Consider the following 87,904-nt stretch of genomic DNA (forward strand, 5'->3'; position numbering starts at 1 on the left):
GGCGGCGAGTGATCGGCCAGGGGTCGTGCGTGCGCAACCGGGCTGGAGCCCGGCTACGCACTCACGACACCAGCGCCTTGTCAGTCCTCCAACTGCGCCACGTACATCGTCACCTCGGCCGCGCAGCCGAGCTCCTCGAACTCCGGGGTCTCCCACACTTCGAGTTGAGGCTCCATGGCTCTCACCTCCCTCCGCCGAACTCGATTCCGGCACGGACTGCCCCGTCCAGGGCCGATCGTCGTTCTCGGCGCACGGGTGCGCAGGGCTCGGTGACACGATCGCGTGGCGCCGAGCGTGCCGCGCGCACCGGAACACGAGTGGTGGTTCTCCGAGGGCTGCCCCTCGAACCCTCGGAGAACCACCGGTCCATCGCCCTACGCGGCGACGCTGCCGTGCGGGTCGATGACGTACTTCCTGGCTTCCCCGCGGTCGAACTCGGCGTAGCCCTGGGGCGCCTGATCCAAGCTGATGGTGGTGGCGTTGACCGCCTTGGCGATCTCGGCCTTGCCGGAGAGGATCATGTTCATCAGCTTCCGGTTGTACCGCTTGACCGGGCACTGACCCGTGGTGAAGGAGTGGGACTTGGCCCAACCGAGGCCCAGCCGCACACCGATCTGGCCGATCTTCGCGTTCTCGTCGATGCCGCCGGGATCGCCGGTCACGTAGAGGCCGGGAATGCCCAGCGAGGCGCCCGCCCGCGCGATGGCCATGACGTCGTTGAGCACGGTGGCTGGTGCCTCCGCGGCGTCCTTGCCGTGCCCGCGGGCCTCGAAACCGACCGCGTCGACGGCGGCGTCGACCTCCGGCTCACCCACGATGTCGGCGATGAGGTCGGGCAGCCCCTCGTCCTGAGCGAGGTTCACCGTCTCGCAGCCGAAGCTGCGGGCTTGCGCGAGGCGCTGCTCGTTCATGTCGCCCACGATCACGACGGAAGCGCCGAGCAGCTGTGCCGCGTGCGCGGCGGCCAGGCCGACCGGGCCCGCGCCAGCGACGTACACAGTGGACCCCGTGGTCACGCCAGCGGTGTAGGCGCCGTGATAACCCGTCGGGAAGATGTCCGACAGCATGGTGAGATCCAGGATCTTCTCCAGCGCCTGGTCGCGATCCGGGAACTTCAGCAGGTTGAAGTCCGCGTAGGGCACCATCACGTATTCGGCCTGCCCGCCGACCCAGCCACCCATGTCGACGTAGCCGTACGCGGCACCGGCGCGCGCTGGGTTGACGTTGAGGCAGATGCCGGTCTTGCCCTCGTCGCACATGCGGCAGCGACCGCAGGCGATGTTGAACGGCACCGAGCAGATGTCGCCGGGCTGGACGAAGAGCACGTCGTCGCCGACTTCGACGATCTCACCGGTGATCTCGTGCCCGAGGCTCTGCCCGACGGGCGCCGTGGTGCGCCCCCGGACCATGTGTTGATCACTGCCGCAGATGTTGGTCGTCACGAGTTTGAGGATCGCGGCGTGCGGCGCCTGCCGCTTGATGCCCAGGCCCCTGACCACGTCATCCGGCAGTTCCAGCTTGGGGTAGTCGATCGTTTCAACGGCGACCTTGCCCGGTCCCTTGTAAACGACTACGCGGTTTCCCGGCATAAGCTTCCCTTCCAATCCGCGTCGTTGCAGATGTGCGAGCGCCCTGCCGTGCTGCGCTATCGAATTACGCATATTGCGACAGTTGAATGCGGACCTTATTCGGTTGATCTTTCAAACAGCAAGGAAACTGTGCGGAACGGGAGCGGCCGGGCAACGAGCGGCGCCCACCGCACAACAACCGGTCAACGCCGCGAACGCGAAGCTGCTGAGACCAGGAGCCCGAGTCGATCGCGCCGGGCCTGAGATGCCGCTGAGCGGCGCGGCCAGAGTACTACAGTGCTGCCTGCGCCAAAGTTGGTCGTTGTGGGGTTGGCGGGTGGTTGGTTTGGATCGGCGGCGGATCGAGGCCGGTTGCCGGTTCGGGGTCGCTGAATTGATTCCCGATCGGCTTCGGGAACTCGGCTGGACCGTTGCGGTTGATGGCGTATCGCAGTCCTATGTGGATCTCGGGGATCCGACTTTCCTGAAGATGCCCTTCGCGGCTTGGATCGGTCAGCTGATCGACCGGCACTGGACGTCCGGCGCCCCGCTGTCGGCGCTGTTCGTCGGGGGCGCTGGTTGCACGCTGCCGCGTTACGTCGCCGCTACCCGGCCTGGTTCGGCGCAGACCGTCTACGAGCTCGACGGGCAGTTGGTCGACCTGGACCTGGTGCGTGAACATCTTGAACTCGACCGCGTTCCTGGGCTGCACGTCGCCCTGCGGGACGGTCGATCCGGTGTCGAAGGGGCTGCGGACGGCAGCGCCGACCTCGTGGTTTCGGATGTTTTCCAGGCTGGCGACGTCGTCACCGAACTGGCGGCCGTCGAGTTCTTGTCCGAGGTCGCTCGGGTGCTGCGCCCCGGTGGGCTCTACGCCGCCAACATGTGGGATGCCGCCGATCTCGGCTTCGCGCTGCGTGCGGTCGCTTCCGTCGCCGCGGTCTTCCCGCACGTCCTGGTCATCGCCCAGCCCGGCGTGCTGTTGCGCAGCCGTCCCGGCAACGTCGTGGTCGCCGCGTCCACCAGCAGTCTTCCGATGGCGGAGCTGGTCGAGTGGGGCGCGGTCGCGGAAACCCGCGTTTCCTGCTTGACGCCGACCCAGCTGGCCGCGGTCTGCGGAACGGCTGCTCCGTTGACCGAGGCCGATCCGCTGGCCAACCCCGTGCCGCCGGTGCACGGGTGGGGGTACGGATCCCGCTTCGCCTGACCTCGGCCAGCCCATCGGGGGTCCGGCGGCCGGGTGGTGAGTTCGTCGTGGTCGACCGCCGCCTGGGCACGGCAAAAGAAAATCTTTCGCTTTGACGTGGTGTTTACGGAAATATGTTGCTTATTGTCGGATCTCTGATGTAATTCTTCTTGACAAGGTGACTTGGAGTACCGCGCCTACACGGAGCCGGGAGGCCGAACATGACCGCTCAGCAGGAGACCGTTCGCGACGTGGCAACCGATGTCCCCACCCCGCGCGCCGCGGCGAGCGACGCCGTGACGGCGCTGCGGGAGCACGTGACCGGTGACCTGTTGGACATCGTGGTGGACCTCGCCGCAGGTGAAGGCTGCCGGATCCGCGACGTCCGCGACGGCACCGAATACCTCGACATGACCATGTTCTTCAGCTCGGCGCCGCTCGGGCACGGGCATCCGGGCCTGCGCACGCCCGACTTCGAGGCGGCACTGGTGCGCGCCGGGCGGATCAAGCCGTCCAACCCGGACTTCGCCACCGTCGAGCAGGCCCGCTTCGCCGAGACCTTCCGCCGCGTGGTCGGCGTACCGGACCTTCCGCTGCTGTTCTTCATCGACGGCGGCACGCTCGCGGTGGAGAACGCGCTGAAGGTCGCCTTCGACTGGAAGACGAAGGTCAACGCGCGCGCCGGGATCGCGGCGCGCGGTTCTCGCGTGCTGCACCTGGAACGCGCCTTCCACGGCCGCAGCGGCTACACGCTCTCGCTGACCAACACCGATCCGGCGAAGATCCGCGACTACCCGATGTTCGACTGGCCGCGCATTCCGAGCCCGGCGGTCGAACCGGGCGAGCGCTGGGATGTCACCGAACTGCTGCCGGAGGAAGTGGTTGCGCTCGACGCCGCCCGCGCCGCGCTGCGCAGGTACGGCCGGGAGATCGCCTGCTTCGTGTACGAGCCGATCCAGGGCGAGGGCGGCGATCGGCACCTGCGGCCCCGGTTCCTGCGGGCCGTGCAGGAACTCTGCCGGGAGCACGACGTGCTCACCGTCGCCGACGAGGTGCAGACCGGTGCGCTGACCGGGCAGCCCTGGGCGCACCAGGCGTTGGGCCTGGAGCCCGACCTGGTGGCGTTCGGCAAGCGCCTGCAGGTGTGCGGGGTGATGGGCGGGCGCCGGGTGCTGGAGGTCGCCGACAACGCCTTCCGCGAACCCAGCCGGATCAGCTCCACCTGGGGCGGCTCGCTGGTCGACATGGTGCGCGCGACCAGGATCCTGGAGGTCGTCGAGCGCGAGGACCTGTTCGAGCACAGCCGGTCGATGGGCGACCTGCTGCTGGGCGAGCTGCGCGACCTGGCGGTGGAATTCCCGGCGGTGATCCGCGCCCCGCGCGGCCGGGGCCTGATGTGCGCGATCACCTTCCACGACCCGGCCCAGCGGGACCGGGCGATCGCGATCGCCCGCGAGACCTACCGAACGCTGTTCCTGCCGTCCGGCCCGGACTCGCTGCGCTGCCGCCCACCCCTGTCGGTCCGCCCGGAGGAGATCGTCGACGCCGTCGCGGCGCTCCGCAAGACCCTCGCTGACCTGGGCTGACCCATCAGATCCAGCCTTCTTCCCAGGCGTGGCGGGCCGCTTCGTGGCGGGTTGCCACGCCGAGCTTGGTCATCGCCGACGACAGGTAGTTGCGGACCGTGCCCGGCGCCAGGTGCACTGCGGCGGCGATCGTGGCGATGGTGCCGCCGCGCAGGGTGTGGCTGAGCAGTTCGAGCTCCCGATCGGTGAGCGGGCAGCTGCCCCCGGTCAGCGCGCTGGCCGCGATCTCCGGGTCGATGTAGCGGCCACCGGCGTGCACGTCGCGCAGGATCGCGGCCAACCGGGACGCCGGGGTGGTCTTGGGCACGAAGCCGCGGATCCCGGCGGCCAGCGCCCGCTTCAACACCCCTGGGCGGGCATGCCGGGTGACCAGCACGATCGGTGTCTCCGGGCCGATGCGCTGGGCGGCCTGCACGCCGTCGAGCCCCGGCATCTCCAGGTCGAAGACCGCGATGTCCGGCTGGTGTTCGCGGACCGCTCGGATCGCGTCGTTGCCGTTGTCGCTCTGGGCGACGACGGTCAGGTCCGGCTCCAGATCGAGCAGCGCCGCCAGCGCTCCTCGGATCAGGTCTTCGTCGTCGGCCAGCACCACTCGGATCACGGCGTCCTCCCGGGTTCCTCAGCGGATCCGCGCAGCTCGAACCGATCATCGACCCGGTCCGTGTCGACCCACCCGCCCAGCGTGCCGAACCGCTGCCGCAGCCCGTCGATGCCGGACCCGCTGGCGCCGTTCGGCGGGTTCGCGCGGTCGTTGCGCAACACGACGAGCGTGCGGGAGCCGTCGACGCAAATGCTGAGCTCGCACCGTTCGGCGTGGGAATGCCGCAGGATGTTCGTCGTGCCCTCGCGCACCAGCGCGCCGAACAGCGGTTGCAGCGGCGGCGGAACCCGCGTCGCATCACCGTCCACTGTGGTCTGGATGCCAGCCGCTTCCAGGATTTCGCGGGCGTTGTCCAGTTCCGTGGTGAGGTTGCTGCGTCGATACCCCTGCACGACTTCGCGGGTGTCCTTGAGCGCGGTTCGGGCGAGTTCGGCCACCTCGGCGGCTTGCCTGCGGGCCGCGTCGTCGTCGGTGCCGACGAGCCGTTCGGCCAGTTCCGCCTTCAACGCGATCGCCTGCAGGTGGTGGCCCTGGATGTCGTGCAGATCGGCGGCGAACCGGAGGCGCTCCTTCGCGATGGCCAACTCGGCGCTCACCGCACGGGCGCGGTCCAGTTCGAGCACGATGTCCCAGAACCACGCGACCCCCACCATCAGGGAAACGATCACTCCGACGATGAGCATGATGTAGACACCGGTGTCCACAGCCAGCAGGGGATTGATCGGGGAGACCGCGACGGCTGCGGTCACGCCGGTCAGCCCCAGGACCCCGATCGTCATCGGCCAGCGCAACCGGCGCGGCGCGGCCGAGATGTGCGCCCCGGCCAGACCGCTGAGCAGCATCGCCCACGCCAGCCCGCTCTGGTCGCGGAGCAGCGCGTAGACCATGGCACCGAGCGACAGCACGAAGACCACACCGTCGACCGCGGGTCGTTGCTCTCCACGACCGAGGCCCTTCATCAGGCTGGCGCACAGCCGGGTGCCGTGGACCGCGATCACCAGCACGATCACCGACAGCACCACGATCTCGACCGCGTTGTAGAAGCCCTGCAAGGCACCGAGAACCAGGTTCAGCACCGGGAACGCCGCGAAGACCGGCAGCGTCGGCACGATCGACCACCAGGTGTAGCGGCGCAGGTGCCGGATGCGGCGGGGGTCGAAGTCGCCCGCGTCGGTTTCGCTCACCCGTCCAGCATCCTGCATCCGCGGCGCGTGGACTGCTCAGTCGGCCATGACATCAGTCATCACTTTTCCTGACAGGACCCGTACTGGCCGCTGACGGAACGCTCTACCCACAGGTGTGTGGCCCGGCGAGCCTGGACGCATGACATCACCGGTGATCAGGGTGAGCGGGTTGCGCTGTCGCTACGGCGACTTCGAAGCGGTCCGCGGCATCGACTTCGAGGTGCGGCAGGGCGAACTGTTCGCGCTGCTGGGCACCAACGGCGCGGGCAAGACGACCGCGCTGGAGACCATCGAGGGGCATCGCGCACCGGCTGCCGGGGCGGTCCAGGTCTTCGGGCGGGATCCCCGGCAGGATCGCGCAGCGGTGCGCCGCCGGACCGGGATCATGTTGCAGGAAAGCGGGTTCGCCGGTGACCTGACGGTGCTCGAAACTGCGGAGCTGGCCAGCGCCATGCGGCACCGGAAGTCCGATGTGGACGCGACGCTGGCCGCTCTGGGACTGGCCCCGCGCCGTGCGGTGCGGGTCAAGCAGCTCTCCGGCGGTGAGCGGCGTCGGCTGGACCTCGCACTCGCCGTGCTCGGCGATCCGGAACTGCTGTTCCTCGACGAGCCGACCACCGGGATGGACCCGGAATCCCGCCGCGCCACCTGGGACCTGGTGCGCGGCTTGCTCGCTCGCGGTACGACGGTGCTGCTGACCACGCATTACCTCGAAGAGGCCGAACGGCTGGCGCACCGGCTGGCGATCATGCACCAGGGCCGCATCGCGGTGTCCGGCCGACTGGTCGACGTGCTGGCCAGCGAGCAGGCGCGGATCAGCTTCGACGCGGGGTGCCCGGTCCAGCTGCCGCCGCTAGCCGGAATGGCCAGAACCGCTGGCACCCGCGTCGAAATCCGCACGCCGGAGTTGCAGGGGGATCTGCACCTGCTGCTGCGGTGGGCCGACGCGCAGCGGCTGGAACTCGCCGGACTGCGCGCCCACCAGGCATCGCTCGACGACATCTTCCACGCCGTCCGCCAGGAGGTGACCACCCGATGAGCGGCGCAGTCCTCGCCCTGAGCCGGGCCGAAGCGAAGTTGTTGCTGCGCAACAAGACTGTCGCGACCAGCGCGACGTTGCTGCCGATGCTGATGGGCTTCTTCCTGGCGCATTCGGTGCCGGAGAACGCGGGCGCGCCGGTCTGGTCGACGACGCTTTCCTTGCAACTGCTGATGGTTCTCGGGTTCACGGTCTACTTCACGGTGACCGCGGCGTTGACCAGCCGCCGCGAAGACCTGTACCTGAAGCGATTGCGCAGCGGGGAGCCGTCGGAGTCGGCGATCCTGACCGGCCTGCTGGCTCCGGTGGTCGTCCTGGGCATCGTCCAGGCGGTCGCGGTGCTCGTGATCGCGGCAGTCCTGGGAGCACCAGTGGTGGCGAATCCGCTGCTGCTGGCGGTCGCGATGCTCGTCGGAACGGCGCTGTGCGTGGCGGCGGGCGCTGCGACGAGCGGCCGGACATCCACCGCGGAACAGGCGCAGATCACCACGCTGCCGTGGTTCTTCGTCCTGATCGGCGGCGCGATGTGGATGTCGATGAGCGCCGAGGTAACGCCGATCATGCTCGCCGTGCCGGGCGGCGCGTTCGCGGACCTGGTACGCCGCTCGATGTCGGGCGAGGACGCACTCGGCGCCCTCCCAGCCCTCGGTGCGCTGCTGGCTTGGACGGTACTGCTGACGATCCTGTCCCGAGCATGGTTCCGCTGGGAACCCCGCACTTGACGGCACCGCCGCGTCTTCGAGGTGAGGGGCACCCTTTACCAAGTAAGTTGGTAAAGGGTGCCCCTCACCCACCATTCCATCGGGTGATCCAGGAGGGCCGCGACCGACAACGAGTTCGGGAACGGGTCAGCGCCAGGACGGGAGCCAGAGTTCGGCTTGCCAGTGCTCCTGGGTGATCGGTTCGCCGTTGAGGATCGGCCACAGCCACACGAAGTTCGCCACCACGAGCCCCACGTACAGCGACACCGCGAGCAGCCCGGTTCGTCGCCGCTCGAAGTGGTCCCGCGCCGAACCGAGGACTTCGCCCAGCACCAGCACGATCCCCAGCACCAGGAACGGCGCCAGCGGCGTCGCGTAGAAGAAGTACATCTGCCGGTCCAGGTTGGTGAACCACGGCAGGTAACCCGCACCGTAACCGACCAGCACCGCGGCGTAGCGCCAGTCCATCCGGCTCGTGGTGCGCCAGACCGCCCATGCCGCGACCGGCAGCGCCAGCCACCACATCGCCGGGGTGCCGATCAACATCGTCGCCTCGATGCAGCTGGCCCGGCCGCAACCCGGCATTCCGGACTCGTAGTAGTAGAGCATCGGGCGCATGCCCATCGGCCACGCCCACGGCTTGGACTCCCACGGGTGCGGAACCTTCGGCGTCACCAGGTGGGTGTGGAAGTCCAGCACGTTGAGCTGGTAGTAGAGCATCGAGCGCAGCGCGTCCGGCAGGAACCCGAAGCCGATGTCGTCGGCGACCAGGGTGGCGTGCCGATCCGTGGCCGTCTCGCTGGCGAACCAGCCCGCCCAGGTCGCGAAGTACACCAGCAGCGGGAACACCAACAGCGCCCACAGCGCCGGAGCGGTGTCGCGCACCAGCGCGGCTCGCCACGGCCGCCGGACCCCGGCCGCCCGCCTGGCCAGCGCATCCCAGATCACGCTGAGCAGGCCGAACGCCATGATGTAGTAGATGCCGTTCCACTTGACGCCGCAGGCCAGTCCGATCATCAGCCCAGCGCCCAACCGCCACCAGCGGAAACCCAGCCGCGGCCCCCAACTGCTCGCGGCCAACCGCCCGTCCACGCAGACCTGCCACATCCGGGTGCGCACCTGATCGCGGTCGACCACCAGGCAGGCGAACGCGGCGAGCAGGAACATCGCCTGGAAGATGTCGAGCATCCCGACCCGCGACTGCACGTGGCTGACCCCGTCGCAGATCAGCAGCACGCCAGCGAGCGCACCCAGCAACGTCGATCGGGTCATGCGGCGGGCGATGCGGATGATCAGCAGCACCATCACCGTGCCGAACAGCGCGGCCAAGACGCGCCAACCCCACGGGTTGTAACCGAGCAGCCACTCGCCGATCGCGATCATCTGCTTGCCGACCGGCGGGTGCGCGACCAGTTCGTAGCCCGGGTTGTCCTCGTAGCCGCCGTTGCGCAGCATCTGCCACGCCTGCGGCACGTAGTGCTTCTCGTCGAAGACGGGAGTGCCCTCGTCGGTGGCGCGTCCGAGGTCCCACAGCCGCACGAGCCCCGCGACCAGCGTGATCGAGATGGTGACCAGCCAACTTCGCAGCCGATCAGTGGGCATCATCACGTCGAGCAGGGGGCGCGGATCGTGCTCGCCCGGCGGCCGGGCCGATGGCGTGCGGCCGACGTGGACGAGTTCGTCGCCGCTGCGGCCACCGGAGTTGGGGACGAGGACGCTCACAACCCCCGATCGTAGGAGACCGTCGGTGAGCCCGGCTGGCTAAGGTCGCGCGTTCACCTCCAGCCGGGCGGGCCGCACCCCAGCAGGAACCGGAAATACGCTGTGCAGCTATGGACACCGGCACGCTGCTGCTCGCCGCCACCCCGCTCGGCGACGCCCGCGACGCCTCGGCACGCCTGGTCGACGCCCTCGGCTCCGCCGACGTCATCGCCGCCGAGGACACCAGGCGGGTGCGTGCGCTGGCCAGCGCACTGGGCGTCACACCCGGCGGCAAGGTGGTCAGCTACTACGAGGCCGTCGAGTCGGCGCGGCTGCCGATGCTGCTGGATGCGCTGCGCGAAGGCCGCACCGTGCTGCTGGTCACCGATGCCGGGATGCCCAGCGTGTCCGACCCCGGATACCGACTGGTGTCGGCCTGCGTCGCGGAGCAGCTGCCGGTGACGTGCCTGCCCGGCCCATCCGCGGTCACCACGGCGCTGGCGGTGTCCGGGCTGCCGTCGGACCGGTTCTGCTTCGAGGGGTTTCCGCCGCGCAAGTCGGCGGAACGACGCCGCTGGCTCGGCCGACTCGTCGCCGAGGAGCGCACCTGCGTGTTCTTCGAAGCGCCGCACCGGTTGGCGGATGCCCTGGCCGACGCCGTCGAGGTGCTGGGCGGCCAGCGGCGAGCGGCGGTTTGCCGCGAGCTGACCAAGACGTACGAGGAGATCCGCCGCGGCAGCCTCGCGGAGCTCGCCGCCTGGGCCGCCGAAGGCGTGCGCGGCGAGATCACCGTGGTGCTCGGCGGAGCCGAGCCGGTGGCCATCGATCCAGCGGAGCTGGTGGCGCGAGTGGAGGAGCGCGCCGCCGAAGGCGTGCGGCTGAAGGACGCGGTAGCGGAGGTCGCGGAGCTCGCGGGCGTGCGGAAGAAGGAGCTCTACGACGCAGTCCTCGCCGCCCGCCGCTAGCGATGAGGACGGAGTGAAGGGCACCTTTGACCGAGTGCCGGTCTCAGGTGCCCTTCATTCCTCACCTGAACGGAGCTCCGTGGACGAGTGCTGAAGTTTTGGGAACTGGGTGTTCGGTGTTGGTGGGGTGCGGCAAGATCGCGGGATGCGTACTGCTGTTCTCGCCCTGCACTGGCAGGTCAACGTGATCCAGCCCGATGGTTTCTTCGGCGGCATGCTCGCCGAGCCGGTGGCGCGTAGTGGGGTGGTGGGACGTGCCGCGGCTTTTCACCGGGCGGCCGGGGACGCCGGGGCCGAGCTCGTGTTCACCCGGTTCGCAGTGCCGGTGGGGGAAGGTGCGCTGGTGCGCAACACCGAGTTCATGCGGGCCGTCGGCGATGCGCAGGAGTCCTTCCGGCCGGATGCGCCGGGCACCGCGCTGATCCGGGAGATGTCCGAATTGGACGGACGAACCGTGGACAACCAGAAGCTCTCCGGGCTGGCGGGCAACGATCTCGCGCCCGCGCTGACCGAACGCGGCACGGACACCCTGTTGATCACCGGTGTGGCCACCAACCTCACGGTCGAGCAGACCGCCCGGCACGCCACCGACCTGGGCTTCACGGTGCACGTGGTGAGCGACTGCGTCGCGGCGGCGGACGAAGCGGTGCACGCCGCGTCCCTGGCGAACCTCGACTTGGCGACGGCGGGCTGCGTCACCGCCGAACAGGCGCTGTCCCTGATCAGCTGAGCAAGCGGGATCGGGCGGCCATGCATGCCCGCGGACTCCGCTCGTTCTGCGGTGCGGATCTGGGGATTCCGCGCGAAATCGCCACGCTGTGGGAACTCGCGCGGATTGGGCATGTCGAGGGGGCCGTCAGGCAAGCGGCGTGAGCCGCTTCCTCCCACCCTCGCAGCTTGCGCCGCGGGTTCACGGTGGCCCACCCCTCTGGGGTTCTCCCCGCGAGGACAGCCCCGACGTGGTGTCGGCATACATGATGTCGGGGATCCCACACCGAGAAGACCTCTGAGGTTCCGCTACCCGCACCGCCACGCAAGCCAATCCGCGCACCCTCTTACTTGGTAAGAGGTGCCCTTCACCTCGAAACGCCACCACCGGCGCCGCGGGCTCATGCGTCGAGCAGTGACAGGATCGGGGCGGCCTTGGTGAGCACTTCCTGCCACTCCCGCTCCGGGCCGGAGTCCGCGGTGATCCCGCCGCCGACTCCCAGGTGCAGCACCCCGTCGGCGTATTCGAGAGTGCGGATGGCGACGTTGAGTTCCAGGCCCGCAACAGGGGAGACCATGCCGACCGCGCCGCAGTAGACCTCGCGCGGCTGCGATTCCAGTTCCGCGATCACTTCCAGCGCCCGAACCTTCGGCGCGCCGGTGACCGAGGCTGGCGGGAACGTCGCCGACAGCAGAGCCGAGTTCGACAGGTCCTCGGGGACCTCCGCCCGCACGTCCGAAACCAGGTGCCACACACCGGGATGCGGCTGCACGCCCAACAACCGGGGCACCGTCACCCCGCCGATCTCGGCAACCCGCCCGAGGTCGTTGCGCGCCATGTCCACGATCATCACGTTCTCCGCGATGTCCTTCGTGGACGATCGGAGCAGTTCGGCATTGCCGTCGTCGCGCGGGCCGCGGCGCGGCAGGGTCCCCTTGATCGGGCTGGAATGCACCACCCCACCCCGCCGGGCCAGGAACAACTCCGGCGACAACGACGCGACCGCACCCCACGCCCCGGCCACGTACGCCGCCCGCGCGGGCTGGAACCGCTCGCTACCGGCCGCGAACACCTCCAGCGGATCGCCCCGGAACGGCACCGTGAACCGGCTGCAGATGTTGGCCTGGAAGATCTCGCCTGCGGCGATCTCTTCCACGCATCCGCGCACGGCTTTGCCGTGCTGGTCGGCGTCCGGTCTGCCGACCGGCCCCGCCTCCCACGCCGCCTGCGGCGGATCGCCTGCGGCGACCACCTCGGCGAGCTCCGCGACCAATCCCGGTTCTGCGGCGCCCAGCGCCTCGAACCACCATTGCCCGCTCGCTTCGCGGCGCAGCAAGTGGTCGGCCCAACCCCAGGCCGCCGTTGGCAGCCGCCTGGGCTGGGCGTGCTGGCCAGGATCGGTGAGGCCGTAGCCGAGGTATCCGATCCAGCCGCCGCCTACCGGCCCCGGCTCCGCCGGGATCGGCGCCGTGTCCGCGGTGCTGAATGCCCGCTGCGGCGGGGTCGCGGTGATCCGCACCGATGGCGCGAGGACTGCGGAGCCGCCGAACCAGTCGCCGGTGAGCGCGGCGGGCGGCGGAAGGCCGCGCCGACGTGCGCGAGCCGCGAGGCAGCGCAGCACCTGCGCGGCGCTCGCGTCGCCGTCGATCGGACGGGTGAAAACCGGCACGCGGCCAGTATGACTGCGCCCGGCATCCGCCCCAGCACCCCGGATCAGAACCCGTGCCCCTCGCCACCCTGCTGGCGGCGCGGGCTGCACACCCCCGGCATGTTGGTCAAGGACAGGCGCGAAATCGCTTTCCGTACTGGGTGCACCCACGAGCCTGGGGCGAACGCTCGAACGCTGAACGTTCCGGGAATCCCGTTACCAGCTCGTCCGCCGGGACCTTCCGTACGGTGGCGGCATGGTGCATGTGGTCGGTGCGACGAGGCTCGCGAGGATCACCGGTGAGGAGTCCTGCAACCGCACAGCGAGCCGGTTCGGCGTCCATGCGACGGATCTCGGGATCATGTGGGACGACGGTCGGGGTGGTGTGCTCGCGGCGTTCGGCGACACCTACGGCGACGGGTGGGGCGGCCACGGCGCTGGACCCGCGCACGCCGACTGGCGGTACAACGTGATCGCGCGGTCCACCAACACCGATCTCGACGCCGGGCTGAAGTTCGACTCGGTGCTGCAACGCGAGGACGGCATGGCCGGGCAGGTGCTGCCCGGCGACCGCACCGGCGTCCCCGAGCACACCGTGATCCCTACCTCGGGAATCGCCGTGGGTGGCCGCAACTACCTGCACTACATGTCGGTCCGGCATTGGGGGGTGCCGGGCGTCTGGCACACCAACTACGGCGCGCTCGCGTTTTCCGACGACGGCGGGCGCACCTGGACGAAGTCGGCGACGGCGGTGTGGCCGAACCGGCGGCAGGGGTGGCTGAGCCGGTTCCGGCGGCGCGACCAGGGCGGACATCCATTCCAGATGATCGGTTTCGCGGGTGTGCTGGATGGTCGTGCGCACCTGCTCGGCACCCCGAGCGGGCGGTTCGGTGCCGGGCACCTCGCCCGCGTCGGCGCTGACGACCTGCTCGAACCGGCGGCGTACGAGTACTGGACCGGGTCCGGCTGGAGCGCGGATCCGTTCGCGGCCGCCCCGGTGCTGCCCGCGCCGGTGGCGGAGCTCTCGGTGCAGTACAACCGGTATTTCGACCGGTGGTTCGCAGTGCACCTCGACGAGCACCGCGCCGCGATCGTGCTGCGCACCGCACCGGAGCTCACCGGGCCGTGGACGGACGGCGAGGTCGTGGTGTCCGGCGCCGAATACCCGGCGCTCTACGGCGGATTCCAGCACCCGTGGGCGGCGGACCGACCGGCGATCTACTTCACGCTGACCCAGTGGGGCCCGTACAACGTCGACTTCTTCCGCGCCGACCTCGCCTGACCAGCCACCCGCTCCCAAACCCGCAACCGCGCAAACCGCCCTCTGCGGCACCGCAGGATGACGGGAACGGGGTGAGGGGCACCCTTCACCAACTTACTTGGTAAAGGGTGCCCCTCACCCCTCACCTGAATGGGGTTGTGAGTGCGTAAGTGGGCTCCAGCCCGGTTGAGGACTCACGACCCCGCACCGCCACCCGAGTCGAGCCGCGCGACCTCCCGACCGCTGGTTTCGCGATGCGGAACGGTGATGTCACCGCCGCGCTTGGGGGCTAGCCCGTCGGAATGAGGTTGTCGCCGGGGCCGTCATCTTGAATTCCGAGCCCGTTGTGTGTCGAAACACCGCGCAACGAGGTGGGGTGGGAAATGCGGATCAGAGGTGTCCTGGCTGCCCTGCTCGCGGTCGCCGCGGCGGCAACGCCCGCAACCGCCCAGTCCACGGCCGACGAACCCAGCGCGCCACCCGGCGTCAACGACTGGTAATGCCAACCGAACGCCGCACACCCGACGCCGGTGGTCCTGGTGCACGGCCTGGCCGAGGCCGCCGCCACCAACTGGGCTTACCTGGGCCCGGCCCTGGTCGACCAGGGCTACTGCGTGTTCGCGCTGACCTACGGCAGGCCGCCGGGCGTGCCCCCGCTCGCCGGTGGCTTTTCCCGCTGGAGGAAGCGCGCCCGAGCTGGCCGAGTTCGTCGACGAGGTGCTGGCGGCCACCGGCACCGACCGGATCGACCTGGTCGGCCATTCCGAAGGCACCGTGATGCCGCAGTACTACCTGAAGTTCCTCGGCGGCGCCGCCAAGGTGCACCGCTACGTCGCGCTCACCCCGCTCTACGACGGCAGCACCGTGCAGAACACCACGGAGCTCCTCGACAGGCTCGGTGAGGAGCTCCCGATCGTCGGCGGCATCGCCGACGAGCTGTGCGGTTCGTGCCGAGAATTCTTCAAGGGCTCCGAGTTCCTGACCAAGCTCAACGCGGGCGGTGCCGCGGTGCCGGGTATCGAGTGCACGACGATCATGACGAAGTACGACCAGGTGGTCACCCCGTGCACCAGCGGCTACCTGGACGCGCCGAACGCGACCAACATCGTCCTGCAGGACGTCTGCCCGGCGGACTTCGTCGAACACGTCGCGGTGGCCTTCAACCCGCACGTCCGGCAAATGGTGCTCAACGCCCTGGACCCGGCCAACGCCCAGCCCGTGCGGTGCTGATCAGCGGCAGTGGGTGATCGCGACGCGATCACCCACTGCCAAACCAGAACCCGTTCGAGATCATGCCCTCTCGAAACGTACGCTAAACAACATGAGTGCCTCTGTGTTGACCGCTGTGGCCTGGCCCTACGCCAACGGTCCGCGGCACATCGGCCACGTTTCCGGCTTCGGTGTGCCCTCGGACGTCTTCTCGCGCTACCAGCGAATGGCGGGCAACAACGTGCTCATGGTGTCCGGCACCGACGAACACGGCACCCCGATCTCGGTGCAGGCCGAGAAGGAGGGACTGACCACCCGGCAACTGGTGGACAAGTACAACCAGGTGATCGCCGAGGACCTGCAGGGCCTCGGCCTGTCCTACGACCTGTTCACCCGCACGACGACGGGCAACCACTACGAAGTCGTGCAGCAGATCTTCCTGGCGCTGTACCGCAACGGCTACGTCATGCCGAAGACCACCACCGGCGCGATCAGCCCGTCCACCGGCCGCACGCTGCCCGACCGCTACATCGAGGGCACCTGCCCGATCTGCGGTTACGACGGCGCGCGCGGCGACCAGTGCGACAACTGCGGCAACCAGCTCGACCCGGCCGACCTGATCAACCCGGTGTCCCGGATCAACGGTGAGAAGCCGGATTTCGTCGAGACCGAGCACCTGTTCCTGGATCTGCCCGGGTTCACCGAGTCGCTGGGCAAGTGGCTGTCCACCCGCACCGACTGGCGGCCCAACGTCCTGAAGTTCGCCCAGAACCTGGTCGATGACATGCGGCCGCGGGCGATCAGCCGGGATCTGGACTGGGGCGTGCCGATTCCGCTGGACGGCTGGCGCGACCAGCCGATGAAGCGGTTCTACGTCTGGTTCGACGCGGTGATCGGCTACTTCTCCGCCAGCGTCGAGTGGGCTCGCCGGATCGGACAGCCGGACGCCTGGCAGCGGTGGTGGACCGACCCGGCCGCCCAGGGCTACTACTTCATGGGCAAGGACAACATCACCTTCCACGCCCAGATCTGGCCCGCGCTCCTGATGGGCCACAACGGCCAGGGCGACCGGGGCGGCGAGGTCGGCCCGTACGGTGTGCTGAACCTGCCTGACGAGATCGTCTCCAGCGAGTTCCTGACCATGAGCGGGTCGAAGTTCTCCACCTCCCGCGGCACGGTGATCTACGTGCGGGACTTCCTGCGCGAGTTCGGCCCGGACACCCTGCGGTACTTCATCTCGGTTGCCGGTCCGGAGAACCAGGACACCGACTTCACCTGGGACGAGTTCGTCCGCCGCACCAACTTCGAGCTGGCCAACGAGTGGGGCAACCTGGTCAACCGCTCCATCGCGATGGCGGCGAAGAACAACGGCGCGGTGCCTGCGCCAACTGCGCCGCAGGCCGCCGACGAAGAGCTGAAGGCGTTGTCCCGCAACGCCTTCGACACGGTCGGTGGGCACTTGCAGCGCTCCCGCTTCAAGGCGGCTGCGCAGGAGGCGATGCGGGTGGTCTCGGCGGCCAACAAGTACCTGTCCGACCAGGAGCCCTGGAAGCTCAAGGACGACCCGGACCGCCGCGACGCCGTGCTGCACACGGCGCTGCAGGTCGTCTCCGACGCCAACACGCTGCTCACACCGTTCCTGCCGCACTCGGCGCAGCAGGTGCACGAATTGCTGGGCGGCACCGGGGTCTGGGCGGCCCAGCCGGAGATCCGCGAGGTGTCCGACCTGGACGACGCGAGCAGCTCCTACCCGGTTCTGATGGGCGACTACGCCGCCGAGCAGGCGAAGTGGCGGTCGACCGAGATCGAGGTGGGGCGGCCGCTGCAGAAGCCGACGCCGCTGTTCGCCAAGCTGGACCCGAAGCTCGGCGAGACTGGCCCCGAGTGGGCCCCGATCGTGGACTGATTCGCGAGGTGAGGGGCACCCGTGACCAAGTAACTGGGTCACGGGTGCCCTTCACCCGTGTTGGAGGTGCGATGAGCAAGCGCGACAAGAAGCGGGAGCTGCCGCCGGTACCGGAGGCGCTGCCCGCCCCGGCCGTGGACGCGCACACCCACCTCGACGCCTGCGGCGCGAAGACGCCGGAAGACGTGCGCGCGATGGTGGATCGGGCGCAAGCCGCCGGAGTGGGCCGAGTGGTCACCGTCGCCGACGACATCACCGCCGCGCAGTGGGCGGTCGAGGCGTCCACTTGGGACGACCGGGTGTTCGCCGCGGTCGCGTTGCACCCCACCAGGGCCAAGGACTTCGACGACGCCGACCGCCAGGTGCTGGCGCGGCTCGCCGAGCACCCGAGGGTGGTCGCGGTCGGGGAGACCGGGCTGGACTACTACTGGGACTTCTCGCCGCCGCAGCCCCAGCAGGAGGCGTTCCGCTGGCACATCGACCTGGCCAAGCGCTGCGGCAAACCGCTGATGATCCACGACCGCGACGCGCACCAGGACATCCTGCGCATCCTGGCCGAGGAAGGCGCCCCGGAGACGGTTGTCCTGCACTGCTTTTCCGGGGATGCGGACTTCGCGCGCGCCTGCGTGGACGCCGGATACGTGCTCTCCTTCGCCGGAACGGTGACCTTCCGCAATGCCAAGGAGCTCCGGGATGCCGCGCGGCTGGTACCGGTGGAACAACTGGTGGTGGAGACCGACGCGCCGTTCCTGACCCCGCACCCGTTCCGGGGACGTCCGAATGAGCCGTATTGCGCCAATTACACCCTTCGGGATCTTGCTGAACTCCGTGGGATGACGCTCGAAGAACTCGTGGTAGCGACCACTGCCACGGCCGAGCGAGTGTTCGGTCTCGATCAGGCGTAATCCAACCTGCCCACTTCTTACCCCTCGCTTTTTGATATTGGGCCCTCGATCAGGTCCGCTTGCAGTCCACGACGCCGCACCTACCGTCCACTGTGGAAGCCGGGATGGGGACACCCCGAACTCCGCCCGTTGGACGGAGGTCCGCCTGCCCGGAGGTTCGGCAGTCAGGATTGCCATGAAGTTCAGTTGTTTCGCGAAAGCGGCCGTGGTGGCGACCATCGCGCTCTGCGGCAGTGCGCCGATGGCGGCGGCGTCCCCGAGCGCCGGAGAACCGCCGATCCCGCGCAGCAACGTGTGGGACCTGCTCGCGAGGTGCGAGTCCGGCGGGAACTGGGCGGCGAACACCGGCAACGGCTACTACGGCGGCCTGCAGTTCAGCCGAGGCACCTGGGCCGCCCACGGCGGTGAGCAGTTCTCGCGGTATCCGCACCGGGCGTCGCGCGAACAGCAGATCGTCATCGCCGAGGCATTGCGCGCCGACCAGGGCGGTTACGGCGCCTGGCCAGCATGCGCGCGGAAGCTGGGATTGCCGCGGTGAGGTGACCAAGTCGTTCCGGGGATGCTGATCCCACGGGCGAGGGGAGGACGGGTCCGGCCCGAGCGCGCGGTTTGCTCGGGTCGGACCCGCGTTTCGGGTGACGTCGATCATGAACGCGGACGGTGTCCGCGACGTGTGATATGTCACCAAAAAGCTAGATCGCCCTGTTAACGGGCCGTTCTCGCTACCCCCGAATGGACCAAAACGCGGCAATCTAGCTACTGATCGTGGTCAGTTGCCCGGCAAATCGGCGTAACTGAGATCACAAGCTGGATCCGGGTGCTTGGCTGCATCCGTTGATCACGCTAGAGTCTCGGCCTCGTAACCGATGACAACCAGTCATGGGGAACGCCCGTTAGTCTCGCCGGTGTACGTCGGGGAAGCGGGCCACGAGCAACGGTGCTCGCGGTCGGCTAGGACTGCGCTTGGCTACGGGAGTCGGATACAGACACGAAGCACGAAGGTTGTGTGCCCGCAAGGAACTGGGGCGTTGCGCGACGACGTGGTCTCGCCCAACACCACCGCGGTTCCGCACCACGCGAGCGCGACTTCCGCCTTCGGGAGGTAACGACCCTGTGAACGGACGTGGCGAGCCCAGCTACCCCGGTCATGCCTACCGGCAGACCGACGGCTACTGGGCCGATTCCTTCGACGCGGCAACGGACTGGTTCACCCCGGTGCAGGCGACCGAGCAGCACACCGCGGTCGGGCTCCTAGAACGCCCGGAACCGGGCTGGTACCCGGCCGAAGACCACCCCAGCTTTCCGCCCGGCGCGCTGCAGATCACCCCGGCGGACATCTACGAGGCGCTCGGCCCGCAAGCCGAGGACTTCCTCGCCACCAGCGAGATCGACGTCGACGAGGTCATCCGGCTGATCAACGCCGAGACCACGTTGCTGCCACCGCTGGTCATCCCGGACGTGCTGCCGGAGGCCCAGGAGCAGGACGTCCCGCCGCCCGAGGTCGTCGAGGCGATCACCACCTGGAAGCGGCGGTTCCTCAAGGGCGCGGTGGCCGGAGTGCTGCTCACCCTCACCGGCACCGGCGGCGCGGCCGCCGCGATGGACAAGTCGGTGACCGTCGAGGTCGACGGGCACGAGCGCACCGTCAGCACCTATGAAGGGACCGTCGGCGAAGTGCTCGCCGACGAAGGCATCACCGTCGGCCAACACGACGCGCTCAGCCCGACGCCGCAGGCCAAGGTCAGCCACGGCGACACCATCACCCTGGACCGCGGTCGGCTGTTGAAGCTCAACGTCGACGGCGAGCACCGCGAGGAGTGGGTCCGCTCGGTCACGGTGGACCAAGCGCTGCGCCAGCTCGGCGTGCCCGCCGACGGGGCCTGGGTCTCCGCCGACCGCAGCATGGCCGTGCCCGAGCAGGGCATGGAGCTGACCGTCAAGACCAGCAAGAACATCACCATCATCGATGGGACGAACGCGCCCCGGCAGCTGACCACCACCGCCGTCGACATCGACGAGCTGGTCAAGGAGCAGAACCTCCAGCTCGGCCCGGAGGACAAGGTCACGCTGGGTGGCGACCAGCGGCTGGTCAGCGGCGCCGAGGTGCACATCGAGCGCAACGGCACCACGGTGATCAACGTGACGATGCCGGTCGAGCCCCCGGTGCAGGAGATCGTTGACAACACGATGTTCAAGGGCGAGGAAAGGGTCGAGTTCCCAGGCGTGCCGGGGGAGAAGATCGTGGTCACCCGCATCACCACCCGCAACGGCGAGGAGACCGACCGGGTGGCCCTGCACGAGCGGATCATCAAGGACGCGCAGCCCAAGGTCGTGCGGGTCGGCGGCAAGCCGTCCCCGAACAGCGCGGTCTGGGACAAGCTGGCGCAGTGCGAGGCGACCGGGAACTGGGCGGCGAACACCGGCAACGGCTACTACGGCGGCCTGCAGTTCGACAAGTCGACGTGGAACGCCTTCGGCGGCGACGAGTACGCGCCGTACCCCCACCAGGCCAGCCGCGAGCAGCAGATCGCGGTCGCGGAGAAGGTCCGCGACGCCCGCGGCGGCAGCTACGGAGCCTGGCCAGCCTGCTCCAACAAACTCGGCCTCGGCTGACGCTTTCGGTGTTCCAGGCTCGTTTTGCGTGGCGGTGCAAGTAGCGGAACCTCAGAAGCCTTCTCGACTCCGGGATCCCCGACTGACGTATGTCCAATACGCGGCGTCGGGGCTGTCCTCGCGAGATAGCTCGGGGTGCGGGGTGTCCCGCAGGGCACTGTTGAGAACCCGCGGCGGTGTTGTTGGATGCGGCGGTGTTGTTGGATGGGGTGAGGGGCACCCTTTACCAAGTTAGTTGGTGAAGGGTGCCCCTCACCTCTCACCTGGTCGGGGGTTTGGGGTTGGGTGGGGGTAGGTTTTTGGGGTGGACGACCAGCAGGGGGCGTTGCTCGGGCCCGCCGAGGTGCGTCGGTTGGCCGAGGAACTCGACATTCGGCCTACCAAGAAGCTCGGGCAGAACTTCGTGCACGATCCGAACACCGTGCGCCGCATCGTGGCTTCGGCTTCGATCAGCCCGGACGACGTTGTGCTTGAGGTCGGTCCCGGACTGGGCTCGCTGACGCTCGCACTGCTGCCTGCCGCCGGAGCGGTGATCGCCGTCGAGATCGATCCGGTGCTCGCGGCGCGGCTGCCGCGCACCGCCGCCGAGTTCGCCCCGGCGTTGGCCGACCGGCTCACCGTGCTCGAAGCCGATGCTCTGCGGGTTCGCGCCGAGGAGTTCGCGAAGCCACCGACCGCGCTGGTCGCGAACCTGCCGTACAACGTGGCAGTACCCGTCGTGCTGCACCTGCTGGCCGAGCTGCCGAGCCTGGCGCACGGCCTGGTCATGGTGCAGTCCGAGGTCGCCGACCGGATGGCCGCCAAGCCGGGCAGCCGGGTTTACGGCGTGCCGAGCGCCAAGGCGGCGTGGTTCGCCGACGTGCGGCGTGCCGGTCCGGTGCCGCGCAAGGTGTTCTGGCCGGTGCCCAATGTGGACTCCGGGCTGGTTTCGTTCCAGCGCATCGCACCGCCGTCGGCGGTGTCGCGCCAGGAGGTCTTCCGCGTGGTGGACGCGGCGTTCGCCCAGCGGCGCAAGACGTTGCGCGCCGCGCTGTCCGGTTGGGCCGGTTCCGCGAGCCGGGCGGAGGCCGTTCTCCGAGCCGCGGGCGTCGATCCGGCCAGCAGGGGCGAACAGTTGGAGATCGGTGATTTCGCACGCATCGCCGAAGCGGCGGCTACCGAGAGCGGTCGCTGAACCACCCGTCCGGACGCTTGCCAACCTGAGCACTTCCATTACGCGGAGTCACGGGTAACACCTAGTGTGGCGGGAAAATTCCCGCTCGGCCGGGTGTGTGATTTGGCAAACGATTTCGGAAAGTGACGACTATCAACTTGCGCTGGAATCCGCCAGTGGGTTCTACTATCCGGGATATCCATCCCGAGCGGCCGAGAGACCTGGCTCCGCGAAGCCGCAGCAACCACCCGGTTGGGCAGGTGCTAACGCCAGGACCGATGGAGTTGTTGTGGATTCCAACGCGCTGTTAGCCAGCCCGCCCGCGGGGCAGACCCGAGCTCAGCTGGCCCGATCGAGGCGAAGCCACATCCGGAGGCTGCTCACGCAGCGCCGTGTCATCGACCACGGCCGCCGGACGACCACCGCCTGTCGTCGCGAGATGTGACCCAGCCCTTCCTCCCTTTCCGAAGTTCCTGGCCTGTTGCCGCTTCCGCGTGCGCGGCCGTCGCGAGCTGATGTGGAGCCGATCGTGATCACAGTCGAGAACCTGACCAAGTCCTTCCAACACAACGACGGAACCGTCCGCGCCCTCGACGGCGTGTCGATGGACGTCTCGGCCGGTGCGGTGTGCGGCGTGGTCGGCCCGAGCGGTGCTGGCAAGTCCACCCTGGCGCGTTGCATCGCGCTGCTGGAGAAGCCGGACTCCGGGTCCATCCGCGTCGACGGCACCGACCTGGTTTCCCTTGACGGCAAGGCGCTTCGCGCCGCCCGCCGACAGATCGGTGTGGTGCCGCAGGGCGATTCGCTGCTGCGGCAGCGCACCGCCGCGGGCAACATCGCGTTGCCGCTGGAAGCGGCGGGGTTGAACGGCCCGCAGCGGCGCAGCCGGGTGGGCGAACTGCTGGACCTCGTGGGCCTGACCGACAAGGCCGCCGTCTACCCCGACCAGCTCTCCGGTGGACAGCGCCAGCGGGTCGCGGTGGCCCGTGCGCTGGCCGCGAAGCCGTCGGTGCTGCTCGCCGACGAGCCGACCTCGGCGCTCGATCCGGGCACCACCGACTCGGTGCTCACGGTGCTGGACCGCGCCCGCGCCGAGCTCGGTGTCACCGTGCTGGTGGTCACCCACGACATGGCGGTGATCCGCCGGATCGCCGATGACGTCGCGGTGCTGGAGAACGGCCGGGTGGTGGAACACGGCAAGGTCCTCGACCTGGTCGCCGCGCCCGGTAGCCGGGTGGGCGCCACGCTGCTGCCCGACACCGACCAGGCCGAGCCGCTCAAGCCGACCGGTGGTCGGCACGACGTCGTCGCCGAGGTCGTGCTGGTCGGCTTCGCCGCGGTCGGCGCGCTGCTGCCGGAGGCCGCCAGCCGCTTCGGGGTCGAGCTGGCGATCCTGGGTGGCGGGCTGATCCGGCTCGGGGACACGCCGGTCGCCAAGTTCAGGGTCGGCCTGACCGGCGAGCGCGCCGAGGCGGCCCTGAAGTGGATGATCGAGCGGGATGCGCACGTGCGACGCGCTCCGGTGTGCGTTGACGGAGTTGCTGCGTGAGCGATGTGACCCCCTGGTCGGAGGTCTTCGAACTACTCGGTGAAGCAACGGTCGAAACGCTCTACATGGTGCTGGTCTCCACCCTGCTGGCGGTGCTCGGGGGTTTGCCGCTCGGGGTGTTGCTGCACCTCGCCTCGCCGGTCGGCCTGAACCCGAAACCCGCGCTGTACCGGGTGCTCGGGGTGGTCGTCGACGTGGTGCGGTCGGTGCCGTTCGTGGTGCTGCTGGTGGTGCTGGCCTCGTTCACCCGGCTGCTGATCGGCACCTCGATCGGCAGCACCGCGGTGATCGTGCCGTTGACCATCGGCGCCATCCCGTTCTTCGCCCGGTTGACGCAGAACGCGTTGCGCGAGGTCAGCTTCACCGTCGTGGAGGCGGCGATCACCACCGGATCTTCTCGGCTGCGGATCGTGTGGACGGTGCTGCTCGGTGAGGCCAGAGCCGCGCTGGTCGGCGCGGTCGGCGTCACCGCGGTGGCGCTGATCGGCTACGCCGCGATGGCCGGTGCGATCGGCGGCGGGGGCCTGGGCACCACCGCGATCCAGGACGGCTACCAGGGCTACGACGACCGGATCCTGTACGGGTCGGTGGTCGTGCTCGGGGTGCTGGCCTTCGCCATGCAGCTGATCACCGACGGCACCGCGAAGCTCGTCGACCGGCGGCGTAGCACCGCTGCATAACCCTCGTGAGTGCGCAACCGGGCTGCAACCCGGTTGCGCACTCACGACCGCTTCCTGCGCACTCACCACCCCGATCTGTCCAGAAAGGACACAACCTGATGCGTTTGCGCTTTGCTGCCCTGGTGGCCGGTGCCGGACTGGCGTTGGCCGCGTGCGGGGGCGGCGGTAGTCCGGCCGCCGAGGACCCGAACGCGCCGTTGCGGATCGGGGTCAGCCCGACTCCGCATGGCGAGATCCTGCAGTACGTCAAGGACAACTTGGCGCCGCAGGCCGGGCTCGCCATCGAGATCGAGAAGTTCGACGACTACAACCGGCCGAACGAAGCGGTCGCGCACGGCGAGCTGGACGCGAACTACTTCCAGCACCAGCCCTACCTGGACGAGTACCGCAAGCAGCGCGGCGGTGACTTCGTCTGGATCGAGGCCGTGCACCTGGAGCCGCTCGCGGTGTACTCCAAGCAGTACAAATCGCTGCAGGAGATCCCCAACGGCGCGACGGTCACGCTGTCCAACGATCCCGCGAACCAGTTCCGCGGGCTGAAGCTGCTGGAGGCGAACGGCCTGATCAGGCTCAAGCCGGGTGCTGCGGTGGGCACCAGGCTGGCCGAGGCGATCGCCGAGAACCCGAAGAACGTCCAGCTCAAGGACCTGTCGCCGGACCAGCTGCCGCGGTCGGTGGACGACGCGGCCGCTGCGGTGGTCAACGGCAACTACGCGATCAAGGCCAACCTGCAGAACCCGATCGCGGTGGAGAGCCCGGACCACAACCCGTACGCCAACGGCCTGGTGACCAGCCCGGCCCTGGCCCAGGACCCGCGAATCCGCAAGCTCGCCGACCTGCTGCGCTCCCAGCAGGTAAAGGACTTCATCAACCAGAAGTGGGGAGGCGTCGCCGTCATCCCGGCGAACTGAGCAGGTCCCCAGGCGGAGGCCACCTTTCACCTAGCTAGAACGCGCGGAGTTTGGTGTGGCGCTCAACGCGAGTGTCGTCAGGCAAGCGGCGTAGCCGCTTTCGGCGGTGAACCGCAGCCGCGAAGATCAACGCTTCACGTGCTGAAGCCGTCGCAAGCGCCGAAGGCGCTTAGCCCGCCTTTGGCACTTGCACCGCCGCGGGTTCTCAGGCGCCTTCTCGCGAGGACAGCCCCGACATGGCGTATTGGACATACGTGATGTCGGGGATCCCACAGCGAGAAGGCGCCTGAGGTTCCGCTACCCGCACCGCTACGCAAGGCGACCCGAGCGTTTTCGGAGAGACTTGTGCGCAGGGAAGTCGGCGGTGGGGTTTCTTGGGCACGTACGCTCTAAGAGTGCTCTCCGTGGTTCCTACACCCATCACCGTTCGTGTCCCGGCCAAGGTGAACTTGCACCTCTCGGTCGGTGATCCCCGCCCGGACGGCTACCACGAGCTGGTCACCGTCTTCCAGGCGCTGTCGATGACCGATGAGGTCACCGTGCTGGTCGCCGAGGAACCCGGCATCGACGTGCACGGCGACGGCGCGGATTCGGTACCCACCGGTCCCAGCAACCTGGCGTGGAAGGCAGTTCAGCTGCTCGCCGAGCACAGCGGACGGGACCCGGAGGAACCCGGTGTGCGGCTGTCGATCAACAAGGGCATCCCGGTCGCTGGCGGGATGGCTGGCGGTAGCGCCGATGCCGCTGCGGCCCTGCTGGCGTTGAACCACCTCTGGCGGTTGGAGCTGGGCCGCGACGGGCTCAGCGAGATCGCTGGGCGACTGGGCAGCGACGTCCCGTTCTCGTTGCAGGGCGGCACCGCGCTGGGCACCGGCCGTGGCGAGCGGCTGGTACCGGTGCTGGCGCGGCACACCTTCCACTGGGTGATCGCGCTGGACCGGCGCGGCCTGGGCACGCCTGGCGTCTACACCGAACTGGACCGGCTGCGGGCGGAGTCGCGGCCGAACCGGGTTGGCGAGGTCGAACCGCTGCTGGAGGCGCTGGCTTCCGGCGACCCGCGGCAGCTGGCGCTGTTGCTGGGCAACGACTTGCAGGCGGCTGCGGTATCGCTGCGGCCTGGATTGCGCCGCACGCTGCGCGCGGGCGTGCAGGCGGGGGCGCTGGCGGGCATCGTGTCCGGTTCGGGCCCGACCTGCGCCTTCCTCTGCACCGACTCGGACGCGGCGGTGCGCGTGGCGGCCGAGCTTTCCGGCGCGGGGGTGTGCCGCACGGTCCGGGTCGCGCACGGTCCGGTGCCGGGCGCGCGCATCGTTTCCGAAGACCGCGCCGACCGCCCCACCCCGCCCCAGGTGCACGCCTAGGGGCAGTGCGCAATTTCGCGTTTCCGCAGCCCAGCGCAACGAAGTTGATGGAGTAGACGAACACCCGATGGTGAACCTGGTCAATCTGGAATCGGTCAGCAAGAGCTACGGTGTGCGCCCGCTGTTGGACGCCGTGTCGCTGGGCGTCTCGGCAGGCGAGCGCATCGGGGTCGTCGGGCTCAACGGCGGGGGCAAGACGACGCTGCTGGAAGTGCTCGCCGGTGTCGCCGAGCCCGACGGCGGCCGGGTGAGCCACGCCCGCGACCTGCGGATGGCGGTTGTCACACAGCGCACCGAGCTCCCCGCGGACTCTACGGTGCGCAACGCGGTGCTCGACCCGCACGGCTTCACCGCCGAGCACGAGTGGGCCGCGGATGCTCGCGTGCGGTCGGTGCTCAGCGGCCTGGGCATGACCCGGCTCGGCCTCGACACCCCGGTCGCCAACTTCTCCGGTGGGGAACGGCGCCGCGTCGCTCTGGCGGCGGCACTGGTCCGCGACCTCGACCTGCTGGTGCTCGACGAGCCGACCAACCACCTCGACGTCGAGGGCGTGCACTGGCTGGCCGAACACCTGCTGGAACGCAGGTGCGCGCTGGTGATCGTCACCCACGACCGCTGGTTCCTGGACACCGTCTGCAACCGCACCTGGGAAGTCGTGCAGGGCCGCGTGGAGCAGTACGAAGGTGGTTACGCGGACTGGATCTTCGCCCGCGCCGAGCGCGCCCGCATCGCGCAGCAGGCCGAGGAGAAGCGGCAGAACCTCGCGCGCAAGGAACTCGCCTGGTTGCAGCGCGGCGCGAAGGCGCGGACCTCGAAACCCCGGTACCGGATGGAGGCCGCGGAAGCGCTGATCTCCGACGTGCCGCCGCCGCGCGACACCGTGGAGCTGGTCGCGTTCGCCAAGCGGCGGCTCGGCAAGACGGTGCTGGAGCTGGAGGACGTCGACCTGCGGATCGCCGAACGGGTGCTGCTGGACGACGTCACCTGGCGGATCGGCCCCGGCGACCGGATCGGCCTGGTGGGCGTCAACGGCTCCGGCAAGACCACGCTGTTGAAGCTGCTCGCCGGGGAGCGCGAACCCGATGCGGGTCGGCGCGTCGCGGGCAAGACGGTCCGGTTGGCGCACCTGACCCAGGAGCTGCACGATCTGCCCGGTCAATGGCGCGTGCTGGAGGCGATCGAGGACGTCGCCGAGCGGGTCACCCTCGGCAAGTACGAGCTGTCCGCGTCGCAGCTCGGCGAGCGCTTCGGGTTCGGCAAGGGGCGGCAGTGGACTCCGGTCGAGGACCTCTCCGGCGGTGAGCGCCGCCGTCTGCAACTGGCCCGGTTGCTGATGGCCGAGCCGAACGTGCTCGTCCTCGACGAGCCCACCAACGACCTCGACATCGACACCCTGCAGCAGCTCGAAGACCTGCTCGACACCTGGCCGGGCACCCTGGTGGTCGTCTCGCACGACCGCTACCTGGTGGAGCGGGTGTGCGACAGCGTGCACGCGCTGTTCGGTGACGGTCGGCTCACGCACCTGCCGGGCGGGATCGACGAGTACCTGCGACGACGGCATTCGCTGCTGTCGGCTGCCGAAGGCAGCGTCGGCAAGCAGGCGACCGATGCGGCGCAGCCGCGAGGGCTCTCCGGTGCCGAGGAGCACGCGGCGCGCAAGGAGCTGGCGCGTTGCGAGCGGCAGCTCGACAAGCTCGCGGAGCGCGAGAAGGCGCTGCACGAGAAGCTCGCGGAGGCCGCGACGGCTCCGGAGCGGCTGGCGGAGCTGAACGCGGAACTGCTTGCGCTGCACCAGGAGAAGGACGAGGTCGAAACCCGCTGGATGGAGCTCGCCGACCAACTCGGCTGACCCGCCGATCGGTAGTTCTGCCCCGCGGACCGTTGCTGCGAAGCGGCGTGGCGCCGATTTCGCGCCAAATCGCCACGTTCACCACCCAAACCGGTCCTGGAATTCGAGAACCGGCGCGACAGGCCGATGCTTCTGGCGCTGTGCGGGCGATCACAGTGCTCGTAAGCTGCGTCACATGAGTCGGTTCGTGGAGACATTGGTCGCGTCGGCGGGCGAGAACGTCGGGGAGCACGCGCGCGGGCTCACCACCGGCGAGCCGGAGCAGGCGCGGTTCCGGACGTGGTCCGAGGTGCACGCCGATGCGCTGCGGATGGCCGGGGCGCTTGGCGCGGATCTCGGACCCGGTCGCGTCGTCGCGATCCTGGCCGCCGATCCGGGCCTGATCGCCCCCGCCGCGCAGGCCGTCTGGCTCGGCGGCGGCAGCGTGACCATGCTGCACCAGCCGACGCCGCGCACCGATCTCGCGCACTGGGCCGAGGACACCCTGCGGGTGCTCAAGATGATCGGCGCGCGGCTGGTGCTGTTGGGAGCGCCGTTCGAGTCCTTGGCCGGGGTGCTGGCGGACAACTCGATCGCGTATCGCGACCTCGCCGGACTGATCAGCGGTGAGGTCGAACCGCTCGCCGGGCCGGTCGACGTCGATGAGGACGCGACCGCCCTGCTGCAACTGACCAGCGGCTCCACCGCCGAACCCAAAGCCGTGCGGATCACGCACGGCAACCTGTACGCGAACCTGCGGGCGATGGTCGCCGCCGCCGACCTCGATCCGGAACGCGATGTCGCGGTGTCCTGGCTGCCGCTGTTCCACGACATGGGGATGGTCGGCTGCCTGACGGTGCCGATGGCCATCGGGATGTCGACGGTGAAGGTGACCCCGGCGGATTTCCTGGCCAGGCCACTGCTGTGGCCCGAGCTGATCAGCAGGCACCGGGCCACCGTGACCGCCGCGCCGAACTTCGCCTACGCCATCGTCGGCCGCCGGATGGCCCGCGCCGACGACGGCGACTTCGACTTGTCCAGCCTGCGGTTCACGCTCAACGGCGCCGAACCCATCGACCCGGCGGCGGCGCAGGCGTTCACCGACGCCGGTGCCCGGTTCGGGCTCCGGCCGGACTGCATGGTCTGCGCCTTCGGCATGGCCGAGGCCACGCTCGCGGTGTCGTTCGCCCCGTTGGGCCGCGGTTTGGAAGTCGACGTCGTGGACGCCGAAGCGCTGGAGAAGCACCGGCGGGCCGAGCCGGTGTCCCCGGACGCCGCGCGGGCGCGACAGTTCGCGCTGCTGGGCGGCCCGCTGCCGGGGCTGGAAGTCGACGTGGTCGACGACGAGGGCCGTCAACTCGGCGAGCGGCAGGTCGGGCGGCTGCGGATTCGCGGTACCGCGGTGACGCCGGGCTACCTCACCGTCGACGGGCCGTTGGCCACCCAGGACGACGCCGGGTGGCTGGACACCGGCGACGAGGGCTACCTGGTCGGCGGGCAGGTGGTGATCTGCGGCCGTCGCAAGGACGTGATCATCATGGGCGGGCGCAACATCTACCCGGTCGACATCGAGCGCGCCGCCTGCCAGGTCGAGGGGGTGCGGCCGGGCAACGCCGCCGCGGTCCGGCAGGACGCCGGAAGTCGCCGCGAGCGGTTCGCCGTGGTGCTGGAGTCGCGGCTGGCGGGCGACGAGGTCGCGGAGAAGGTGCTGCGCAAGGAAGTCGCGGCGCGCATCGTCGACGCGGTGGGCGTCCGCCCCTCGGCGGTCGTCGTGCTGCGGCCCGGAAGCCTGCCCAAGACCCCGTCGGGAAAGCTCAAACGAGCCGCCACCGCGGCCTTCGTACCGACCAGCTGACCAGCGGCACGTGCGCGGATTGGTTGCGGTGCGGGACGCAGAACTTTGGTGGCTGTCGTCGGTCTTGTTTTGAAGCGGCGAAGCCGCTTAGCCCACCTACGGCACTTGCACCGCCGCGGGTTCTCAGAAGCCTTCTCGCGAGGACAGCCCCAACGTGGTGTATTGGCATACATGATGTCGGGGATCCCGGAGCCGAGAAGGCTTCTGAGGTTCCGCTACCCGCACCGCTGTGCAAGACGAGCCTGGAAACAGTTCTCAGCTCAGTGGAAGCGGTTCTGGGCGGCTTCGAGGCCGTCTGTCACCAGGGCTTCGGTGGCGTCCGCGCACAGGTCGACGAAGTAGGCGAGCTCTTTGCGCTCGGTGCCGGAGAAGTCCTTCAGGACGTAGTCGGCCGGGTCCATCCGGCCCGGCGGGCGGCCGATGCCGAAGCGGACCCGCAGGTAGTCACGGGTGCCGAGGGACTTGCTGATCGAACGCAGCCCGTTGTGGCCGTTCTCCCCGCCACCGCGTTTGAGCCGGACGGTGCCGAACGGCAGGTCCAGCTCGTCGTGGATCACGATCAAGGATTCCGGTGGCGCCTTGTAGAACTTCACCGCGCCAGCCACCGGACCACCGGAGAGGTTCATGAACGAACGCGGCTTCACCAGCACGGCGCGCGTCCCGGCCAGCCGTCCTTCGACGACCTCGGCGCCGGACTTGTGCGCCTTGAACTTCCCGCCGATCCGGTCGGCGAGCTCGTCGGCGACCAGGAATCCGATGTTGTGCCGGTTCCCGGCGTAACGCGGGCCGGGGTTGCCGAGTCCGACGATCAACGCGACCGCGTCCGGAGTGCTCACGGGAAGAAGTCTCCTGCTCTACGAAGCACGCAGCGCTCTGTCCCGCTCGGCACGCCAGCGGGACAGAGCGCGATGCGCCCGACGTCGGGGGCTCATGCCTCCTCGGCGGCCTCGCCCTCGGCCTCCTCGGCGGAGGCCTCTTCGGCCATCGCCGACGCGGCCTCGGTGACGTTGACGACCAGCGTCTCCGGGTCGGACTGCAGGGTCACGCCCGCGGGCAGCGGGATCTCGGAGGCGTGGATCTGGGTGCCGATCTCGGCGCCCGCGATGGACAGCTCCAGCTGCTCCGGGATGTGCAGCGCCTCGGCCTCGATCTCGACCTCGGTGAGCGACTGGCTGACCAGGCCGCCGGGCCCGGCGTCACCGGTGAGCACGACCGGCACCGCGACGGTGACCTTCTCGCCGCGCTTGACCAGCAGCAGGTCGACGTGCTCGATGTAGTTCTTGATCGGGTGCGTGGTGATGGTCTTGGTCAGCGCGAGCTCGCTGTCCCCACCGGAGACGTCGAGCGTCAGCACCGCGTTGTGCCCGTTCTCGCGGATGGCGCGAGCGAATTCCACGGAGGGCAGGGACAGGTGCTTGGGGTCGGAACCATGGCCGTAGAGCACCGCGGGGATCTTGCCAGCGCGGCGGGTGCGGCGGGCCGCCCCTTTGCCGAACTCGGTGCGCGGTTCGACGGCGATACGTACCTCGGACACGGTGGTGCACTCCTCATGACGTCGGGCGAAACGTGGCTGGTCGCTGGCCTGCGGCGGTGGGGCGCGCAACTGGCGTGAATTCGACGCGGTGCCGAACGGGCACCCTCGGGGCGTGAGCGACATCAGTGCGCCGACCAACTGGTCTGCGGTCACCGTGCCACCGCGCCGATCACGCCGGGCGAACGTCCCGACCTCGCCGAGGCAACCCGAATAGTCTAAACGGTGCTTGCATAGTCGTTTTCGCACGGGTGACCCGAACACCGCGCCGACCTCGTTCAAGCAGCTCCGCACACCGCTTCCGGCTCCGTGGACATCGCCGGGAAGGCGAGTGCGCTTCACGGGCTGGTAACGGACGGTCATCGCCGGTGGTCGGCCCACCGAGAGGCCGTGATGCCGGTTACACCCGGGGACCACTGGAATCGTTGAAAGCTCAAGTTTGTTTGCGGTGAAGAGGTCGGCCCCGACACCCGGCGTGGTGGTGGCGGCGACCTCCGGTTTGCGCCGGAGTACCGATAGCTTCAGGAGTTGAATTCATGACCGCGATCGACGAGGCCGAGCAGCTGGTGCTTGGCGCAGAAGCCCAGAACCTGCTGTTCCGCGAGGCCCGCACCGCCAACACCTTCAGCGACGAGCCGGTCAGCGACGAGCAGGTCCAGGCCATCTACAACCTGGTCAAATGGGGTCCGACCTCGATGAACCAGCAGCCGCTGCGGATCGTGCTGGTGCGCTCCGCGGAGGGCAGGCAGCGGTTGCTGCCGCACCTGGCGGAGAGCAACCAGGCCAAGACGGAGAAGGCGCCGCTGGTGGCGATCCTGGCCACCGACACCGACTTCCACGAGAACCTGCCGAGGCTATTCCCGCACGCGCCGAACGCGAAGGACATCTTCGCCGACGACGACTTCCGCGCGCATAACGCGAAGCTCAACGGGAGCCTGCAAGTCGCGTACTTCATCCTCGGCATTCGCGCCGCCGGTTTGGCCGCGGGCCCGATGGCGGGCTTCGACCCGGCGGGAATCAACAAGGAGTTCTTCGCCGACGGCAAGCACCAGGTCCTGGTGGTCGTCAACATCGGCAAGCCGGGCGAGAACCCCTGGTTCGACCGCCTGCCCCGCCTCGACTACGACGAGGTCGTCACCACCGTGTGATTGTCACCGAGCGAAGGGCACCTTTGACCGACTTGGCCGGTAAATGGTGCCCTTCACTCATGCTGCTATCGGGTTAGGCGCGGCCGTCGAAGAGGCTGGTGACTGAGCCGTCCTCGAAGACCTGGTGGATGGCCTCCGCGACCAGCGGGGCGATCGAGAGGACCGTGAGGTTCGGGAAGCGCCGTTCGTCGGCGATCGGCAGCGTGTTGGTCAGCACGACCTCCTTGGCGCCGCAGGACGACAGCCGTTCCACTGCCGGGCCGGACAGCACGGCGTGGGTGGCGGCGATGATGACGTCCTTCGCCCCGGCCGCCAGCAGCTGCTCGGTGGCCTTGGTGATGGTTCCGCCGGTGTCGATCATGTCGTCCACCAGCACGCACAGCCGACCTTCGACGTCACCGACGACCCGGTTGGCCACCACCTGGTTGGGCTTGCTGGGGTCGCGGGTCTTGTGGATGAACGCCAGCGGGGTGCCGCCGAGCTCGTCGGCCCACTTCTCCGCCACCCGAACCCGGCCGGAGTCAGGGGAGACCACGGTGATCTGCTCGCCGGTGTAGGTGTCGCGGATGTAGCTGGCCAGCAGCTTCTGGGCCATCAGGTGGTCCACCGGGCCGTCGAAGAAGCCCTGGATCTGGTCGGTGTGCAGGTCCACGGCCATGATCCGGTCCGCCCCGGCGGTCTTGAACAGGTCGGCCATCAGCCGCGCCGAGATCGGCTCGCGGCCCTTGTGCTTCTTGTCCTGGCGGGCGTAGCCGTAGAACGGCATGACCACGGTGATGCGCTTGGCGCTGGCGCGCTTGAGCGCGTCCACCATGATCAGCTGCTCCATGATGGCGTCGTTGAGCGGGGTGCAGTGCGACTGGATGACGAAGGCGTCACAACCGCGCACCGACTCGTCGTAACGCACGAAGATCTCGCCGTTGGCGAACTTGTAGGCCGCCTGGGGCGTGACGGTTACGTCGAGCTGCTTGGCCACCTCCTCGGCAAGTTCCGGGTGACTGCTTCCGGAGAAGAGCTTCAGGCTCTTCTTCGGCGTCGCAGACATGGCACTCACGGTCATCGTCCCTCCCCGTCGACGTCCGTCACTGGGCGTCCTTCGTCGGATTGGTGGTCGGTTCATTCGCCAAAGCCTGCTGTGCGGCCTGGTCTGCGGCGGTGCCGGGACGGCGTCTGGCCACCCAGCCCTCGATGTTGCGCTGTCTGCCGCGGGCGACCGCCATCGCCCCCGGCGGGACATCCTGGGTGATCACCGAGCCAGCGGCGGTGTAGGCACCGTCGCCGACCTCGACTGGGGCGACGAACATGTTGTCCGCGCCGGTCCGGGCGTGTGATCCGATCACGGTGTGGTGCTTGGCCACCCCGTCGTAGTTGACGAAGATCGTGGCGGCGCCGATGTTGCTGTGCGCGCCGATCGTCGCGTCGCCCACGTAGGTCAGGTGCGGCACCTTGGTGCCTTCGCCGATCGAGGCGTTCTTGGTCTCGACGAAGGTGCCGATCTTGCCGTTGGCGTCGAGCCGGGTGCCGGGGCGCAGGTATGCGAACGGTCCGACCGTGGCGTTCGCGCCCACCTCGGCGCCCTCGCCGTGGGTGCGCACCACCGACGCGCCGGGGTCGACCGTGCAACCGGTGAGCGTGGTATCCGGGCCGATCGTCGCGCCCTCGCCGACGGTGGTGCCGCCCCGCAGCTGCACGCCCGGCTCCAGCACGACATCGCGGTCCAGCACGACATCGCAGTCCAGCCACACCGAGTTGGGATCGGTGATCGTGACACCGGCTCGCATCCAGTGCAGCAGCAGTCGGCGGTTTAGCTCGGCGCCGAGGTTGGCCAGTTGCACCCGGTCGTTGACGCCTTCCACCAGCCACGGGTCGGCGCAGACCAGCGCACCGACCGCCAAGCCGTCGGCGCGTGCGATGGACAGCACGTCGGTCAGGTAGAGCTCGCCCTGGGAGTTGTCGGTGGACAGTTGCTTCAGCGCGGCTGCGAGGAGTTCCGCGTCGAAGGCGTAGACCCCGGAGTTGATCTCGGTGATCTCGGCTTGTTCGGCGGTGGCGTCCTTCTGCTCGACGATGCCGATCACCTGTCCGTCGGCATCGCGCAGCATCCGGCCGTATCCGGTCGGGTCGTCCACCACCGCGGTCAACACCGTGACTGCGTTGCCGGACTCGCGGTGCTCGTCGAGCAGGCCGCGCAGCGTGGCGCTGTCCAGCAGCGGCACGTCGCCGTAGCTGACCAGCACCGTGCCGGTGAGACCCGTGGCCAGCTCGGACAGCCCGCAGGCGACCGCGTGCCCGGTGCCGAGCTGCTCCTCCTGCACCGCGGTGCTGATCGGGCGGTCGAGGACGGCGGCCAAGCCGGTCAGGTGTTCGGCGACGGCGTCCCGGCCGTGGCCCAGCACGACCACCAGCGAGTCCGGGTCGACCCCGGCCGCGGCGCGCACGGCGTGTTCGACCAGGGGGCGGCCCGCGATGCGGTGCAGCATCTTCGGCGTGGCCGATCGCATCCTGGTCCCCGCACCCGCGGCGAGCACGATCGTGCTGACTGTTTCCGAAGGCGCATCGCTGCGGGAGGAGGGCTGGGCGGTGTCGCCCTGGAGCATCAGCGCTCTCCCTTGATCTCTAGAAGCGGCGCGGCGGTGTCCGTCCGACTGGAGCGCCACCGGAGGCCACCAGTGCCTGTTGCGTCCAAGCGGGTGAAGGGTAACCGGCCCGGTGCCCCCGCGGCCCGGTGCCCCTGTCCGCCTGCCCGGAGGGTGTGATGGTACCGCCGACTGGCCGCATTCCGGCGGCGCAGGCATTCCCTAGCTGCGGCTTTGTGATCGTCCGTGCACGCAGCGCGGCGATGGCGAGGACGCGTCCGCTCGTGCGTGCGTAGCCGGACTGGAGCCCGGTTGGCGCACTCACGACCTAGAGCGCATCCGGGGGAATCCACACCGAGTGGTCCGCCGGTTGATCCGTAGACCGCTTCGGCGGGGTGGGGGCGACGCCCGAGAACGCCGCGACGCGGTTGCCGCCGTCGCGCTTGGCCTGGTACATCGCGGCGTCCGCGCGCGCCAGCACCTGGGCGGCCGACTCCTGCGAACGCATCGCGACGACACCGATCGACAGCGTCACACCGCGCGAAAGCTCGCCCGGCAACCGGTCGATGGCCTCGACAGCGCGGTGCAGCGCGGCTTCGGCGGCGCCCAGCGCCACACCCGGTAGCAGCACGACGAACTCATCGCCGCCGTAGCGGGCCACGAAATCGTCGGTGCGCAGGGCGTCGCGCAACGTCACCGCGACGGTGCGCAGCACGTCGTCGCCTTCCGCGTGCGAACAGCGGTCGTTGACGCCCTTGAACCCGTCGAGGTCGACCAGTGCCACCGCCAGCGGTTGCGCGTCGGGCTCGTTGAGCAGCGTCTCCAACCGGTCGTCCAGTGCGCGCCGGTTGGACAGTCCGGTCAGCGGGTCTTGCAGCGCTTGCCGGGTGATCGCGTCGTGCTTGTGGCTCAGCCGCGAGTTCTCCAGCCTGGTGACCAAAGTGGACAGTCGAGCCTGGCGCATGGTCCACAGCTCGGTCTCCAGCTCCAGCGCGTAATCCCGCAGCGCGTCGTGGATGCCAGCACTGTCCAGTTCGGTCAGTTGCGCGTATTCGCGGGCCAGCGAGATCCGCAGCGTCGGTTCCGATGTGTCGCTGTCCATCTCCGCGCGGGTCTCCGACAACACCTGCACCGCCCGCTGGCCGCGATCCGCGCGGGTCAGGCAGCGGGACAGGGCGATCGCCACGATGATCTTCTCCCGCGGGTGGATCGCGCGGTCCAAGCTGCGCAGCACCTCAAGCCGTTCGATTTGCTCGGCGTGCGGCTGGGCCAGTGCGTGGGCAGCGCCGAGCACCGGCATCTGCTCGGCAGCGGGACGGTCCGAGACGCGGGGGAACAGCGACTCGCGCCACGGGCCCTCCACCGCGACCGCGATGGCCGAGGCAGTGGCGAACCGGGCGGTCGCCTCCTCGTCCTGGCCGATGCGCTCCAGCCGCAGCCCCCAGCCGAGCAGCATCCGGCACCGGTTGATCATGTGCACCGCGATCTCGTGCGGGCCACCGCTCTCCCGGATCCGCTGGTGGGCGCGGGCCATCACCTCGTCGGCCATCTCGTACACGCCGAGCTGGGTGAGCACCAGACCGATGTCGATCAGCGAGGTCGCCAGCAGCCGCTCCCAGGACCGGCGGCCCAGCGTGCGGTCCGGGACCAGTTCGTCGTCGAGCATCGCCAAGCCGTGTGCGACCTCGGTGAGCGCGCTGTCCTCGCTCCCGCCGAGCAGTGCGCGTCGACCGCGCAGCGCGTGCGCATCGGCCTGCAGCACGTCCAGTCCGTGCCGCCGGGCGTGCGTGAGGAGTTCGTCGAGCAGGGGATCAGCGCTGTCGACCAGGCCGGGCGTGGCCAGCCGCATGGAGCTGCAGTGCCGCAGGAGTTGAGCGACGATGCGCGGCTCGCCGCGCCGTTGGGCTTCGGCGAGCAGGTTGTCGGCCTCGCGGATGGTGCTGCGTTGTCCGGCCGGGTCGCTGTGCTGGCCGACTGCGTTGAGTTCGCGCGCGCGTCCCACCAACCACGCGTCGGACACCTCGCTCAGCGTGGTCGACGGTTCTTCGCGCACGGCGGTCGTGTCGTCGCGCAGCGGCGCACACCCCCTGTTCACCTTTCCTCCCGGCCTGCCCACGCGGTGCGCGTCGCCGCTCATCGCGTCGGGCCCGGGAGGACCGCTCGCTCCGCCGCCAGGATTCGAACCTGGACCATCGGAACCAAAATCCGAGGTGCTGCCTTTACACCACGGCGGATCGGGCGCTGCAGACCCTCGGCGCCGACACACCGCTGTCGACACCGCTGACCGAGCTTACCGGCCGAGCACGACAGGCGGTGGTGCCCGGCAGACATCGTGACATGCCGGTGCCGCGGGCTTGGCGCCGGGCTGGTGGGTTCGGGGAGTCGGTCGCGGGCTGGCACACGGATGGGACGTACCGAACGGGCGTCCCGTTGCGTACAAGATCACCGCTGTTCGGGTGAACGCGGGCGATTCGGACACGCCCGGCGAGTCGCGACACGCCGCAATTTTGCCGCTTGGGGGTGACGATTCGGCATCAAAGAACTTACGCTAGCGTAGGTTACGGTCCCGTAGGGTGGAGGTGTTGCGGGGCCGTGGTTCCCGGTGCTGACCACAGTTTTCCCACCTCCCCAACGCCATTCGAGGTATTGAGTATGACCGCAGCAACCGAGCGCATCGCCGCTCCGGACGTCGGCGCCGAGTCCGGGCCGAAGCCGCTGACCACCGGTCCGCAGACCGTTGGGCGAGCATCGCTGGTGTACGCGTTCCTCCTGATTCCGATGGCCGCGCTGATCGCCTCGATTCCCGTCCTCTGGGGATGGGGCGTCGGGCTGGTCGACATCGGCTTGGCCGTGTTGTTCTGGTTGATCAGCGGTCTGGGCGTCACCGTCGGCTTCCACCGGTACTTCACGCACGGATCCTTCAAGGCCAACCGCGCGGTGAAGATCGCGTTGGCCATCGCCGGGATGATGTCGGTCCAGGGGCCGGTCATCACCTGGGTCGCAGACCACCGTCGGCACCACGCCTTCTCCGACCGCGAAGGCGACCCGCACTCGCCCTGGCTGTTCGGCACCTCGGCGTTGGCGTTGACCAAGGGTTTCTGGCACTCCCACATGGGCTGGATGCTGCAGCGGGAAATGACCAACGAGGACAGGTTCGCTCCCGACCTGCTCAAGGATCGCGACGTGCTTTGGGCCAACCGGCTGTTCCCGGTGTGGACGGCCGCCAGCTTGGCGCTGCCCGCACTGTTGGGCGGTCTGCTGACCTGGTCGTGGTGGGGCGCGTTGACGGCGTTCTTCTGGGCCGGGCTGGTGCGGGTGTCGTTCCTGCACCACATCACGTGGTCGGTGAACTCGATCTGCCACATGATCGGCGAGCGGCCGTTCAAGAGCCGGGACAAGGCGGCGAACTTCTGGCCGCTGGCGATCCTGTCCTTCGGCGAGTCCTGGCACAACTCGCACCACGCCGACCCGACCTGCGCCCGGCACGGCGTGCTGCGCGGGCAGTTGGACATCTCGGCGCGGATCATCTGGTTCTTCGAGAAGCTCGGCTGGGCCTGGAAGGTCCGCTGGCCCAACGAGAAGCGTCTCGCCCGGATCTCGGTCACCGAGTACAAGGGCTGAATCGTCGGGTTCCCAGGCGCTTTCGCGCCGACGGTGGCGCTGGGCGAAGCGCGAACCGGGAGCCCCGAAGTTCGGAAGTGCCCGTGCGGCGGTCGTCGCGCGGGCACTTTTCATCCGACCTGCACGTTTGTGTCGGTCTCGCACTTTAGGGTTGTGCAAGTGGTAGCACGGCGACGCGGGCGGAGCGCGCCCGAACCGGCAGCGCGACCGAAGGGACGCACCGCGCGGGTGCGGATGACCGGGAAGGAACGTCGACAGCAGCTGTTGGACGTGGCTCGCGCGCTGTTCGCGGAGAAGGGCTTCGACGGCACGTCGATCGAGGAGATCGCGCACCGCGCCGGGGTGTCCAAGCCGGTCGTCTACGAGCACTTCGGTGGCAAGGAAGGCGTTTACGCGGTGGTGGTCGACCGCGAGATGCGCAACCTGCTGGACCTCGTCGTCTCCGCGTTGTCGGCGGGGCACCCGCGGGATCTGCTGGAGCAGGCCGCGCGCGCGTTGCTGGACTACATCGACAACAACACCGACGGGTTCCGCGTGCTGGTGCGGGATTCGCCGGTGGCCAGCAACAGCGGCACGTTCTCCAGCCTGCTCAACGACATCGCCAGCCAGGTCGAGCACATCCTCGGCCTGCAGTTCAGCGCTCGGGGTTACGACTCGAAGCTCGCCCCGCTGTACAGCCAGGCCCTGGTCGGCATGGTCGCGCTGACCGGCCAGTGGTGGCTGGAGGTGCGCAAGCCGAAGAAGGAAGAGGTCGCGGCCCACCTGGTCAACCTCGCCTGGAACGGCCTGTCTCACCTGGAGCACAAACCCCGCCTGTCAACGAAGTGACGCACCACCTGCGCGAAATCGGCGTCGGGGTCAGGTGGTGGTGACGCGGAGGATCTTGTCGTCGGTGCCGTTGGACGTCGTGACGTATAGGGCGCCGTCGGGGCCTTGGCGGACGCCGCGGAGTCGGCCGTGGGTGTCGTTGAGCTCCGCCGGGATCTGGACCTCCTGCACGGTGCCGTCCGGGGCTATCCGCAACAGCAACAGCTTCGTGCCTCGGAGCGTGCCGACAGCCAGCATCCCGTCGAACGTCCCCCACTGCGAGCCGGTCAGGAACGCCGCACCGCTGGGGGCCAAGCGCTCTTGCCCGGAGGACCACACCGCTCGCACCGCATCCGGGAAGCGCTGCACATCGGTCATCGGCACCGACTCGTCGTAGGAACTCACGGTGCCGCCCTGGGCCGGATCCCAGCCGTAGTTCCCGCCCGGTCGCAGCAAGTTGATCTCGTCGTCGCGGGTTGGGCCGTGCTCCGAGATGAACACCTGGCCACCGGGCCGCGGCGCCACGCCCTGCACGTTGCGGTGCCCGTACGTGTAGATCAGCCGCTCGTGCGGGTCCGGCGATCCGATGAACGGGTTGTCGGGCAGCGGTGCGCCGGTGTCGATGTTCATCCGCAGCACCTTGCCGCCCAGCGACGTGCGGTCCTGCGGCAGGGCAGGACGCGCCGTGTCGCCGGTGCCCAGCAGCAGTGCGCCGTCTTCGGCCAGCGCTGGGCGGCAACCCGAATGCCGTCCGCTCGGGTTGACCGGGATTCCGGTCAGCAGCGGCGGGCCGATCCGCTCGGCGCGGGCGCCGTCCTCGGACAGCCGCCAGGTGATCAACCGGACGTCCACCGCGTTGCCGTCGACCTGGTGCGTCTGGCAGGTGACGAACCGCCGGTTGGTCGCGAAGTCCGGGTGGATCAGCAGCCCCATCTGGCCGCCTTCCCCCTCGGCCAGGACATCGCCGAAGTCGGCCTGCACCGGGCGCACCAGCGCGCCAGCGCGGTGATCGGCCAGCAACGCGAGCCGACCGGGTCGCTGCACGACCAAGGCGGCGCCATCCGGCAGGAATCCGATGTCCCAGGGGTGTTCCAACCCGGCGGCCACCACCTCGACGCGCAGTGCCGCGGGAGCCGGGGTGGCGGTGCTGGCTGGCGCCGGTTGGCCGGGGTTGCTCGCGCTGTCGCAGCCGACCAAAGTGAGGAGCAGGACTAACGAGACGAACCGGCGCATCAGCATGCGCACAGTGTGGCACCGGCCACGTTCGGCGTTCGGGCCGTCGTGTTGCTGTCACACCCGAGTCGTAGTCTGGACCCCGACGCCCCTCCCGTCTTGGCGTTCGTCCCGGGCAGGGGTGTGTCCGCATTCGCGTTGTCTTCCTGCGAGGTAGCTCCATGAGCCAGGCCGGTCCCCTACGCGGACTGCTCGAAATCGTGCTGCGCGATCCCGCTGTTCGCAACGTCGTCGAAGCAGCCGGAAGGCCGCGCCTGGTGTTGGAAGGCCCGGTTGCAGCCCGCTCGCTGACCGCGGCGTCGCTGGCCGCGCCGAATGGCGCTGGTCGTCCGGTGCTGCTGGTCACGGCCACCGGTCGGGAGGCGGAGGAGGCCGCGGCAGCGCTTTCGGACCTGCTCGGCCAGGACGGCATCGAGGTGTTCCCGTCCTGGGAAACCCTGCCGCACGAACGGCTTTCGCCCCGCGCCGACACGGTCGGTCGGCGGCTGTCGGTGCTGCGCCGCCTCGCGCACCCCGAGGAGCACGCGCACGGTGCCGTCCAGGTGCTGGTGAGCACGGTGCGCAGCCTGATCCAGCCGATCGCGCCCGGCTTGGGCGAGTTGAGCCCGGTGCGGCTCGCGGTCGGCACCGAGCACGACTTCCAGGAACTGGTCGAACGGTTCGCGGCGCTGGCCTACGACCGGGTCGACATGGTCGAGAAGCGCGGCGAGTTCGCGGTGCGCGGTGGCATCGTCGATGTGTTCCCGCCGACCGAAGAACATCCGCTGCGGGTGGAGTTCTGGGGCGACGAGGTCACTGAGATCCGCCCGTTCGCGGTCGCCGACCAGCGCTCGCTGCCGGATGCGCCGAGCACTGAGCTGTTCGCCCCGGCCTGCCGGGAACTGCTGATCACCGAGGAGGTCGCGGAGCGGGCCGCGAAGCTCGCCGAGCAGCACCAGACCGACACGCACCTGGCCGAGATGCTCGGCAAGATCGCTGGTGGTGCGCCGGTGGAGGGCATGGAGGCGCTGATCCCCGCCCTGTGCGAAGGCGAGATGCAACTGCTCACAGACCTGGTCCCGGCGGGCACCCACGTGCTGCTCGCCGATCCGGAGAAGATCCACGCCCGCGCCGCCGACCTGGTGCGCACCGGCCAGGAGTTCCTGGAAGCCTCCTGGATGGTCGCCGCCGACGGCGGCAAGGCGCCGATCGATCTGGGCGCGTCGGCCTACCGCAGCCTGGCCGAGGTCGCCGAGCACACCCGTTCGATCGGCCTGCCGTGGTGGCCGCTGACCCAGCTGACCAGCGAGGAAGGCGAGGACGACGAGGTCATCCGACTCGTCCTCAAGCAGGTGGACGCCTACCGCGGGGAGATCGAGCGCGCGTACTCCGACCTGCGGGCGCACACCGCCTCCGGCGGTGCGGCAGTGCTGGTGGTGGCCGGTGCGGGCACCGCGCAGCGGGCCGTGCAGCAGCTGCGCGAGGGCGAACTGCCCGCGCGGCTGGCCGAGGAGGGCCTGACCGCGGAGCCGGAACCGGGCGTGGTGACGGTGGTGCGCGGTGGCCTGGAGGACGGCTTCGCCGCACCCGAGGTCGCGCTAGTGGTGCTGACCGAGGCGGACCTGACCGGTGGGCGCGGCGGAACTTCCACCAAGGACATGCGTCGGATGCCGTCGCGGCGGCGCAACGCGGTCGACCCGCTGGCGCTCAAGGCCGGTGACTTCGTGGTGCACGAGCAGCACGGCATCGGCAAGTACGTCGAGATGGTGCAGCGCACGGTCAGCGGCGCGACCCGCGAATACCTGGTGCTGGAGTACGCGCCGAGCAAGCGCGGTCAGCCCGGCGACCGGCTGTTCGTGCCGACCGACCAGCTGGACGAGGTCACCCGCTACGTCGGCGGCGAGGTGCCGACGCTGAACAAGCTCGGTGGCTCGGACTGGAAGAACACCAAGGCCAAGGCGCGCAAGGCGGTCAAGGAGATCGCCGCCGAACTGGTGCAGCTGTACGCGGCGCGGCAGTCCTCGCCCGGCCACGCCTTCGGCCCGGACACCCCGTGGCAGCGGGAGCTGGAAGACGCCTTCCCGTACACCGAGACCGGCGACCAGCTGGGTGCCATCGAGGAGGTCAAGGCGGACATGCGCCGCCCGGTGCCGATGGACCGCGTGATCTGCGGCGACGTCGGCTACGGCAAGACCGAGATCGCGGTGCGCGCGGCGTTCAAGGCGGTGCAGGACGGCAAGCAGGTCGCCGTGCTGGTGCCGACCACGCTGCTCGCCCAGCAGCACCTGAACACCTTCACCGATCGGATGCGGTCGTTCCCGGTGTCGGTGAAGGGGCTGTCCCGGTTCACCGACTCGCTGGAGTCCGAGCAGACCATCCAGGGCCTGGCCGAGGGTGCGGTCGACATCGTGATCGGCACGCACCGGCTGCTGCAGACCGGGATCCGCTACAAGGACCTCGGTCTGGTGGTCGTCGACGAGGAGCAGCGCTTCGGCGTCGAGCACAAGGAGCACATCAAGGCGCTGCGGACGCACGTGGACGTGCTGACGATGTCGGCCACGCCGATCCCGCGCACGCTGGAGATGAGCATGGCGGGCATCCGCGAGATGTCGACCATCCTCACCCCGCCCGAGGAGCGGCACCCGGTGCTGACCTACGTCGGCGGCTACGACCAGAAGCAGGTCGCCGCTGCGATCCGCCGCGAACTGCTGCGCGACGGCCAGGTGTTCTTCGTGCACAACCGGGTGCACGACATCGAGAAGGTCGCCCGCCAGCTGCGGGAACTGGTGCCGGAGGCGCGGATCGTCACCGCGCACGGGCAGATGAACGAGGACCGGCTGGAGAAGATCATCCAGGGGTTCTGGGAGCGCGAGCACGACGTGCTGGTGTGCACCACGATCGTCGAGACCGGGTTGGACATCTCCAACGCCAACACGCTGCTCGTGGACCGCTCCGACCTGCTGGGGCTCGCCCAGCTGCACCAGCTGCGGGGACGGGTCGGGCGGGCGCGCGAGCGCGGGTACGCCTACTTCCTGTACCCGCCGGAGAAGCCGCTGACCGACACTGCGCACGACCGGCTGGCGACCATCGCGCAGAACTCCGAGCTCGGCGCGGGCATGGCGGTCGCGATGAAGGATCTGGAGATCCGCGGCGCGGGCAACATCCTCGGCGCCGAGCAGTCCGGGCACATCGCTGGCGTGGGCTTCGACCTTTACGTGCGGTTGGTCGGCGAGGCCGTGGAAGCTTTCCGGCGGCATGCCGGGGCGGAGCCGGGCGAGGTCGAGGAGGAACTCACCGAAGTCCGGATCGACCTGCCCGTGGACGCGCACATCCCGCACGACTACGTGCCGGGCGAGCGGCTGCGGTTGGAGGCGTACCGCAAGCTCGCGGCGGCCGCGGACGTCGAGGCGTTGGACGCGGTCCGCGCTGAGTTGGTCGACCGCTACGGACCGTTGCCGGAGCCGGTGCAGCGGTTGCTGAAGGTGGCGCGGTTCCGGCAGGTGTGCCGGGAGCAGGGGGTTCGCGAGGTGACGTTGCAGGGCGCGTCGCTGCGGATGGCACCGCTGGAGCTGCCCGACTCGAAGCAGGTCCGGCTCAAGCGCCTGTACCCGAAGGCGATCTACAAGCCCGCGGTCCGGACGGTGTCGGTGCCGCGCCCGACGGAAGGCGCGGCCGGAGGCCGGTTGGGTGCCCCGCCGCTGCGCGACGAAGCGCTGCTGGACTGGTGCGCGAACTTCCTGGAATCCCTCACCACAGCACCGGCCCCGGTCGCCTGACCACCACGGCTGTCCCGGGTGCTCTGTCGCGCTTCTGAGTTGCCGGGATCCCGACGCAGCGTGACGGTTGATCCGGCTTCATCGGGAGTGACGAGGAGGCGCGGGATCATGACCAGGAAAGCCTCGGAATCGGAGAGGGCGCGAGACGGCATCCCGCGATCCCCCGATGCCTTCGCAGCCGAGCAGCGGCCTCGCACCGACTTCGTGGTCTTCGGGGTCACCGCGGTCATCACGGTGGTCTTCGTCTGCTGGGGCGTGTTCTCCACCGACTCGCTGGCGCGCACCTCCGGCGCCGCGCTGTCCTGGCTGGTGACCAACATCGGCTGGGGTTTCGTGCTCGCCGCGACCGGGTTCGTGGTGTTCGCGCTGTGGCTGGCGCTCAGCCGCTACGGCGCGATCCCGCTCGGCCAGGACGACGAGGAGCCGGAGTTCCGCACCGTGTCGTGGATCGCGATGATGTTCAGCGCGGGCATGGGCATCGGCCTGATGTTCTTCGGTGTCGCCGAGCCGCTGGCGCACTTCGTCGAACCGCCGCCGGGCACGGTGCTGCCGCTCAGCGATCAGGCGGTCGAGACCGCGATGGCGACCTCGCTGTTCCACTGGACGCTGCACCCGTGGTCGATCTACGCCGTGGTCGGGTTGTCCATCGCCTACTGCAGTTTCCGGCGCGGCCGAAAGCAGCTGATCAGCGCGGTGTTCACGCCGCTGATCGGCAAGCGCAACGCCGACGGGCCGGTGGGTCGGCTGATCGACATCCTCGCGCTGTTCGCGACGCTGTTCGGCTCGGCGGCCTCGCTCGGGTTGGGCACGCTGCAGATCCAGAGCGGCATGCAGTCGGCTGGCTGGATCGGTGGGGTGGGCAACACCGTGCTGGTGCTGATCATCGTGGTGCTGACGATCTGCTTCATCGTCTCCGCGGTGTCCGGCATCGCCAGGGGCATCCAGTGGCTGTCCAACATCAACATGGTGCTGGCGGCGCTGCTGGCGGTCTTCGTGTTCGTGGCGGGTCCGACGGTGTTCATCCTCGACCTGCTGCCCACCTCGATCGGTCAGTACCTGCGCGATTTCGGCGAAATGGCCTCTCGTTCCGGTGCCACGGGTGGTGAGGCGATGAACTCCTGGCTGTCCAGTTGGACGATCTTCTACTGGGCGTGGTGGATCTCCTGGACGCCGTTCGTGGGCATGTTCATCGCCCGGATCAGCCGGGGCCGCACGATCCGCCAGTTCGTCGCGGGCGTGATCCTGGTGCCCAGCGCGGTGAGCGTGGTGTGGTTCGCGATCCTCGGCGGCAGCGCGATCCGGGTGCAGCAGAGCGGCGTGGACGTCTTCCGCAGCGGCGGTGAGGAGGCGCAGACCTTCGCGGTGCTGGAGACCTTGCCGCTGGCCGGGATCACCACGGTGCTGGTGATGATCCTGGTCGCGATCTTCTTCGTCTCCGGCGCGGACGCGGCGTCGGTGGTGATGGGCACCATCTCGCAGCGCGGTTCGATCGAACCGAAGCGGTGGATCGTGGTCTTCTGGGGTGCGGCGACGGGTGCGGTGGCCGCGATCATGCTGATCGTCGGCGGGGAGGACGCGCTCAGCGGCATCCAGAACCTGACCTTCCTCGCCTCGGCGCCGTTCGCGGTGGTGATGGTCCTGCTGTGCGTGGCGTTGCTGAAGGACCTGCGCGAGGACCCGTTGATGCAGCGCGGCGAGAAGGGCGCGCAGGTGCTGGAGCGGGCGGTCATCGCCGGTACCGAACGCCATGGCGGCGACTTCCAATTGGAAGTCGGCCCGGCGGAGGACGGCTCCGAAGAATCCCGCTGACGGTCCATTGTGGATGTTCGGGGTCCGCGTGGAGCGGTCCGTTGGATTGCTGCAAATGTCCGCAAGATCAGTTCGGCGCGGTTGGAACCTCTCGCGCGGTGGTGCGTCTGTAGGGGTAAAAGCTCCCCAGTGAGAGGTTTCACCGATGTCTCTGCGCAGCAAGTTGGTTCTGGCGACCGGTTCGATCGTGCTGTCCGCGCTGGCATTGACCGGATGCGCCGCGGGCCCGGAGACGGCCGCACCCGCACCGGCCACTGGCGGTGCCGTGCAGTTCGGCGCGGTGTCGAACGCGACCGCTGCCGCGGAACCGGACATCCGCGCTGGCGTGCACGGCAGCGAGGAGCGGGTGGTGTTCGACTTCGGCAGCCTGCCGGACGTCGAGGGCGTGAAGCTGATGGGCCACGAGTTGAACGAGGAAGCTCCGGTCTGGGGCGGGTCCGCCGAGCCGGTCGAGGGCATGACGGGCAAGGCGTTCATCCACATCCGACTGGAGATCGCCGACCCGGCGCGGACCACCGCGGGTCCGAAGCAGTTCGGGCAGACCTTGGCGCAGAGCGCGGTGGTCAACGACAACTCGCACGGCACCGGTGAGCTGACCATCGGGGTGTCCCGGGGCGTCGACTACGAGGTGCTGGTCGAGGGCGACAAGGTGATCGTCAACATGGCCGACGGTCCGTTGGGCCGTTGAGTCGAACGGTTCGGTGTTGCGTTGCGTCGAGTGTCGACTTCGGACGGTGTTTGGACTTCTCCGGAGCGTGACTTCATGAGAGGGTGCCCGCTGTGAGGTTCCGCATGCCGCGCCACGGGCGCCTGCTCGCATCGATCGCCGCAGCCGGACTGCTGCTCGCCGGATGCGGTTCCGGCCCCAGCCAGGTCGGCGCCGCCGCCATCGTCGGTGACACCCGGATCCCGGTCACCGAGGTCCAGTCCTGGTTCACCGAGGTGCTCGCCAAAGAGCCGGATCTCAAGCCGCAGCTGCAGCAGCAGGGCCAGCTCGACGAGCTCGGCAGGCAGCTCGCTTCGCAGCTGGTGCGGCAGGAGCTGGTCGAGCAGGCGGCCCGCGACGAGCGGCTGGCCGTCGGCGACCAGCAGGTCAACGACCTGATCAACCAGCTGGGCGGACCGCAGGCGGCGACCGCGGGCAAGATCTACACCCCGCGGAACGTCCGGGAGATGGCCCGGACCCAGCTGCTGGCAACGGAACTCGGCCGCAAGTACTTCGACGGGTTGGCGGTCAGCTTCGACTACACCCAGGCCACCACGCGCCGCGAGGCGGAGGAGAAGGCGCACCGCATGGCGCAGGGCCCGGCGGCGGCCGCCGCTCTGGTCGAAGCCGACAGCCGCTCCGGTGTCCCAGCGGCGACCGGTCAGCAGTTGCGCGCCGCGGACAGCCCGCAACTCGCGGCCGCGACGCCGTTGTTCGGCGCGCAGCCGGGCACGGTGCTGGCCTTCGAGTCGGAGCCGAACTCCGGGCAGTGGCTGGTCGTGCTGATCAAGGAGCGCCGCGCGGACGCACCCGCAGCGGCGCCTGGGGCGGGCAGCGCTGACGACCAGACGCTGCAAGGCGTCGGGATGCAGCTGCTCGGTATCACGGCGGACCGCGTCGGCGTGCGGCTCAGCCCCCGGTACGGCGTGTGGGACCCGGTGGGCCTTTCGGCAGCGCCCAACGAAGGCGAAACCACCGGCTTCCGCCTGACCTCAGCACCAGATCGGTCGTGAGCGCGTAACCGGACCCCTGTTCGAGTGAGGAGTGAGGGGCACCCTTACCTCATTTTTCGTCGCCGCGTGGGTCGCGGGCCGGACGGCTGGGCTTGGGACAATCGCTGCATGAGTGAAGTTCAGGTGGCCGAAGGTTCCGCGGTCGTGGTGGTCGACGACCGGCTTGGCGACGTACTACCAGCCGCGGCGGCGCCGCTGCTGCGCAGCGCTGCCGCCGTCTACGCCGAGCCCGGCCTCGCGCCCGCTACGCGGGCGGCGCTCGCCGCGCCCGCTCCGCCGATGGCGAGCGACCTGCTGGCGCAGGCCGCTCTGGAACCCGTCGTGCTGATCGTCGGCGAACTCGGCTCCGCCGAGGCCGACGGCCTGCGCGCCGCTGGTGCGCGGCTAGTCGCCGCCTCGGCCCCGGCCGGGATCGAGCTGCTGGATGCCGTGACGGTGATGGACCGGCTGCGCTCGCCCGGCGGCTGCCCGTGGGACGCCGAGCAGGACCACGACACGCTGCGCCAGTACCTCGTCGAGGAGACCTACGAGTTGCTCGACGCGATCGAGCACCGCGACCGGGAGGCGCTGCGCGAGGAGCTCGGCGACGTCCTGTTGCAGGTCCTGTTCCACGCGCGGGTGGCGACCGAGGATCCGGCCGATCCGTTCGACATCGACGCGGTCGCCGCCGGGCTGGTCAGCAAGCTGGTGTCGCGGCACCCGCACGTCTTCGCCGACGACCCGGCGCTGCTGGACGCCGAGTCGCAGCACACCCGGTGGGAAGAGCTGAAGCAGCAGGAGAAGCAGCGGGAGTCCATTGTGGATGGTGTGGCGCTGGGGCAGCCCGCGGTCGCGTTGGCCGCCAAGCTCGCGCAGCGCGCGAACCGCGCCGGGATTCCGGCCGACGCCATGCCGCGCGGCGAATCCACTGGTGAGGTGCTGTTCGGCGCCGCTGCGCAGGCGAAGCTGGCTGGTCACGACCCGGAGGACCAGTTGCGCGCCGTCGCGCTGGCCTTCGCCGCGCGCATCCGCGCTGCGGAGCGGCGGGCCCGCGAGTCCGGTCGGGAACCGGCGGGGCTGGATTCGTCCGAATGGCGCAACTTGATGTCTGATTTGCCCGACATTGCGGGTGTTCGGTCCGAGTGACGCACACTGATCACGGGTGCATCGGCTGACGAGGCGGTTGCTCCGACGCGTCCAACCGGGCGCTCAAAGGGAGGATTTTCGTGCTGCGTAGGTTCTGGCTGCTGTTGACCCCTGCGCTCATCTTGCTGGCCTCCTGCACGCCGTTGACGACATCGTCGCGCGGCGGCGCCGGATTCGTCCCGCCGCTGGCGACCGCGCCACCCACGCCCGGCGTCGAACCGCCTCCGGTGCAGCTTCTCGTGGCCGGTGGCCCGCCCGTCGCGCCGGATGCCCGGCCACAGCAGCAACTCGCCACCTGGGCCGAGTCGATGTCCGACGAGCTCAACATCCCGCGCGCCGCGCTGCAGGCGTACGGGTACGCGCAGCAGTCGATCGCTACGGCGATGCCGCGGTGCGGGCTCACGTGGTCGCTGTTGGCCGCGATCGGCCAGGTGGAGTCCAGCCACGGTCGGCACGGCGGGGCGCGGCTGGACGAGACCGGGCGGCCGACTCGCCCGATCATCGGCCTGCCGCTGGACGGCACTGGCGGAGTTCGGCGCATCCCCGACACCGACGGTGGCGATCTCGACGGCGACCAGGTCTGGGACCGGGCGGTCGGGCCGTTGCAGTTCATCCCGACCACCTGGCACCGGTGGCAGGTCGATGCGGACGGCGACGGGGTCGCCGATCCGCAGGACACCGACGACGCGGCGCTCACCGCTGGCCGCTACCTGTGCAGCGCGGGCGGGGATCTCCGGGACCCGGACCGGTTCTGGTCGGCGCTGCTGACGTACAACCAAAGCCGCAGCTACGGCCAGGAAGTGCTGGATTACGCCGACTACTACGGCCGCACTAGCCGCGAACTGCCCGCTGCGGGCTGAGCGCCGCGCAGGTTTCAGAATCCGGGTTTCGGCTGGTCAGCAGCAGTGCACTCGCGGCCCCGAACGGGACGCGGTGGATCAGTCCCTGGAGGCTGGGAATACCAGCAAGTAGCCTGATCTTCGTGATCCAGCCCACGCCGACCGCGCTCGCCGCCTTCGGGCGGCTCGCGATCGCCGTCGCGATGCTGGCCGGGATCGTCGGCGGGGTCGGACTGATCAACCTCTTCGGCAGGCCGCCGTCGGCTCCGGTGGCCGGGCCGCCGCCGGAAGAGGTGCTGCAACCCGCTCCCGTGTCGCCCGGTTCGATCGCGCCACCGGTCGAGGAGCCGCTCCCGCAGCCCAGCCCCGGCGCCGATCCGGTGCGGCAGTGGGCCGACCAGGTCTCCGCGGTGGTGGACATCCCGGCGCGGGCGATCGTCTCATACGTCAACGCGGACCTGGCGATGCGCGAGCACCAGCCGGGCTGTCGGATCTCGTGGGCGACCTTGGCGGCGATCGGGCGCATCGAATCCGATCACGGCCGCTACGGGCGTCGATTGCTGCGCGAGGACGCCCGGCCGTCCAGCCCGATCGTCGGGGTGCCGCTGGACGGTTCCGAGGGGATCCGGCTGATCCCGGACACCGACGGCGGCGCGCTCGACGGCGACACGGCGCACGACCGCGCGGTCGGGCCGATGCAGTTCATCCCGTCGACTTGGCGGAGGTGGGCGACCGACGGGGACGGCGACGGGCTCGGTGATCCGCAGAACCTGGACGACGCCTCGATGGCCGCCGCCCGCTACCTCTGCGCGGGTGGCCGGGACATGACCACCGGCGCGGGCTGGTGGTCCGGTGTCATGTCGTACAACAACTCGGTCGAATACGGCCAGAAGGTCTTCGGCCTGGCCGAGTCCTACGCCGAAGCGGGCAACCGTCGCCGCTGACGTTCGTGAGCGGTAATGGCCGCTATTACGACCACTGCCACTCACGACCAGTGATGCAGGGGGTCAGCTGCCGCGGGTGGCGATGTGCGCGTTGATCTCGCCCAACGCTTCCTGGTAGGCGGGCGCCGGGTGCATCGTCGCGGCCAGCCTGATCTGCGCCCGCGCCTCGTTCAGCCGGCCCAGGCGTTGCAGGGTGCGGCCCAGCACCAGGCGCGCGTAGTGGTCGGAGGGATCGAATTCCAGCACGCGCAGGAACGCGCGCTCGGCACGTCGCAGCTGCGCGGAGAAGTAGTAGGCCCGCCCGAGCAGCAACTGCACGCTCGGCTTGTCAGCAGCGACGTCGAGCACGGGTTCTAGGACGCGGATAGCTTCCAGCGGACGGCGTTGCGCGAGCAGTTCCTCTGCTCGCCGGAACGCTTCGACGGTGCCTTCGGTCGTCATGGCGGGCACAACGTTACGTGTCGATTCGCTGTTCCGAGACGTCCGTCCGGATGGTCTTCGCGCCGGGCCAAAGACTCCGCGGCGCGAACACTCGTCGAACATCTGCTTGCCGGTCGGGGTCGAAATGTCCGCCCCGCACCGGTGCGCGCGAGCCTGCGGCGGCCCTTCTACCGGCCCGGTTAGGCTCGTAGGCGGTCGCCTGAGCGTCCGACCGGAAGGTGCGCGTCGGGAACGCTGGGACGGCTTGCTTCGTCCATTAGTACAAAGGCTGGTTAGGAGCACACGTGGCGATCATCGAGCAGGTTGGCGCCCGCGAGATCCTGGACTCGCGCGGGAACCCCACCGTCGAGGTCGAGGTGGCATTGGAGGACGGCACGCTCAGCCGCGCCGCGGTGCCTTCGGGCGCCTCGACCGGCGAGCACGAGGCCGTCGAGCTGCGCGACGGTGACGCCGCTCGCTACGGCGGCAAGGGTGTGGAGAACGCCGTCTCGGCGGTGCTGGACGAGATCGGTCCGGAACTGACCGGCCTGGACGTCACCGAGCAGCGCGTCGTCGACCAGAAGCTGGTGGACCTGGACGGCACGCCGGACAAGTCCCGGCTCGGCGCCAACGCCATCCTCGGCGTGTCGCTGGCGGTGGCCAAGGCCGCCGCCGAGACCTCCGGACTGGAGCTGTTCCGCTACGTCGGTGGGCCGAACGCGCACGTGCTGCCGGTGCCGATGATGAACATCCTCAACGGCGGTGCGCACGCCGACACCGGCGTCGACATCCAGGAGTTCATGATCGCGCCGATCGGTGCGGACACCTTCTCCGAGGCGCTGCGCTGGGGTGCGGAGACCTACCACGCGTTGAAGTCGGTGCTCAAGGCCAAGGGACTGGCCACCGGGCTGGGCGACGAGGGCGGTTTCGCCCCCGACCTGCCGAACAACCGCGAAGCGCTGGACCTGATCGGCTCGGCGGTCGAGAAGGCTGGCTACAAGCTGGGCCGCGACATCGTGCTGGCGCTGGACGTCGCCGCGACCGAGTTCTTCGCCGACGGCACCTACAACTTCGAGGGCACCAAGCGCACCGCCGACCAGATGGCGGATTACTACCAGGAACTGCTCGGCGCCTACCCGCTGGTGTCCATCGAGGACCCGCTGGCCGAGGACGACTGGGACGGCTGGACCAAGCTGACCGAGCAGATCGGCGAGCGGGTGCAGCTGGTCGGCGACGACCTGTTCGTCACCAACCCGGAGCGCCTGGAGGAGGGCATCGGCCGGGGTGCGGCCAACGCGCTGCTGGTCAAGGTCAACCAGATCGGCACGCTGTCGGAGACCCTGGACGCGGTCAGCCTGGCCACCTCGTGCGGCTACAAGAGCATGATGAGCCACCGCTCCGGCGAAACCGAGGACACCACCATCGCCGACCTGGCCGTGGCCACCGGCTGCGGCCAGATCAAGACCGGTGCCCCGGCCCGCAGCGAGCGCGTCGCCAAATACAACCAGCTGCTGCGCATCGAGGAGGCCCTCGGTGACGCCGCCCGCTACGCGGGGGAGCTGACCTTCCCGCGGTTCACCCCGGAGAGCTGAGCCATGCCGGTCGGGCGCGCATCGGATCCAGCGCGGCGCAGCCGCCGGGGCGAAACCCCGGCGGAGCGCCGGTCCGAGCGCGCCCGCCGGGACGGCGCCGGGACCAAGAGCTCGGGCAGGCGGCCGGGACGGCAGTCGTCGGGCCGGTCCCGCCCGAAGTCCAGCACCGGGGGAGCGTTCAAGCTCTCCTCGACGCGCCGGGCGGCGGGCCTGGCCATGCTGGTCTGCGTGATGGCGCTGAGCGTGTCGGTGCCGCTGCGCACCTACCTGAGCCAGCGCAACGAGCTGGCCGCGCAAGACCAGCAGCAGGCCGATCTGACCCGGCAGGTCCAAGAGCTGGAGCAGCGCAAGCAGGAGCTTTCCGACCCCGCGCAGGTGGAGGCGGAGGCGCGGGCGCGGCTGGGCTACGTCCGGCCGGGCGAGACGCCCTACATCGTGGAGGTGCCGGTCCAGCCGGTCGCACCGCCGCCGCCGGAGGAGTCCGCCAACGACGGCGTGCCGTGGTACGAGGAGCTCTGGGATTCGGTGATGGGAAAGGATTCTTGACGGTGAACTCGGCCGCTCCGGTGATCAGCGATGCCGATCGGGAGTGCATCCGGCGGCAGCTCGGTCGGCCACCGCGCGGGCTGCGCGCCATCGCGGCGCGGGACGCGGCCGGTGATCCAACCGTGGTGCAGACGAAGCCCCGGCTGGAGGACGGCACCCCGTTCCCGACGCTGTACTACCTGACCGCGCCCCAGCTGGTGGCGCACGCTTCGACGTTCGAGGCCGAGGGTCTGCTGCGGGAGATGACCGACCGGTTGGCCGCGGACCCGGACCTGGCCGAGCGGTACCGCCGAGCGCACGAGTCCTACCTCGCGGAGCGCGACGCCCTCGAACCGCTGGGCACCGAGGTGAGCGCCGGTGGCATGCCGGACCGCGTGAAGTGCCTCCACGTGCACATAGCCCACGCCCTGGCCAAGGGGCCGGGTGTCAACCCGTTCGGCGACGAGGCGATAGCCCTGATCGCCGAACGTTGGCCGGAACACCGCCACCTCCTCAACCGCTGACCCGTCTTTCGCGTCGAGGAATTCCGTGCTCGGGTGCCTAGAACTGGCACTCGGGAACCCGGACGAAGCAGTCTCCTGTTCGCCGGAAATCGGACCGCGTCGGAGTGTCGTTCAGGGGTCACTGGGTCGGAGCGATGCGGTCGAGGAGGCCGCGGGCGGCCGGGATCGGCGTTGCACCGAAGGTGTGGCCGAACGCGGCGAGCCGCGTAGCGGCGAAAGCCTCCGCGACCTGCGTCGGAGCGTGGCGGAACAGCAGCGACGCCTGGAGCGTCAGCGACAGGAGCTCCGCGAGGCCGCGCGCCCGTTCGGGCGCCGGAGCGGCGAGCTCGCCGCGGAGGCGCCGCAGCGCGGCGTCGTAGTCGGCGTTGGCGCCGGAGGCGGCGTCGAGTTCGGCGACGAGGGCGTCCTGTGTGGACGGTTGTTTGTCCAGTGCTCGCAGCAGGTCCAGCGCCGTGACATTGCCCGAGCCTTCCCAGATCGAGCTCAGCGGCGCCTCCCGGTACAGGCGGGGGAGTCCGGAGTCCTCGACATAACCGTTGCCGCCCAAGCATTCCAGCGCTTCGGCGACCACCGCCGGGGCGCGCTTGCACACGTAGAACTTCGCCGCGGGCAGCGCCAGTCGCAGCAGTTCGTGCTCGCCCTGCTCGACCGCCGCCGCCAGGCGCATCGCCAGCGTCGTCGCGGCTTCCGATTCCAGCGCCAGGTCGGCCAGGACGTTCTGCATCAGCGGCAGGTCCGCCAGCCGATGGCCGAAGGCGCTGCGGTGCTGCACGTGGTGCGCGGCTTCCGACAGTGCGATCCGGATGTTGGCCGCTGAGCCGAGGACGCAGTCCAGCCTGGTCATCGACACCATCTCGATGATGCAGCGGACCCCGCGGCCTTCTTCGCCGATCAGGTGGCCGAGCGCGCCGGTGTACTCGATCTCGGCCGAGGCGTTGGACTTGTTGCCGAGCTTGTCCTTCAGGCGCTGCAACCGGATCTCGTTGCGGCTGCCGTCCGGCAGCACTCGCGGCACCAGGAAGCAGCTCAGCCCGCCGGGCGCCTGCGCCAGGGTCAGGAACAGGTCGTTCATCGGCGCCGAGGTGAACCACTTGTGCCCGACGATCCGGTAGGTGCCGTCGGCCAGCGGTTCGGCCGCGGTGGTGTTGGCGCGCACGTCCGAGCCGCCCTGCTTCTCGGTCATCGACATGCCCGCCAGCAGCGCCGACTTCTCCGTCGGCGGGCGCAGCCCGAACTCGTAGGCCGATGCGGCGAGTTTCGGCTCGTACTGGCTGGCCAGCGTCGGCGCGTAGCGCAGCGCGGGCACGGCGGCGTAGGTCATGGAGATCGGACAGGTGTGCCCCGCCTCGACCTGCGACCACAGGTAGAAACCGGCGGCCCGGCGCAGGTGCGCGCCCGGCCCCTGCGTCCACGGTGCCGCGTGCAGGCCGTGGTCGATCGCCCGGGACATCAGCCGGTGCCAGGACGGGTGGAATTCGACCTCGTCGATCCGGTTGCCGTAGCGGTCGTGGGTGCGCAGCCGCGGCGGGTGCTCGTTGGCCAACCGACCGTGCTCGCGAGCCTGCGCGGAACCAGCCTCCAGCGCGAGCGCCGTGAGGTCGCCGACGGCGTAGCGGGTGAGCGCGGCGCCCAGCGCCGGGTCGCAGGCCAGCGGATCGAAACCGTCCAGCGGGGGCGGCTGATTGGCCACCCGGTGGGTGCTGAACACCGGTGGCTCATCGATGAGCGTCATGTTCGGAGGGTAGGCGCAAATCCCACCTGAACAGCGGACGTTCGGCCTATTGATCCACTCGACCGGCGCAACCGGACTGGTCGGCCGAGCCCACACCAGTCAGACGGGTGATGTGTCGGCTCGCCGTCCGGCGTTCCTCGAACCGGTGGTGTATCCAGGAATCCGTCTCGTTTTTCCGGTGCTGTTCAGGTCTGCGTGGGGGATGCAGCAGTGACGGCTGGCAAGAAGCGCCACGGCAAGCATGGGTGGCAGACAGCTCGGCGATTCGGCTCAGCGGCGCGGCGAACAGCGCGGAAGTGGGCCGCTGTGACCGCGATGGCGCCGGTGCTGCTGCTACCGGCCACTTTGGCGGGCGCGTCGAGTTCGTTCCAGGCGGGGCCGCTGAAACCGACTGGCCAACATCCTGATCCGCGCCAGCTCGGGGTGACCGGGCAGCTGCCGCGGAACCCGCAGCTCAGCCCCGAGTTGTTGAACCGGGCGGCCGATCCGGGGCAGCTGGCCACCGGCGCTGGGCCGCAGGTGGCATTGCCGCGGGGACCGCTGGGTATTCCGAAGCCGGTGCTGGCCGCGTACGTCCGGGCCGCGGACTTGGTGGACAAGGCCGATCGGGGCTGCGGACTGCACTGGTCGGTGCTGGCGTCGATCGGCCGGATCGAGTCCGAGCACGCTCGCTCCGGCAGCGTTGACGTGGTGGGTACGACGGTGCGGGCGATCCTCGGCCCGCGGCTGTCGGGCGGGCCGGACGTCGCCGCGATCTCGGACACCGACGGGGGCCGCTTCGACGGCGACCCGGTGTGGGACCGGGCGGTCGGGCCGATGCAGTTCATCCCGTCGACCTGGCGAATGTTCGCCGTCGATGGCAACGAAGACGGGGTTGCCAGCCCGCACAACATCCACGACGCCAGCGTCGCGGCCGGGCAGTACCTCTGCGGCGGGGGCGGCGATCTGCGCGATCCGCGAGATCTCGCGGCGGCGGTGTTCAACTACAACCACTCGGACAGCTACGTGCGGACCGTGCTGATCTGGGCGGCTGCGTACGCGAAGGGCGTGACGCCGACGCCGTCGGAGTTGTCTCCAGCGGTTGATGACGTGCTCGCGGGCGAACGTCTGCCGAACGGTCCAGCGGTGCTGGCCCTGCCACCGGCAGCGCCACCACCGGCTCCCGTGCCGACACCGCAACCAGCCCGACCCGCCCCGGCTGGGCCACCACCGGCGCCGTCGCGTCCGGCACCGCCGATCAGCGTCGACCCGCCGACCATCCCGCAGCCGACACCGCCGGATGTCGCACCGCCCGAGCTGACCACGCCGCCCAGCCCGATACCGCCCGAAACGCCGCCGAACTCGACTGCGCCCGGCTCGACGACGCAACCCGGAACGCCGCCACCGGCGACCAGCGCCCCGCCCGGAGCGAGTCAACCGGGCATTCCGCCGGAACCGAGCCAGCCCGGCGCACCGCCGCCGGGAACCTCGGCGCCGCCACCCGCGCCGGGCGGGACCGTGCCCCCGTCCGAAAGCCTCGTGCCACCGGCGCCGCCGTCCGACCCGATACCGTCGAACGCCTGCGATCCAGGGGTGCTCACCAGCGGCGAGTTCGCCACCGCGGAACAGCCGCCGGGGACGAGCCTCGAACCGGGCGCGGCCGACCCGGCCGCCGCTGTCCCCGGCCAGGTCGTTTTCGTCGAAACTGGCACCGCGGGTGCGCTCGGCCCCTGCACCGTTCCTGCCGACTACCGCCCGCTGTGAACCGTCACGACCGTCGTGCCAGCTGCTCCGGATCGGGTGGTGCGTTGACAGCTGAGCGAAGCCGCGATCACCGGAAGATCCACGACATCGGGCGACCCAACGCCCGTCAGTTCGGGTGAACTTCGGGGCGCTGGCCCGAGCCGCTAGCGTTGGATGTGGGTGCACACCCGTCGAGCGCGAGGAGGACGCAGATGCCACGGGTCGCGGCGATCGACTGCGGGACGAACTCGATCCGCTTGCTGGTAGCAGATGTGACAGTGCACGACGACGGTCGGCGCGACCTGCGTGATGTGCACCGGGAGATGCGGATCGTCCGGCTCGGCCAAGGCGTCGACGCCACCGGGCGGCTCGCCGAGGAAGCCCTGGAGCGCACCAGGGTCGCGCTGGTCGACTACGCCGCGATCGCCCGTCGCAAGGGCGTCGAGCGGATCCGCATGGTGGCCACCTCGGCCACTCGGGACGCGTCCAACCGCGAGGACTTCTTCGCCATGGTCCGGGACACCATCGGGGTCGAAGCCGAGGTGATCACCGGTGACGAAGAGGCCCGGCTGTCGTTCACCGGCGCGGTCGGCGACCTCGACCCGGCGGATGGGCCGTTCGTGGTCACCGACATCGGCGGCGGTTCCACCGAGCTGGTGGTGGGCACTTGGGACGGTGCCAGCGCCGACATCACCGCCGCGTACTCCGCCGACATCGGCTGCGTGCGCCTGACCGAGCGCTGCCTGCGCAGCGATCCGCCCACCGACGACGAGGTCCGGGAGGCCGAGAAGGTGACCCGGCAGATCCTCGACGACGCGTTCGCCGCGGTGGACTGCGCGGCAGCGCGCACCTGGGTCGGGGTGGCGGGCACGGTGACCACGCTGTCCGCCATCGCGCAGGAACTACCCGAATACGACCCGGTCGCAATTCATCTTTCCCATATTTCCCAGACCCGAATCGGGCAGATCGCCGCGGACTTGCTCCGAATGGGGCATGACGAACGTGCCTCGATCGGCTCCTTGCATCCGGGCCGAGTGGATGTGATCGGCGGTGGCGCGCTGGTGGTGAAGGTGCTGGCAGAAGAATTGGAGGAGCGCGCGGGCATTTCCGCGATGACCGTCAGTGAGCACGACATACTCGACGGTATAGCCTTGTCTATCAGCTAGTTCTCAGTATGTGGACCGCTAGCCCATTTTCTGGATGGTTCGAGATCTGGATCGAGTCAGAAAGTGACGGCTTTGTGACAGTGCATCGCCGCAAGGCGGTTCTCACCTATGTTTACGCTCGTCTGACGCGGCGGTGAATGAACCGCCGCGCGTGATGACCCCGGAAATCAAAAACCCTCTGGGGCACACGTGGAAGCGGGAGGACCTACATGCGAAAGGGACGTTTGGCCGCTTTGATCGCGGCCCCGCTGGCCGTGGCGATGATCGCCACCGGCTGCGGCGGGGGCGGCAGCGGCTCGGGAGAGGACGGCATCGTCACCCTCGACTGGGGTGAGCCGGAGAACCCTCTGGTCCCAGCCAACACCACCGAGGAAAACGGTGGTTTCGTCGTCAACGCCCTGTTCACCGGACTGGTGAACTACCGGGCTAGTGACCTCAAGGTGGAGAACGCGGTCGCGGAGTCGATCGAGAGCACCGACCACCAGAACTACACGATCAAGCTGAAGCCGGGCTGGACGTTCCACGACGGGACCCCGGTCAAGGCCAAGAACTTCGTGGACGCCTGGAACTACTCCGCGTACGGTCCGCACGGCTTCCAAGGCGCGAGCTTCTTCGAGCAGATCGACGGCTACGACGCGATGCAGTCCGAAGACCCGGACGGCGACGACGGCCCGCTTCAGGCGCCACCCCCAGCCGCGGACAAGCTGGCCGGGCTGAACGTGGTCGACGACAACACCTTCACGGTCCGGCTGAAGGCGCCGTTCACGATCTTCCCGGTCGTCCTCGGCTACTCGGCCTACATGCCGCTGCCGGACTCGTTCTTCCGGGACCCGAAGGCGTTCGAGGAGCACCCGATCGGCAACGGGCCGTTCAAGTTCGACTCCCGCATCCCGAACCAGGAACTTCGGATCAGCGCCTACGACCAGTACGCGGGCACTGACAAGCCGACGATCCGGGGCGCCGTCTTCAAGGTCTACGACCAGCTCGACGCCGCCTACCAGGACCTGATCTCGGGCAACCTGGACTTCCTGCGGGCCATCCCGGTCTCCGCGCTGGTCGGCGACAAGTGGAAGCAGGACCTCGGCGACCGCGCCAAGCAGAAGCCAGGTCTGCTGACCCAGAACATGGGCTTCCCGATCTACGATCCGAAGTTCAAGAACCCCTTGCTGCGCAAAGCGATCTCGATGTCGATCGACCGCAAGACGATCACGCAGCAGGTGTTCGCCGGGGGCCGCGACCCCGCCGACGGCTTCGCCACCCCGGCGGTCGACGGCTACCGCCCGAACCAGTGCGGTGAGGCATGCGAGTTCAACCCGGAGAAGGCCAAGCAGTACCTGCAGCAGGCCGGTGGGTTCCAGGGCGTGCTGACCGTGGAGACCAACGGCGACGGCGGCCACAACGAGTGGGCGCAGGCCGTGGCCGCGAGCATCAAGCAGAACCTCGGCATCGAGACGCAGTTCGTCCCGACCCCGACGTTCGGCGAGTTCCGGCAGAAGGCGAACGCGTTCCAGTTCAGCGGCCTGTTCCGGACCGGTTGGAAGGCCGACTACCCGAACATCGAGACCTTCCTGACGCAGCTCTACCGCACGAACGCGTCGTCGAACGACTACAAGTACAGCAACCCCGCGTTCGATGCGGCCCTCGACCGGGCGAACGCGGCTCCCACCGTCGAGGCGGCCACCGCCGCCTACGCCGACGCGGAGAAGCTGCTCGCCGACGACCTGCCGATCGTCCCGCTGTGGACGCAGCCCGTGCAGTACGGCTTCTCGGAGCGGATCGCTCAAGGTGAGGTCAAGGCTTACCGTGAACTTGACCTGACGACGGTGCGCCTGAACCCGTAAAACCGAACCGGTGCCCGGCCCGTCTCGATCAGGCGGGCCGGGCCCTGCGCTGGCTGTGATGAGGAGGCCCGAATGGGTCGCTACGTGTTGCGGCGGTTGCTGCAACTGATCCCGGTGTTCATCGGGACCACCCTGATCATCTACTTGCTGGTCTGGGCGATCCCGGGTGACCCGTTCGCGGGAAAGTGCGGTGACCGGGGCTGCCCGCCCGCCTACATCGCCGAAATGCACGAGAAGTACAACCTGGACGACCCCCTGATCGTTCAGTACTTCAAATACCTCGGAAAGCTCCTAACGGGTGATTTCGGGGAAACGTACGCGGGTATCCCGATCAGCACGCTGATGGAGAACGCCTACCCGATCACGATCAAGTTGGCCCTCGTCGCGCTGATCATCGAGGGCGTCATCGGCCTGGCCGCTGGCATCCTGACCGGCCTGCGCGGTCGCGGCTTCCTGGACAACCTGGTCCTGGTGTCGACGCTGTTCCTGATCTCGCTGCCGGTGTTCGTCACCGGTTTCATCCTGCAGATCGTGCTGGGCAGCGAACTCGGCATCATCAGGCCAACGGTGAGCTCGAACCCATCGATCGGGGAGCTGATCGTGCCGGGATTCGTGCTCGGCTCGCTGTCGATGGCGTACGTGGCCCGGCTGACCCGGACCAGCATGATGGAGAACCGTCGCGCCGACTTCGTGCGGACCGCGGTCGCCAAGGGCCTGGAGCCCAGGCGGGTCGTCGGCGTGCACCTGCTGCGGAACTCGCTGATCCCGGTGATCACGTTCCTGGGCACCGACCTCGGCACCTTGATGGGCGGCGCCATCGTCACCGAGGGCGTGTTCAACATCCGCGGCATCGGGGGCTTGGTCTTCAGGGCGATCCTGACCAAGGAAGGCACCACGGTTACCGGCATCGTCACCGTGCTGGTGCTGGTCTACCTGCTGATGAACCTGCTCGTGGACATTCTCTACGCGGTTCTCGACCCGAGGATCCGATATGACTGACCAAAGCGCATCCAGCCTCGTCACGGACCTGACCGACGCGGACGCGGCACATGTGGAGACAGCCGGACCGGCCGGGGGCAGGAACGAGAAGCCCCGCGGTCTGTGGGGAGATGCGTGGCGGGAACTGCGCAGCCGCCCGCTGTTCATCGTCGCCTCGGTGATCATCCTGGTGCTGCTGTTCATCGCTGCCTTCCCGAGCGTGTTCACCTCGGTCGACCCGGCCTTCCAGGATCTGGCCAAGTCCCGGCAGGCGCCGTCGGCCGGGGCTCCCTTCGGCTACGACAACCTCGGCCGCGACATCTACGCGCGCGCCATCTACGGCACCCGGGCGTCGATCACCGTCGGCTTGCTGGCGACGATCCTGACAGTGCTGCTCGGCGGCACGGTCGGCATCATGGCCGGTTACTTCGGCGGCTGGTTCGACAACCTGTGCTCCCGGTTCTCCGAGATCTTCCTGGGCTTGCCGTTCGTGCTCGGCGCGATCGTCATCCTGACCACCTTCAACGCGGAGGTCACCGTGCCCAGCGGGGCGCGGATCGTCACCCAGGTGGTGCTGACGATCGCGGTGCTGTCCTGGCCGATCTCGATGCGGATCATGCGCGCGGCGGCGATCTCGGCCAAGCAACAGGACTACGTGAAGGCAGCGAGGGCGCTCGGCGCCAGTGCGCCGCGGATCATCGTGCGCCACATGCTGCCGAACTGCCTGGCGCCTGTCCTGGTGTACTCGACGATCGCGCTGGGCGGCTTCATCGGTGCCGAGGCGACGCTGTCGTTCCTGGGCATCGGGCTGCGTGATCCAGTGGTGTCCTGGGGCGTGATGATCGCCGAGTCGCGCAGCTACATCCAGGGCGCGCCGCACCTGCTGCTGTTCCCGGCCGGGTTCCTGGTGGTCACGGTGCTGGCGTTCGTGATGCTCGGCGACGCCGTGCGCGACGCGCTCGACCCGAAGCAGAGGTAGGAGAAACCGCTTTGTCTACTGTGGACAACCAAGCCCCGGCGGAGCGGCTGCTGGAGGTCGAGGACCTGCACGTGGAGTTCCGCACCCGCGATGGCGTGGCCAAGGTCCTCAACGGCGTCAACTACCACGTCGACGCCGGGGAAACCCTTGCCGTGCTGGGCGAATCCGGCTCCGGCAAGAGCGTCACCGCGCAGACCATCATGGGCATCCTGGACATGCCGCCGGGTGTGATCACCGGCGGTTCGATCCGGTTCCGCGGCGAGGACCTGCTGACCGCCTCCGACACCCGGCGGCGCGAGCTGCGCGGTGACTCGATGGCGATGATCTTCCAGGACGCGCTGTCCGCGCTGAACCCGGTCTACACGGTCGGGTTCCAGATCGCCGAGCAGCTGCGGATGCGCCGCGGCATGTCCCGCAAGGAGGCCACGATCAAGGCCACCGAGCTGCTGGACCAGGTGAAGATCCCGAACGCCAAGCAGCGCGTGAAGGAGTTCCCGCACCAGTTCTCCGGCGGCATGCGGCAGCGCGCGATGATCGCGATGTCGCTGGCGCTGGACCCGACGCTGCTCATCGCCGACGAGCCGACCACCGCGTTGGACGTCACGGTGCAGGCCCAGATCATGGACCTGCTCGACGAGCTGCGCCGGGAGCGCGGCATGGGCCTCATCCTGATCACCCACGACCTGGGCGTGGTCGCCGAGGTCGCGGACCGGATCGTGGTGATGTACGCCGGGCGGATCGTGGAGTCCGCGGACGCCTATTCGCTCTACCAGCAGCCCGGCCACCCCTACACTGAGGGCCTGATGCGGTCGATCCCGCGGCTGGACCTCAAGGGGCAGGAGTTGGAGACCATCAAGGGGTTGCCGCCGAGCCTGCTGGCGGTGCCGCCGGGCTGCCCGTTCCACCCGCGCTGCCCGCGCGCCGAGGAGCGCTGCCGCCAGGAAGTTCCGGCCAACCACCAGTTGGGCCTCGGGCGGGAGAGCGCCTGCCACTTCGCGGAGGAGTTGATGAGCCATGGCTGAGCCGATCCTCCAGGTGCGCGACCTGGTCAAGCACTTCCCGGTCACCCAGGGCGTGGTGTTCAAGCGGACCATCGGCCACGTGCGCGCCGTGGACGGGGTGTCGTTCGACCTCAACCGGGGCGAAACGCTCGGTGTGGTGGGCGAGTCCGGCTGCGGCAAGTCGACGCTGGCGCAGGTGCTGATGCGGCTGGAGAAGCCGACCAGCGGTTCGGCGCTGTTCGAGGGCCGCGACATTTTCAAGATGCGCGGCACCGAGCTGCGCAAGCTGCGGCGGGACATGCAGATCGTGCTGCAGGACCCGTACACCTCGCTGAACCCGCGGCGCACCGTCGGCGACATCGTCGGCGAGCCCTTCGAGATCCACCCGGAGGTGGCGCCGAAGGGCGAGCGGCGGCGCAAGGTGCAGGAGTTGCTGGAAGTGGTGGGGCTGAACCCCGAGCACATCCAGCGCTACCCGCACCAGTTCTCCGGTGGTCAGCGGCAGCGCATCGGCATCGCGCGGGCGCTGGCGCTGCGGCCGAAGGTGATCATCTGCGACGAGCCGGTGTCCGCGCTGGACGTCTCGATCCAGGCGCAGGTGATGAACCTGCTCGGCGAGCTGCAGCAGGAGTTCGGCCTGTCGTACGTGTTCATCGCGCACGACTTGGGCGTGGTGCGGCACCTGTCGGACCGGGTGGCGGTGATGTACCTGGGCAAAGTGGTGGAGATCGGCACGGACGAGCAGATCTACGAACACCCGCAGCACCCGTACACCCAGGCGCTGCTGTCGTCGGTGCCGGTGCCGGACCCGACGCTGCGCGGGCGCCGCGAGATCATCCGCCTGACCGGCGACGTCCCGAGCCCGGCGAACCCGCCATCGGGCTGCCGCTTCCGAACCCGCTGCTGGAAGGCCCAGGACCTCTGCGCGGAGAAGGTCCCGGAGCTGGAAGTCCGCCTCGGCTCCCACCCATCGGCCTGCCACTTCGCCGAAGAACGCCCCCACGTAGTGGCGTGATCAGGTGATCTTTTCGAGGTGAGGGGCACCCTTCGCCAAGTAAGTTGGTAAAGGGTGCCCCTCACTCATCACCCGATCCGGTTGGGCGGAGGCCGTCGAAGACGATGATGAGTTCGTGGGCCGGGCGGGATTCGGTTACGGCTCGCCGGTACATGCCAAGGCAGCCGACGATCAGTGAGCGCACCTCGGTCGTGGTGAGGTCGGCGCGTACCGCGCCTGCCTGTTGCGCGCGTTCGAGGAGCTTGCCGAGAACGTCGTTGAACTCGGTTTCCTGGCACGCCGTTTTCAGTTGCTGGCCAGTCGATTCCAGGGCGTCGCAGATGTCCTTGTTGAGCGCGGCCTGCTCCACCACCTGCTGGAAGTAGTCGAAGAACGCCTTCCCGGGATCAGCGGCTTTGGCGTGGTCGCGGGCAGTCTCGACCATTCGCTGGATCCGCTCGGAAACCACCGCTTCGAAAAGCGCTTCTTTGGTGGGGAAGTGGCGGTAGACCGTGCCGGGTCCGACTCCGGCGCGGCGGGCGATGTCGTCCAGCGGAACCGCGATGCCTTTGGCGGCGAACAGCTCCTGCGCGGCCTCCAGGACGCGCTCGCGGTTGCGCTGGGCGTCCGCGCGCAGGCGTTTCGCCGGGGCCTTCGACGTGGTCACGCGGTGATCCTACCGCCGCCGTGGACAACCGGGGCGTGCGTTCCGTATATTCCAGTAGCGGGGCGTTCGTTCCGGTTATGCGCCCGGGAACCCGGAGGAAGATGTGTCCGAAGCACAAAATCGATCAGTGCTCGTCGTCGGTGCCACCGGGCAGCAAGGCGGCGCCACCGCCGCGCAGCTGCTCAAGCGCGGCTGGCGGGTGCGTGCGATAACCCGCAGCGCGACCGGCGACGCCGCGAAGCGGCTGGCGGAGGCCGGAGCGGAGCTGGTCGAAGGCGACATGGACGACCGCGCGCTGCTGGTAGCCGCGATGCGCGACGTCTCCGGCGTGTTCAGCGTGCAGCCGACCTTCATCACGCCCGAGCTGTCCCCCGACGTCAGCCACGACGACGAGGTCCGCTGGGGCAAGAACGTGGCCGACGCCGCGAAGGCCGCCGGTGTGCGACACCTCGTCTACGCGTCGTCGATCAACGCCGATCGTCATTCCGGCATGCCGACGCTGGAGAACAAGCGGGAGATCGAGCAGCACATCCGGGCGTTGGGGATCGCGGCCACGATGTTGCGCCCGGTCTCGTTCATGGAGAACTACGCCGCGGGGATGCCCGGCCAGTCGGCCATCGGCGGCGAGTTGACGACGGCGATCAAGGCCGACGTATCGCAACCGCTGATCGCTGTGGCCGACATCGGCGTCTTCGCCGCGTTGGCCTTCGAGAACCCGGACGAGTACGTCGGCCGGGCGCTGGAGATCGCAGGTGATTCGCTCACTCCGCCGCAGATCGCCGCAGCGCTGTCCCGCGCGACCGGTCGGTCGATTCGGCACGTCGAAATGCCGCTGGAACCGCTGCGCGAGCAGAACCCGCGCCTGTATCGCGCCTACACCTGGTTGAACGAGCAGGACCTCGGTGTGGACATCCCAGCACTGCGTCGACTCCACCCCGACCTGATGACCTTCGAAACCTGGCTCGCCACCCGAGGTCGCGCCCTGCTTGGCGCCTGACCGGCAATCGTGAGTGCCGCGCGGTTAGCCCTTGTCCCCGCGCAGCGGTGGGAGCGGGGATCGGCGATTTCGCGCGAAATCGGCACCTGCTCCCCACGGGAAGCGGCGATTTCGCGCGAAATCGCGCAGTACTCACGACGCCTCAGGCCGGGCGGTCCGCGCCGATGCGGGGGAACGGGTGGATCGAGAACACCACCTCCACCGGGACTTCGAAGTGCTCGGCGATGCGCAACGCCAGGTGCAGGCTCGGGCTGTACTCGCCCCGTTCCAGGTAACCGACGGTCTGGTAGTGCACGCCGAGCGCTTCGGAGAGTTGTCGGCGGGAGATCCCGCGTTCGGTCCGCAGCATCGCGATGCGGTTGTAGATCGTCTCGCTCATGTCTTCTCCGCCCGTGTCAGCGAATGCGCTGCATGGCCTTCTCGCGCCGCGCAGCCACACTCGACCCGGACTCGCGCCGCGCCATCCGGCGCAGCACCATCGGCGCCACCACCAGGCCGATCACGGCCCACACGCCGAGCACCCCGACCGTCTCCAGGTGCCGCCAGGACCCGCCGATCTCGGCCGCCGCCAACGCGTCCGGCAGCAGCGCCGACCGCATGCCCAGCCCCAGCCAGTACATCGGGAACACTTGCGCGATCCACTGCAGCCACTGCGGGAAGCCGGTGATCGGGTAGAAGATCCCGGAGATGGAGATCAACCCCATCATCGGCAACATGATCAGGCCCATGCTCCGCGGGCTGGAGAACAGCGAGCCGATGATCGCCCCGAGCGGCATCGTCGCGACCAGCCCCAGCACCAGAACCCACAACAGGGTCAGCCAGGTGCTGATGCCGGTGGACAGGCCGTCGAACATCACCAGGCCGGGAACCAGCACGATCACCAGGCTGATCAACGACATGCCGCCGATCTGCGTGATCTTGCCGACCAGATATCCGAGCATCCCGTTCGGGGTGGCCTTGGCGCGCAGCAGGGTGCCGTCCTCACGTTCGACGGTCAGCTGCTGGGCGACTGTGAGCAACCCGGCGAACCCGATGCCCATGCCGAGCACGCCCGGCAGCGTCATCGCGCCCAACGAGAACCCGGCCACGGTGGCGTCGCGCTGGAAGGACATCACCACCAGCAGGATGATCGAGGGGAACAGGTAGCCCCACAGGTCTTGCGGGGTGGTGAGGGTCTGGCGGAATTCGATCAGACCGCGCCGCAGTCCGACGCGCATGGCGTTGGCGTTCACCGGTTCTCCTCCTCGGCGCCGAAGGGCAGGGGTGCGTCCTCGCCGCGTCCTGATTCGTGGGCGAGCACCATCGCCATGTAGGTGTCCTCCAAGGTGGCTCGGCGTACCTCAAGATCGGTGATCGCGTCGCCGTGCTGCGCGAACAGTTCGCGAACGAACCCGGTGGCGTCGGCGGTCGCGTGCACGAACCGCTGGCCGTCGCATGCCCACTTCACCTCCGACTCGGCGGCCACCTGCCGGGACAGCGCGTCGGCCGAGCCGTCGGCGACGATCCGGCCACCGGCCAGGATCAGGATGCGGTCGGCCAACTTCTCGGCCTCGTCCAGGTCGTGCGTGGTGAGCAGGATCGCGGTGTTGTCGTCGTCGGCGAGCCGATGCACCAGGTCGTGGAACTCGCGGCGGGCCTGCGGGTCGAAGCCGACGGTGGGTTCGTCCAGGAACAGCAGTTCCGGGCGACCGACGATGCCGATCGCCACGTCCAGCCGTCGCCGCTGGCCGCCGGAGAGCTGCCCGACCCGCTTGTTCGCGTGCTCGGTCAGGCCAACCGTTGCGATGAGCTCGTCGACGTCCCGGGGGCGGGTGATCTCCTCCGTCGCGTACGGCGCGTAGTAGGCGCCCAGGTGCGCCAGCAGTTCCCGCACTCGCCACTTGCTGTGGTCGCGCCAGGACTGCAGCACGACGCCGAGTCGGGCGTGCCAGTGCTCGTCGCCTTGCGCCGGGTCGGTGTCGAGGACCTTGACCTCGCCGCCGGAGCGCATCCGGAAGCCTTCCAGGATCTCGATCGTCGTGGTCTTGCCCGCCCCGTTCGGCCCGAGCAGCGCGACCACTTCGCCGCGCCGCGCGGTGAAGCCCACGCCCTTGAGGACATCCGTGTTGCCATATCGCATCCGCAGGTCGCGGACGTCCAGCACGGCGTCCTCGACCGGTAACGGCACGGACGGCGGAGGTGCCTCCGATTCGTTCGCGATTGTCATCACCCAGGTGCCTTCCGTAGCAGTACTCGTGAGTTATGTAGCAGTCATGCTACATCTCGACGCACAGCTATGTCGGAAGGCACCGGTGGGCAGCCAGGTTAGGTCAAGTCAGGGGTTTGAGCTCCGGGCCGAGCGGCGCGAACTTCTCCTGCGCCACCACGCGCGGTGGCGGCCAGGTGATGTTGCGCGGTGGCCAGGACTGCCCGGTGCGCTTGAGGAACCAGTCCGGCGGTTCGTACATCGGTGGCTCGAAGTCCTTCGGCAGCATGCTCTGCCACTCGACGTCCTTGGTGCGCTCGGCGAACTCGTCCTTGAGCGCCTGCAGCCGTTCCGGTTGGGTGAGCAGGTCGATGGCCATCGCCGCGAGGTACTTCGACGCCGCCAGCAGCGCCACGTGCCCCATGTTGGCCGCGGTGGTCGCCGCGAACGCCCAGTTGTGCGTTTTGCAGCCCTGCGGTCCGACCGCGGTGCCCAGGCTGACCGTCGGCACCTGCCAGCTGATGTCCGCGACGTCGGTGGAGCCACCGCCCATGAACACCGGGTTCGGCGGCTCCAACGCGCCGATGCCGGTCGCCACGCCCTTCTGCTCCAAACCCAGCGAAGCCTGGATCGCGCGGGCCAACCGCTGGTCGTCCTCGGTGAACTTGGGTGGGCCGATCTGCAGCATGTTGTCGTAGAGCAGTTCGGCGGCCGACTTCGACGGCAGCTTGTTCCAGCAGGACGCGGTGATCTTGTGCTGCACCTTGGTCTGGCTGGCCTGCGCCGCGGCCTGCGCGCAGGAGACGACCTTGTCGAAGAGCACCTTGACCCGCTCCGGGCTGCCTTCCCGCACGTAGTAGGAGATCTGCGCGATTTCCGGCGTGACGTTCGGTGCGTCCCCGCCCTGGTTGATGACGTAGTGCAGCCGCCCGGACGGTGCCAGGTGTTCCTCGCGCAGGAACTCGGTCATGGTGGCGAGCATGATCGCGGCGTCCAGGGCGCTCTTGTTGCCCAGCGGGATACCGCCGTGCCCGGCGACGCCGAGGAACGTGAACGTCACGGCGGTCATCGCGCAGCTGGTGCCCCAACCGGTCGAGTTGGTGGTGCCGGGGTGCCAGTCGAGGAACGCGTCCAGTCCGTCGTAGATGCCTTCGCGCACCGCGTACGCCTTGCCGATTAGCTGCTCTTCCGCGGTCGAGCCGAAGAACTTGATGGTGCCGCCGATGCCGTTGCGGCGCATGCCCTCGGCGGTCGCCACCGCGGCTCCGGCGGCGGCCGAACCCAACGCGGCGTGCCCGCAACCGTGCCCCGGACCGTAGGACGGGGCGAACGGGTCGTGGTGGTACACGAGCGGATCGTGCTGGCCAGCGCCCTTCTTCTGGGACAGGCCGGGCAGCGCATCGTACTCGCCGCTGAACCCGAGCGTCGGCCCGTTGCCGTTGCCGAACGTGGCGATGAACGCGGTGGGGAAACCCGCCGTGCCCCACTCGATCTGGAATCCGTTGCGGCGCAACAACTCCGCTTCGGCGATCGAGGAATTCCACTCGCGCAGGGAGAGTTCGGCGTGTTCCCAGATCTCGTCGTTGAGCGCGGTGATGTCGCCGCCGTGCGCGTCGATCCAGGACAGCGCGGTCCGCTTCGCCGGAGTGTCCTTGGCAAGGCCCTTCGGCGGGGTGTAGCCGGTGTTGGAGAGGGTTTCGTCCGCCGCGGCGGCCATCGCCGGATCGACCACCGCGGCCAGTCCGGCCGACGTGATCCCTGCGGCGCCGAGGAGTTGGAGGACCTGCCTGCGGCTCAGGTCGCTTTGCGGGGCGCCATGTTCATGGTCGCTGTGGTGCAAGTCGCACACTGCGCGCCTCCCGGTAGGACGGTGAGAGCGTTGCCCGGAAAGCATTCGGTTGAACGTTAGCCAGGGTCAAGAAGTTCAACCCGAACGGACGCGCCCGCAGCCCCGAGTCCGGTCACCCGTCAAATCCGCGAGAAATATTGGATTCGACCGGATGAACGCACATTTCGCGAGATTGCGTTTCCTACGCGGTGCCGATGGCGATGGCGTGGTCGGCGGCCTTGCGCAAGGTGGACGCGCTTTCGGCGAGCGCGGTGCGCTCGTGCGCGTCCATGACCGGTTCAAGCATCTGCTGGACGCCGCCGGAACCGAGCACGCTGGCCAACGACAGCGTGACTTCGTAGCGCGGCGAATAGGCGGCGACGGGCAGCACGGCGCGTTCGTCCCGCAGCACCGCCTCGACCAGGCGAGCGGAAACGGCTCCGATGCCGTACTGGCTGGCGCCGGTGCCCTCGATGATCGTGATGTTCGCGAAGCGGATGCTGTTCTCAATCTCCTCGCGAACGTCGTCTACGGAGTTGGCGTGGCGACCGAGCAGGTCCAGCACCGGGATCCCGCCCACGGCCGCGGACGACCACAGCAGCACTTCGGACGTCCCGTGTTCGCCGACCACCATGGCCTGCACGTCGCGCGGGCGCACGCGGAGCCGGTCGGCCAAGTGGACGCGGAACCGCAGGCTGTCGATCAGCGTGCCGGTGGAGAACACCCGCTGGTGGCCCGCCAACTGCCGGGTGAGGTCGGCGAGCGGGTCCGGCGGGTCGGTGACCACCATCAGCACGGCCTGCGGAGCGACCGCGACCACTTGCGGCACGATGTCGGCGTAGACCTCGGCGTTGGTCTCCAACAGCCGCAACCGTCCGTGCGGATCGCTGCGATCGGTGGCCCCACCGGTCTTCTCGTTGATGCCCGCGGTGATCACGACCAGCGCGGCATCGGCCAAGTCGTCGTAGTCGCTAGCGCGCACGTCGACCGTGGGCGACAGCGGTGTGGCGTAGCGCATGTCGGCAGCGACCCCAGCGGCGCGGTCGGTGTTCCGGTCGACCAGCACGATCTCCCGGCAAGTCCCACCACGCTCGATCAAGGACAGCACCGTCGCGGCCCCAACGGCGCCCACCCCGACCACGGCGACCTTCATCGCCCACCTCCTCGGCCTTCGCGGTGCGCAAAACCAGCCTGGGACAACCGATGTGGAGCACCGCAGAGGAGAAAGTCACACCATCACATGGCACTGAGTGGCTGCGGGGCAACGCCGATTTCGCGCGAAATCGCCACGGGCACACCGCACCTGGTCGGCGCGGGCTGTTGCATCGTACAGAGCCTTAAGGCCCCCAGTGCCGTCCATGGCCGAGCCGTGGATCGGACGTTATCGCAACGGTCTACCACGATCCGACTCGATTGGAATTGTTTTCGTTTCCACCGCGTGTGTCCGCGGCGGGCATTGTTTCGCTATTAAAGCGATCGGGGTCTGGCGATCTTGAATAATTGATCTTCCGGCTTGTCCGGTGCGCAGATCAACAACGCCCCCCAGGACCAGGTCGGCGACTGGGACGGCAACACCCAGGCCCAGGTGGTCGGCCACGGCTCCTCCCCGACGCAGGAGCAGGACCAGGACGAGGTTCAGGTGAGCAAGCCGACCAACGTGAACGTTTCGCCTTCGACCGTGGTTCAGGTGAGTGGTCACGAGCAGGTCGCGGACACTGGTTCGACGCAGATCAACAACGCCCCCCAGGACCAGGAAGGTGACTGGGAGGACAACACCCAGGCCCAGGTGGTCGGCAAGCCCTGACGTCCCGGAATCAGAAACGGGCCCCGCTCCGAGCCGGAGCGGGGCCCGCTCGCTTGGGCGGAGCGACTAAGAACGGTCGCTGGCCACGAAGTCCGCGAGATCGGCGGACTGCTGGATGCGGGACTCCTCGTGGACGTACATCATGTGGCCCGCCGGGTAGTAGCGGACTTCGATGTTCTCCCGCAGTTGATCGGGGATCGGCAGTTGGGCCAGCACGTGCTCGGCCGCGAAGTACGGCGTCGCGCCGTCGGTGTAGCCGCAGGCGACGTGGATCCGCAGGTGCGGGTTGGCCTGGATCGCCGCGCTCAGCTTGTCCACCACCGACACGCTCGCGCCCTCGAATTCCTTGAACGACCAGGGGTGCACCCGGCTGGACAGCGTTTCGTACGGCAGATCGTTGGCGAAGTCGAGTTCCTCGCGCAGGTAGTGGTTGATCGCCGCCGAGTAGGCACCGCGAACGCCCGAGATGCTGGGGTCGTCGGTGAACCGCTCCCCGGCGGCGTCCGGCTCCCAGCCGGTGAACCGGCCGTCCATCCGGCCGACCGTCAGCCGCCGGTCGCGCAGCAGCTCGGTGAAGAACCGCACGTGCTCGATGCGCAGGTTGACGCGGTCGACGTAGTCCTCGGACAGCCCGGACAGCTCGGCGATCCGCCGAACGATGTCCGCCCGCTCGGACGGGCTCAACCGCGCACCGCGCGCCAACGCCCACGGGTAGTCCTCAGCCGCGAACTTCTCGGCCTCGTCGAGGACTTCGCGCAGCGGCCGGTCGCCGTGCTTGCCGTGGTAGTGCGCGATCGCCGCGTACGTCGGCAGGTACAGCGCGTAGGGCAGGTCGTTGCCTTCGGTGAACCGGATCGTCCCCATGTCCAGCACCGACGAGATCAGCAGCAGGCCGTTCGGGTAGAGCCCGTGCCGCGACTGGAGGTGCTCGGCGAGCGCGGCGGCGCGCAGCGTGCCGTAGGACTCACCGGCCAGGTACTTCGGCGACATCCACCGACCGTTGCGGGTGGTCCACAACCTGATCACTTCGCCGATCGACTCGATGTCGCCCTGGTAGCCGTGGAAATCGCCCGGCGTACCGCCCTCGACGGCCCGCGAGTACCCGGTGGACACCGGGTCGATGAACACCAGATCGCTGTGCTTCAGCAGGGTTTCCCGGTTGTCGGCCAGCCCGTAGGGCGGCGGTGCGAGGTCACCGGCATCGCCGGAGAGCACCCGCCGGGGGCCGAGCAGTCCGACGTGCAGCCACACGCTGGAGGAGCCGGGACCACCGTTGAACGCGAACGTCACCGGCCGGGTGCCGGGCGCGGCATCGGCCACGTAGGAGGTCACGAACACCTCGGCCTTGGGCTTGTACCCGTCGAACTTGCCGTCGGTGTGGACCTCTTCGCGCAGCACGATCCGACCGGTCGTGGCGGTGTAGGCCAGCTCGGCACCGTCCACATCGATCGTGTGGTGGGTGCTGACCAGATCGTCCACCGGCTCGGCCGGGGTGGTGGATTCCTGCTTCGCGTCGCCGTTGTCCTCGCTGGCTGCCATGCCGCCAACATTACGTGCCGTCGAACGGGTTTTCTGCCACTTTTTAGAGGTGTCCGACATCACCTCCCGGCTGGTCGCCGACCCGGTCGGCGACCCCGCCACCGCCGCCGCGAACGCGCGCCGACTCACCGACCTCGACGAACTGATCACCCGCTGCACGGCGTGCCCGAGGCTGGTGGCGTGGCGGGAGGAGGTCGCGCGGGTCAAGCGCGCGGCGTTCCGCGACGAGGACTACTGGGGCCGCCCGGTGCCGGGCTTCGGCCCGGCCGACGCGGCGATCGCCATCGTCGGGCTGGCCCCGGCCGCGCACGGCGGGAACCGGACCGGCCGGATGTTCACCGGTGATCGTTCCGGCGACGTGCTTTACCAAGCGCTCTACGACGTCGGCCTGGCGTCGCAACCCGACTCGCGCCACATCGGCGACGGTTTGACGTTGCACCGCACCAGAATCACCGCGCCGGTCCGCTGCGCTCCACCGGCGAACAAACCGACGCCGATGGAACGCGACACCTGCCGCCCCTGGCTCGCCCGCGAACTCGGCATGCTCCGCCCGACGCTGCGAGTGGTGGTGGTGCTCGGCGCATTCGGCTGGCAGGCCCTGATGCCGGTCCTAGCGGACACTGCCTGGCAGGTGCCAAAACCCCGCCCGAAGTTCGGCCACGAAGCCCACGCGGAACTCCCGGCAACTGACGGCGGAAGCGCCCTCCACCTCCTCGCCAGCTACCACGTCAGCCAGCAGAACACCTTCACGGGCAAGCTGACCCCAGAGATGCTGCGGGAAGTGCTGGAACGGGCGAAGGAGCTGGCGGGGGTTGCCCGAACACACACCTCTGGGCGATGAAGCTTGCCGCCAGGTTGTTCCGCAAAATACCCTGTTCCGCATGACGCGGAACAGGGTGCTTTCTGGAACGACTGAGTATGAGCTGATCGAGGAGTTAGAGCAGGCGATCACTCAGGCGCTTCCTCCAGCATGGGACCTGACCGCGGAACACCAGCCGAGGTACGGGGGCTACCGACTCGACGCGGTGTTTCGGATCGAGGCTCCGGACGGCAATCGCGCGACCGTGGTCGCCGAGGTCAAGATGTCGGCCGAGCCGCGAACGGTGCTCTCGTCGGTTGAGCAAATGCGGCACATCGGGTCCACCGTCCCCGGGGATGCGATTGTTGTCGCGGCGCCGTTTATTTCCCCCTTGGCCCGTGGGCATCTTGCTGACGCAGGGTTCGGGTGGTTCGACCTGACAGGCAACATGCGGTTGGCTTTGGATCGGCCGAGTGTGCTCATCCAACGTTACGGGGTTGATCGCAACCCGTTCTCGACCCCGGCGGATCGTCGGCTGAAGTCGCTTCGTGGACCTGGGGCTGCTCGGGTTGTGCGCACCCTGCTGGAGATCGAGCTGCCTGTAGGAGTGCGGGACTTGGCGATGCAAGCTGAAGTTGGTGCTGCAACCAGTGCCCGAGTGGTGGATCTTCTCGATCGGGAAGGGCTGGTTGAACGCGGTGCCGGAAAGGTGATCTCCGAGGTGAGAAGACGTCCCCTCGTGCGCCGGTGGACAGATGATTACGGCCTCACCAGCTCGAACGAGGTTGAACGAGCAGTGGATCCGCGGGGTTTGGCCCATGCTCTTGACGAGCTGAGGACCAGTGAAGATCAATACATCGTCACCGGTTCCGCGGCCGCACGTGCCTACCTACCTGCCGATGTTCTGTCGGTCGCACCGTTGACCACTCTGATTCTTTATGCGGATCAGCCAAGGAAACTGGCGCGGAACATCGGTCTCAGAACAACGGACCGCAGCGCGAATGTCTTACTGGTGCGGCCATTCGACGATGCGCTCGCAAAAGGAAGCCGGGTCGAGGACGGCATTAGGTATGCTGCGGCGCCACAAGTGGTCGCGGATCTGTTGACCGGCCCGGGCCGTTCGACTGAGGAAGCCGAACAGTTGATGAATCTCATGGCGGAAAAAGACCCGAGGTGGACCGAGTGACCGAGCGAACGATCCCGTACGAGTACGTCGTCGCACGATCGGTGCTGCTCGACGCTTTGATCGCCCTGCACGCGCACCTCGACGCGATGGTGCTCGTTGGTGCCCAAGCCGTTTACTTGCACACCGGTGACGCAGACTTGGCGACAGCGCCGACGACGACCGACGCGGACGTGGCGCTTGCGCCGGATCGTCTTGCCGACGAACCGCTGCTCGAAGTGGCTTTGCGCCGAGCCGGATTCGTCCGTGAGGCCCACCCCGGAACCTGGAGAGGGCAGGGTGCGGTCGCTATCGACCTCATGGTTCCGGAGGTGCTCAGCGGTCCGGGGAACAGGGGTGCCCGGCTGTCGGTGCACGGGAAGTGGGCGGCCCGGAGAGCACGGGGGCTTGAACCAGCCCTCATCGACAACGAAACACGGGAGATTCAATCGTTCGCGCGCGGGGACGATCGTCGCGCGCATCTGCGGGTCGCCGGTCCGGCTGCTCTTCTTGTAGCGAAGATCGTCAAGATCGAGGAACGGCGCGCCAAACCGCGACGTCTCAAGCCGAAAGATGGGCTGGACGTACTGCGCCTACTTCGCGTCATCGACATGGGAGAGGTCGCGCTGCGTCTGCAACTGCTTGCAGCCGATGAGATGGCAGGAGAAGTGACCCGGTCCGCGCTCGCCGCGCTACGTGAACATGGCACTCAAGCTGATGGCCCGGTAGCTACGCTTGCGGCCAGCGCCGTGTCCGGAACCGAAGACCCTGACATCACGATCGAGTCGACGGTGTTTCTCGTCGAAGAACTTCTGCAAGCCTGCGACGATCAGCGATGGTGAGTGCTTTTCCGTGAATCCGTTCACTTCTGCCAGCAGAACACCTTCACGGGCAAGCTGACCCCAGAGATGCTGCGGGACGTGCTGGAGCGGGCGAAGGCGCTGGCGGGGCGAGGTGCTGAGCATGGGACCGGGAAGGAACGGTAACGTACCCTGAGTGATTGATCCGCTACCTACTGTCTCGTCGAAGCGGGAACTGCGCGTTGGCGTCTATGTGGACGCCTTCAACGTCTACTACGGCGCACGAGCAGCATGTGGACGCGGAACGGCAGGATGGAGATGGCTGGATCTTGCAGCCCTCGCGAAGGCTTTGATCATTCCGCGTGTCTGGCCGAATGCCCGTCTGGAGACGGTGGTCTATTGCACGGCGCCACGTGACCGTGAAGGTTGACACTTCGCTGCGCGATCAGCAGAACTACATCGGTGCGTTGCGCAGCTACATCCCGGAGCTCGTGGTCGTGAACGGGAAGTACGTCCCTCGCGTGAAAACCGGCGTGCTGATCGAGAGAGCTCAAAACGGGCGTCCGCAGCGCAGGGTGTCGGCCCCTCCCGATGGTCAGCTCCCAGGTTGGTTGCCAGCGGAGGCGGTTGAAGGGCCTAGCGGAAATCCGGAGCTGCTGGTTTCAGTGAGCACGTTCGAGGAGAAGGGCTCCGACGTCAATGTGGCCTCGCATCTGCTTATTGATGTCCTGTCTGGGCGCGTGGACGCGGCTATGGTGTTCTCGAACGACAGTGATCTGCACTACCCATTGCAGCACGCACGGTTGCATGTGCCGGTCGCGACGATCAACCCGAGTGTCAAGGCCACCGCAATGGATCTTCGAGGAAACCGCGACGATGGGGCCGGAGACCATTGGTGGCGGAGGTTGCGTCCCGAGGACTTCTTCAAGAACCAACTTCCGGACCCGGTCGGCCCGTATGCCAAACCGTTCGGTTGGCGACGCTCTCCCGCTGAGTTGACGCCGTCGGCCTTGACGGTATGGTGATCGCCATACCACCCGGTTCTCTCGGTTGCGAGGGGCCGGGTCTTTTTCGTCTGGACTGATGGCGCCTTGAAACGGTGCCGGTGCCCGCGTGCCGAGCTCGGCCGACGCCCCGAATCAATCCGTGATGGCCAGCAGCAAGCCATCGGACGATGGCTTCAGGGTGCATGCGGTCAGGTCGTGGATGACAGCATCTGCCGCAGACAGGTCCGAGACGTTGTGGGTAGTGGCCACCGCGAGCGTGGAAGCTCCCGCAGCCTGGCCGGCATGGATGCCCGCTGGCGCGTCCTCGATGACCAGGCACCGGGCGATGTCGTAACCGAGCGCGGCCGCAGCCTTGAGGTAGCCCTCCGGATCGGGCTTGCCGACGCTGACATCGTCCGCTGAAACCAACACTCGTGGAATGGGCAGACCGGCGGTCGCCAGGCGAGCTTGCATCAGGGAGCGAGATCCCGAGGTCACCGCAGCCCAGCGATCAGCGGGGAGAGCCTGAAGCAGCGTTTGCGTGGCGGGCAGGGCGATCACATCGTCAAGGTCTGTCAGCTCCAGTTGCTCCAACTCTGCCGTGGCTGCCGGGCACTGCTCGCTCGGTAGGAACAACGCAACGGTGTCTTCGGTCCGCCGACCGTGGCACACGCGGAGGATTTCCTCAGCGTCTATTCCGTGTTTCGCAGCCCAGCGCTGCCAGGTTCGGACGACGGCGCCAGTGGAATCAACCAGGGTGCCGTCGATGTCGAACAGGACGGCCTCGGCTTGGAATCGCATGGCCAACACGCTAGGTCACCAAGCTGATGCACGTGATCGACGAACCCGATCGGAGCACGAGGTAGCACGCCTGTGTGTGCGAAGTCCTTGGTTAGATCTCCGTAAATCCGTTCACTTCTGCCAGCAGAACACCTTCACGGGCAAGCTGACCCCGCAGATGCTCCGCGGAGTGCTGGAGCGGGCGAAGGCGCTGGCGGGGAATTAACGCGCGTGCCAGGGATTTACGAGTTCGATGCCCGTCTCTTCGAAATCCTTGGTGTTGCGAGTGGCCAGCGTTGCTTGGCGTGCACGGCAGATCGCTGCGATCTGAGCATCAGCGGCGCTGATGGGAAGTCCGAGCTTCTCGCGTTCGCCGACCACGACGGCGTACTGAGCGGCAGCAGGCGCGTCGAAGGGCTCGACCCGCCCGTGGAAATCGTCGTTGACCAGCGCGTGAACCGCTGCGGTCAGCGACGATTTCCGGTGTCCGTCAGGCAGTCGTGTCACGCCGTACAGCAGTTCGGCGGCCGTGATCGCTGTCGTTGCGACCTCTGCCGCGGGGAGCGAGTCAAGCCACGCCAGTACGTCGGCGTCCGGCGCCTGGCGGGCGACCTCGGATAGGACGTTGGTGTCGAGAATGATCACGAGTCAAAATCCGCCGCACGAGGAGGTTCGCTACGAGTGGGGAGTTCGAGTTCGGGCTCGCTGAGGTTCGCGAACCGGGCGTGGATGCGGCTGCCCAGACCACGGGTGGGCGGGGGTGGTGCCACAGCTGCTCGCAAGATCGCCCGGACCTCGGCTTCCATCGAGTGCCCGTGTTGCGCCGCCTGGACACGGAGTCGTGCGTGTGTCTCGTCGTCCAGACCGCGAATCGTCAAGGTCGACATCGTGACCACCTCCTCCCAGTGCTGTCGTTGACTGCAATGCTAGCATCTGTGTTGGCCTGCGCGTAGCCCGCCGAAACCATGGCGATCTTCCGGGGATACTGGCCGTCAACGCACCCACCTGGTCTAGTCCGCGCCGGTGCCACCTTCCGCGATGGGCGACTCGTCGAACGGCACCGCAGGAGGCCGCTGCGTGACTACCGTCGGGCTGCGACCTGCGACACCAGCTGACAGCGGACTCTGCTATGAGTTGCACCGCGCCGCCATGCGTGGCTACGTCGAGGCGATCTGGGGCTGGGACGAGGCCGCGCAACGCGATTACCACCAACGCAGCTTCGACCCCACCTGCACCCGGATCATCACGATTGACGGCCGCGACGGCGGGGTGCTGATCGTGGACTACCGGCCAGCCGAGATCTACTTGGGACGCATCGAACTGCATCCCGATTACCAAGGCCGAGGCATCGGCGGCCACCTCATCCAGCAACTCCTTCACGAAGCCGCCACCCGCCACCAACCCCTGATCCTCGACGTGCTGACCGTTAACCCGCGCGCCTACCAGCTGTACCGGCGCCTCGGCTTCCAGGAGGTCGGCCGATATGGGGAGAACAGCATCAAGATCAGAATGAGGGCCGAACCTGCCCGTCCGTGAGTCGGCGCACGAGTCCAGCGACCTTCGCCGTAGTCGAGCCCTAGCTGCGTTTGAGGCTTCGGGTGACTCCGGCAGCGACCGTGGTGGCGAGGATCCAGCCCGTCGCGACGAGCGAGTACGTCAGCCACTGGCCCCGACAGCAGGTCTCGGAGGCAAGCGGGATGGGAAGCCGTCGCGGTAGAGACCGCCCCGCAGCTCCGTGAATCCGTTCACGTCAGCCAGCGGAACGTCCGCACCGGCCATGCTCTGCGGCGCAGACCACGTGCGTCCTTGCGCTGCGTGAACGCGATGCTTGCACGACGTCAATGCGATGACTGCTGCGCGATTCTGGCGGCGTGGCCGGGTACGTGTTGGGTGGCGCGCAAGTGGATCAGTTCGCTCCAGGGGAGTTGTTGGTCGGGGACCGGGTGGCCGTCACGGTCGACGATGCTCAGCCGCACCGGGGTGTCGGCGGCGTGCTCGGGGACGGCCTGGACCGTGGCGATGAGATCGGCCGCGTTGCGGCGTACGAGGTCGACGCGTTCCTGGGGAGACGTCGCGCCGATCAGCGCATCGATGGCCTTGGCGTTCATGGCTTCGCGATTGTCGACGACGGCGGGGACGCCGGTTAGAACGTCGCGTGCCGCAGCGGCGAGAATGCGGTCGCTGAGCGCGAGGTGGGCCGTCGTCCAGTCGATCAATGACCGAGCATCCTCGGACAATCGGGTCGAGTCGATGATCGCTTCGGCGTTGTGGATCAGGTCGCGGTAGGCGGCATCGAGGCTGCTGGTGTCCATCAGATCTCCAGGTGGTTCAGTTGGCGTCGGTCCGGGACTGGTTGTGGTGGCGTGCGAGGACGATGAGCACCACCAGGCACAGCAAGGCGACGAGCACCGCGAAGTACTGCACGGCCGGTAGCAAGCCGAGCGACGTGGCGAGGAAACCGACGCCGATCACGGGCAGTCCGACCCCGAGGTAGATGGCGACGAAGAAGCTGGACAGCACGTCGGCGTGGCGATCGGCGGGCGCGGCCTGGTTGACCGCGGTGAGGCCACCGAGGAACGCGACGCCCTGACCGACTCCGGCGATAACCGTCGCGACCAGCAGCAGAACCAGCGAGCTCGCACCGCCCGCGACAGCGAGCAGCACCAGTCCCGCCGCCAGCAGCGGAAGGCCGATGAGCTCAAGGGTTCGTGCATTTCCGCCGTAGCCGACGAGCTGGGCCACTGCGGAGCTGGCCAGCATCAACGTCACCGCAGCGCCACCCAGCAGCAGGTTGTCGCTTCCCGACAGCGTGGTGACGTAGGTCGGGATGAGGGTGAGGAACAGTCCGATCACGGCGAAGGCGAGGAAACTGGCCGTGCCGCTGGTCGCGAACACGCCCCGGACGGCGGTTGGTAGCTGGGGGCGACGCGGTTTCCACCGCGTGGCCGGGCCTTCCGTCGGCAACGCGGCGATCGCTGCCGCCGCTGGCACCAGCAACACGATCTCCACCGCGAACGGCAGCACATGTGGTGCCGGGGCGTATTGGGCGAGCAGGCCAGCCAACACCGGGCCCAGGCCGAGCCCGCTCACCGAGGCCACTGTGGACACCAGTGCTGCTCTGCGCCGGTTGCCGTTGGGTTCGAGTTCGGTCAACACCGCGGTCAACGTGCCCGACGCGGTACCGATTGCGAGGCCCTGGAAGACGCGGGCGATGAACAGCCAGGCGGTTCCGGCTGCGAGGGCGAAGGTCAGCGACCCGAGGACGGCCACCCCGATGGCCGGTAGCAGCACCCGACGCCGCCCGACCGCGTCCGATAACGGCCCGGCAACCAGCAGCGACGGGATCAGCGCTGCCACGTACACGGCGAAGATCAACGTCACCACCAGCGGTGAGAACCCGAAGAGCTGCTGGTAGCCGTGGTACAGCGGGGTGGGCAGGTTCGTTCCGGTCAACAGGATCACGAGCGTGTAAGCGCAGGCCCAGAACTTCCAGCGGCTGCCCGGTGTGGGCCGCCCGCCGGGATCGTGGCCGCTTTCCAGGTGGTGATCCGCGGTGACACGTTTTGGCGCCATGTGCCCTCCAAGATTTCATGTTCGACTTTTCCGAACATAACACATGTTCGGAAAAGTCGAACATGGTTGGCTATCATGGGCGCATGGCAAGCCGTACCGCGACTGAACTGGTTCATCCCGCGCGCGACGAGCTGCGGTTCACCGACGTGATGGCCGCGCTCAGCGATCCGGTGCGCCTGGCGATCGTCGCCCGGCTCGCCGAAGTCGAACCCGAAGGCGAACTGGCCTGCGCGACCTTTGCCCTACCGGTCAGCAAGTCCACCCAGAGCGGCCATTTCAAGGTCCTCCGAGAAGCCGGAGTGATCCAACAGCGGGACGAGGGCACCAGGCGGCTGAACCGGCTGCGCCGAGCCGACCTCGACAACCGCTTCCCTGGCCTGCTGACCCTCGCCATCCCCCAAGGCTGCGCAGTACTCGCCGACTGGTCATGAGGGACCAGCCGAGGACCTCGACTGGTCACGGGCCGTAAGTGTGGCGGATCGCGTCGAACCCGGCTCTTGCCGGTCCATGCGCGGAGAAATCACGCGCATTCGGGCATTGGGGCGCAAGATTCGGTAGGGTGGCGGGAACCAGCCTTCATGACACCTCGGTGATGTCATTTTGATGTCGCCGCCCGGCGCCCCGATTGGGCGTACACCAGCCGCGCTTGAGTGTGCACAGCGCGTTGATCGTGATCGACGACACCAGCGACTGGCGTCACATTAGAGGGGGTCAGCGCAGCGCGAACACGGACCGTGATGCGACCATGAGCGCATGGCTGGTAAATCCGATCCCACGCGGATTCTCATCCTCGGCGGCGGTTACGTCGGCATGTACACGGCACTTCAGCTGCAGAAGAAGCTGGGGCGCCGGGAAGCCTCCGTGACGGTCGTCGATCCTCAGCCGCACATGACCTACCAACCCTTCCTACCGGAAGCGGCCGCGGGTTCGGTGGAACCCCGCCACGTGGTAGCGCCACTGCGACGAGTGTTGAAGCGGTGCCATGTGATCACCGCTGCTGTCACCGAGATCAAGCACGACGAGAAGCTCGTCACGGTCGAGAACCCGCAGTCCGGCCCCGAAACCCTCGCCTACGACGTGCTGGTCGTGGCGCTCGGCTCGGTGTCGCGGCTGCTGCCGATCCCCGGCCTCGCCGAGAAGGGCATCGGGCTCAAGACCGTCGGCGAAGCGACCTACCTGCGCAACCACGTGCTGGCCAAGATGGACGCCGCGGCCAACACCGACGACGAGGCGCTGCGCAAGCGGCTGCTGACCTTCACCTTCGTCGGCGGCGGGTTCGCCGGTGTCGAGGCGCTCGCCGAGTTGGAGGACATGGCCCGCTACGCGAGCCGCGACTACCCGACCGTCGACCCCGACGACATGTCCTGGACGCTCGTCGAGGCCGCGGGCCGCGTGATGCCCGAGGTCAGCGAGAAGATGGGCGTCTACGTCGTCAAGGCGCTCGAAGAGCGGGGCATCAAGGTCTACCTGAACACCTTCCTGAAGTCCGTGGAGGGCGGCCACGCCGTGCTTTCGGACGGCACCGAATTCGACACCGACACGCTGGTGTGGAACGCGGGCGTGAAGGCCAATCCGGTGTTGAAGAACAGCGATCTTCCGCTGGACGAGCGGGGCCGGGTGAAGGCCACCGCGCACCTGCAGGTCGAGGGTCTGCCGGAGGTGTGGGCGGCCGGTGACTGCGCTGCCGTCCCGGACCTGTCCAAGACCGACGAGACCCCTGGTGCCACCTGCGCGCCGTCCGCGCAGCACGCGGTGCGCCAGGCCAACCAGCTGGCCAGGAACCTGCTGGCCGCGCTGCGCGGCAGGCCGACCAGGGAGTACCGGCACGCCTACGCCGGTTCGGTGGCTGGCATGGGGCTGTACAAGGGCGTCGCCGACGTCTACGGCTTCAAGGCCAAGGGCTTCATCGCCTGGTTCATGCACCGCACCTACCACGTGAGCCGGATGCCCACCTTCAACCGCAAGTTGCGGATCATCATCGACTGGACGCTGGCCTTCCTGTTCAAGCGCGAAGCGGTGTCGATGGGGCAGATCGAGAATCCGCGGGCCGCCTTCGAGCGGGCCGCCGCGAGCTGAGACCAACGCGACACTCGGGCACTCGCAGCGACGAAGCCGCGTGCCATCCCAGGCACGCGGCTTACCCATCTCCAAAGTCGTGCTCCGTGCGGGGTATGTGGAGGCCGGCTATCCTTGACAATCCGTAGTGGGAAATCGAAGACTGTGTCAGGGTCTTCACCTGAAAGGATGCGTCGTACGGGGGAAGGGGTGAATCCCTTGACGCTGAAGGAGCTCGCCGCACTGCTGCGCAGTGGTGCGGTCGAGGAAGGTCCGCTCGCGGACTTCGCAGTGGACTACCAAGAGGCATCTCGGGTTTTCCGGAAGAAGGACGACTGACCATGGAATCGGCCGAGGGGCGGCCCGTTGACCTCGGGAAACCGTCCGGGCCGTCGCTCCGGCCCACGCCGATGCTGCTGCAGGGCCAGGACTACTTCTTCCGATCGCCGGACACCTCGCTGGACTTCCAGGAGCGGATGTTTCGGGCGGACTTGGTCGCCGACGAGCCAGGCGATCCGATGCCGTGCGTGCTGGTGCTCGCCCGCGCGGCCGACATGGAGATGAACGAGCTGTCGCTGGCGCTCGCCGAGCACGACATCCGCATGGTGCGCATCGACGCCGATCGCTGCCAGGACCTCGCGCTCACCATCTACACCGACACGCCGCTGATCGAGTTCCAGCACTGGCTGTTGCGGCCGGTCCTGGTGTGGCGGCGGCACTTCGACATCACCGCGCTCCCGGTCGACCCGACCACGGTGCACGGCGCCTACGTTCGCGAGCAGTGGCAGGCGGTGGCGAACTGGCTGGCCTGCCGCGACGACTGGGAACAGGTCAACTCGGTGCGCACCAGCGAACACCTCGACCGGCTGACGCAATTGCAGGGCGCCACCGAGGTCGGCCTGCGCGTGCCGCGAACCGCGGTGACCACCATGCCCGGCCGAAGCCGTCCGGGCGGCGGCCGGTGCATCGTCAAGACGGCCGGGCACCACCTGCTCGAACCCGAGCCCGGCGCGCTTCGCGGGCTGTTCCCGCAGCCACTGGACATCCGGCGCACCGGAGAGGCGCGCGAACCGGCCCCGGTGCTGGTCCAGCAGTACCTCGACGCGGACCAGGAACTGCGCGTGTTCGTGGTCGGCGACCAGGCGATCGGCTACCGGGTGCAGAAGCTGGACCCGGCGCAGCTGTGGGTCGACCCGGAATCCGTCGTGGTGGAACCTGCTGAAATCCCCGAAGACCTGGTCGAACGGTTGCTGGCGCTGTGTCGGCGCTGGCGGCTGGACATCGCTGGCTTCGACTTACTCGGGGTCGGCGACGACTGGGTGTTCCTGGAAGTGAACGTCAACTGCGACTGGCGCTGGTTCGAACACCGCGCCGACTGCACGGAGGTCTCCACAGCGGTGCACGCCTGGGTGCGAAACCGCTTCGAGAAGCTGTCGGCGTCGGCGGCAGGTGGATGGGGCTGCTGGTGACCGCGCGATCAACACGGTGCTGCGGCACCGTATGGAGGATCCGCGGAACCGAGCGAAGCGCCGATACGTCATAGGCAATGCGGTCGGTGCCACGTCGAGGAACGGAAAGCTGACCAGCCCCCGTAGCCCAACTGGCAGAGGCAGACGACTTAAAATCGTCCAAGTGTCGGTTCGAACCCGACCGGGGGCACCAATCCCCGCAGGTCAACGACTTGCAGGTGGCGTTTCGGGTCTTGCGTAGTATCGATAGCCCAGCGCTTATCCAGCGGTTTGGGCCAGCGCAAGGGAGTTGAACATGCCTCGACCACCTCTTCCGATCGGCTCTCACGGCACCATCGGGACCCAGAAGGATAGCGACGGCACGTGGCGGGCCTTCGCTCGGTTCCGCTTTTTCGACGGTCAGACCCGGCAGATCGAGCGCTCCGGCTCGACGAAGCGGCAGGCCATCAAGCGGTTGAAGGACCGGATCAAGGAGCTGCAGGGGTCCAAGGCCCGGTTGACTGTCGATTCCAAGTTCCGTGATGTGGCCGACCTATGGCTCGCCAAGGTGGCGAAGCGTCGGGCGGCAACCACCCACAACACCTACCGGCTGACCCTGAAGAACGTCGTCCTCGACCGCATCGGTGATTTGCGGCTCCGGGAAGTGGATGTTCCCGCTCCTCGAAGATTTCTTCGAGGAGCTTGAGGAGGAAGAGTTCTCAGCGAACTACCGTCGCTCGGTCCGGACGACCATCCGGGGCACGCTCCAGGTCGCTGTTCGCCGTGGGCTGCTGGACAGCAATCCCGTTCGCGAGGTGAGCCCGATCGAAGGAGGGCCGCGGAAGGTTCGCGCGCTCACCGCCCGCGAGAGGCTTCGGCTCCTGGCGAGCGTGGACACGTTCGTTTCTGAAAGCCGCTACTACGCCGGCTCGGATCTTCCGGACCTGATCCGGTTCCTTCTCGGGACCGGTGTCCGCATCGGCGAGGCGCTGGCGGTGCGGTGGAAGGATGTCAATCTCGGCGATGAGCCCGTGGACGTTGACGGTGTCGAGATCCCGTCACGCTCCGTCTGGATCAACGGGAACATCGTCAATGTCATAGGCAAGGGCTTGGTCCGGCACCCAGGGAAAACGGAGAACGCTGAGCGGTTCATCGCCCTCCCTGAGTTTGTTATGACGATGCTCACGGTCCGCCTGTTGACCGTGTGGAGCGCGGCGAAAAGCGCAGAACTCAGCGTCGAGCCCGCCGCCGTGCTGGAGCAACTGAGCGACGCCGGACACCTCACAACGACATCAGGTGACACTGTGCGCATTGTGGGCGGCCACGAGTCGATGCCCAGCGTCCTCGACGAGCCCGCTTTCCCGTCAAGGACGCTGGGCTGGAAGAACCCGAACAACGTGCGTCGGAGCTGGCGGATCGTTCGCGAAGCGATCGGCGTCGAGTGGGTGACGCCGCACGTATTTCGCAAGACAGCCGCCACGATCCTCGACGATGAGAAGCTCACGGCCCGGCAGATCGCTGACATCCTAGGCCACGCCAGGCCCTCGACGACCATGGATCACTACCTGGGGCGAGGCACGGTGAACGAGGCAGCGGCAGCAGTGCTCAACGCGGCCTTCGGCGCACCCTGAGACTTGGGCAGTGGGGTCTTGCCCTCGACTGGCACGCCCAGTCGAGGGCAAGATCAGCGAGGGACTGGGCGATCGTAGAATTTTTCAGCCGTGCCCTTTCGTGAGCCCGCACGCTGGTACGCCGCGCAAGCCATTTGAATTGAGCGTTCGGCTGCCTAACTCGCAGCCTCGGGCAGGCGAGAACGAGGCCATCGGGCGTTCAAGGCTCGGTCTGTTCGAGTGAGATCGACAGGAAGCGATGGACCTCTGACCTGTTCCGACCGTTGGGCTGAGTCGCTTGGTTGGCCGTGTCGTTGGGTATGACACGGGATTGGCCACTTTGGACACAGGAAACGTCTGTTCGGAATGGATTCTTTGGGTAATTGTGGACAGGTGGCAGAACTCGTCGCGATGAAGAGTGACATGGTGGGTGATGGTGTATGACTGAGGTCATTCAGAATCCCAGCGACGCTGGGTGTCGTGCTGTGACGGTTGCCGGTGCGGCAGAACAGCTTTGCCTTTCCGCATGGCAGGTCCGCAAGCTGATCAAGGATGGCAAGCTGCGTGCGCGCAATACCGGCAAGGCGTACATCATCCCGGTTGCTGCGATCAACGAATTTCTCGCTGGCTCGGACGATCCCATACGGCACCCAGATTCGATATGACCGCCTCATGCTGGGCACGCCGACAGGATCGGACGGCATCGTCGGAGTGTGCTTTGGGAGTCGTTCTGTTGCGACGATGTCACGGCAAATCCACGCCGGACCAATGCAGTTGGGCGCAGGATCACGGCTCTCGAGAGGAAGTTCACCGAACCCCGTATCGAAGAGGTCCGAACTCTTCCGTTATGGCGTGACCTCGTCGCGGCCGATGAGGTTACATGGGCGACGAATGTGTCGGCGGCACGTGAATACTGACCCCGGCGTGGCATCCGAATTTTGACCCCTTTGTCCGGTGACCCTGGTTGTGAG

At 68.4% G+C, this 87,904-nt stretch carries 78 protein-coding genes, 2 tRNA genes, 2 pseudogenes and 1 riboswitch; of the genes and pseudogenes, 55 read left to right on the forward strand and 27 right to left on the reverse strand.

Annotated elements, in window-relative coordinates; translation table 11 throughout:
• Positions 1-80: 80 nt before the first annotated feature.
• On the reverse strand, positions 81-176 hold the full coding sequence (pqqA, locus tag MOQ72_RS24710; RefSeq protein WP_242188014.1) for a pyrroloquinoline quinone precursor peptide PqqA: 96 nt from the start codon (positions 174-176) through the stop codon (positions 81-83).
• A gap of 198 nt (positions 177-374) precedes the next feature.
• The gene (fdhA, locus tag MOQ72_RS24715) at positions 375-1,589 is read right to left on the reverse strand and encodes a formaldehyde dehydrogenase, glutathione-independent (RefSeq protein WP_242188015.1); all 1,215 of its coding nucleotides are present in this window, start codon (positions 1,587-1,589) and stop codon (positions 375-377) included.
• Positions 1,590-1,905: 316 nt separating this feature from the next.
• On the opposite strand from fdhA, the gene MOQ72_RS24720 reads away from it, so the two are divergent.
• Positions 1,906-2,775 carry a spermidine synthase gene (locus MOQ72_RS24720; protein WP_242188016.1) on the forward strand — a complete coding sequence of 290 codons (870 nt, stop codon included), beginning with the start codon at positions 1,906-1,908 and terminating at the stop codon, positions 2,773-2,775.
• Between the two features lie 200 nt (positions 2,776-2,975).
• Complete coding sequence (gene lat, locus MOQ72_RS24725; RefSeq protein WP_242188017.1) at positions 2,976-4,340, forward strand: L-lysine 6-transaminase; 1,365 nt, start codon at positions 2,976-2,978, stop codon at positions 4,338-4,340.
• Between the two features lie 4 nt (positions 4,341-4,344).
• Here lat and MOQ72_RS24730 read toward each other — a convergent pair whose 3' ends face one another.
• Both MOQ72_RS24730 and MOQ72_RS24735 read right to left on the reverse strand, forming a co-directional pair.
• Positions 4,345-4,941: a response regulator transcription factor gene (locus MOQ72_RS24730; RefSeq protein ID WP_242188018.1), complete on the reverse strand. Its 597-nt coding sequence runs from the start codon at positions 4,939-4,941 to the stop codon at positions 4,345-4,347.
• Positions 4,938-6,125: a sensor histidine kinase gene (locus MOQ72_RS24735; RefSeq protein ID WP_242188019.1), complete on the reverse strand. Its 1,188-nt coding sequence runs from the start codon at positions 6,123-6,125 to the stop codon at positions 4,938-4,940. Before MOQ72_RS24735 ends, MOQ72_RS24730 begins: the two co-directional genes overlap by 4 nt.
• Positions 6,126-6,264: 139 nt before the next feature.
• Here MOQ72_RS24735 and MOQ72_RS24740 point away from each other — a divergent pair, with 139 nt between their 5' ends.
• Together MOQ72_RS24740 and MOQ72_RS24745 are read left to right on the forward strand one after the other, a co-directional pair.
• Positions 6,265-7,164, forward strand: a complete 900-nt coding sequence (locus tag MOQ72_RS24740; RefSeq protein ID WP_242188020.1) for an ABC transporter ATP-binding protein — start codon at positions 6,265-6,267, stop codon at positions 7,162-7,164.
• Positions 7,161-7,886, forward strand: a complete 726-nt coding sequence (locus tag MOQ72_RS24745; RefSeq protein ID WP_242188021.1) for an ABC transporter permease — start codon at positions 7,161-7,163, stop codon at positions 7,884-7,886. Before MOQ72_RS24740 ends, MOQ72_RS24745 begins: the two co-directional genes overlap by 4 nt.
• Before the next feature lie 126 nt (positions 7,887-8,012).
• Here the strand turns inward: MOQ72_RS24745 and MOQ72_RS24750 are convergent, their stop codons facing one another.
• Positions 8,013-9,587, reverse strand: coding sequence for a dolichyl-phosphate-mannose--protein mannosyltransferase (locus MOQ72_RS24750; protein WP_372495532.1), 1,575 nt, complete (start codon positions 9,585-9,587; stop codon positions 8,013-8,015).
• A 110-nt stretch (positions 9,588-9,697) separates the two neighbouring features.
• On the opposite strand from MOQ72_RS24750, the gene rsmI reads away from it, so the two are divergent.
• Together rsmI and MOQ72_RS24760 are read left to right on the forward strand one after the other, a co-directional pair.
• Positions 9,698-10,531, forward strand: coding sequence for a 16S rRNA (cytidine(1402)-2'-O)-methyltransferase (rsmI, locus tag MOQ72_RS24755; RefSeq protein WP_242188022.1), 834 nt, complete (start codon positions 9,698-9,700; stop codon positions 10,529-10,531).
• A gap of 145 nt (positions 10,532-10,676) precedes the next feature.
• Positions 10,677-11,261: a cysteine hydrolase family protein gene (locus tag MOQ72_RS24760; RefSeq protein ID WP_242188023.1), complete on the forward strand. Its 585-nt coding sequence runs from the start codon at positions 10,677-10,679 to the stop codon at positions 11,259-11,261.
• A gap of 379 nt (positions 11,262-11,640) precedes the next feature.
• Here MOQ72_RS24760 and MOQ72_RS24765 read toward each other — a convergent pair whose 3' ends face one another.
• Entirely contained in the window at positions 11,641-12,909 is a 1,269-nt protein-coding gene (locus MOQ72_RS24765) for an aminodeoxychorismate synthase component I (RefSeq protein WP_242188024.1), read from the reverse strand.
• Positions 12,910-13,144: 235 nt separating this feature from the next.
• On the opposite strand from MOQ72_RS24765, the gene MOQ72_RS24770 reads away from it, so the two are divergent.
• The 14 genes and pseudogenes from MOQ72_RS24770 (at position 13,145) to MOQ72_RS24830 (ending at position 30,119) form a co-directional block, all read left to right on the forward strand.
• Positions 13,145-14,170, forward strand: a complete 1,026-nt coding sequence (locus tag MOQ72_RS24770) for a glycoside hydrolase family 183 protein (RefSeq protein ID WP_242188025.1) — start codon at positions 13,145-13,147, stop codon at positions 14,168-14,170.
• Positions 14,171-14,688: 518 nt separating this feature from the next.
• Positions 14,689-14,736, forward strand: a pseudogene (locus MOQ72_RS45265) (hypothetical protein); the annotation flags it as partial.
• Positions 14,737-14,812: 76 nt separating this feature from the next.
• On the forward strand, positions 14,813-15,379 hold the full coding sequence (locus tag MOQ72_RS24775; RefSeq protein ID WP_308197949.1) for a lipase family alpha/beta hydrolase: 567 nt from the start codon (positions 14,813-14,815) through the stop codon (positions 15,377-15,379).
• A gap of 91 nt (positions 15,380-15,470) precedes the next feature.
• Entirely contained in the window at positions 15,471-17,264 is a 1,794-nt protein-coding gene (gene metG, locus MOQ72_RS24780) for a methionine--tRNA ligase (RefSeq protein ID WP_242188026.1), read from the forward strand.
• Positions 17,265-17,335: 71 nt separating this feature from the next.
• Entirely contained in the window at positions 17,336-18,169 is an 834-nt protein-coding gene (locus MOQ72_RS24785) for a TatD family hydrolase (protein ID WP_242188027.1), read from the forward strand.
• A gap of 175 nt (positions 18,170-18,344) precedes the next feature.
• Positions 18,345-18,707, forward strand: a complete 363-nt coding sequence (locus MOQ72_RS24790; protein WP_372495533.1) for a transglycosylase family protein — start codon at positions 18,345-18,347, stop codon at positions 18,705-18,707.
• Between the two features lie 575 nt (positions 18,708-19,282).
• Positions 19,283-20,782, forward strand: a complete 1,500-nt coding sequence (locus tag MOQ72_RS24795; RefSeq protein ID WP_242188028.1) for a resuscitation-promoting factor — start codon at positions 19,283-19,285, stop codon at positions 20,780-20,782.
• A gap of 304 nt (positions 20,783-21,086) precedes the next feature.
• The gene (rsmA, locus tag MOQ72_RS24800) at positions 21,087-21,956 is read left to right on the forward strand and encodes a 16S rRNA (adenine(1518)-N(6)/adenine(1519)-N(6))-dimethyltransferase RsmA (protein ID WP_242188029.1); all 870 of its coding nucleotides are present in this window, start codon (positions 21,087-21,089) and stop codon (positions 21,954-21,956) included.
• 175 nt (positions 21,957-22,131) lie between these two features.
• Positions 22,132-22,220, forward strand: a riboswitch (SAM riboswitch).
• A gap of 244 nt (positions 22,221-22,464) precedes the next feature.
• Positions 22,465-23,484, forward strand: coding sequence for a methionine ABC transporter ATP-binding protein (locus MOQ72_RS24805; protein WP_242188030.1), 1,020 nt, complete (start codon positions 22,465-22,467; stop codon positions 23,482-23,484).
• Positions 23,481-24,164: an ABC transporter permease subunit gene (locus tag MOQ72_RS24810; protein ID WP_242188031.1), complete on the forward strand. Its 684-nt coding sequence runs from the start codon at positions 23,481-23,483 to the stop codon at positions 24,162-24,164. The genes MOQ72_RS24805 and MOQ72_RS24810 overlap by 4 nt, the downstream gene beginning before the upstream one ends.
• 98 nt (positions 24,165-24,262) lie before the next feature.
• Complete coding sequence (locus MOQ72_RS24815) at positions 24,263-25,075, forward strand: MetQ/NlpA family ABC transporter substrate-binding protein (RefSeq protein WP_242188032.1); 813 nt, start codon at positions 24,263-24,265, stop codon at positions 25,073-25,075.
• 404 nt (positions 25,076-25,479) lie between these two features.
• Positions 25,480-26,436: a 4-(cytidine 5'-diphospho)-2-C-methyl-D-erythritol kinase gene (locus MOQ72_RS24820; RefSeq protein WP_242188033.1), complete on the forward strand. Its 957-nt coding sequence runs from the start codon at positions 25,480-25,482 to the stop codon at positions 26,434-26,436.
• A 67-nt stretch (positions 26,437-26,503) separates the two neighbouring features.
• Complete coding sequence (locus MOQ72_RS24825; protein ID WP_242188034.1) at positions 26,504-28,285, forward strand: ABC-F family ATP-binding cassette domain-containing protein; 1,782 nt, start codon at positions 26,504-26,506, stop codon at positions 28,283-28,285.
• Positions 28,286-28,460: 175 nt separating this feature from the next.
• A complete protein-coding gene (locus MOQ72_RS24830) occupies positions 28,461-30,119 on the forward strand; it encodes a fatty acyl-AMP ligase (RefSeq protein ID WP_242188035.1) in 1,659 nt (552 codons plus the stop codon).
• 260 nt (positions 30,120-30,379) lie between these two features.
• Here MOQ72_RS24830 and pth read toward each other — a convergent pair whose 3' ends face one another.
• Together pth and MOQ72_RS24840 are read right to left on the reverse strand one after the other, a co-directional pair.
• Complete coding sequence (pth, locus tag MOQ72_RS24835) at positions 30,380-30,955, reverse strand: aminoacyl-tRNA hydrolase (RefSeq protein ID WP_242188036.1); 576 nt, start codon at positions 30,953-30,955, stop codon at positions 30,380-30,382.
• A gap of 92 nt (positions 30,956-31,047) precedes the next feature.
• On the reverse strand, positions 31,048-31,653 hold the full coding sequence (locus MOQ72_RS24840; RefSeq protein ID WP_242188037.1) for a 50S ribosomal protein L25/general stress protein Ctc: 606 nt from the start codon (positions 31,651-31,653) through the stop codon (positions 31,048-31,050).
• A 533-nt stretch (positions 31,654-32,186) separates the two neighbouring features.
• On the opposite strand from MOQ72_RS24840, the gene MOQ72_RS24845 reads away from it, so the two are divergent.
• Complete coding sequence (locus MOQ72_RS24845) at positions 32,187-32,798, forward strand: malonic semialdehyde reductase (protein ID WP_242188038.1); 612 nt, start codon at positions 32,187-32,189, stop codon at positions 32,796-32,798.
• Positions 32,799-32,871: 73 nt separating this feature from the next.
• Here MOQ72_RS24845 and MOQ72_RS24850 read toward each other — a convergent pair whose 3' ends face one another.
• The 4 genes from MOQ72_RS24850 to MOQ72_RS24865 all read right to left on the reverse strand — a co-directional run bounded on the left by MOQ72_RS24850 (position 32,872) and on the right by MOQ72_RS24865 (position 37,608).
• A complete protein-coding gene (locus MOQ72_RS24850) occupies positions 32,872-33,852 on the reverse strand; it encodes a ribose-phosphate diphosphokinase (protein ID WP_504230374.1) in 981 nt (326 codons plus the stop codon).
• Between the two features lie 28 nt (positions 33,853-33,880).
• Positions 33,881-35,395, reverse strand: coding sequence for a bifunctional UDP-N-acetylglucosamine diphosphorylase/glucosamine-1-phosphate N-acetyltransferase GlmU (glmU, locus tag MOQ72_RS24855; protein WP_242188040.1), 1,515 nt, complete (start codon positions 35,393-35,395; stop codon positions 33,881-33,883).
• A 307-nt stretch (positions 35,396-35,702) separates the two neighbouring features.
• Positions 35,703-37,469 carry a GGDEF domain-containing protein gene (locus MOQ72_RS24860; protein ID WP_242188041.1) on the reverse strand — a complete coding sequence of 589 codons (1,767 nt, stop codon included), beginning with the start codon at positions 37,467-37,469 and terminating at the stop codon, positions 35,703-35,705.
• Positions 37,470-37,537: 68 nt separating this feature from the next.
• Positions 37,538-37,608: transfer RNA gene (locus tag MOQ72_RS24865), tRNA-Gln, on the reverse strand.
• A 418-nt stretch (positions 37,609-38,026) separates the two neighbouring features.
• Between MOQ72_RS24865 and MOQ72_RS24870 the strand changes: the two genes are divergently transcribed.
• Positions 38,027-38,995, forward strand: coding sequence for an acyl-CoA desaturase (locus MOQ72_RS24870; protein WP_242188042.1), 969 nt, complete (start codon positions 38,027-38,029; stop codon positions 38,993-38,995).
• Positions 38,996-39,229: 234 nt separating this feature from the next.
• Positions 39,230-39,823, forward strand: coding sequence for a TetR/AcrR family transcriptional regulator (locus tag MOQ72_RS24875; RefSeq protein ID WP_242188084.1), 594 nt, complete (start codon positions 39,230-39,232; stop codon positions 39,821-39,823).
• Between the two features lie 30 nt (positions 39,824-39,853).
• Here the strand turns inward: MOQ72_RS24875 and MOQ72_RS24880 are convergent, their stop codons facing one another.
• Positions 39,854-41,035 (reverse strand): PQQ-dependent sugar dehydrogenase, encoded by a 1,182-nt coding sequence (locus MOQ72_RS24880; RefSeq protein WP_242188085.1) that lies wholly within the window; start codon positions 41,033-41,035, stop codon positions 39,854-39,856.
• A 161-nt stretch (positions 41,036-41,196) separates the two neighbouring features.
• On the opposite strand from MOQ72_RS24880, the gene mfd reads away from it, so the two are divergent.
• The 7 genes from mfd (at position 41,197) to MOQ72_RS24915 (ending at position 51,226) form a co-directional block, all read left to right on the forward strand.
• Positions 41,197-44,790: a transcription-repair coupling factor gene (gene mfd / locus MOQ72_RS24885; protein WP_242188043.1), complete on the forward strand. Its 3,594-nt coding sequence runs from the start codon at positions 41,197-41,199 to the stop codon at positions 44,788-44,790.
• Positions 44,791-44,898: 108 nt separating this feature from the next.
• Positions 44,899-46,599: a BCCT family transporter gene (locus tag MOQ72_RS24890; RefSeq protein WP_242188044.1), complete on the forward strand. Its 1,701-nt coding sequence runs from the start codon at positions 44,899-44,901 to the stop codon at positions 46,597-46,599.
• A 145-nt stretch (positions 46,600-46,744) separates the two neighbouring features.
• Positions 46,745-47,287: a hypothetical protein gene (locus tag MOQ72_RS24895; protein ID WP_242188045.1), complete on the forward strand. Its 543-nt coding sequence runs from the start codon at positions 46,745-46,747 to the stop codon at positions 47,285-47,287.
• Between the two features lie 104 nt (positions 47,288-47,391).
• Positions 47,392-48,318: a SurA N-terminal domain-containing protein gene (locus MOQ72_RS24900; RefSeq protein ID WP_242188046.1), complete on the forward strand. Its 927-nt coding sequence runs from the start codon at positions 47,392-47,394 to the stop codon at positions 48,316-48,318.
• Positions 48,319-48,426: 108 nt separating this feature from the next.
• Positions 48,427-49,443, forward strand: coding sequence for a nucleoside triphosphate pyrophosphohydrolase (locus MOQ72_RS24905; RefSeq protein WP_242188047.1), 1,017 nt, complete (start codon positions 48,427-48,429; stop codon positions 49,441-49,443).
• An 80-nt stretch (positions 49,444-49,523) separates the two neighbouring features.
• Entirely contained in the window at positions 49,524-50,303 is a 780-nt protein-coding gene (locus MOQ72_RS24910) for a lytic transglycosylase domain-containing protein (RefSeq protein WP_242188048.1), read from the forward strand.
• Between the two features lie 122 nt (positions 50,304-50,425).
• Positions 50,426-51,226, forward strand: coding sequence for a lytic murein transglycosylase (locus MOQ72_RS24915; protein WP_242188049.1), 801 nt, complete (start codon positions 50,426-50,428; stop codon positions 51,224-51,226).
• Between the two features lie 63 nt (positions 51,227-51,289).
• On the opposite strand, the gene MOQ72_RS24920 is transcribed toward MOQ72_RS24915, so the two are convergent.
• On the reverse strand, positions 51,290-51,667 hold the full coding sequence (locus MOQ72_RS24920; RefSeq protein ID WP_242188050.1) for a tetratricopeptide repeat protein: 378 nt from the start codon (positions 51,665-51,667) through the stop codon (positions 51,290-51,292).
• 284 nt (positions 51,668-51,951) lie between these two features.
• On the opposite strand from MOQ72_RS24920, the gene eno reads away from it, so the two are divergent.
• The 3 genes from eno to MOQ72_RS24935 are packed head-to-tail and all read left to right on the forward strand — an operon-like array spanning position 51,952 to position 54,287.
• Positions 51,952-53,238 (forward strand): phosphopyruvate hydratase, encoded by a 1,287-nt coding sequence (gene eno, locus MOQ72_RS24925; protein WP_242188051.1) that lies wholly within the window; start codon positions 51,952-51,954, stop codon positions 53,236-53,238.
• A gap of 3 nt (positions 53,239-53,241) precedes the next feature.
• Positions 53,242-53,784, forward strand: a complete 543-nt coding sequence (locus tag MOQ72_RS24930; protein WP_242188052.1) for an FtsB family cell division protein — start codon at positions 53,242-53,244, stop codon at positions 53,782-53,784.
• Positions 53,785-53,786: 2 nt separating this feature from the next.
• Positions 53,787-54,287: a DUF501 domain-containing protein gene (locus tag MOQ72_RS24935; RefSeq protein WP_242188053.1), complete on the forward strand. Its 501-nt coding sequence runs from the start codon at positions 53,787-53,789 to the stop codon at positions 54,285-54,287.
• A gap of 118 nt (positions 54,288-54,405) precedes the next feature.
• Here the strand turns inward: MOQ72_RS24935 and MOQ72_RS24940 are convergent, their stop codons facing one another.
• Entirely contained in the window at positions 54,406-56,019 is a 1,614-nt protein-coding gene (locus tag MOQ72_RS24940; protein ID WP_242188054.1) for an acyl-CoA dehydrogenase family protein, read from the reverse strand.
• Between the two features lie 210 nt (positions 56,020-56,229).
• Here MOQ72_RS24940 and MOQ72_RS44635 point away from each other — a divergent pair, with 210 nt between their 5' ends.
• The 7 genes from MOQ72_RS44635 (at position 56,230) to MOQ72_RS24980 (ending at position 64,721) form a co-directional block, all read left to right on the forward strand.
• Complete coding sequence (locus MOQ72_RS44635) at positions 56,230-57,762, forward strand: lytic transglycosylase domain-containing protein (protein ID WP_308197950.1); 1,533 nt, start codon at positions 56,230-56,232, stop codon at positions 57,760-57,762.
• Positions 57,763-57,953: 191 nt separating this feature from the next.
• Positions 57,954-58,907 (forward strand): Ppx/GppA phosphatase family protein, encoded by a 954-nt coding sequence (locus tag MOQ72_RS24955; RefSeq protein WP_242188055.1) that lies wholly within the window; start codon positions 57,954-57,956, stop codon positions 58,905-58,907.
• 209 nt (positions 58,908-59,116) lie between these two features.
• Positions 59,117-60,748, forward strand: a complete 1,632-nt coding sequence (locus MOQ72_RS24960) for a peptide ABC transporter substrate-binding protein (RefSeq protein ID WP_242188056.1) — start codon at positions 59,117-59,119, stop codon at positions 60,746-60,748.
• A gap of 72 nt (positions 60,749-60,820) precedes the next feature.
• Positions 60,821-61,747, forward strand: coding sequence for an ABC transporter permease (locus tag MOQ72_RS24965; protein ID WP_242188057.1), 927 nt, complete (start codon positions 60,821-60,823; stop codon positions 61,745-61,747).
• Positions 61,740-62,705, forward strand: coding sequence for an ABC transporter permease (locus tag MOQ72_RS24970; protein WP_242188058.1), 966 nt, complete (start codon positions 61,740-61,742; stop codon positions 62,703-62,705). The genes MOQ72_RS24965 and MOQ72_RS24970 overlap by 8 nt, the downstream gene beginning before the upstream one ends.
• 20 nt (positions 62,706-62,725) lie before the next feature.
• Positions 62,726-63,727 carry an ABC transporter ATP-binding protein gene (locus MOQ72_RS24975; protein ID WP_242188086.1) on the forward strand — a complete coding sequence of 334 codons (1,002 nt, stop codon included), beginning with the start codon at positions 62,726-62,728 and terminating at the stop codon, positions 63,725-63,727.
• Positions 63,720-64,721: an ABC transporter ATP-binding protein gene (locus MOQ72_RS24980; RefSeq protein WP_242188059.1), complete on the forward strand. Its 1,002-nt coding sequence runs from the start codon at positions 63,720-63,722 to the stop codon at positions 64,719-64,721. Before MOQ72_RS24975 ends, MOQ72_RS24980 begins: the two co-directional genes overlap by 8 nt.
• A 61-nt stretch (positions 64,722-64,782) precedes the next feature.
• Here MOQ72_RS24980 and MOQ72_RS24985 read toward each other — a convergent pair whose 3' ends face one another.
• Positions 64,783-65,367, reverse strand: coding sequence for a TetR/AcrR family transcriptional regulator (locus MOQ72_RS24985; RefSeq protein ID WP_242188060.1), 585 nt, complete (start codon positions 65,365-65,367; stop codon positions 64,783-64,785).
• A gap of 127 nt (positions 65,368-65,494) precedes the next feature.
• On the opposite strand from MOQ72_RS24985, the gene MOQ72_RS24990 reads away from it, so the two are divergent.
• The gene (locus tag MOQ72_RS24990; RefSeq protein ID WP_242188061.1) at positions 65,495-66,364 is read left to right on the forward strand and encodes an NmrA/HSCARG family protein; all 870 of its coding nucleotides are present in this window, start codon (positions 65,495-65,497) and stop codon (positions 66,362-66,364) included.
• 142 nt (positions 66,365-66,506) lie between these two features.
• Here MOQ72_RS24990 and MOQ72_RS24995 read toward each other — a convergent pair whose 3' ends face one another.
• The 5 genes from MOQ72_RS24995 to MOQ72_RS25015 form a co-directional block, all read right to left on the reverse strand.
• Complete coding sequence (locus tag MOQ72_RS24995) at positions 66,507-66,743, reverse strand: helix-turn-helix transcriptional regulator (RefSeq protein WP_242188062.1); 237 nt, start codon at positions 66,741-66,743, stop codon at positions 66,507-66,509.
• A 16-nt stretch (positions 66,744-66,759) separates the two neighbouring features.
• Entirely contained in the window at positions 66,760-67,596 is an 837-nt protein-coding gene (locus tag MOQ72_RS25000; protein ID WP_242188063.1) for an ABC transporter permease, read from the reverse strand.
• Entirely contained in the window at positions 67,593-68,483 is an 891-nt protein-coding gene (locus MOQ72_RS25005; RefSeq protein ID WP_242188087.1) for an ABC transporter ATP-binding protein, read from the reverse strand. The genes MOQ72_RS25000 and MOQ72_RS25005 overlap by 4 nt, the downstream gene beginning before the upstream one ends.
• A 190-nt stretch (positions 68,484-68,673) precedes the next feature.
• Positions 68,674-70,398: an amidohydrolase gene (locus tag MOQ72_RS25010; protein ID WP_242188064.1), complete on the reverse strand. Its 1,725-nt coding sequence runs from the start codon at positions 70,396-70,398 to the stop codon at positions 68,674-68,676.
• Positions 70,399-70,579: 181 nt separating this feature from the next.
• Positions 70,580-71,530 (reverse strand): lactate/malate family dehydrogenase, encoded by a 951-nt coding sequence (locus MOQ72_RS25015; RefSeq protein WP_242188065.1) that lies wholly within the window; start codon positions 71,528-71,530, stop codon positions 70,580-70,582.
• 360 nt (positions 71,531-71,890) lie between these two features.
• On the opposite strand from MOQ72_RS25015, the gene MOQ72_RS25020 reads away from it, so the two are divergent.
• On the forward strand, positions 71,891-72,181 hold the full coding sequence (locus MOQ72_RS25020; RefSeq protein WP_242188066.1) for a hypothetical protein: 291 nt from the start codon (positions 71,891-71,893) through the stop codon (positions 72,179-72,181).
• A 66-nt stretch (positions 72,182-72,247) separates the two neighbouring features.
• Here the strand turns inward: MOQ72_RS25020 and MOQ72_RS25025 are convergent, their stop codons facing one another.
• Positions 72,248-73,720, reverse strand: a complete 1,473-nt coding sequence (locus MOQ72_RS25025) for a S10 family peptidase (RefSeq protein WP_242188067.1) — start codon at positions 73,718-73,720, stop codon at positions 72,248-72,250.
• Between the two features lie 49 nt (positions 73,721-73,769).
• Here MOQ72_RS25025 and MOQ72_RS25030 point away from each other — a divergent pair, with 49 nt between their 5' ends.
• From MOQ72_RS25030 to MOQ72_RS25045, 4 genes are all read left to right on the forward strand, one after another.
• Positions 73,770-74,561, forward strand: a complete 792-nt coding sequence (locus MOQ72_RS25030) for a uracil-DNA glycosylase (protein ID WP_308197952.1) — start codon at positions 73,770-73,772, stop codon at positions 74,559-74,561.
• A 40-nt stretch (positions 74,562-74,601) separates the two neighbouring features.
• Positions 74,602-75,705 (forward strand): GntR family transcriptional regulator, encoded by a 1,104-nt coding sequence (locus tag MOQ72_RS25035; protein ID WP_242188068.1) that lies wholly within the window; start codon positions 74,602-74,604, stop codon positions 75,703-75,705.
• Positions 75,702-76,523, forward strand: coding sequence for a hypothetical protein (locus MOQ72_RS25040; protein WP_242188069.1), 822 nt, complete (start codon positions 75,702-75,704; stop codon positions 76,521-76,523). The genes MOQ72_RS25035 and MOQ72_RS25040 overlap by 4 nt, the downstream gene beginning before the upstream one ends.
• Positions 76,524-76,894: 371 nt before the next feature.
• Positions 76,895-77,506 (forward strand): PIN domain-containing protein, encoded by a 612-nt coding sequence (locus MOQ72_RS25045; RefSeq protein WP_242188070.1) that lies wholly within the window; start codon positions 76,895-76,897, stop codon positions 77,504-77,506.
• Positions 77,507-77,620: 114 nt separating this feature from the next.
• Here MOQ72_RS25045 and MOQ72_RS25050 read toward each other — a convergent pair whose 3' ends face one another.
• Positions 77,621-78,268 carry an HAD family hydrolase gene (locus MOQ72_RS25050; RefSeq protein ID WP_242188071.1) on the reverse strand — a complete coding sequence of 216 codons (648 nt, stop codon included), beginning with the start codon at positions 78,266-78,268 and terminating at the stop codon, positions 77,621-77,623.
• Between the two features lie 112 nt (positions 78,269-78,380).
• Between MOQ72_RS25050 and MOQ72_RS45270 the strand changes: the two are divergent.
• Positions 78,381-78,473 (forward strand): annotated as a pseudogene (locus MOQ72_RS45270) (uracil-DNA glycosylase); the annotation flags it as partial.
• On the opposite strand, the gene MOQ72_RS25055 reads toward MOQ72_RS45270, so the two are convergent.
• The gene (locus tag MOQ72_RS25055; protein ID WP_242188072.1) at positions 78,470-78,892 is read right to left on the reverse strand and encodes a type II toxin-antitoxin system VapC family toxin; all 423 of its coding nucleotides are present in this window, start codon (positions 78,890-78,892) and stop codon (positions 78,470-78,472) included. The pseudogene MOQ72_RS45270 and the gene MOQ72_RS25055 sit on opposite strands and share 4 nt — an antisense overlap.
• Positions 78,889-79,134, reverse strand: coding sequence for a FitA-like ribbon-helix-helix domain-containing protein (locus MOQ72_RS45700; protein WP_242188073.1), 246 nt, complete (start codon positions 79,132-79,134; stop codon positions 78,889-78,891). Before MOQ72_RS45700 ends, MOQ72_RS25055 begins: the two co-directional genes overlap by 4 nt.
• Before the next feature lie 190 nt (positions 79,135-79,324).
• On the opposite strand from MOQ72_RS45700, the gene MOQ72_RS25065 reads away from it, so the two are divergent.
• A complete protein-coding gene (locus MOQ72_RS25065; protein WP_242188074.1) occupies positions 79,325-79,783 on the forward strand; it encodes a GNAT family N-acetyltransferase in 459 nt (152 codons plus the stop codon).
• Positions 79,784-80,085: 302 nt separating this feature from the next.
• Here MOQ72_RS25065 and MOQ72_RS25070 read toward each other — a convergent pair whose 3' ends face one another.
• Entirely contained in the window at positions 80,086-80,559 is a 474-nt protein-coding gene (locus tag MOQ72_RS25070) for a hypothetical protein (RefSeq protein ID WP_242188075.1), read from the reverse strand.
• Positions 80,560-80,575: 16 nt separating this feature from the next.
• Positions 80,576-81,820 carry an MFS transporter gene (locus MOQ72_RS25075; RefSeq protein WP_242188076.1) on the reverse strand — a complete coding sequence of 415 codons (1,245 nt, stop codon included), beginning with the start codon at positions 81,818-81,820 and terminating at the stop codon, positions 80,576-80,578.
• Positions 81,821-81,903: 83 nt separating this feature from the next.
• On the opposite strand from MOQ72_RS25075, the gene MOQ72_RS25080 reads away from it, so the two are divergent.
• The 7 genes from MOQ72_RS25080 (at position 81,904) to MOQ72_RS25110 (ending at position 87,598) form a co-directional block, all read left to right on the forward strand.
• Positions 81,904-82,251, forward strand: a complete 348-nt coding sequence (locus MOQ72_RS25080; protein ID WP_242188077.1) for an ArsR/SmtB family transcription factor — start codon at positions 81,904-81,906, stop codon at positions 82,249-82,251.
• Between the two features lie 322 nt (positions 82,252-82,573).
• Complete coding sequence (locus tag MOQ72_RS25085) at positions 82,574-83,896, forward strand: NAD(P)/FAD-dependent oxidoreductase (protein WP_242188078.1); 1,323 nt, start codon at positions 82,574-82,576, stop codon at positions 83,894-83,896.
• A 320-nt stretch (positions 83,897-84,216) separates the two neighbouring features.
• The gene (locus tag MOQ72_RS25090; RefSeq protein WP_242188079.1) at positions 84,217-85,344 is read left to right on the forward strand and encodes an ATP-grasp domain-containing protein; all 1,128 of its coding nucleotides are present in this window, start codon (positions 84,217-84,219) and stop codon (positions 85,342-85,344) included.
• Positions 85,345-85,460: 116 nt separating this feature from the next.
• Positions 85,461-85,537, forward strand: a tRNA-Leu gene (locus MOQ72_RS25095).
• A 102-nt stretch (positions 85,538-85,639) separates the two neighbouring features.
• Positions 85,640-86,029 carry a hypothetical protein gene (locus MOQ72_RS25100; protein ID WP_242188080.1) on the forward strand — a complete coding sequence of 130 codons (390 nt, stop codon included), beginning with the start codon at positions 85,640-85,642 and terminating at the stop codon, positions 86,027-86,029.
• Positions 85,992-86,954: a tyrosine-type recombinase/integrase gene (locus MOQ72_RS25105; RefSeq protein WP_242188081.1), complete on the forward strand. Its 963-nt coding sequence runs from the start codon at positions 85,992-85,994 to the stop codon at positions 86,952-86,954. Before MOQ72_RS25100 ends, MOQ72_RS25105 begins: the two co-directional genes overlap by 38 nt.
• A gap of 419 nt (positions 86,955-87,373) precedes the next feature.
• Positions 87,374-87,598 (forward strand): excisionase family DNA-binding protein, encoded by a 225-nt coding sequence (locus tag MOQ72_RS25110; RefSeq protein WP_242188082.1) that lies wholly within the window; start codon positions 87,374-87,376, stop codon positions 87,596-87,598.
• Positions 87,599-87,904: the final 306 nt, after the last annotated feature.

Origin of the sequence: Saccharopolyspora soli, from assembly GCF_022678645.1 — a bacterium.
In the GTDB taxonomy this organism is placed as follows: Bacteria; Actinomycetota; Actinomycetes; order Mycobacteriales; family Pseudonocardiaceae; genus Saccharopolyspora; species Saccharopolyspora soli.

What these genes read in the sequence shown, in the direction of transcription:
- MOQ72_RS45700 (WP_242188073.1), bottom strand. Translation starts at nt 79,134, where the DNA reads ATGTCGACCTTGACGATTCGCGGTCTGGACGACGAGACACACGCACGA.
- metG (WP_242188026.1), top strand. Translation starts at nt 15,471, where the DNA reads ATGAGTGCCTCTGTGTTGACCGCTGTGGCCTGGCCCTACGCCAACGGT.
- MOQ72_RS24965 (WP_242188057.1), top strand. Translation starts at nt 60,821, where the DNA reads ATGGGTCGCTACGTGTTGCGGCGGTTGCTGCAACTGATCCCGGTGTTC.
- MOQ72_RS24970 (WP_242188058.1), top strand. Translation starts at nt 61,740, where the DNA reads ATGACTGACCAAAGCGCATCCAGCCTCGTCACGGACCTGACCGACGCG.
- fdhA (WP_242188015.1), bottom strand. Translation starts at nt 1,589, where the DNA reads ATGCCGGGAAACCGCGTAGTCGTTTACAAGGGACCGGGCAAGGTCGCC.
- MOQ72_RS25105 (WP_242188081.1), top strand. Translation starts at nt 85,992, where the DNA reads ATGTTCCCGCTCCTCGAAGATTTCTTCGAGGAGCTTGAGGAGGAAGAG.
- MOQ72_RS25070 (WP_242188075.1), bottom strand. Translation starts at nt 80,559, where the DNA reads ATGGACACCAGCAGCCTCGATGCCGCCTACCGCGACCTGATCCACAAC.
- MOQ72_RS25035 (WP_242188068.1), top strand. Translation starts at nt 74,602, where the DNA reads ATGACGCGGAACAGGGTGCTTTCTGGAACGACTGAGTATGAGCTGATC.
- MOQ72_RS25075 (WP_242188076.1), bottom strand. Translation starts at nt 81,820, where the DNA reads ATGGCGCCAAAACGTGTCACCGCGGATCACCACCTGGAAAGCGGCCAC.
- MOQ72_RS25100 (WP_242188080.1), top strand. Translation starts at nt 85,640, where the DNA reads ATGCCTCGACCACCTCTTCCGATCGGCTCTCACGGCACCATCGGGACC.
- MOQ72_RS24960 (WP_242188056.1), top strand. Translation starts at nt 59,117, where the DNA reads ATGCGAAAGGGACGTTTGGCCGCTTTGATCGCGGCCCCGCTGGCCGTG.
- MOQ72_RS24920 (WP_242188050.1), bottom strand. Translation starts at nt 51,667, where the DNA reads ATGACGACCGAAGGCACCGTCGAAGCGTTCCGGCGAGCAGAGGAACTG.
- MOQ72_RS24995 (WP_242188062.1), bottom strand. Translation starts at nt 66,743, where the DNA reads ATGAGCGAGACGATCTACAACCGCATCGCGATGCTGCGGACCGAACGC.
- MOQ72_RS24830 (WP_242188035.1), top strand. Translation starts at nt 28,461, where the DNA reads ATGAGTCGGTTCGTGGAGACATTGGTCGCGTCGGCGGGCGAGAACGTC.
- MOQ72_RS24875 (WP_242188084.1), top strand. Translation starts at nt 39,230, where the DNA reads ATGACCGGGAAGGAACGTCGACAGCAGCTGTTGGACGTGGCTCGCGCG.
- MOQ72_RS24890 (WP_242188044.1), top strand. Translation starts at nt 44,899, where the DNA reads ATGACCAGGAAAGCCTCGGAATCGGAGAGGGCGCGAGACGGCATCCCG.
- MOQ72_RS25025 (WP_242188067.1), bottom strand. Translation starts at nt 73,720, where the DNA reads ATGGCAGCCAGCGAGGACAACGGCGACGCGAAGCAGGAATCCACCACC.
- MOQ72_RS24930 (WP_242188052.1), top strand. Translation starts at nt 53,242, where the DNA reads ATGCCGGTCGGGCGCGCATCGGATCCAGCGCGGCGCAGCCGCCGGGGC.
- mfd (WP_242188043.1), top strand. Translation starts at nt 41,197, where the DNA reads ATGAGCCAGGCCGGTCCCCTACGCGGACTGCTCGAAATCGTGCTGCGC.
- MOQ72_RS25080 (WP_242188077.1), top strand. Translation starts at nt 81,904, where the DNA reads ATGGCAAGCCGTACCGCGACTGAACTGGTTCATCCCGCGCGCGACGAG.
- MOQ72_RS24740 (WP_242188020.1), top strand. Translation starts at nt 6,265, where the DNA reads ATGACATCACCGGTGATCAGGGTGAGCGGGTTGCGCTGTCGCTACGGC.
- MOQ72_RS24815 (WP_242188032.1), top strand. Translation starts at nt 24,263, where the DNA reads ATGCGTTTGCGCTTTGCTGCCCTGGTGGCCGGTGCCGGACTGGCGTTG.
- MOQ72_RS25090 (WP_242188079.1), top strand. Translation starts at nt 84,217, where the DNA reads ATGGAATCGGCCGAGGGGCGGCCCGTTGACCTCGGGAAACCGTCCGGG.
- MOQ72_RS24760 (WP_242188023.1), top strand. Translation starts at nt 10,677, where the DNA reads ATGCGTACTGCTGTTCTCGCCCTGCACTGGCAGGTCAACGTGATCCAG.
- MOQ72_RS24905 (WP_242188047.1), top strand. Translation starts at nt 48,427, where the DNA reads ATGAGTGAAGTTCAGGTGGCCGAAGGTTCCGCGGTCGTGGTGGTCGAC.
- MOQ72_RS24745 (WP_242188021.1), top strand. Translation starts at nt 7,161, where the DNA reads ATGAGCGGCGCAGTCCTCGCCCTGAGCCGGGCCGAAGCGAAGTTGTTG.
- MOQ72_RS24845 (WP_242188038.1), top strand. Translation starts at nt 32,187, where the DNA reads ATGACCGCGATCGACGAGGCCGAGCAGCTGGTGCTTGGCGCAGAAGCC.
- MOQ72_RS24980 (WP_242188059.1), top strand. Translation starts at nt 63,720, where the DNA reads ATGGCTGAGCCGATCCTCCAGGTGCGCGACCTGGTCAAGCACTTCCCG.
- MOQ72_RS24790 (WP_372495533.1), top strand. Translation starts at nt 18,345, where the DNA reads ATGAAGTTCAGTTGTTTCGCGAAAGCGGCCGTGGTGGCGACCATCGCG.
- MOQ72_RS24900 (WP_242188046.1), top strand. Translation starts at nt 47,392, where the DNA reads ATGCCGCGCCACGGGCGCCTGCTCGCATCGATCGCCGCAGCCGGACTG.
- MOQ72_RS24825 (WP_242188034.1), top strand. Translation starts at nt 26,504, where the DNA reads ATGGTGAACCTGGTCAATCTGGAATCGGTCAGCAAGAGCTACGGTGTG.
- rsmI (WP_242188022.1), top strand. Translation starts at nt 9,698, where the DNA reads ATGGACACCGGCACGCTGCTGCTCGCCGCCACCCCGCTCGGCGACGCC.
- glmU (WP_242188040.1), bottom strand. Translation starts at nt 35,395, where the DNA reads ATGCTCCAGGGCGACACCGCCCAGCCCTCCTCCCGCAGCGATGCGCCT.
- MOQ72_RS24895 (WP_242188045.1), top strand. Translation starts at nt 46,745, where the DNA reads ATGTCTCTGCGCAGCAAGTTGGTTCTGGCGACCGGTTCGATCGTGCTG.
- lat (WP_242188017.1), top strand. Translation starts at nt 2,976, where the DNA reads ATGACCGCTCAGCAGGAGACCGTTCGCGACGTGGCAACCGATGTCCCC.
- MOQ72_RS24955 (WP_242188055.1), top strand. Translation starts at nt 57,954, where the DNA reads ATGCCACGGGTCGCGGCGATCGACTGCGGGACGAACTCGATCCGCTTG.
- MOQ72_RS25005 (WP_242188087.1), bottom strand. Translation starts at nt 68,483, where the DNA reads ATGCGATATGGCAACACGGATGTCCTCAAGGGCGTGGGCTTCACCGCG.
- MOQ72_RS25050 (WP_242188071.1), bottom strand. Translation starts at nt 78,268, where the DNA reads ATGCGATTCCAAGCCGAGGCCGTCCTGTTCGACATCGACGGCACCCTG.
- pqqA (WP_242188014.1), bottom strand. Translation starts at nt 176, where the DNA reads ATGGAGCCTCAACTCGAAGTGTGGGAGACCCCGGAGTTCGAGGAGCTC.
- MOQ72_RS25015 (WP_242188065.1), bottom strand. Translation starts at nt 71,530, where the DNA reads ATGAAGGTCGCCGTGGTCGGGGTGGGCGCCGTTGGGGCCGCGACGGTG.
- MOQ72_RS24785 (WP_242188027.1), top strand. Translation starts at nt 17,336, where the DNA reads ATGAGCAAGCGCGACAAGAAGCGGGAGCTGCCGCCGGTACCGGAGGCG.
- MOQ72_RS25110 (WP_242188082.1), top strand. Translation starts at nt 87,374, where the DNA reads ATGACTGAGGTCATTCAGAATCCCAGCGACGCTGGGTGTCGTGCTGTG.
- MOQ72_RS24940 (WP_242188054.1), bottom strand. Translation starts at nt 56,019, where the DNA reads ATGACGCTCATCGATGAGCCACCGGTGTTCAGCACCCACCGGGTGGCC.
- MOQ72_RS25085 (WP_242188078.1), top strand. Translation starts at nt 82,574, where the DNA reads ATGGCTGGTAAATCCGATCCCACGCGGATTCTCATCCTCGGCGGCGGT.
- MOQ72_RS24870 (WP_242188042.1), top strand. Translation starts at nt 38,027, where the DNA reads ATGACCGCAGCAACCGAGCGCATCGCCGCTCCGGACGTCGGCGCCGAG.
- MOQ72_RS24880 (WP_242188085.1), bottom strand. Translation starts at nt 41,035, where the DNA reads ATGCGCCGGTTCGTCTCGTTAGTCCTGCTCCTCACTTTGGTCGGCTGC.
- MOQ72_RS24770 (WP_242188025.1), top strand. Translation starts at nt 13,145, where the DNA reads ATGGTGCATGTGGTCGGTGCGACGAGGCTCGCGAGGATCACCGGTGAG.